The sequence below is a fragment of the Streptomyces johnsoniae genome, from assembly GCF_031845565.1.
Taxonomy (GTDB): Bacteria; Actinomycetota; Actinomycetes; order Streptomycetales; family Streptomycetaceae; genus Streptomyces; species Streptomyces johnsoniae.
Genome location: NZ_JAVREV010000023.1, coordinates 1 through 106,674, shown reverse-complemented (window position 1 = coordinate 106,674; position 106,674 = coordinate 1). Strand labels below are relative to the sequence as shown.

General features: G+C 73.2%; 100 protein-coding genes, 2 pseudogenes and 1 riboswitch. Of the genes and pseudogenes, 41 read left to right on the top strand and 61 right to left on the bottom strand.

Going from position 1 to position 106,674, the window contains the following annotated elements; translation table 11 throughout:
* The first annotated feature begins 621 nt into the window (after positions 1-621).
* The 5 genes from RM779_RS30740 to RM779_RS30720 all read left to right on the top strand — a co-directional run bounded on the left by RM779_RS30740 (position 622) and on the right by RM779_RS30720 (position 6,685).
* Positions 622-1,431 (top strand): ABC transporter permease, encoded by an 810-nt coding sequence (locus RM779_RS30740; protein WP_311621068.1) that lies wholly within the window; start codon positions 622-624, stop codon positions 1,429-1,431.
* A 31-nt stretch (positions 1,432-1,462) separates the two neighbouring features.
* Positions 1,463-2,227 (top strand): ABC transporter permease, encoded by a 765-nt coding sequence (locus tag RM779_RS30735; protein WP_311621075.1) that lies wholly within the window; start codon positions 1,463-1,465, stop codon positions 2,225-2,227.
* A 41-nt stretch (positions 2,228-2,268) separates the two neighbouring features.
* Positions 2,269-3,252, top strand: coding sequence for an ABC transporter ATP-binding protein (locus RM779_RS30730; RefSeq protein WP_311621067.1), 984 nt, complete (start codon positions 2,269-2,271; stop codon positions 3,250-3,252).
* 104 nt (positions 3,253-3,356) lie between these two features.
* Positions 3,357-4,124 (top strand): ABC transporter ATP-binding protein, encoded by a 768-nt coding sequence (locus tag RM779_RS30725; RefSeq protein ID WP_394813426.1) that lies wholly within the window; start codon positions 3,357-3,359, stop codon positions 4,122-4,124.
* Positions 4,121-6,685 (top strand): ABC transporter permease, encoded by a 2,565-nt coding sequence (locus RM779_RS30720; RefSeq protein WP_311621066.1) that lies wholly within the window; start codon positions 4,121-4,123, stop codon positions 6,683-6,685. The genes RM779_RS30725 and RM779_RS30720 overlap by 4 nt, the downstream gene beginning before the upstream one ends.
* Before the next feature lie 143 nt (positions 6,686-6,828).
* Here RM779_RS30720 and proC read toward each other — a convergent pair whose 3' ends face one another.
* The 5 genes from proC to RM779_RS30695 form a co-directional block, all read right to left on the bottom strand.
* Positions 6,829-7,635 (bottom strand): pyrroline-5-carboxylate reductase, encoded by an 807-nt coding sequence (gene proC / locus RM779_RS30715; RefSeq protein WP_311621065.1) that lies wholly within the window; start codon positions 7,633-7,635, stop codon positions 6,829-6,831.
* A 55-nt stretch (positions 7,636-7,690) separates the two neighbouring features.
* Positions 7,691-8,449, bottom strand: a complete 759-nt coding sequence (locus RM779_RS30710; protein ID WP_311621064.1) for a class I SAM-dependent methyltransferase — start codon at positions 8,447-8,449, stop codon at positions 7,691-7,693.
* A 197-nt stretch (positions 8,450-8,646) separates the two neighbouring features.
* Positions 8,647-8,934 (bottom strand): hypothetical protein, encoded by a 288-nt coding sequence (locus RM779_RS30705; RefSeq protein WP_311621063.1) that lies wholly within the window; start codon positions 8,932-8,934, stop codon positions 8,647-8,649.
* Positions 8,931-9,263, bottom strand: a complete 333-nt coding sequence (locus RM779_RS30700) for an ArsR/SmtB family transcription factor (protein ID WP_077059719.1) — start codon at positions 9,261-9,263, stop codon at positions 8,931-8,933. Before RM779_RS30700 ends, RM779_RS30705 begins: the two co-directional genes overlap by 4 nt.
* A gap of 102 nt (positions 9,264-9,365) precedes the next feature.
* A complete protein-coding gene (locus RM779_RS30695; RefSeq protein ID WP_311621062.1) occupies positions 9,366-9,884 on the bottom strand; it encodes a hypothetical protein in 519 nt (172 codons plus the stop codon).
* Positions 9,885-10,114: 230 nt separating this feature from the next.
* Here RM779_RS30695 and RM779_RS30690 point away from each other — a divergent pair, with 230 nt between their 5' ends.
* A complete protein-coding gene (locus RM779_RS30690) occupies positions 10,115-12,274 on the top strand; it encodes a protein kinase domain-containing protein (RefSeq protein ID WP_311621061.1) in 2,160 nt (719 codons plus the stop codon).
* Here RM779_RS30690 and RM779_RS30685 read toward each other — a convergent pair.
* From RM779_RS30685 to RM779_RS30675, 3 genes are all read right to left on the bottom strand, one after another.
* Positions 12,271-14,328, bottom strand: a complete 2,058-nt coding sequence (locus tag RM779_RS30685) for a phosphatase PAP2 family protein (protein WP_311621060.1) — start codon at positions 14,326-14,328, stop codon at positions 12,271-12,273. The genes RM779_RS30690 and RM779_RS30685 overlap by 4 nt on opposite strands.
* Before the next feature lie 115 nt (positions 14,329-14,443).
* Positions 14,444-16,333, bottom strand: a complete 1,890-nt coding sequence (gene ilvD, locus RM779_RS30680; RefSeq protein WP_311621059.1) for a dihydroxy-acid dehydratase — start codon at positions 16,331-16,333, stop codon at positions 14,444-14,446.
* Between the two features lie 141 nt (positions 16,334-16,474).
* Entirely contained in the window at positions 16,475-17,383 is a 909-nt protein-coding gene (locus RM779_RS30675; RefSeq protein ID WP_311621058.1) for a hypothetical protein, read from the bottom strand.
* Positions 17,384-17,419: 36 nt separating this feature from the next.
* On the opposite strand from RM779_RS30675, the gene RM779_RS30670 reads away from it, so the two are divergent.
* The gene (locus tag RM779_RS30670) at positions 17,420-18,352 is read left to right on the top strand and encodes a Ppx/GppA phosphatase family protein (RefSeq protein ID WP_311621057.1); all 933 of its coding nucleotides are present in this window, start codon (positions 17,420-17,422) and stop codon (positions 18,350-18,352) included.
* A 14-nt stretch (positions 18,353-18,366) separates the two neighbouring features.
* On the opposite strand, the gene RM779_RS30665 is transcribed toward RM779_RS30670, so the two are convergent.
* Both RM779_RS30665 and RM779_RS30660 read right to left on the bottom strand, forming a co-directional pair.
* Positions 18,367-19,104 (bottom strand): ABC transporter permease, encoded by a 738-nt coding sequence (locus RM779_RS30665; RefSeq protein WP_311621056.1) that lies wholly within the window; start codon positions 19,102-19,104, stop codon positions 18,367-18,369.
* Positions 19,101-19,982 carry an ABC transporter ATP-binding protein gene (locus RM779_RS30660; protein ID WP_311621055.1) on the bottom strand — a complete coding sequence of 294 codons (882 nt, stop codon included), beginning with the start codon at positions 19,980-19,982 and terminating at the stop codon, positions 19,101-19,103. Before RM779_RS30660 ends, RM779_RS30665 begins: the two co-directional genes overlap by 4 nt.
* 72 nt (positions 19,983-20,054) lie before the next feature.
* Here RM779_RS30660 and RM779_RS30655 point away from each other — a divergent pair, with 72 nt between their 5' ends.
* Positions 20,055-20,897 (top strand): sugar phosphate isomerase/epimerase family protein, encoded by an 843-nt coding sequence (locus RM779_RS30655; protein WP_311621054.1) that lies wholly within the window; start codon positions 20,055-20,057, stop codon positions 20,895-20,897.
* A pseudogene (locus RM779_RS30650) lies at positions 20,894-21,520 on the top strand (TetR/AcrR family transcriptional regulator); the annotation flags it as partial. The gene RM779_RS30655 and the pseudogene RM779_RS30650, both read left to right, overlap by 4 nt.
* 229 nt (positions 21,521-21,749) lie before the next feature.
* On the opposite strand, the gene RM779_RS30645 reads toward RM779_RS30650, so the two are convergent.
* The gene (locus tag RM779_RS30645; protein ID WP_311621053.1) at positions 21,750-23,417 is read right to left on the bottom strand and encodes a BACON domain-containing protein; all 1,668 of its coding nucleotides are present in this window, start codon (positions 23,415-23,417) and stop codon (positions 21,750-21,752) included.
* A 125-nt stretch (positions 23,418-23,542) separates the two neighbouring features.
* Between RM779_RS30645 and radA the strand changes: the two genes are divergently transcribed.
* Together radA and disA are read left to right on the top strand one after the other, a co-directional pair.
* Positions 23,543-24,940, top strand: coding sequence for a DNA repair protein RadA (gene radA / locus RM779_RS30640; RefSeq protein ID WP_311621052.1), 1,398 nt, complete (start codon positions 23,543-23,545; stop codon positions 24,938-24,940).
* 42 nt (positions 24,941-24,982) lie between these two features.
* Entirely contained in the window at positions 24,983-26,107 is a 1,125-nt protein-coding gene (disA, locus tag RM779_RS30635) for a DNA integrity scanning diadenylate cyclase DisA (RefSeq protein ID WP_077059730.1), read from the top strand.
* 38 nt (positions 26,108-26,145) lie between these two features.
* Here disA and RM779_RS30630 read toward each other — a convergent pair whose 3' ends face one another.
* Complete coding sequence (locus RM779_RS30630; RefSeq protein WP_311621051.1) at positions 26,146-26,958, bottom strand: hypothetical protein; 813 nt, start codon at positions 26,956-26,958, stop codon at positions 26,146-26,148.
* Between the two features lie 134 nt (positions 26,959-27,092).
* Here RM779_RS30630 and RM779_RS30625 point away from each other — a divergent pair, with 134 nt between their 5' ends.
* The gene (locus RM779_RS30625; protein WP_311621050.1) at positions 27,093-28,010 is read left to right on the top strand and encodes an HhH-GPD family protein; all 918 of its coding nucleotides are present in this window, start codon (positions 27,093-27,095) and stop codon (positions 28,008-28,010) included.
* Positions 28,011-28,374: 364 nt separating this feature from the next.
* Here RM779_RS30625 and RM779_RS30620 read toward each other — a convergent pair whose 3' ends face one another.
* Positions 28,375-28,794: a GNAT family N-acetyltransferase gene (locus tag RM779_RS30620; protein WP_311621049.1), complete on the bottom strand. Its 420-nt coding sequence runs from the start codon at positions 28,792-28,794 to the stop codon at positions 28,375-28,377.
* 81 nt (positions 28,795-28,875) lie between these two features.
* Complete coding sequence (locus RM779_RS30615; RefSeq protein ID WP_311621048.1) at positions 28,876-29,538, bottom strand: NADPH-dependent FMN reductase; 663 nt, start codon at positions 29,536-29,538, stop codon at positions 28,876-28,878.
* Positions 29,539-29,671: 133 nt separating this feature from the next.
* Between RM779_RS30615 and RM779_RS30610 the strand changes: the two genes are divergently transcribed.
* Positions 29,672-32,350 carry a BTAD domain-containing putative transcriptional regulator gene (locus tag RM779_RS30610; RefSeq protein ID WP_311621047.1) on the top strand — a complete coding sequence of 893 codons (2,679 nt, stop codon included), beginning with the start codon at positions 29,672-29,674 and terminating at the stop codon, positions 32,348-32,350.
* A gap of 79 nt (positions 32,351-32,429) precedes the next feature.
* Here the strand turns inward: RM779_RS30610 and RM779_RS30605 are convergent, their stop codons facing one another.
* The gene (locus tag RM779_RS30605) at positions 32,430-33,263 is read right to left on the bottom strand and encodes an NAD(P)H-binding protein (protein ID WP_311621046.1); all 834 of its coding nucleotides are present in this window, start codon (positions 33,261-33,263) and stop codon (positions 32,430-32,432) included.
* A gap of 81 nt (positions 33,264-33,344) precedes the next feature.
* Between RM779_RS30605 and RM779_RS30600 the strand changes: the two genes are divergently transcribed.
* Positions 33,345-34,235 carry a helix-turn-helix transcriptional regulator gene (locus tag RM779_RS30600; protein WP_311621045.1) on the top strand — a complete coding sequence of 297 codons (891 nt, stop codon included), beginning with the start codon at positions 33,345-33,347 and terminating at the stop codon, positions 34,233-34,235.
* Here RM779_RS30600 and RM779_RS30595 read toward each other — a convergent pair.
* Complete coding sequence (locus tag RM779_RS30595; RefSeq protein ID WP_311621044.1) at positions 34,193-34,618, bottom strand: ATP-binding protein; 426 nt, start codon at positions 34,616-34,618, stop codon at positions 34,193-34,195. The two genes, RM779_RS30600 and RM779_RS30595, sit on opposite strands and share 43 nt — an antisense overlap.
* A gap of 243 nt (positions 34,619-34,861) precedes the next feature.
* Here RM779_RS30595 and RM779_RS30590 point away from each other — a divergent pair, with 243 nt between their 5' ends.
* Complete coding sequence (locus RM779_RS30590) at positions 34,862-35,836, top strand: AraC family transcriptional regulator (RefSeq protein WP_311621043.1); 975 nt, start codon at positions 34,862-34,864, stop codon at positions 35,834-35,836.
* Between the two features lie 359 nt (positions 35,837-36,195).
* On the opposite strand, the gene RM779_RS30585 is transcribed toward RM779_RS30590, so the two are convergent.
* The 5 genes from RM779_RS30585 to RM779_RS30565 all read right to left on the bottom strand — a co-directional run bounded on the left by RM779_RS30585 (position 36,196) and on the right by RM779_RS30565 (position 38,775).
* Positions 36,196-36,600, bottom strand: a complete 405-nt coding sequence (locus RM779_RS30585) for a YunG family protein (protein ID WP_311621042.1) — start codon at positions 36,598-36,600, stop codon at positions 36,196-36,198.
* A 104-nt stretch (positions 36,601-36,704) separates the two neighbouring features.
* A complete protein-coding gene (locus RM779_RS30580) occupies positions 36,705-37,316 on the bottom strand; it encodes a DNA-3-methyladenine glycosylase I (RefSeq protein ID WP_311621041.1) in 612 nt (203 codons plus the stop codon).
* Positions 37,317-37,319: 3 nt separating this feature from the next.
* Complete coding sequence (locus tag RM779_RS30575; protein ID WP_311621040.1) at positions 37,320-37,478, bottom strand: hypothetical protein; 159 nt, start codon at positions 37,476-37,478, stop codon at positions 37,320-37,322.
* 84 nt (positions 37,479-37,562) lie between these two features.
* Positions 37,563-37,769 carry a hypothetical protein gene (locus RM779_RS30570; protein ID WP_311621039.1) on the bottom strand — a complete coding sequence of 69 codons (207 nt, stop codon included), beginning with the start codon at positions 37,767-37,769 and terminating at the stop codon, positions 37,563-37,565.
* Positions 37,770-37,890: 121 nt separating this feature from the next.
* Complete coding sequence (locus RM779_RS30565; protein ID WP_311621038.1) at positions 37,891-38,775, bottom strand: arylamine N-acetyltransferase family protein; 885 nt, start codon at positions 38,773-38,775, stop codon at positions 37,891-37,893.
* A gap of 629 nt (positions 38,776-39,404) precedes the next feature.
* Here RM779_RS30565 and RM779_RS30560 point away from each other — a divergent pair.
* Complete coding sequence (locus tag RM779_RS30560; protein WP_311621037.1) at positions 39,405-42,539, top strand: NACHT domain-containing protein; 3,135 nt, start codon at positions 39,405-39,407, stop codon at positions 42,537-42,539.
* 108 nt (positions 42,540-42,647) lie between these two features.
* Complete coding sequence (locus tag RM779_RS30555) at positions 42,648-45,236, top strand: NACHT domain-containing protein (protein ID WP_311621036.1); 2,589 nt, start codon at positions 42,648-42,650, stop codon at positions 45,234-45,236.
* 88 nt (positions 45,237-45,324) lie between these two features.
* Here the strand turns inward: RM779_RS30555 and RM779_RS30550 are convergent, their stop codons facing one another.
* From RM779_RS30550 to RM779_RS30495, 12 genes are all read right to left on the bottom strand, one after another.
* Positions 45,325-47,847 carry an ATP-dependent Clp protease ATP-binding subunit gene (locus RM779_RS30550; protein WP_311621035.1) on the bottom strand — a complete coding sequence of 841 codons (2,523 nt, stop codon included), beginning with the start codon at positions 47,845-47,847 and terminating at the stop codon, positions 45,325-45,327.
* Between the two features lie 753 nt (positions 47,848-48,600).
* Positions 48,601-48,945: a histone-like nucleoid-structuring protein Lsr2 gene (locus RM779_RS30545; protein WP_077059744.1), complete on the bottom strand. Its 345-nt coding sequence runs from the start codon at positions 48,943-48,945 to the stop codon at positions 48,601-48,603.
* Positions 48,946-49,108: 163 nt separating this feature from the next.
* Positions 49,109-49,681 carry an amino-acid N-acetyltransferase gene (locus RM779_RS30540; protein WP_311621034.1) on the bottom strand — a complete coding sequence of 191 codons (573 nt, stop codon included), beginning with the start codon at positions 49,679-49,681 and terminating at the stop codon, positions 49,109-49,111.
* Positions 49,638-50,057, bottom strand: a complete 420-nt coding sequence (locus RM779_RS30535) for a BlaI/MecI/CopY family transcriptional regulator (RefSeq protein WP_311621033.1) — start codon at positions 50,055-50,057, stop codon at positions 49,638-49,640. The genes RM779_RS30540 and RM779_RS30535 overlap by 44 nt, the downstream gene beginning before the upstream one ends.
* 229 nt (positions 50,058-50,286) lie before the next feature.
* Entirely contained in the window at positions 50,287-50,469 is a 183-nt protein-coding gene (locus RM779_RS30530) for a hypothetical protein (RefSeq protein ID WP_311621032.1), read from the bottom strand.
* Between the two features lie 397 nt (positions 50,470-50,866).
* Entirely contained in the window at positions 50,867-51,664 is a 798-nt protein-coding gene (locus tag RM779_RS30525; protein ID WP_077059748.1) for a type III pantothenate kinase, read from the bottom strand.
* Between the two features lie 2 nt (positions 51,665-51,666).
* Positions 51,667-52,674 (bottom strand): carboxylating nicotinate-nucleotide diphosphorylase, encoded by a 1,008-nt coding sequence (gene nadC / locus RM779_RS30520; RefSeq protein WP_394813427.1) that lies wholly within the window; start codon positions 52,672-52,674, stop codon positions 51,667-51,669.
* Between the two features lie 35 nt (positions 52,675-52,709).
* On the bottom strand, positions 52,710-54,476 hold the full coding sequence (locus RM779_RS30515; RefSeq protein WP_311621030.1) for an L-aspartate oxidase: 1,767 nt from the start codon (positions 54,474-54,476) through the stop codon (positions 52,710-52,712).
* The gene (panC, locus tag RM779_RS30510; RefSeq protein WP_311621029.1) at positions 54,473-55,336 is read right to left on the bottom strand and encodes a pantoate--beta-alanine ligase; all 864 of its coding nucleotides are present in this window, start codon (positions 55,334-55,336) and stop codon (positions 54,473-54,475) included. The genes RM779_RS30515 and panC overlap by 4 nt, the downstream gene beginning before the upstream one ends.
* On the bottom strand, positions 55,333-56,292 hold the full coding sequence (locus RM779_RS30505) for a Rossmann-like and DUF2520 domain-containing protein (protein ID WP_311621028.1): 960 nt from the start codon (positions 56,290-56,292) through the stop codon (positions 55,333-55,335). The genes panC and RM779_RS30505 overlap by 4 nt, the downstream gene beginning before the upstream one ends.
* 106 nt (positions 56,293-56,398) lie before the next feature.
* A complete protein-coding gene (locus RM779_RS30500) occupies positions 56,399-57,076 on the bottom strand; it encodes a response regulator (RefSeq protein WP_077059753.1) in 678 nt (225 codons plus the stop codon).
* A gap of 47 nt (positions 57,077-57,123) precedes the next feature.
* On the bottom strand, positions 57,124-58,338 hold the full coding sequence (locus RM779_RS30495; RefSeq protein WP_311621027.1) for a sensor histidine kinase: 1,215 nt from the start codon (positions 58,336-58,338) through the stop codon (positions 57,124-57,126).
* A 99-nt stretch (positions 58,339-58,437) separates the two neighbouring features.
* Between RM779_RS30495 and RM779_RS30490 the strand changes: the two genes are divergently transcribed.
* The gene (locus RM779_RS30490; RefSeq protein ID WP_311621026.1) at positions 58,438-59,421 is read left to right on the top strand and encodes an SAM-dependent methyltransferase; all 984 of its coding nucleotides are present in this window, start codon (positions 58,438-58,440) and stop codon (positions 59,419-59,421) included.
* Positions 59,422-59,468: 47 nt separating this feature from the next.
* On the opposite strand, the gene RM779_RS30485 is transcribed toward RM779_RS30490, so the two are convergent.
* Positions 59,469-60,611, bottom strand: coding sequence for an NADH-quinone oxidoreductase subunit D (locus tag RM779_RS30485; RefSeq protein ID WP_311621025.1), 1,143 nt, complete (start codon positions 60,609-60,611; stop codon positions 59,469-59,471).
* 143 nt (positions 60,612-60,754) lie between these two features.
* On the opposite strand from RM779_RS30485, the gene RM779_RS30480 reads away from it, so the two are divergent.
* Both RM779_RS30480 and RM779_RS30475 read left to right on the top strand, forming a co-directional pair.
* Positions 60,755-61,177, top strand: a complete 423-nt coding sequence (locus RM779_RS30480; RefSeq protein ID WP_311621073.1) for a PH domain-containing protein — start codon at positions 60,755-60,757, stop codon at positions 61,175-61,177.
* Between the two features lies 1 nt (position 61,178).
* Complete coding sequence (locus RM779_RS30475) at positions 61,179-62,516, top strand: PH domain-containing protein (protein WP_311621024.1); 1,338 nt, start codon at positions 61,179-61,181, stop codon at positions 62,514-62,516.
* A gap of 89 nt (positions 62,517-62,605) precedes the next feature.
* Here the strand turns inward: RM779_RS30475 and RM779_RS30470 are convergent, their stop codons facing one another.
* From RM779_RS30470 to folP, 8 genes are all read right to left on the bottom strand, one after another.
* Positions 62,606-62,953 (bottom strand): hypothetical protein, encoded by a 348-nt coding sequence (locus tag RM779_RS30470; RefSeq protein ID WP_311621023.1) that lies wholly within the window; start codon positions 62,951-62,953, stop codon positions 62,606-62,608.
* Positions 62,950-63,594 carry a hypothetical protein gene (locus RM779_RS30465; protein WP_311621022.1) on the bottom strand — a complete coding sequence of 215 codons (645 nt, stop codon included), beginning with the start codon at positions 63,592-63,594 and terminating at the stop codon, positions 62,950-62,952. Before RM779_RS30465 ends, RM779_RS30470 begins: the two co-directional genes overlap by 4 nt.
* Complete coding sequence (locus RM779_RS30460) at positions 63,591-64,964, bottom strand: hypothetical protein (RefSeq protein ID WP_311621021.1); 1,374 nt, start codon at positions 64,962-64,964, stop codon at positions 63,591-63,593. The genes RM779_RS30465 and RM779_RS30460 overlap by 4 nt, the downstream gene beginning before the upstream one ends.
* A 5-nt stretch (positions 64,965-64,969) precedes the next feature.
* Positions 64,970-66,460, bottom strand: coding sequence for an AAA family ATPase (locus tag RM779_RS30455; protein ID WP_311621020.1), 1,491 nt, complete (start codon positions 66,458-66,460; stop codon positions 64,970-64,972).
* On the bottom strand, positions 66,457-66,750 hold the full coding sequence (locus tag RM779_RS30450) for a type VII secretion target (protein ID WP_077059762.1): 294 nt from the start codon (positions 66,748-66,750) through the stop codon (positions 66,457-66,459). Before RM779_RS30450 ends, RM779_RS30455 begins: the two co-directional genes overlap by 4 nt.
* Positions 66,751-66,798: 48 nt before the next feature.
* Positions 66,799-67,500: a hypothetical protein gene (locus RM779_RS30445; RefSeq protein ID WP_311621019.1), complete on the bottom strand. Its 702-nt coding sequence runs from the start codon at positions 67,498-67,500 to the stop codon at positions 66,799-66,801.
* 92 nt (positions 67,501-67,592) lie between these two features.
* Positions 67,593-68,099 carry a nuclear transport factor 2 family protein gene (locus tag RM779_RS30440; RefSeq protein ID WP_311621018.1) on the bottom strand — a complete coding sequence of 169 codons (507 nt, stop codon included), beginning with the start codon at positions 68,097-68,099 and terminating at the stop codon, positions 67,593-67,595.
* The gene (gene folP, locus RM779_RS30435; RefSeq protein WP_311621017.1) at positions 68,096-68,974 is read right to left on the bottom strand and encodes a dihydropteroate synthase; all 879 of its coding nucleotides are present in this window, start codon (positions 68,972-68,974) and stop codon (positions 68,096-68,098) included. The genes RM779_RS30440 and folP overlap by 4 nt, the downstream gene beginning before the upstream one ends.
* A gap of 183 nt (positions 68,975-69,157) precedes the next feature.
* On the opposite strand from folP, the gene folB reads away from it, so the two are divergent.
* The 3 genes from folB (at position 69,158) to RM779_RS30420 (ending at position 70,704) form a co-directional block, all read left to right on the top strand.
* Positions 69,158-69,517 (top strand): dihydroneopterin aldolase, encoded by a 360-nt coding sequence (gene folB / locus RM779_RS30430; RefSeq protein WP_077063340.1) that lies wholly within the window; start codon positions 69,158-69,160, stop codon positions 69,515-69,517.
* On the top strand, positions 69,514-70,125 hold the full coding sequence (gene folK, locus RM779_RS30425; RefSeq protein ID WP_311621016.1) for a 2-amino-4-hydroxy-6-hydroxymethyldihydropteridine diphosphokinase: 612 nt from the start codon (positions 69,514-69,516) through the stop codon (positions 70,123-70,125). Before folB ends, folK begins: the two co-directional genes overlap by 4 nt.
* A gap of 72 nt (positions 70,126-70,197) precedes the next feature.
* The gene (locus tag RM779_RS30420) at positions 70,198-70,704 is read left to right on the top strand and encodes a DUF3180 domain-containing protein (protein WP_311621015.1); all 507 of its coding nucleotides are present in this window, start codon (positions 70,198-70,200) and stop codon (positions 70,702-70,704) included.
* Positions 70,705-70,726: 22 nt separating this feature from the next.
* On the opposite strand, the gene RM779_RS30415 is transcribed toward RM779_RS30420, so the two are convergent.
* Positions 70,727-71,917 carry an ABC transporter ATP-binding protein gene (locus tag RM779_RS30415; RefSeq protein ID WP_311621014.1) on the bottom strand — a complete coding sequence of 397 codons (1,191 nt, stop codon included), beginning with the start codon at positions 71,915-71,917 and terminating at the stop codon, positions 70,727-70,729.
* 41 nt (positions 71,918-71,958) lie between these two features.
* Here RM779_RS30415 and RM779_RS30410 point away from each other — a divergent pair, with 41 nt between their 5' ends.
* From RM779_RS30410 to RM779_RS30395, 4 genes are all read left to right on the top strand, one after another.
* The gene (locus RM779_RS30410; RefSeq protein WP_311621013.1) at positions 71,959-72,690 is read left to right on the top strand and encodes an ABC transporter permease; all 732 of its coding nucleotides are present in this window, start codon (positions 71,959-71,961) and stop codon (positions 72,688-72,690) included.
* 2 nt (positions 72,691-72,692) lie between these two features.
* Positions 72,693-73,439: an ABC transporter permease gene (locus RM779_RS30405; RefSeq protein WP_311621012.1), complete on the top strand. Its 747-nt coding sequence runs from the start codon at positions 72,693-72,695 to the stop codon at positions 73,437-73,439.
* The gene (locus RM779_RS30400; protein ID WP_311621011.1) at positions 73,436-74,407 is read left to right on the top strand and encodes an ABC transporter substrate-binding protein; all 972 of its coding nucleotides are present in this window, start codon (positions 73,436-73,438) and stop codon (positions 74,405-74,407) included. The genes RM779_RS30405 and RM779_RS30400 overlap by 4 nt, the downstream gene beginning before the upstream one ends.
* A 75-nt stretch (positions 74,408-74,482) precedes the next feature.
* Positions 74,483-75,304, top strand: coding sequence for a hypothetical protein (locus tag RM779_RS30395; protein ID WP_311621010.1), 822 nt, complete (start codon positions 74,483-74,485; stop codon positions 75,302-75,304).
* On the opposite strand, the gene folE is transcribed toward RM779_RS30395, so the two are convergent.
* The 6 genes from folE to dacB form a co-directional block, all read right to left on the bottom strand.
* Positions 75,301-75,921, bottom strand: coding sequence for a GTP cyclohydrolase I FolE (gene folE / locus RM779_RS30390; protein ID WP_311621009.1), 621 nt, complete (start codon positions 75,919-75,921; stop codon positions 75,301-75,303). The genes RM779_RS30395 and folE overlap by 4 nt on opposite strands.
* Before the next feature lie 95 nt (positions 75,922-76,016).
* Positions 76,017-78,020 carry an ATP-dependent zinc metalloprotease FtsH gene (gene ftsH / locus RM779_RS30385; RefSeq protein ID WP_311621072.1) on the bottom strand — a complete coding sequence of 668 codons (2,004 nt, stop codon included), beginning with the start codon at positions 78,018-78,020 and terminating at the stop codon, positions 76,017-76,019.
* Positions 78,021-78,234: 214 nt separating this feature from the next.
* Positions 78,235-78,789 carry a hypoxanthine phosphoribosyltransferase gene (gene hpt / locus RM779_RS30380; protein ID WP_311621007.1) on the bottom strand — a complete coding sequence of 185 codons (555 nt, stop codon included), beginning with the start codon at positions 78,787-78,789 and terminating at the stop codon, positions 78,235-78,237.
* A gap of 23 nt (positions 78,790-78,812) precedes the next feature.
* Positions 78,813-79,838: a tRNA lysidine(34) synthetase TilS gene (tilS, locus tag RM779_RS30375; RefSeq protein WP_311621006.1), complete on the bottom strand. Its 1,026-nt coding sequence runs from the start codon at positions 79,836-79,838 to the stop codon at positions 78,813-78,815.
* Between the two features lie 152 nt (positions 79,839-79,990).
* Positions 79,991-81,145 carry a zinc-dependent metalloprotease gene (locus tag RM779_RS30370; RefSeq protein ID WP_311621005.1) on the bottom strand — a complete coding sequence of 385 codons (1,155 nt, stop codon included), beginning with the start codon at positions 81,143-81,145 and terminating at the stop codon, positions 79,991-79,993.
* 62 nt (positions 81,146-81,207) lie between these two features.
* Positions 81,208-82,578, bottom strand: a complete 1,371-nt coding sequence (dacB, locus tag RM779_RS30365) for a D-alanyl-D-alanine carboxypeptidase/D-alanyl-D-alanine endopeptidase (protein ID WP_311621004.1) — start codon at positions 82,576-82,578, stop codon at positions 81,208-81,210.
* Positions 82,579-82,717: 139 nt separating this feature from the next.
* Here dacB and RM779_RS30360 point away from each other — a divergent pair, with 139 nt between their 5' ends.
* Positions 82,718-83,212 carry an inorganic diphosphatase gene (locus tag RM779_RS30360; RefSeq protein ID WP_077059776.1) on the top strand — a complete coding sequence of 165 codons (495 nt, stop codon included), beginning with the start codon at positions 82,718-82,720 and terminating at the stop codon, positions 83,210-83,212.
* Positions 83,213-83,296: 84 nt separating this feature from the next.
* Positions 83,297-83,360: riboswitch (guanidine-III (ykkC-III) riboswitch) on the top strand.
* A gap of 10 nt (positions 83,361-83,370) precedes the next feature.
* Positions 83,371-83,685 (top strand): DMT family transporter, encoded by a 315-nt coding sequence (locus tag RM779_RS30355; protein WP_077059777.1) that lies wholly within the window; start codon positions 83,371-83,373, stop codon positions 83,683-83,685.
* Between the two features lie 38 nt (positions 83,686-83,723).
* Here RM779_RS30355 and RM779_RS30350 read toward each other — a convergent pair whose 3' ends face one another.
* The 4 genes from RM779_RS30350 to RM779_RS30335 form a co-directional block, all read right to left on the bottom strand.
* Positions 83,724-85,331 carry a threonine/serine exporter family protein gene (locus RM779_RS30350; RefSeq protein ID WP_311621003.1) on the bottom strand — a complete coding sequence of 536 codons (1,608 nt, stop codon included), beginning with the start codon at positions 85,329-85,331 and terminating at the stop codon, positions 83,724-83,726.
* A gap of 141 nt (positions 85,332-85,472) precedes the next feature.
* The gene (locus RM779_RS30345) at positions 85,473-86,231 is read right to left on the bottom strand and encodes a MerR family transcriptional regulator (RefSeq protein WP_311621002.1); all 759 of its coding nucleotides are present in this window, start codon (positions 86,229-86,231) and stop codon (positions 85,473-85,475) included.
* 73 nt (positions 86,232-86,304) lie between these two features.
* Positions 86,305-87,048, bottom strand: coding sequence for an ABC transporter (locus RM779_RS30340; protein WP_311621001.1), 744 nt, complete (start codon positions 87,046-87,048; stop codon positions 86,305-86,307).
* Entirely contained in the window at positions 87,045-87,956 is a 912-nt protein-coding gene (locus RM779_RS30335; protein ID WP_311621000.1) for an ABC transporter ATP-binding protein, read from the bottom strand. Before RM779_RS30335 ends, RM779_RS30340 begins: the two co-directional genes overlap by 4 nt.
* A 108-nt stretch (positions 87,957-88,064) precedes the next feature.
* Between RM779_RS30335 and RM779_RS30330 the strand changes: the two genes are divergently transcribed.
* Complete coding sequence (locus RM779_RS30330) at positions 88,065-89,510, top strand: sensor histidine kinase (protein WP_311620999.1); 1,446 nt, start codon at positions 88,065-88,067, stop codon at positions 89,508-89,510.
* 17 nt (positions 89,511-89,527) lie between these two features.
* Positions 89,528-90,202 carry a response regulator gene (locus RM779_RS30325; RefSeq protein WP_449657316.1) on the top strand — a complete coding sequence of 225 codons (675 nt, stop codon included), beginning with the start codon at positions 89,528-89,530 and terminating at the stop codon, positions 90,200-90,202.
* A gap of 7 nt (positions 90,203-90,209) precedes the next feature.
* On the opposite strand, the gene RM779_RS30320 is transcribed toward RM779_RS30325, so the two are convergent.
* Both RM779_RS30320 and RM779_RS30315 read right to left on the bottom strand, forming a co-directional pair.
* Entirely contained in the window at positions 90,210-91,022 is an 813-nt protein-coding gene (locus RM779_RS30320) for an ABC transporter permease (protein WP_311620998.1), read from the bottom strand.
* Positions 91,019-91,972, bottom strand: coding sequence for an ATP-binding cassette domain-containing protein (locus tag RM779_RS30315; RefSeq protein ID WP_311621070.1), 954 nt, complete (start codon positions 91,970-91,972; stop codon positions 91,019-91,021). The genes RM779_RS30320 and RM779_RS30315 overlap by 4 nt, the downstream gene beginning before the upstream one ends.
* A gap of 248 nt (positions 91,973-92,220) precedes the next feature.
* On the opposite strand from RM779_RS30315, the gene RM779_RS30310 reads away from it, so the two are divergent.
* Positions 92,221-92,832 carry a PadR family transcriptional regulator gene (locus RM779_RS30310; RefSeq protein WP_077059785.1) on the top strand — a complete coding sequence of 204 codons (612 nt, stop codon included), beginning with the start codon at positions 92,221-92,223 and terminating at the stop codon, positions 92,830-92,832.
* Between the two features lie 166 nt (positions 92,833-92,998).
* Here RM779_RS30310 and RM779_RS30305 read toward each other — a convergent pair whose 3' ends face one another.
* Complete coding sequence (locus RM779_RS30305) at positions 92,999-93,838, bottom strand: helix-turn-helix domain-containing protein (protein WP_311621069.1); 840 nt, start codon at positions 93,836-93,838, stop codon at positions 92,999-93,001.
* A 355-nt stretch (positions 93,839-94,193) separates the two neighbouring features.
* Between RM779_RS30305 and RM779_RS30300 the strand changes: the two genes are divergently transcribed.
* Positions 94,194-94,682, top strand: coding sequence for an ATP-binding protein (locus RM779_RS30300; protein WP_311620997.1), 489 nt, complete (start codon positions 94,194-94,196; stop codon positions 94,680-94,682).
* Between the two features lie 44 nt (positions 94,683-94,726).
* Here RM779_RS30300 and RM779_RS30295 read toward each other — a convergent pair whose 3' ends face one another.
* From RM779_RS30295 to RM779_RS30285, 3 genes are all read right to left on the bottom strand, one after another.
* Positions 94,727-94,993 carry a DUF397 domain-containing protein gene (locus tag RM779_RS30295; RefSeq protein ID WP_077059788.1) on the bottom strand — a complete coding sequence of 89 codons (267 nt, stop codon included), beginning with the start codon at positions 94,991-94,993 and terminating at the stop codon, positions 94,727-94,729.
* Positions 94,994-95,158: 165 nt separating this feature from the next.
* Positions 95,159-96,313, bottom strand: a complete 1,155-nt coding sequence (locus tag RM779_RS30290; protein WP_311620996.1) for a CobW family GTP-binding protein — start codon at positions 96,311-96,313, stop codon at positions 95,159-95,161.
* Positions 96,313-96,567, bottom strand: a complete 255-nt coding sequence (locus RM779_RS30285; RefSeq protein WP_077063345.1) for a type B 50S ribosomal protein L31 — start codon at positions 96,565-96,567, stop codon at positions 96,313-96,315. Before RM779_RS30285 ends, RM779_RS30290 begins: the two co-directional genes overlap by 1 nt.
* A gap of 253 nt (positions 96,568-96,820) precedes the next feature.
* Between RM779_RS30285 and RM779_RS30280 the strand changes: the two genes are divergently transcribed.
* The gene (locus RM779_RS30280) at positions 96,821-97,810 is read left to right on the top strand and encodes a DUF3048 domain-containing protein (RefSeq protein ID WP_394813425.1); all 990 of its coding nucleotides are present in this window, start codon (positions 96,821-96,823) and stop codon (positions 97,808-97,810) included.
* Here RM779_RS30280 and RM779_RS30275 read toward each other — a convergent pair.
* Entirely contained in the window at positions 97,740-98,969 is a 1,230-nt protein-coding gene (locus RM779_RS30275) for an MFS transporter (protein WP_311620994.1), read from the bottom strand. The genes RM779_RS30280 and RM779_RS30275 overlap by 71 nt on opposite strands.
* A 444-nt stretch (positions 98,970-99,413) precedes the next feature.
* Between RM779_RS30275 and RM779_RS33810 the strand changes: the two genes are divergently transcribed.
* From RM779_RS33810 to lpdA, 7 genes and pseudogenes are all read left to right on the top strand, one after another.
* Positions 99,414-100,070, top strand: a complete 657-nt coding sequence (locus RM779_RS33810; protein ID WP_394813424.1) for an ArsR/SmtB family transcription factor — start codon at positions 99,414-99,416, stop codon at positions 100,068-100,070.
* 45 nt (positions 100,071-100,115) lie between these two features.
* Entirely contained in the window at positions 100,116-102,053 is a 1,938-nt protein-coding gene (locus RM779_RS30265; RefSeq protein WP_311620993.1) for an ABC transporter ATP-binding protein, read from the top strand.
* A gap of 76 nt (positions 102,054-102,129) precedes the next feature.
* Positions 102,130-103,128: pseudogene (locus RM779_RS30260) on the top strand (rod shape-determining protein); the annotation flags it as partial.
* Between the two features lie 240 nt (positions 103,129-103,368).
* Positions 103,369-103,812, top strand: a complete 444-nt coding sequence (crcB, locus tag RM779_RS30255; RefSeq protein WP_077059794.1) for a fluoride efflux transporter CrcB — start codon at positions 103,369-103,371, stop codon at positions 103,810-103,812.
* Positions 103,809-104,129, top strand: a complete 321-nt coding sequence (locus RM779_RS30250) for a DUF190 domain-containing protein (protein ID WP_311620992.1) — start codon at positions 103,809-103,811, stop codon at positions 104,127-104,129. The genes crcB and RM779_RS30250 overlap by 4 nt, the downstream gene beginning before the upstream one ends.
* Positions 104,126-104,488, top strand: coding sequence for a fluoride efflux transporter FluC (locus RM779_RS30245; protein WP_311620991.1), 363 nt, complete (start codon positions 104,126-104,128; stop codon positions 104,486-104,488). The genes RM779_RS30250 and RM779_RS30245 overlap by 4 nt, the downstream gene beginning before the upstream one ends.
* 106 nt (positions 104,489-104,594) lie before the next feature.
* Positions 104,595-106,004 carry a dihydrolipoyl dehydrogenase gene (lpdA, locus tag RM779_RS30240; RefSeq protein ID WP_311620990.1) on the top strand — a complete coding sequence of 470 codons (1,410 nt, stop codon included), beginning with the start codon at positions 104,595-104,597 and terminating at the stop codon, positions 106,002-106,004.
* A gap of 248 nt (positions 106,005-106,252) precedes the next feature.
* Here lpdA and RM779_RS30235 read toward each other — a convergent pair.
* On the bottom strand, positions 106,253-106,674 hold a 422-nt coding region (locus tag RM779_RS30235), incomplete at its 5' end, for a tetratricopeptide repeat protein (protein ID WP_311620989.1).

Below are 106,674 nucleotides of genomic sequence, written 5' to 3'. Positions count from 1 at the left end.
TTAAGCACGCCGCCAGCGTTCGTCCTGAGCCAGGATCAAACTCTCCGTGAATGCTTCAAAGAAACAATCCACGCGAGCAATAACCTCGCTGAACTGTAAAACAAAAGACCAAGAAACCATCTCGGCCCACAAAACATTGGCGTTGACTTTTGGCACGCTGTTGAGTTCTCAAGGAACGGACGCTTCCATCGAATCCCTCTCAGGACCCTCCGGGCGCTTCCCTTCGGTGTTTCCGACTCTACCATGCTTCCGCGTCGTCCGATTTCCCGAACTTCGGCCTGGCCGGTAGGAGTTGCTCACCAGAGTAGAGGATTCTTCCGGCCGGTCCAAATCGGTCCGGCGGAACGCATCTTCATATCCCTGGCCGAGCTCGAAGGACCCTACGGAACGGCCCGTACGGTGTCAAGTTGAGGCCGCCGGGCCGCCCACCGCCCCCGGATGCGGGCGCCGTTGCGGTGTGTGCGGCCGCCCACCGCCCGCGGCCGTGTGCCTGCCGTGCGGGCCCGTGGCGCGCGGCCCGCCCGGTGGCGGTCAAAACCGGTGGCATGCCGTCGCGTTCGGCCTCTAAGCTCGACCGCTTTGTGGCAATCGCCGTTCGGAATAGAGGCGGGAGGAAATCGAATGCGCCCATCGGGGCTGTACCCGGCCGTCGCGGCCGGCGGTTTCCGGCGCTATGCCACGTACCGGATCGCCACGGCGGCCGGGGTGTTCACGAACACTGTCTTCGGCTTCATCCTCGCCTACACCTACGTCGCGCTGTGGTCGGAGCGGCCGCAGCTCGGCGGGTACGGCCAGGCGGAGGCGCTCACGTTCGTCTGGGCCGGGCAGGCGCTGTACGCGACCGTGGCCGTCATGGGCGGTGGATTCGAGGCGGAACTCCAGGAGCGGATCAGGAACGGGGACGTCGCCATCGACCTCTACCGGCCGGCCGATCTCCAGTTGTGGTGGCTGGCGTCCGATCTGGGGCGCGGGGCCTTCCAGTTGCTCGGCCGGGGGATCGTGCCGCTCGCGGTCGGCGCCTGGGCGTTCGATCTGGCGCTGCCGCGGAGTCCCGCGGTCTGGGTCCTCTTCGTGGTCTCCGTGCTGCTGGCCATCGTGGTGAGTTTCGCCCTCAGATTTCTGGTGGCGCTCTCCTCGTTCTGGCTGATGGATGGGACGGGGGTGAACATGATCAGCATGTTGGCCGCGATTTTCTTCTCCGGGATGACGCTGCCACTGACCGTGTTCCCCGGTCTGCTGGGCGACGTCGCGGAGTGGCTGCCCTGGGCGGGCATGGTGCAGGTGCCGGCGGACGTGCTGCTCGGCCGGTACGACGGGGCCGGGGTGGCGGGGGTGCTGGCCTTCCAGGTGGGGTGGGCCGCGGTGCTGCTGCTGGTGGGGCGCGGGGTGCAGGCGCTGGCGACGCGGAAGGTGGTGGTGCAGGGTGGCTGACGGGCTGCGCGCGTACCTGCTGATCGTGTGGATGTGGATGCGGTCCACGCTGACGTACCGGGTGTCGTTCGTGCTGACAACCGTGGGGAGCGGCATGACGGCGTTCCTCGACTTCGCCGCCATCCTGATCATGTTCACGCATGTGGATGCGCTGGGCGGTTTCTCGGTCGCGGAGGTCGCGCTGTTGTACGGGGCGACGAGCACCTCGCTCGGCCTCGCGGATCTGGCGCTGGGGAACGTGGACCGGATCGGCGCGCGGATCAGGGACGGCACACTCGACGTGCTGCTGGTGCGGCCCGCGCCGGTGTTCGCGCAGGTGGCGGCGGACCGGTTCGCGCTGCGCCGCGTCGGGCGGATCGTGCAGGGGCTGCTGGTGCTGGGCTGGGCGCTGACGGGCCTCGACGTGGAGTGGCACGCGGGCCGGGTGCTGCTGCTCGTCGTGATGATCGTCGCCGGGGCGGCGATCTACGGGGCGGTGTACGCGCTGGGCGGGGCGTTCCAGTTCCTGGCGGGCGACGCGGCGGAGGTGCAGAACTCGTTCACGTACGGCGGGAACACGCTGTTGCAGTACCCGCCGTCGATCTTCGGGAAGGACCTGGTCCGGGGGGTGACGTTCGTCGTGCCGCTGGCGTTCGTGAACTGGGTGCCCGCGCTGCGGCTGCTCGGCCGGGACGATCCGCTGGGGCTGCCGGGCTGGGTGGACTTCCTCTCCCCCGCGGTGGCCGTCGTGATGTGCGGGCTGGCCGGCCTGGTGTGGCGGGCGGGGCTGCGGAGCTATCGGAGCACGGGGAGTTGAACGGGGAGTTGAACGGGGAGTTGAGCGGGGAGTTGAGCGGAATGCAGGATGCACTGATCGAACTGGACGGGCTGGAGAAGGTGTTCCAGGTGCGGCGGCGGGCCGGTGGTCGGCTGCGCAGGACGCGGGAGGAGGTCCGGGCGGTCGACGGGATCTCGTTCGAGGTCGCGCGCGGGGAGATGGTGGGCTACATCGGCCCGAACGGGGCGGGCAAGTCGACGACGATCAAGATGCTGACCGGCATCCTCACGCCGAGCGGCGGGCGGCTGCGGGTGGCCGGTCTCGATCCCGCGCGGGAACGCACCCGGCTGACGCGGCGGATCGGGGTGGTGTTCGGGCAGCGCACCACGCTGTGGTGGGACCTGCCGCTGCGCGACTCGTACCGGCTGGCGCGGCGGATGTACCGGGTGGAGGAGGCGCGGTTCCGCACGAACATGGACCGCCTGGTGGAGCTGCTCGGTCTGGGCCCGCTGCTCGACGTTCCGGTGCGGCAGCTGTCGCTCGGGCAGCGGATGCGCGGGGACATCGCCGCGGCGCTGCTGCACGATCCGGACGTGCTGTACCTCGACGAGCCGACGATCGGCCTGGACGTGACCAGCAAGGCCAGGGTGCGCGGCTTCCTGCGCGACCTCAACCGGGAGCAGGGCACGACGGTGCTGCTGACGACGCACGACCTGACGGACATCGAGCAGCTGTGCCGCCGGGTCATGGTGATCGACCACGGGCGGCTGATGTACGACGGGGCGCTGTCCGGCCTGACGGAGATCGGGGAGAGCGAGCGGACGCTGGTGGTGGACCTGGAACGCGAGTTGCCGCCGATCGAGGTGGCCGGGGCGCGCACGGTGCGGGTGGAGGGGCCGCGGCAGTGGCTGGCGTTCCCCGCCTCGGCGAGTGCGGCGCCGCTGGTGGCGCGGATCGCGGAGAACTGCCCGCTGGTCGACCTGTCGATCCGGGAGCCGGACATCGAGGACGTGATCGCGCGGATGTACGAGCTGGGGCGGACCGGGGGCACGGCGGTGGGGTAAACCCCCGGGCGGATACGGCGATGGGCACCATCGTCCCGGGGCCCCGCGGAACGGCACTGTTGCTCGCGTACCTGACAGGCCGTTTCAGCTGAAGGAGACTGACCGTGGCAACGGCTGTATCCGAAACTCGTACCGCGGTTGCCGCGCGGGCAGACTGTGTCGTCAAGGCGTACGGCGCCGGTGAGACCCGGGTGGTGGCGCTCGACCGCGTGAGCGCCGATATCCAGCAGGGCGCGTTCACGGCGATCATGGGGCCCTCGGGCTCGGGGAAGTCGACGCTGATGCACTGCCTGGCGGGGCTCGACACCGTCTCCTCGGGCCGCATCTGGGTGGGCCCCACCGAGATCACCGGGCTGAAGGACAAGAAGCTCACGCAGCTGCGCCGCGACCACATCGGCTTCATCTTCCAGGCGTTCAACCTGCTGCCCACGCTCAGCGCCCTGGAGAACATCACGCTCCCCATGGACATCGCCGGCCGCAAGCCCGACAAGGAGTGGCTGGAGCGCGTCGTGGCCACCGTCGGCCTCGGCGAGCGTCTCAAGCACCGGCCGAACGAGCTGTCCGGCGGACAGCAGCAGCGCGTCGCCGTCGCCCGCGCCCTCGCCGCCCGCCCCGACATCATCTTCGGTGACGAGCCCACCGGTAACCTCGACTCCCGCGCCGGCTCGGAAGTCCTCGGCTTCCTGCGCCGCTCCGTCGACGAGCTGGGCCAGACCATCGTCATGGTCACCCACGACCCCGTCGCCGCCGCCTACGCCGACCGCGTGCTGTACCTGGCGGACGGCCGGCTGGTGGACGACATGGCGCACCCGACGGCGGATCTGGTGCTGGACCGGATGCGGCGCTTCGACGCGCACGGGCGGGTGTCGTGACCGTGCTGAAGACGTCGATGCGGAGCTTCTTCTCCCACAAGGGGCGGATGGCTCTGTCGGGCATCGCGATCGTGCTGTCCGTCGCGTTCGTGTGCGGCACGCTGGTGTTCACGGACACGCTGAACAGCACGTTCGACAAGTTTTTCGCCGCCACGGCGTCCGATGTGACGGTCGGGCCCGAGGAGGAGGAGAACGGACAGGAGACCGGCCGCGAGGGGACGCTGCCCGAGGGCGTCGTGGACCGGGTGCGGGCCGTCGACGGGGTGGAGTCGGCCGAGGGTGTGGTGATCAACACCAGCATCACGGTCGTGGACGGCGATGGGGAGAGCGTCGGGGGTGCCACCGGGGCCCCGACGATCGGTGCCGACTGGGGACCGGACACGCAGCGTTCGATGGAGCTGACCGAGGGCCGCGAGCCGGGCGGGCCCGGCGAGGCGCTGCTGGACGCGGACACCGCGCGGCGGCAGGGCCTCGCGATCGGCGACGAGCTGGAGATCGTCGCGGTGTCGGGCCGCCACGCGGTGACGGTGACGGGTCTGGTGGAGTTCAGCAGCACCAACCCGGGGGCGCCGTACCTCCTGCTCGAACCGGCGGCGGCGCGCACGGCGCTGCTGGGGGCGGCGGACGTGATCAGTTCGGTGCACGTGACGGCGGCGGGCGGCGTCGCGGACGAGGAGTTGAAGGAACGGATCGGGGCGGCGCTCGGCGGCGGGTTCGACATCGACACGCGGGCGGAGAACGAGGAGGCGATGGCGGACGACGTCGGCGGCTTCCTCGACGTGATGCGCTACGCGATGCTGGGCTTCGCCGGGATCGCGGTACTGGTGGGGGTCTTCCTCATCGTCAACACCTTCTCCATGCTGGTCGCCCAGCGCACCCGCGAGATCGGCCTGCTGCGGGCCATCGGATCGAGCCGCCGCCAGGTCAACCGTTCGGTGCTGGCCGAGGCGCTGCTGCTCGGCGTGCTGGGCTCGATCGTGGGCATCGGGGCCGGGGTGGGCCTGGCCGTGGGCCTGATGAAGGTGATGAACTCGGCCGGGATCAACATGGACACCTCCGAGCTGACGGTGACCTGGTCGACGCCGGTCGCGGGCCTGCTGGTCGGGGTGGTGGCGACGGTGCTCGCCGCGTGGCTGCCGGCGCGGCGCGCGGGCCGGGTGTCGCCGATGGCGGCGCTGCGGGACGCGGGAACGCCGGGGGACGCGGCGGCGGGCCGGGTCCGCGGGGCGCTGGGCCTGGTGCTGACCGGGGCGGGCGTGGCCTGCCTGGTGGCGGCGGCGGGTGCCGAGGAGGCGGGGGAAGGTTCGCTGTTCCTCTCCGGCGGGCTGCTGCTGACGCTGTTCGGGGCGATCGTGCTGGCTCCGCTGCTGGCCTCGGGCGTGGTGCGGGTGCTGGGCGCGGTGGTGCTGCGGATGTTCGGCCCGGTGGGCCGGATGGCCGGGCGGAACGCGCGGCGCAACCCGCGGCGCACGGGCGCGACGGCGGGCGCGCTGATGATCGGGCTCGCGCTGGTCGGTTCGCTGTCCGTGGTCGGGTCCTCCGTGGTGGCGTCCGCGTCGGACCAGCTGGACCGTTCCGTGGGGGCGGACTTCATCATCGACACCTCGGGGCAGCTGATCACGCCGGAGGCGGCCGAGGCGGTGCGTTCGACACCGGGCCTGGCGCACGTCACGGACTACACGGTGGTGTCGGTGGAGCTGACGACACCGGACGGGAGGACGACGGCGCACGACGTGACGGCGGCCGACCCGACGTACGCGCGGGATCTGCGGGCGCCGACGGTGGCGGGGGAGCTGCCGGCGGCGTACGAGCCGGACCACCTGTCGGTGGGCGAGACGTTCGCGGAGGAGCACGGCCTGTCGGTGGGCGACGAGCTGACCGCGCGGTTCGTCGGCGGCGACGAGGGCGTGCGGCTGACGCTGGGGGCGATCACCTCGGACCGGACGCTGATCGACTCGCAGGCGATGTACCTGTCCACGGACACGGCGAGGGCGCATCTGCCGGCGGAGAAGATGCCGCTCAACATGGTGATGTTCGCGAAGGCCGAGGAGGGCCAGAAGGACGCGGTCTACGCGGAGTTGCGGGAGCGCATGGCGCCGTTCCCGCAGTACGAGGTCAGCGACCAGGCGGACTACAAGCAGGCGCTGGAGGACGAGATCGGGATGCTGCTGAACATCGTGTACGCGCTGCTCGCGCTGGCGATCATCGTGGCGGTCCTGGGCGTCGTCAACACGCTGGCGCTCTCGGTCGTCGAACGGACGCGGGAGATCGGCCTGATGCGGGCGATCGGCCTCTCGCGGCGGCAGCTGCGGCGCATGGTGCGGCTCGAATCCGTGGTGATCGCGCTGTTCGGTGCGCTGCTCGGACTCGGACTCGGCCTCGGCTGGGGGGCGACGGCGCAGCGGGTGCTTGAGCAGGAGGGGTTCACGGTGCTGGAGATCCCGTGGCCGACGATCCTCGCGGTCTTCGCGGGCTCCGCGGTGGTGGGCCTCGCGGCGGCGCTGTTCCCCGCGTTCCGCGCGGGACGGATGAACGTGCTGCGGGCCATCGCCACGGACTGAACGCGTCCGTTGCCGACGCGGCCGTCCGGTCCCTTGCGGTGGGGGGACCGGGCGGCCGTTCTCCGTACTCGGCTCGCGTGAGGCGCCGACGTCAGGAGCCCGCGTCAGGCACCGGCCTCAGGAGCCCGCGTCAGGCACCGGCGTCAGGCACCGGCGGCGAGCTGGCGGCTGCGGTCGCGGGCCGCTTCGAGCGCGGCGATGAGCGCGGCGCGGACGCCGTGGTTCTCCAGCTCGCGGATGGCGCTGATGGTCGTGCCCCCCGGGGAGGTGACGGCCCCGCGCAGGGTGACGGGGTGCTCGCCGCTGTCCCGCAGCATGACGGAGGCGCCGATCGCGGCCTGGACGATCAGGTCGTGCGCCTTGTCGCGGGGCAGGCCGAGCAGGATGCCGGCGTCCGTCATCGCCTCGACGAGGAAGTAGAAGTAGGCCGGTCCCGAGCCGGACAGCGCGGTGGCGGCATCCTGCTGGGACTCGGGCAGGCGCAGGGTCTTGCCGACGCCGTTGAAGATGTCCTCGGCGTGCGCCAGGTGCTCCTCGGTGGCGTGGGTGCCGCCGGAGATCACGGACATGGCCTCGTCGACGAGGGCCGGGGTGTTGGGCATGACGCGCACCACGGGCGTCCCCGGGGTGAGGTGCGACTCGACGAAACCGGTGGTGATGCCCGCGGCGGCCGAGATCACCAGCCGGTCCGCGGGCGTGTGCGGGGCCAGCTCGTCCAGCAGCGCGGCCATGTCCTGCGGCTTGACGGCCAGGATCAGGATGTCGGCGTTCTTGGCGGCCTCGGCGTTGCCGACGGTCTCCACGCCGTGCCTGGCCCGCAGGGCCACGGCGCGCTCGGCACGGCGGACGGTGACGAGCAGGTCCGCGGGGGCACGCCCGGCCCTGAGCATGCCGCCGAGCAGGGCCTCACCGATCTTCCCGGTGCCGAGAACGGCGATCTTGTGGGTCATGAGAGGGCTCACTCACTCGCTTCCCTGTGGTTGAAAGGGCGTCCTCATCCTCGCATCAGCGGATGACGACGGTGAGCCGGACGATGTAGTCCTCGGTGACCTGCCCGTCCGGGAACTCGGCGCGCACGGCCGCCTCCTCGGCGGCGAGGATGGGGCGGGACTTCTCGGGGCCGAGGACGGCGAGCCAGGAGTGGGTGGCGAGGTTGGCTATGTGGGCGGCCAGCGGGATGGTGCGGCGCCAGCCGACTTCCCGGTGGGCGGGGGCCAGGCCGAGCCCGAGGCCGCGCAGCAGAGCCGGCGCGGTCGTGGTGATGTCCTCGCGGCGGAACTCGCTCAGGCGCTCCGCCAGCCGCCGTTCCTGCGCGTCGGCCCACCGGACGGAACGGTCGCGCACGTTCCACCACAGGGCGAGCGCACCGCCCGGGCGCAGCACGCGCAGCGCCTCGGGGACGGAGCGGGCCGGGTCGGTCCAGTGCCACGCCTGGGCGTAGGTGACCAGGTCGAACGAGCCGGCGGCGAACGGCAGCGCGTCGCCCGAGCCGCGGACGAGGGGCACGCCGGGCAGGGCGGCGCGGAACTGCGCGGCCATGCCGGGTCCTGGCTCCGCGGCGACGACGCGGGCGCCCCGTTCGTGCAGGGGCGCGGCGCCCTTGCCGGTGCCGGCCCCGACGTCCAGCACGGCGGAGCCGGCCAGGGGCCGCCCGGTCAGCTCCTCGACGGCGTCGTAGAGGGCGGGCGGGTAGGTGGGGCGCAGGGCGGCGTACTCGGCGGCGATGGCGTCGAACGAGGTGGCGAGGTCGGACGTGGTCGTCATGACCGGTCAACTCCCCGGCTGGGACCGCCTTGAACCGGACGGGTCCGCGCCGGGGCGCGGCCTGGGGTGTTCGAGGGGGAAGCCGTCGTTCGCGTAGTCGCCGCGCGGCGCCGGCCGCAGGCGGCGGACGAGTCGGTGCAGGCCGCGCATGTCGGTGCTCCTCAGCTGTGGGTTTCCGAAGGTCGTTGCGCGGTGCGTCAGTCCAGCTCGCGCATCATGCGTTCCATCGAGGCGACGGACTTGCGGGTCTCCCCCAGCTCGTCGGTGTAGCGGCGCAGAATCCCCGTGTTGTCCTCGAGCAGCTCCGCGTACTTGACGCTCAGACGCTTGTACTCGTCCTCGCGCGAGGCGAGCATGCGGGCGCGCCAGGTGGCGGCGATCTGCCAGACGACCACGATGAGCAGCGCGAAGACGCCTGCGGTGCCGAGCCCGGCCGCCCAGACGCCCGCGGGGTCGTCCGCCAGGGTGGTCAGCGAATCGTTCACTGCGCTTCCTCTTTCTGCCGCTGCCGGTCGGCCGTCGCCGTGACCGTCTCGGCAGCCTCCGCGATGGTGCGCGGCGTCAGTTCGTAGATGAAGGGCGCCACCTCGAAGAACTTCATGGCCTTGCCGTCGGCGGACAGCTCCAGCGTGCCGACGACGAGCCCGGCGGCCTCCAGCCGCTGCAGATGCATGTGCAGCAGCGGGCGGCTCATGCCGATCTCGCGGGCGAGCCTGCTGACGTAATTCCGCTCGGCGGCGAGCGCGGCGACGATCCGCATGCGATGCGGATTGCCGAGGGCGGCCAGCACTTTCAGCAGCTCGTCCCCGCTCATCGCGACCCCTCCGCTTTCCGGTGGTGCGTCTTCAGGCTCGCAGTGGCCCACCCACCTGTCAATCGGAACTGACACATGTCCGGGTCGGCTCAGGGGGAACCCTTAGGCGCGCTTGCCCCTTCTCCTGCGGGCCGGGTGCCCGGAACGCTTCGCGGTACGCCTGCGGTGCCGGGCGACAGCCGTCTCGTAGTCGAGCCGCCGCAGCTTCTCGCCGGGCGCCTCCACGGTGCTGCGCAGCGCGTAGGCCAGGAAGACGCCGACGAAGCCGACCACCTTGATGCTGCGGAACGCCGACTCGTCCACCGCGTTCTCCGGGGCGGGGCGCGTGTACCTGATCCAGGTGCGGGTCGCGGCCATCGCGGTGCAGATGGCGAAGGCGATGACGACCATGGCGCGCAGCCAGCCCGCGGTCTCGGAGCTGTCGAGCCCGGAGTAGCCCAGGAACAGCAGCGTGCCGCCCATGGCCGCGAGCAGCAGCGCGGACAGGGTGAGCCCGGCGCGGCGTGCCCCGTATCCGCCGCTGTGATCGACCCAGGAGACGCCGTAGAACCTGATGGGCTCCGGCCGGGGTTCGTCGTCGGCCGCGCCGTCCGGCGGGCTCTGCGGGTGCGAGGTGGACATGCGAACGATTATGACGGGCGCGTTTCCCGCGCCGCTCCCCGGTTCCGTCGGTTGGGCCGGTTCCGTCGGTTCCGCGGGTTCCCCGCCCGTTCCGCTGCCTGTTCCCCGCCCGTTCCCTGCCCGTTCCCCGCCCATTCTCCAGCCGTTCCCCGCCGGGGACCGGTGCGCGGGGCGCCGTCGTACGCTGTCCCCGGCACAAGGGCATCGGGCACAACGGGGGAGATGCTGCCATGACGGACAACCGCGGTCTGGTGCCGCAACGGCTGGGCGAGTATGTGCTGGAGCGGCGGCTCGGCAGCGGCGGGATGGGCGTGGTGCACCTGGCGCGGACGGTGACCGGGCGGCGGGTGGCGATCAAGGTGATCCGGCCCGAGTACGCCGAACACCCGGGATTCCGCGCCCGTTTCCGCCGGGAGGTGGCCGCGGCGCGGCGGGTCAGCGGCGCGTTCACGGCGCCGGTCGTCGACGCCGACCCGGAGGACGACCCGCCGTGGCTGGCCACGCTGTACGTGCCGGGCGGCTCGCTCGCGGACCGGCTGGACGCGGCGGGGCCGCTCCCGGTCGCGGAGGCGGCGCGGGTCGGCGCCCAACTGGCCGAGGCACTGCGGGACATCCACCGCAGCGGCTTGGTGCACCGCGACCTCAAACCGGGGAACGTGCTGCTGGCCGAGGACGGCGTGCGCGTCATCGACTTCGGCATCTCGCGGGCGATGAGCCACAGTCACCGGTTGACGGAGGCAGGGGAGGTGCTGGGCTCGCCGCCGTTCATGGCGCCCGAGCAGCTGACGGGCGCGGACGTCACCGAGGCGGCGGACGTGTTCGCGCTCGGCGCGGTGGTGGCGTACGCGGCGACCGGGCACAGCCCGTTCGAGCCGGGCACGGAGCCGGGCGGCGATCCGCTGGCGGTCGCCTACCGCGTGGTGCACGAGGAGCCGGACCTGGGTGACGTTCCCGAGCCGCTGCGGGGCCTGGTCGCGCGCTGCCTGGCCAAGGACCCGGCGCGGCGGCCAGAGGTGCCGTCGCTGCTGCGGATGGCCTCGTTCGCCGATGCCGCCGTTCACACCGTTCACACCGTTCATGCCGTCCACACCGTTCACGCCGTCCATGCCGTTCACGCCGCGCCGCCCGCCGGCCCGCCCGCGGGCGCGGCGCCGCAGGCGACCGGGCCCGTCCGCGCCGGGCGGCGGCGCGCGCGGCTGGTGGCGGGCGCGGTGGCGCTGGCCGTGGCGGGGGCGGCGGCGACCGGCGTGTGGCTGGCCGCGCCCGCGGACCGGGACCGCCCGGTCGGCGCGGGAACGACGGCCCCCGGCGGCGGGGGCGAGCGGCCGGGGCCGGCCGCGGCCGACCCGTGGGAGATCGACCTGCGGGAGTTCGGCGTCGACGACGCGATCACCGAGGGGTTCCGCTGCCGGCCCGCGGACGGCGGCCTGCTGTGCGCGCAGGGGCCCGCGTTCGCGGTGCTGCTCGGGCCAGGCGGCGAGGAGGTGTTCCGGCACCGCGGCCCGCGCGACGCCGTCGGCGGGCCCGGGGCGCTGCCGGGCGAGGGCGCGGTGCTGGCGCCGTCCGCCGCGGGCGTCAGCGCGCTCGGCCGGGACGGTGCGGAGCAGTGGCGGATCGACGCGCCCGAGCTGACCGGCAGCCTGCTGCGGGTGGGCGGCTCCCTGGCCCTCCAGAACGGCGACAGCACGCTGCGCTTCTACGCCGCGGACGCGCCCGAGGCGCGGGGCGAGTGGACGGCCCCCGGGCGGTACGTCACACAGTCGGCGAGCGGCGCGTCCCGTCTGCTGGTGGAGACCCGCGCCGACGAGACGGGCGCCGACCCGCTGCTGATGCTGCTCGACGACGCCGGCCGCGAGCTGTGGGCCGCGCCGGTCGGGCCGCCCCCCGAGGCGGTGGGCATGACCGAAATGCTGGGCGTGGACGCGGACGCGGCGTACTTCCAGGAGCACGACACGGACCTGCCGGTCGTCTCGGCCGTGCTGCGCCTCGACCTGTCCTCGGGCGCGTGGCGGCGCACGGAACTGCCGCGGTCCGCCGAGCCGTACGCCTCGGCGGCGGACGGCGTGGTCTACCTGCCGGACGCCACGGGCCTGGTCACGGCCGTGGACACGGTGGCGGGCGAGGTGCTGTGGAGCAGACCGACGGGCGCCGACCAGCCCTCGCGGCCCGCCGCGGTGGACGGCGTGCTGTACCTGACGGACGGCCAGGGGCGGCTGCACGAGGTGGCGGCGGACACCGGCGAGGTGCTGCACGTGGGCGCCGCGCATCCGGGCACCCCGGGCGCCGGCTCGGGCGGCTGGGCCCCGGCCCCGGTGATCGCGGACGGGGTGGCCTACGCGGTGACGGTGGGGAACACGCTGTACGCCCAGCCGCTGGAACGCGGTACCTAGGGTCCGCCGCCCTGCTCCGCCGCGGGGCCCCGGGCCGTTCTCTCCGCGGCCGGCCGCGGGTCCTGCGGGGCGCTCCCGGCCGGCACCGCGGCCGGGGCCTCGGCCGGCACCGTGGCCGGAGTCTCGGTCGGCTCCGTGGCCGGAGTCTCGGCCGGGGCCTCGGTCAACTGGGCCGCCACCGGGGGGCGTTCGGGAAGGCCCTGGGCGCCGCCGGGGACGCGCGCCAGGGCGCGGCCGATCGCGGCCGAGGCCGCGAAGCCCGCGCCGACCACCGCGGCGCCCCCGGCCGCGTCGAGCAGGTAGTGGTTCGCCGTGCCCATGATCACGATCGTCGTCAGCAGCGGGTAGGCGAGGCCCGCCACTCGCAGCCAGCGGTAGGGCGCGACGCGCCACAGCACGAGCGCGCACCACAGCGACCAGCCGACGTGCAGGGACGGCATCGCCGCGTACGGGTTGGTGATGCCGGTCAGGGCCCCGTACCGCGGATCGTTCAGGTCCTGCGGGCCGTTCGCGGTGTCGATGTAGCCGAGCCCCGGCATCAGGCGGGGCGGGGCCAGCGGGTACAGCCAGAAGCCGGCGAGGCCGAACAGGGTGGTCAGCGCGAGCCAGCGGCGGGCGGTCCGGTACTCGGCAGGGTGCCGCACGAGCAGCCAGCCGAGGATCGTCAGCGGCACGGCGAAGTGGAACGTCTGGTAGTAGAAGTCCATCGCGTCGGACAGCCACGGTCTGGCGACCACGGCGTGATTGAGCCAGTGCTCGATGTCGATGTGCAGGAAGCGCTGGATGTCCAGGATCTGGTGGCCGTGCGCCTCCGCCGTGTCGCGGTCGCCGCGGGCGTACGAACGCACCCAGGAGTACGCCCAGTAGCCGACGCGGATGAGGAGCAGTTCGAGCAGCAGGTTCGGCCGTGAGGCAAGGCCGGCGCGCACCGGCCGCGACCACAGCTCCGAGCCGCGCGCGAGGAAGCGGACCGTACAGGCGGCCAGCAGGGCGGCGATGAGCGGAATGTTCTCACCCACGACCGCGAGCGACTCCAGCTTCGGCACCAGCGCGGTGCCTTCGAGCACCAGCGCCAGCGCCACGAACACCGGCCACATCGGGCGGTCCGCGGTGCGCCGCCCGGCCCGGCCCGCGGCCGCGCACAGCAGCCACAGCTGCTGCTCCTGACCGGCGGCCGGGGTGGCGGCCAGCGCCGCGCAGCCGACGACGGCGGCGGCGAGCAGCGGCTGCCCGTCGCCCGCGTAGCGCGCGGCGCGGCGCAGCGCGAACCCGCACACCACGGTGGCCAGTACCGCGAAGGCCGCGATCTCCCCCGGGCCCGCCACGCCGAGGCGCAGCAGCGCGCCGTGCAGCGACTGGTTGGCCGCCACGTCCGGCGCCTCGCCGAGACCGGCCCCGGCCAGGTGGCGCAGCCAGAACGTCACGGATTCCGCCGGCCGCAGCGCCCACGCCAGCGCGGTGGCCGCGGCGAACGCGCCGCCCGCCGTTCCCGCGGCGCGGCGGCGGCCGGTCAGCAGCAGCAGACCGGCGAACAGCAGCAGCGGCGGCTGGAGCGCGGCGGCCAGGCCGATCAGCGCGCCGCCCGCGGCCCGCCGGGTCGCGAGCAGCCACCCGGCCAGGGCCAGCAGGATGGCGAACAGCCCGGCCTGCGCGACCGTGGCCGTCTCCCGCAGCGGCAGCGAGACGACCAGCAGGCAGAAGCCGGCGGGCGCGGCCCACCGGCGGTGCGCCGCGGGCAGGGCGCGCGCGGCGACCAGGACGAGGGCGGCGGCCGTCAGCAGCGTGAGGAGCAGCCACAGGATGCCTCGGTGCTCGGCCGCGAGACCGCCGAGCGGTTCGAGCAGCAGCCCGGCCGCGGGCGGCGCGGGCACGCCGTTCCCGGTGTGGAGCGGCGCGCTCCCGGACGGCAGCCCGGTGAGCCGTTCGTCCGGCGCGAGCCGCCACACCTCCACGGCCTGGCGGGCGGCCAGCAGCCCGGCCGCCGCCCACAGCCCCCACACCGCGTACCGGCTGCGCGTCCCGCCCCGGCCACGCCCGGTTTCCGTCTCCGCCACCCCAGCGCCCTTTGCATCACGGCCTTGCCACGACATGGCGGCACGATGAACGCCGCCCAAAGGGAACCTACCCGGCGCACCGGGACAGCAGGTGCGGTGCCCCCCGCGGGGCGGGTCAGCCGGCCGCGCCCTCCACCGTGCCCTCCACCGTTGCCTCCGCCGTGCGCTCCAACTTGGCGACGTCGCGGACGGCACCCTTGTCGGCGCTGGTGGCCATGGCCGCGTAGGCGCGCAGCGCCAGCGAGACCTTGCGGTCGCGGGACACGGGCAGGTACCGGCCGCCGAGGGCGGCGCGGCGCTCGGCCAGCTCCTCCTCGGACACCTTCAGCTCGATGGCGCGGGACGGGATGTCGATGCGGACGAGGTCGCCGTCGCGCACCAGCGCGATGGTGCCGCCGGCCGCCGCCTCGGGCGAGACGTGCCCGATGGAAAGGCCCGAGGTGCCGCCGGAGAACCGGCCGTCGGTGATCAGCGCGCACGTGGCACCGAGGCCGCGGCCCTTGAGGAACGCCGTGGGGTACAGCATCTCCTGCATGCCGGGGCCGCCGCGGGGGCCCTCGTAGCGGACGACGACCACGTCGCCCTCCTTGACGCGCTTGGCGAGGATCGCCTCGACGGCTTCCTCCTGGGACTCCACGACGACGGCGGGGCCCTCGAACGTCCAGATCGACTCGTCGACGCCCGCGGTCTTCACGACACAGCCGTCGGCGGCGAGGTTGCCGTACAGCACGGCGAGGCCGCCGTCCGCGGAGTAGGCGTGCGCGGCGCCGCGGATGCAGCCCCGCTCCGCGTCCGTGTCCAGCGACTCCCAGCGTTCGGACTGGGAGAAGGCGCTGGCGGAACGGACGCAGCCGGGCGCCGCGTGGAACATCTCCACCGCCTCGGGCGCGGGCGAGCCGCCGCGGATGTCCCACTTCTTCAGCCACTCGGCGAGCGAGTCGGCGTGCACGCTGTGCACGTCCTCGTTGAGCAGCCCGGCGCGCTGGAGCTCGCCGAGGATCGCGGGGATGCCGCCGGCGCGGTGCACGTCCTCCATGTGGTACGAGCCGTTCGGCGCGACCTTGCAGACGCAGGGGACGCGCCGGGAGACCGCGTCGATGTCGGCCATGTCGAAGGGCAGTTCGGCCTCCACGGCCGCGGCGAGCAGGTGCAGCACGGTGTTGGTGGAGCCGCCCATGGCGACATCGAGAGCCATGGCGTTCTCGAAGGCGGCGCGCGAGGCGACGGCCCGCGGCAGCACGGTCGCGTCGTCCTGCTCGTAGTGGCGCCGGGTGACCTCGACGACCGTGCGGCCGGCCTCCTCGTACAGCGCGCGGCGGGCGGTGTGCGTGGCGAGGACGGAGCCGTTGCCTGGCAGGGCCAGGCCGAGTGCCTCGACCAGGCAGTTCATGGAGTTGGCGGTGAACATGCCGGAACAGGAGCCGCAGGTCGGGCAGGCGGCCTCCTCGATCCGCAGCAGGTCCTCGTCGGAGGTCGTGTCGGCGACCGCCTCGGACATGGCGTGGACCAGGTCCAGATTGGAACGGACCGTGCCGTCGACGAGGGTGGTCTTCCCGGCCTCCATCGGGCCGCCGGAGACGAAGACCGTCGGGATGTTCAGCCGCAGCGCGGCCATCAGCATGCCCGGGGTGATCTTGTCGCAGTTGGAGATGCAGACGAGGGCGTCGGCGCAGTGCGCCTCCACCATGTACTCCACGGAGTCCGCGATCAGGTCGCGGGAGGGCAGCGAGTACAGCATCCCGCCGTGGCCCATGGCGATGCCGTCGTCGACAGCGATGGTGTTGAACTCGCGCGGGATGCCGCCGGCCGCCGAGATGGCGTCGGAGACGATCCGGCCGACCGGCTGGAGGTGGGTGTGGCCGGGCACGAACTCGGTGAAGCTGTTGGCCACGGCGATGATGGGCTTGCCGAAGTCCTCGCGCGCTACGCCGGCGGCGCGCAGGAGGGCGCGCGCGCCCGCCATGTTGCGGCCGTGGGTGACTGTGCGGGACCTGAGCGTCGCCATGATCCGTGTCCTCTCCTGCGAAGTCCCTGCGGAAGCCGAGTGGCCCGGGCCTCCGAGGCTACGCCTTCCGCCCGCCTGCCGGGACTCGCATACCGGAATCCGAGACGCCGGACGGACGAGGTCACCCGGCGGCGGAAGGCGTCACCCGGCGGCGGCGGGCGGAACGGCGTCGGGGTCGGGGTCGGGGCCGGGGCCGGGGCCGGGGTCGGGGTCGGCCGGGTGCGCGGCCAGCAGCGGAAGCGGCTTCGCGCCGGGCGGCAGCGCGCTGCGCGCGGCGAGGCGCTGCTCGCACAGCCCGGCGAGCTGGTCGTAGCCCGCCTTACCCATCAGCTCGGTCAGCTCCGGCCGGTAGGTGAGGTACAGCGGCTCGCTCGCGCCGTGCGCCGCGGGCGCGCCGGTGCACCACCAGTGCAGGTCGTGGCCGCCCGGGCCCCAGCCGCGCCGGTCGTACTCGCCGATCGACACGTACAGCAACTGCTCGCCGTCCGGCTGCTCGACCCACTCGTACGTGCGGCGCACCGGCAGCTGCCAGCACACATCGGGCTTGGTTTCGAGCGGCTCGCGGCCCTCGCCCAGCGCCAGCGTGTGCAGGGCGCAGCCCTCGCCGCCGGGGAAACCCGGCCGGTTGAGGAAGATGCAGGCGCCGGCCACGCGGCGGGTTTGGCGTTCACCGTCATCGTCCAGCTCGGTCCAGCCGTCCTCCCCGGTGCCCTCGGCGTGGTACTGCCAGGTCTCGGGCGTCAGCCGTGCCGCGTGTCCGGCCACGCGGCGTTCGTCGTCCTCGTCGGAGAAGTGGGCGCCCAGAGTGCAGCAGCCGTCGGACGCGCGTCCGGCGCTGATGCCCTGACAGCCGCGGCCGAAGACGCACTGCCAGCGGGAGGTCAGCCAGGTCAGGTCGCACCGGAAGACCTGCTCAGCGTCGGCGGGATCGGGGAACTCGACCCACGCCCTGGGGTGGTCGAGCGCCACCTCCTCGCCGGCCGCGCGGCGGCGCGCGCCGTCGAACCGCTGGGTAGTTCTGCCCGGCTTCGCCCTCTTCGTCTTCGCCACTACGCCAGGGTAAGGGGCGGGGTAGCGTGGACGTTCATGAGGCTCGGTGTTCTCGACGTGGGTTCCAATACGGTTCACCTGCTGGTGGTCGACGCGCATCCAGGGGCACGGCCGCTGCCGGCCTACTCGCACAAGGCCGAGTTGCGCCTCGCCGAGCTGCTCGACGAGCGCGGCGCGATCGGCGGCGACGGGGTGGACCGGCTGGTGGCCACCGTCCGGGAGGCGCTTGAGGTCGCCGAGGACCACGGGGTCGCGGATCTGCTGCCGTTCGCGACCTCCGCGGTGCGGGAGGCGAGCAACGCGGACGAGGTACTCGGCCGCGTCGCCGACGAGACGGGGGTCGGCCTCCAGGTGCTGTCCGGGCAGGACGAGGCGCGGCTCACGTTCCTCGCGGCGCGGCGGTGGCTCGGCTGGTCGGCGGGGCGGCTGCTGATGTTCGACATCGGCGGCGGCTCGCTGGAGATCGCGTACGGCCTTGACGAGGAGCCGGACGCCGCGGCCTCGTTGCCGCTCGGCGCGGGCCGCCTGACCGCGGCGCGGCTGCCGGGCGACCCGCCCTCGCCCGCGGACGTGCGGTCGCTTCGCCGCGACGTCCGTTCGCAAGTGGCCCGCGTGGTCGGGGACTTCTCCCGCCTGGGGGCGCCGGACCGGGTGGTGGCGACCTCCAAGACGTTCAAGCAGCTGGCCAGGATCGCCGGCGCGGCGCGTTCGACGGATGGCCTGTACGTGCGGCGCGACCTGCACCGGGCCGACCTCCAGAAGTGGGGCCAGCGGCTGGCCGAGCTGCCGGTGCGCGAACGGCAGCAGTTGCCGGGCGTTTCGGAGGGGCGGGCCCGGCAGCTGCTGGCCGGCGCGGTGGTGGCGGAGGCGGCGATGGACCTCTTCGGCGTCGAGACGGTCGAGATCTGCCCGTGGGCGCTGCGGGAGGGCGTGATCCTCCGCCGCCTCGACCGCATGCGGGCGGCCTGAGGACGGCGCGGCGTTCAGGCCGTGCGGCGGCGCAGGGTCACGGCGCCGAGCGCGAGAACGGCGAGCGCGCTGCCGGCGACGATGACCACGTCCCGCCAGAAGTCGGCGGTCAGGTCACTGTTGTTGAGCACTTCCGTCATGCCGTCGACCGCGTACGACATCGGCAGCACGTTGGAGGCGTATTCCAGCGCCGGCTGCATGGCGTCCCGGGGCGCGAAGAGACCGCACAGCAGGAGCTGCGGAATGATCACCGCGGGCATGAACTGGACGGCCTGGAACTCCGAGGCCGCGAAGGCGGACACGAAGAGGCCGAGCGCCGTGCCGAGCAGGGCGTTGAGCAGGGCGACCAGGAGCAGGAACCAGGGCGATCCCTCGATGTCGAGGTTGAGGAACCACAGCGCGACGCCGGTGGCGAGACCGGCCTGGACGACCGCGAACGCGCCGAACGCGAGCGCGTAGCCGGCGATCAGGTCGCCCTTGCCGAGCGGCATCGTCAACAGCCGCTCCAGCGTGCCCGAGGTCCGCTCGCGCAGCGTCGCGACCGAGGTGACCAGGAACATCGTCACCATGGGGAAGATGCCGAGCAGGGCCGAGCCGATGAAGTCGAACGAGTCGCGGTCGGCGTCGAAGACGTAGTACAGCAGGACCAGCAGCAGTACCGGGACGAGCAGGAGCAGCCCGATCGTCCGCGGGTCGTGGCCGAGCTGACGCAGCACGCGGCCTGCGGTGGCCAGGGTCCTGGTCGGGCTCATCGCGACACCTCCGCCGTGCTGCCGTCGCGGCCGGCCGCCTGGTCCGCGGCCCGCCGGCGGGCGCCGTTCCCGCCGTTGCCCTCGCCGTTGCCCTCGTCGTTGTCCCCGTCGTTGCCCTCGTCGTCGGCCGCGTCGCCGACGAGGCGCAGGAACGCGTCCTCGACGGAGTCGGTGCCGGTGCGCGCCCGCAGCTCCCCGGGCGTGCCCTCGGCGAGGATGCCGCCCTCGCGCATCAGCATCAGCCGGTCGCAGCGGTCGGCCTCGTCCATCACGTGCGAGGAGATCAGCAGCGTGGCCCCCCGTTCCGCCGCCAGCCGGTGGAACAGATCCCACAGGCTGCGGCGCAGCACCGGATCGAGACCCACCGTCGGCTCGTCGAGCACCAGCAGCTCCGGCGCGCCCAGCAGCGCCACCGCAAGCGACACCCGGGAGCGCTGGCCACCGGAGAGATTGGCCGCGAGGGCGTCCGCGTGGCTGTGGAGGTCGACATCGGTGAGCGCGGCGTCGACCTGGTCGGCGCGCTCGGCGCGCGGGACGCCGAGGACGGCGGCGTAGTAGTCCAGGTTCTGTCTGGTCGTCAGGTCGAGGTAGACGGACGGGGCCTGGGTGACGTAGCCGAGGCGGTGGCGCAGCGCGGCGCTGCCGGCCCGTTCGCCCAGCACCTCAAGACGCCCGGTCACCCGCGCCTGCGCCCCCACGACCGCCCGCATCAGCGTCGTCTTGCCGCAGCCGGAAGGCCCGAGCAGCCCGGTCACGGTGCCGCGCGGCACCGAGAACTCCAGCTTCTTCAGCACCGGCTTCCCGCCGCGCACGACGCCGAGATCGCGAGCGTGGACGGCCGGTGGCGAGGAGCTTCCCTCCCGATGATTATTAATCATGCGTTTAATTTTCCTCCCAAGTGTGCCCGCGGTCAAACGGGGAAGTGGGGCCCGGCACGTAGGCTTGGCGCCGTGGCACATCAGGCACCTGTTCCGGACGCGAAGGTCGCGCTTTCGACCGCCTCCGTGTACCCGGAAAACACCGCGGCAGCCTTCGCGATAGCCGGTCAACTCGGCTACGACGGCGTCGAGGTGATGGTCTGGACGGACCCGGTGAGCCAGGACGTGGACGCCCTGCGCGACCTCTCCGAGCGCCACGGCATCCCCGTCCTGGCTGTACACGCGCCCTGCCTGCTCGTAACCCAGCGGGTGTGGGGCACCGACCCGTGGCGGAAGCTGCTGCGCGCCCGCGAGGCGGCCGAGCGCCTCGGCGCCTCGACGGTCGTCGTGCACCCGCCGTTCCGCTGGCAGCGCACCTACGCTCGCGACTTCGTGCGGGGCATCCGGCGGCTCGGCGACGAGAGCGGCGTCGCCTTCGCGGTCGAAAACATGTACCCGTGGCGCTACCGCGACCGGGAGCTGCTGGCCTACTCACCCGGCTGGGACCCGACGGAGGAGGAGTACCCCGCCTTCACGCTCGACGTCTCGCACACCGCGACATCGCGCTCCGACACCCTGGCCATGGCCGACCGCATGGGCGAGCGGCTCGGGCACGTCCACATCGCGGACGGCAGCGGCTCGGGCAAGGACGAACACCTGATCCCGGGGCGCGGCAGCCAGCCCTGCGCCGCCCTGCTGGAACGACTCGCCGCCACCGGCTACACCGGCCACGTCGTCGTCGAGGTCAACACCCGCAGGGCGGCCTCCCCCGAGACCAGGCGGGCGGACCTCGCCGAGGCGCTCGCGTTCACCCGGCTGCACCTGGCGACCGCGCCGCCCGCGGTGAACCACGGCACCGGCGGGGGGACCCGATGAGCAGCGAGCCGGCGACCGGACGGCCGGCCCGCAGGCGCGGACGGCCCTCGCGGGCCGACCTGGCCGACGGCACGCCCGCGGCGCGGGACCGCATCCTGGCCTCGGCACGGGCCGTCTTCGCGGAGCGCGGCTACGACAAGGCGTCGATCCGCGCCATCGCGCGCGGCGCCGAGGTCAACCCGGCGCTCGTGCACCACTACTTCGGGAAGAAGGAGCAGGTCTTCGCCGCGGCGGTGGCCGACGCGACGGCACCCGCGGCCCAGGGCCTGTCGCGGGACACGCAGTTCCGGCCGGAGGAGTTCGGCGAACGGTTCACCCGGCTGTTCTTCACCATCTGGGAGAATCCGGTCACCCGCAGCCCTCTGCTCGCCGTCGTCAGATCCGCGGTGAACAACGAGACGGCCGCCGGCATCTTCCGCGGCATCGTCACCTCGCAGATGCTCGCCCGCGTCGCCGGCGGACTCGACTCCCCCGACGCCGAACTGCGCGCGGAGCTGGCCGCCGCCCAGCTCATCGGCGCCGTGCTGCTGCGGTACGTCCTGAAGATCGAGCCGCTGGCCGGCGCCGACGCCGAGGACCTGATCCGCCGCCTGTCCCCCATCGTCCAGCACCACCTCACCGGCACCGCGGGCCGCCCGATCCTGCCGCCCCCGCTGCTCTCCCCGTCCGCGCCGAGCCCGGCCCCCGCGCCGAGCCCGTCTCCCGGGACCACCGAGACCGGCACGGGAACCGGCACCGGAACCGGCACCGGCACCGGAACCGAGACCGGCACGGGAACCGGCACCGGAACCGAGACCGGCACGGGAACCGAGACCGGCACCGGAACCGGCACCGCCCTCTGAACGCGGCGCGTCAGCCCTGACCGATGTCCTCGTCCGGGCCGGTGCCCGGCTCGCCGGGCGGCGGCTCGGGCGTCTCCGGATCGTCCGGCGGCTCGGGCGGGTCGGTGTCCTCCGGGCCGCTGCCCTCGACCGTGACCACCGCGGCGGCCGGACCGACCGTGATGCGGCCCCGCCACTCCCCGGCGGGCTCGCGCGCCCGGTCCACCGTCACCTCGATCACCGCCGACTCGCCCGGCCCGAGCGTGCCGGAGGCGCGGCTCAGCGACAGCCAGGGCACGTCCGTGACGGCCGACCAGTCGACAGGCGCGCCGCCGGTGGCGGTCAGCGTGATCCGCGTGCCCGCGTCCGTCGGCACGGCATCCACCACCAGCTCCCCGGCGGCCGGCGTCTCCCCGCCCCCGTCCGTACCGCCGTCCGTACCGGCGTCCGCCCGGCGCCCCGCACCGTCGTCCGCGGCGTCCGGCACCTCATCGCCCGCACCGTCGCGGCCGTGCCCTTCCGCCCCGGACCCGGGCTCGGCCGCCTCCGCGGCGCCCGCGCCGTCCCCGGCCCGGCCGGTCGTCTCGTACGGCCGCTCGCCGGCGCCCTCGGTGCCGTGCGTCGCCGTGTCCTCGGCCGCCGCGGCGGTGTCCTCGCCCGCCGGCTCGCCCGCGGGCGGCGCCCCGCGGTAGGCGGCCCACAGCGCGAGCACGGGAACGGCGACCACCGTCACGGCCACCGTCGACGTCACGACGCGGCTGCGCAGCCGTTCGCGGCGCCCCTGCTTGTCCTTGTCGAACAGCGGGAACCCGGCCCGGTCGTAGCGGGGCGCGTACTGGGAACGCGCGCGCCGGATCGCAAGCCGCGCGGCCTGCACCGCCGCGCGCGGGGCGGCCAGCACCGTCAACCGGGAAGGACCGGAGGAACCGGTCGCCGGCCAGCCCACCTCGGCCGTCGCGCGCTGCGCGATCAGCCGGCAGGACGGGCACTCGTCCACATGCCGCAGCAGCTCGCGGCGCATGGCGGGGCCGAGCAGCACGCCGCGGTCGTCGCCGGAGAGCGCCGCCGCGGCCGGGCAGCCGGCGGCGTCCACGGCGGCCAGCGCGGCGCGGGTGCGCTCCACCTCGCGCGCCGCGGCGGTCAGCAGCGTGTGGGCGGCCGGCGCGGCCAGCCGCAGCACCCGGGCCAGCTCGCGGGCGGACAGCTGGTGCCGCACCGCCAGCTCCAGCGCCTCGCGCTGCTCCGGCGTCGTGCCGGCGGCCTCGGGCCAGGACAGCGCCGCCAGCTCGCGGTGGCGCCGCGCCGCGTCCTCGCCGAACGCCCGCGGCACCGGCCTGCCTTCGCCCTCCCCCTTGTGCACGGCGAGACGACGCAGGCAGGCCCAGCGCGCCAGCGCGTACAGCCAGGCCCTGGCCAGGGCCGGATCGGCGGGCCGCCGACCGCGCTCGTGCTGCCGCTCGGCGAGCGCGAGCGCCTCGCCCAGCGCGGCGGTGGCCGCGTCGTGCTCGCACATGACGGACAGGCAGTAGGTGAACAGCCCGTCCAGGTACGCGTCGTCGTACGCGGCCTGGCGGCGGTCCTTCCGCGGCCTGGTGGCGGAAGCACCGGCGTCGGCCGGGGAGACGGCGGTCCTGGTGGCTGGGGACGGAGCGGCGGCGGGGCGGTCGCCGCGCGCCGGTCGTTCGCGGCTGCGTGTCATCAGGTGGGACGTTAAGCGCCGCGGCACCGCAACCGCCGCCGGGTCGTCCAGGTTCCTTCTAACGGGTGACGGTGGGGCGTCTGTTCCGGCCGTCGGTGTCGGTGGCCGGGGGTAGCGTTCAGGTCATGGCTCGAAAAGCAGACCGCCCGTCGTACCGGTGCACCGAGTGCGGCTGGGCCACGGGCAAGTGGCTCGGGCGCTGCCCCGAGTGCCACGCCTGGGGCACCGTCGAGGAGTTGGGCGCCGCGCCCGCCGTGCGCACGGTCCCCGCGGCCCGCGTCGCCTCGCCCGCGGTGCCGATCGGGCAGGTGGACGCGGTGCAGGCCGCGGCGCGCGGCACGGGCGTTCCCGAGCTGGACCGGGTGCTCGGCGGGGGTCTGGTCCCCGGCGCGGTGGTGCTGCTTGCCGGGGAGCCGGGCGTGGGCAAGTCCACGCTGCTGCTGGACGTCGCGGCCAAGTCCGCGTCGGAGGCGCGGCGGACGCTGTACGTGACGGGTGAGGAGTCGGCCGCCCAGGTCCGGATGCGGGCGGACCGGATCGGTGCCGTGCACGACCACCTGTATCTGGCCGCGGAGACCGATCTGGGCTCGGTGCTCGGCCAGTTGGACCAGGTCAAGCCCGCGCTGCTGGTGCTGGACTCGGTGCAGACGGTGGCCTCGGCCGAGGTGGACGGCGCGCCGGGCGGGATGGCGCAGGTGCGCGAGGTGGCCGGGGCGCTGATCCGGGCGTCCAAGGAGCGCGGCATGTCGACACTGCTGGTCGGGCACGTCACGAAGGACGGGGCGATCGCGGGGCCGCGTCTGCTGGAGCACCTGGTGGACGTGGTCCTGCACTTCGAGGGCGACCGGCACGCCAGGCTGCGGCTGGTCCGCGGCGTGAAGAATCGCTACGGGGCCACCGACGAGGTCGGCTGCTTCGAGCTGCACGACGAGGGCATCACGTCGCTGGCCGACCCCTCCGGGCTGTTCCTCACCCGCCGGGACGAGCCGGTGCCGGGCACCTGCCTGACGGTCACGCTGGAGGGCCGCAGGCCGCTGGTGGCGGAGGTGCAGTCGCTGACGGTGGCCAGTCAGATCCCCTCGCCGCGGCGCACCACGTCGGGTCTGGAGACGTCGCGGGTATCGATGATGCTGGCCGTGCTGGAGCAGCGCGGCCAGATAGCGGCCCTGGGAAAAAACGACATCTACACCGCGACCGTCGGCGGGGTGCGCCTGTCCGAGCCGGCCGCCGACCTGGCCGTGGCGCTCGCGCTGGCCAGCGCGGCGTCGGACACGCCTCTCCCGAAGAATCTGGTGGCGATCGGCGAGGTCGGCCTCGCCGGGGAGGTGCGCCGTGTCACCGGGGTGCAGCGGCGCCTCGCGGAGGCTTCGCGGCTCGGCTTCACCCAGGCCCTGGTGCCCGCCGACTCGGGCGGGGCGCCGGCCGGGATGCGGGTGCGGGAAGTCGCGGACATCGGGGAGGCCCTGCGTGTGCTGCCCGCGCGCGGCGCGGAGTCAAGCAGGCGGGAGGAGGTGCGCCGGTAGACTCATGTGCACCAAGCGCAGGTTCGTCCTCCGGAGGATTGCATGGCAGCCAGCGACCGCCCGGCGGGTCCCGGGAGGGCCGGGGGTGGCCCCGGGGCGGACGGCCTGCTGCGGGCCGCGCTGAGCGCGGTCGCCCCCGGGACCCAGCTGCGGGACGGCCTGGAGCGCATCCTCCGGGGGAACACGGGGGGCCTCATCGTGCTCGGCGTGGACCGGACGGTGGAGTCGCTGTGCACGGGCGGGTTCGTGCTGGACGTGGAGTTCACCGCGACCCGGCTGCGCGAGCTGTGCAAGCTCGACGGCGCGGTCATCGTGGACCGGGACATCTCGCGGATCGTGCGGGCCGGGGTGCAGCTCGTTCCCGACCCGAGCATCCCGACGGAGGAGACCGGCACGCGCCACCGCACGGCGCAGCGGGTGTCCATCCAGACCGGCTTCCCCGTGGTGTCGGTCAGCCAGTCGATGCGGCTGGTCGCGCTGTACCTGGACGGGCAGCGGCGCGTGCTCGAGGACTCGGGCGCGATCCTGTCCCGCGCCAATCAGGCGCTGGCCACCCTTGAGCGGTACAAGCTGCGGCTCGACGAGGTGACCGGCACGCTGTCCGCCCTGGAGATCGAGGACCTGGTCACCGTGCGGGACGTGGCGGCGGTGGCGCAGCGCCTGGAGATGGTGCGGCGCATCGCGGCGGAGATCGCGGAGTACGTGGTGGAGCTGGGCACCGACGGGCGGCTGCTCTCCCTCCAGCTGGACGAGCTGATCGCCGGTGTCGAGCCGGAACGGCAGCTGGTCGTCCGCGACTACCTGCCGGAGGCGGGCGGCAAGCGCTCGCGGAAGGTGGGCACGGCCCTGGCCGAGCTGGACGGCCTCGGGCACGCCGAGCTGCTTGAGCTGGCGCTGGTCGCCAGGGCCCTGGGCTACAGCGCCGCTCCCGAATCGCTGGACACTTCGGTCTCGCCGCGCGGCTTCCGGCTCCTGGCGAAGGTGCCGCGGCTGCCGGGCCTGGTCATCGACCGGTTGGTGGACCACTTCGGCGGCCTCCAGAAGCTGCTCGCCGCCAGCGTGGACGACCTTCAGGCGGTGGACGGCGTCGGCGAGACGCGGGCCCGCTCGGTGCGGGAGGGCCTGTCGCGGCTGGCGGAGTCCTCGATCCTGGAGCGGTACGTCTGAGCCGCGGCGGCGGAGCCGTGCGGGCTCCTCAGTCCCCCTCAGTCCTCCTCGAAGCGGAAGGTCGTCTGCACCACGGGATAGTCGGCCAGCGCGGCCTCGGCCAGGTAGGAGTCGGCCGCCGCGTCCGGGCCCGTGCCGTCGCAGTCGGCGGTGGAGTGCTGCCGGTCCCAGGTGAAGGTGTGGTTCGCGGAGCCGTCCGCCGGTACGGCGACCGGGTCCGAGCCGAGCCCTGTGGGGCAGTCGGCGGAGGACCACACCTGCTCGTCGGCCGTGTTGGCCACCGTGATGGTCAGCGCCTCGTGCCCGAAATCGACGCGGCAGTCGGGCCCGGTGTTCGCCACGGTCAGCCGGATCTCCGGCTCCTCGCCGGGCGCGTAGGCGTTGGCGTCGCTGCGCAGCGAGATCTCCAGGGCGCCCGCCGTGCACTCCGGCAGCCCGGCGCCGCTTCCGGAGCCCGAGCCGTTCCCGTCGTCGCCGGTGCCGTCGCCCTCCGAGCCGTCGGAGCCCTCGGCCGCGCCGCCGTCCGCGTCGCCGCCGTCCCCGCCGGAGCCGTCGTCGCCCGTGCCGTCCTCGCCGCCGTCCTCGCCGGTCTCGTCGCCGGACGGCGAGTCGTCCCGGCCGCCCGGGCGTTCGTCGATGAGGGACTCGGAGGGCGTGGGCCCCGGGGTGATGGACTCGGCGGGGCCGCCCGCGCCGTCGTCGTGTCCGGCGGGCTCGTCATCGCCGCCCCCCGAGCGCAGCGCCCAGAAGACGAGCAGCACGACGAGCGCGATCAGCAGCAGCACGACGGCCCTGCGTCGCCAGTAGATGGACGAAGGCAGCGGGCCGACAGGAGTGCGCAGAGATCCCACGCGGAAACCTTACGAGACTTCCGTCACCTCCAAGCCCCCTACCCACCACTCGCCGGGACACCGTTGCGTATCAACACGCGCAAAGCGCGGTCCGCTTTGTGCTGTGCCCCCGCCGTGCCAGGATCGCCTTTGCCATGACTGCGACGACTGCGACGACATCGACGAGTACGACGCCGCCCACCGCCCTGCACACCCCGGTCATCGACTGGTTCGACGAGCACGCCCGCGATCTGCCCTGGCGCCGCCCCGAGGCGGGCGCCTGGGGGGTCATGGTCAGCGAGTTCATGCTCCAGCAGACGCCCGTCAGCCGTGTGCTGCCGGTCTACGAGGAGTGGCTGCGCCGCTGGCCGCGCCCCGCCGACCTGGCCGCGGAGCCGCCGGGTGAGGCCGTCCGCGCCTGGGGCCGTCTCGGCTACCCGCGGCGGGCCCTGCGCCTGCACAACGCGGCCGCGGCGATAGCGGAACGGCACGGCGGCGAGGTGCCCACCGACCACCACCAGCTGCTGGCACTGCCCGGCATCGGCGAGTACACGGCGGCGGCCGTCGCCTCGTTCGCGTACGGCCAGCGCCACGCGGTACTGGACACGAACGTGCGAAGGGTCTTCGCCCGCGTCGTCACCGGCACCGAGTACCCGCCGAACGCCACGACCGCCGCCGAACGCAAACTGGCCAGGCTGCTGCTGCCCGAGGACCCGGCGACGGCGGCCCGCTGGGCCGCGGCCACGATGGAGCTGGGCGCGCTGCTGTGCACGGCGCGCGGCCCCGAGTGCACGAGGTGCCCGATCGCCGACCTGTGTGCCTGGCGCGGTGCCGGCTCGCCCGCCCACGAAGGCCCGCCGCGCCGCGGCCAGACCTACGCGGGAACGGACCGCCAGGTGCGCGGCAAGCTGCTCGCCGTGCTCCGCGAGGCGTCCGGACCGGTGGAGCGGGCCGTGCTCGACCGGGTGTGGCACGACCCGGAGCAGCGCAACCGCGCGTTGAACGGCCTGGTCGGCGACGGGCTCGCCGAGCGGCTGCCGGACGGCCGCTACCGGCTGCCGGGCGCTGTCTGACGGTGTGTCGCCCGGCCGGGCGACACACCGCCGCGCCCGGGGCGAGGCGCGCGGACCCAGGTCCTGTGCTGTCGATCTTGTCGGATCAGCCCGCGGCTCCCCCAGACTCCTCCCCCAGACTTCGTCTGGGAGGTGCCCCCAGGGAGGTGCCCCCAGATGCGGTGCTCCCCCAGGCCCTTGGGGGCCTGGGAGGTGCCCCCATCGGCACCGGATCGCAGCTCATACCTGTCCGTATTCGCGCGATTCGGTAACGCAGCGTGGGGGCACCTCCCAGCCGCCAGGCTGGGGGAGTGCCGTAGCTGGGGGCACCTCCCGGACGGAGTCTGGGGGAGTCGCGGGCCCGGCAAGATCGGCAGGACAGGGCCTAGCTGAACTCCCACACCGGAACGGTCACCGGGCCCTCCGTGACGCCGCCCGCGGAGCGGTAGGTGGCGAGCGCCGCCTCGTTGTCCGCGTCGACCGCGACCCACATGCTGTGGCAGTCGCGTTCACGCGCCAGGCCGGCCAGTGCCTCGACCAGGGCCCGGCCGATGCCCTGTCTCCGGTGGCCCTCGTCCACGCTCAACTCGTAGAGGAACATCTCCGTCCCCTTGTCCGGGTGCGTCATCTCCACGCCCGAGACCATGCCCACCGGGATGCCGTCCGCCGTGTATGCGACGAACAGATGATGGCCGGGTGCGGCGAGGAACCGCTCGGCCCACTCCGGACGGGCCGGCCCGTCGTACAGCCCCTCCGCGGCGACGACATCGGCCACCGCGGTCACTCGTCGGATGTCAACAGCCATCCCCGCACGCTACGCGGCACGGCTCGGACGGTGGCGCCCGGCCCCGCCACGGCTCTCGGCGGGCGGCGGCATGCGGGCCGTTCATGATGCGAAGGGATGGTCGGCCCGGTGGTTGCGCAGGGCGTGGCCCAGCCAGGCGAGGCGGTCGAGCATGACCTTGGCCGCATCGTTGGGCCGGTCGGGGGTCAGCAGCTGCCCGTCCGTCCCGAACGCGTCCTGGTAGTTCGGGAAGCAGACAGTGTCCCGGGTGGGGATGGCGTACACCTCGTTGAACACGCCGCGCAGGTGCTCGACGGACCGCAGGCCGCCGCTGACGCCGCCGTAGGAGACGAAGCCCACGGGCTTGGCCTGCCACTCGGTGTAGAACCAGTCGATGGCCGTCTTCAGGGGTGCGGGGAAGCTGTGGTTGTACTCGGGGGTGACGACGACGAAGGCGTCGGCCGCGGCCAGCCGGGGCGCGAGGCGCGCGACGGGCTCGGGGATGGAGCGCTCGTCGTCGACGAGGGTGTCGGGCAGCCGCTCCTCGGCGAGGTCGACGATGTCCACCTCGAAGCCGCCGTGCTCGCGCGCCCTGGCGGCGAACCATGCGGCGGGCACCGGGGCGAAGCGGCCCTTGCGGGTGCTGCCGACGATCACCGCGAGCCGCAGCGGCCCGCGGGAGGAAGAAGCCGTGGAAGGGGCGGTGGAAGGGGCGGCCGTGGCCGTGGTGGCCGTGGTGGTGGTCGCGTCGGGCGTCTCGTTCATGCCGTCCACTCTCCGCAACGCCACTTCTGGTTCGCTGATGGTCCGCTCATGGCCCGCCGTGACCGGTCCGTGCGCGGACCATGCGCGGGCTGTGCGTGGGCTGTGCGTGGGCCGTGCGGGTTACCGTGACGGCATGCGTTTCGGGGTTCTGGGACCACTTCGGGTGACGGCCGACGATGGGCGCGCCGTGCGGGTGCCCGAGGCGAAGGTGCGGGCGGTGCTGGCGAATCTGCTGATGCACGAGGGCCGGCCGGTGCCGGCGGCCCGCCTGATCGACGACGTGTGGGACGGCGAACGGCTGCCCACCCGCCCCGGCGCCGCGCTCCAGGCGAAAGTGTCGCAGCTGCGCAGGGCGCTTGAGGCGGCCGGTCCTGGCGGCCGGGACCTGGTGGTGTCGGGGCCGTCCGGCTACGCGCTGCGGGTATCCGGAGCGGAGGTCGACGCGATCCGGTTCGCGGAGCTGCTGGCGCAGGTCAGGTCGTACGGCGCCGATCCGCGCCGCCGCGCGGCGCTGCTGGACGAGGCGCTGGAGCTGTGGCGGGGGCCCGCGTTCGCCGACTTCGCGGACGCGCCGTTCGCCCGTCCGGCGATCCTGCGCCTTGAGGAGGAGCGGCTGGCCGCCCAGGAGGAACGCGCCCACGCGCGCCTCGCGCTGGGCGAGCACGACGCGCTGCTGCCCGAGCTGACCGGTCTGGTGGCCCGGCATCCGCTGCGCGAACGGCTGCGGGCCCTTCAGTTGAAGGCGCTGTACCGCACGGGGCGGCAGGGCGAGGCGCTGGAGAGCTTCGAGGAGCTGCGGCGGCGTCTGCGGGACGAGCTGGGGGCCGACCCGGGGCCCGAGGTGGTCGCCGTGCACCAGGCCGTGCTGCGGCAGGACCCGTTGCTCGACGCACCGCCCGCGGCGCCGCCCGGACGCCCGGCGCGTGCGGTGCTGCCCGCGCCGCTGAACGGCCTGATCGGGCGGGAGAGCGCGGTCGACGAGGTGGCGGCCCTGCTGTCGGCGCACCGGATGGTGACGCTGACGGGGCCGGGCGGGGTCGGCAAGACGCGGCTCGCGCTCGCGGTGGCCGACCGGCTGACGGACCGGTTCCCGCAGGGCACGGCGCTGGTGGAGCTGGCGGCGGCGCCCGCGCGGCCCGAGGCGGTGGCGGACGCGGTCGCCGCGGCGCTCGGCGCGCGGCACGGCGACCGGCTCGCGGCGGAACTCGGGCCCGGCGAACGGCTGCTGGTGCTGGACGGCTGCGAGCCCGTGATCGAGCAGGCCGCCGAGCTGGCCGAACGTCTGCTGCGGGCCGCGCCGGGGCTGCGGGTCCTGGCGACGAGTCAGCTGCCGGCCGGAATCTCCGGCGAGGCGCTGTGGACCGTTCCGCCGCTGGACGTTCCACCGCCGGATGCGGCGCCGCGGGCGGTCCAGGAGGCGGGCGCCGTCCGGCTGTTCGCGGCGCGGGCGGCGGCGGCCGCGCCCGGGTTCGCCCTGGGGGCGGACAACGCGGCGGCCGTCGCGGCGGTCTGCCGGCGCCTCGACGGGGTACCGCTCGCGCTTGAACTGGCCGCGACCCGCGTGCGGGCGCTGGGCGTGCAGCGGCTGGCCGGCCTGCTGGACGACAGGTTCCGGGTGCTCACGCAGGGCGCGCGGAACGCGCCGGCGCGCCAGCGCACGCTGCGCGCGGTGCTCGACTGGAGCTGGGAGCCGCTGGACGGGCCGGAGCGCGCCGTGCTGCGCCGACTGGCCGTGCACCCGGGCGGCGCTTCGCTGAACGCGGTGGAGACGGTCTGCTCGGACGGCGGCCCCGAGTCGTTCGGGAAGGGGCCTGGCGGGGTGGTCTCCGAGAAGCCGGGCGATGTGCTGGAGCCGCTGGCCCGGCTGGTGGACCGATCCCTGGTGACGATGACCGAGACGGAGCACGGCCCGCGGTACCGGCTGCTCGAATCGGTCGCGGCGTACGGGATCGAGAGGCTGCGCGAGGCCGGCGAGCACGCCGAGGTGGTGCGCCGGCGCGACGAGTACTACACGATGCTGGCCGAGTGCGCCGAGACGTATCAGCGGATCGGCAGCGAGGGCGAGTGGCTCGCCGTGCTCGACACCGAGACGGGCAACCTGCGCGCGGCGCTCGACGGCGCGCTGCTGCGGCGGGACGCCGCGCTCGCGCTGCGGCTGGTCACCGCGCTCGCCTGGTACTGGGTGCGGCGCGGGCGGTGCGGCGAGGCCGACAGGTCGCTGGCGGACGCGCTCGGCGTCGTCGGCGAGAGCACGCCCCACGACGACGACGGGCCTTCGGCCGCGGGTCCTTGCGGGGAGGCGCTGCCCTCCGACACGCGGGAACGTGCCGTTGCGTGGCGGTCCGGGCTCGGGCTGCTCGACAGGACCGCCCCGTACGAGGGACGCCCCTTCGCCGAGCTGGGTCTCGGCCTGGTGGCCCGCAGGACCGGGCGGCTCGAACCGGCGGAGCGGCACCTGAACGCGGCGCTCGACTGGTGCGGCCAGGACGGCTTCCTCACGGTGGAGGCGCTGGTGCTGACGGAGCTCGGCTTCGCCGCCGAGTTGCGCGGTGCCCCCGATGAGGCGCTGGCGCGGCACGGCAAGGCCCTCGCCGCGGCGCGGGCCGCGGGCGACGCGCGGGCGGTCGGCTACGCGCTCGAAGGGCTTGCGGGGGCACACGCGCTGGCGGGCGACGGCGGCACGGCGGCGCGCCTGCTCGAAGAGGCGGCGGCAGCGCGCGCCGGGGCGGGCGCGCCGCCGTCGCCCGCTGAGCGCGGCGACGTGGACCGGGTCACCGCGGCGGTGTCCGCGGCGCTCGACCCGGCGCGGTGACCCCGCCGCCGCGCACGCCCCGGCGTTCACGCCCGCGCGCGGCCCGCGTTCCTGCCCCGGCTCACGTCCACGCTCCGGCTCACGTCCACGCTCCGGCGGCGGCGGCGCGGGCGGCCCAGTCGGCGAACGGGACCGGTTCGCGCCCGAGCGCGCGCCGCACGCCGTCCGCGAGCTGCGCGGTGTGCCCCGCGCGGTGCAGGGCGAACAGGCCGTCCAGCACGTCGATGAAGACCGGCGGCACTCCCCCGGCCGCCAGCTCCGTGCGGTACTGCTCCGGCGTCAGCTCCTCGTAGCGGATCTCCCGGCCCGCGGCACCGGCGATGACCTCGACTGCTCCGCGCCACGACAGGTCGTCCGCTCCCGACAGTTCGTACACCTCACCCACGTGCCGGTCCGTCGTCAGCGCGGACACGGCGATCTCGGCGATGTCCTCGACATCGATGAACGGCTCCGGCACGTCCCCGATGGGCAGCGCGATCCGTCCCCGCCGCAGCGGTTCCCGCCACAGGTCGTCCTCGTCGAAGTTCTGATTGAAGTTGTTCGGCCGCAGCAGCGTCCATTCCGCGCCGGAGGCGGTGACGGCCCGTTCCGCCTCCGCCATTCCGAGGCTGTAACCGGCGGCCCTGGACGCCTCGATGCCGCGCCCGGACAGCACCACGAACCGCCGGACCCCCGCCGCCACGGCCAGGTCCACAAAAGGGGGCGCGAATGCGGGGTCGTCGTGCGCCACGAGGTAGACGGCGCGCACGCCGGTCAGCGCCGGCTTCCACGTGTCGGCCCGCTCCCACTCGAAGCGCACGTCCCCGGAACGGGATGCCGCCCGCGGGTCGAGTCCTTCGGCGCGCAGCCCGCGCACGACGCGTCGCCCGGTCTTGCCGGTCGCGCCCAGCACCAGAATGTCATTGTCGTTCATGCCCTCAAGACTCGCGGTTCACGGCGGCCGAGCCCATGGCCGGCCGTTCGCGGCGCATGCCCGGCCGTACGGTTGGGGCTCATGGACCCCTTCGACGATCTGCTCCGCGGCGTGTGCACCGACGGCGCCGTGGTCGACCTGACGCGGCTCACGCCGCCGGACGCGCCCCGGCTCGGCGCGGGCGACGTGATGACCCTGTGCGTCCCGTTGCGCGGGGCGGGCCGCCTCGCGGGCCGGGATCTGCGGCTCGGCGAGACGGCGATCGTCCGCGGCCCGGAACCGTTCGACGCCAGCGGCGACATGACGCTGCTCGTCGGCAGGTGCCGGCTGCGCGGCGAGATGCAGCACCGTCTGCTGCGCGTGCTGCCGCGGATGCTGGTCGTGCCGGACGATCACGACTGCGCCGGGATGCGCGACTACGTGGCGGCCCATCTGACGCGGAAGGGGCCGGGGCGGCAGAGCGTGGTCGACCGGCTGCTCGACTGGCTGCTGGTGTGCACGCTGCGCGACTGGTTCGACCGGCCCGGGGCCGAACCGCCCGGCTGGTACCGGGCGCTGGGTGACGATGTGGCGGGGCCCGCGCTGATCGCGCTGCACCGGTCCCCGGAGCGTTCCTGGACGCTGGCCGCGCTGGCGGCGGAGGCGGGAGTATCGCGCACGACGCTGGCGAAGCGTTTCACCGAGGCGGTCGGCGAAGCTCCGCTCGCCTATCTGACCGGCCTGCGGATGACCCTGGCCGCGGACTTGCTGGCCGAAAGCCCGGCGTCGACGGTCGCGGCCGTCGCGCGGCGCGTCGGGTACGCCGATCCGTTCGGCTTCAGCGCCGCGTTCAAGCGGGTGCGCGGGCTCAGCCCGAGTGAGCACCGGGCGGCGGTGCTGCGCGGCGGCGCGGCGTCCGGCGCGGACCGGGACGGGGACGCGGACGGCGTCTACAGCTGGAACCAGACCGTCTTGCCCGAGCCGGGCACGTGATGACAGACCTCCCATTTGCGGGCGCAACGGGTCACCAGCAGCAGGCCGCGCCCTCGCTCGTCGTCCGAGGGAGGCGCCTGGTCCGGCAGGTGTGGCTCGCCGGGGGCACGATCGTGGACGTTGACCTGGAGGTCACCGTCGGGCGACCAGCAGGCGTGCACGTCGACCGGCGGCGGCGACGGGCAGTCGAGCGACGCCTTGATGGCGTTGCTCACGACCTCGGACGTCAACAGGACGGCGGTCTCTATCAGTTCCGCATTGGCCGGGACGGCGCTTGACAGTGCGGTGCGCATCGCCTGACGGGCGTTCCGCACCCACACGGGGTGCGCCGGGAAACGCAAGGTGAAGTCGGCGGTCCCGGACCGCGTGGGGACAAGACACATAGGAAGCTCCTCGGTTGCTCAGAAAGCCGCACACCACTACGAGTGCCTCGTCACGCCCGCGCCAACCGCGGAGATGTGGTTCGTCCCCACGCGGTGGCGCGCGCCGTGGCGCGCGCGCCGGGCGCATGCGCGGGGTGCGCGATGCGAAGGGGACCGCATGTGCCGGACGATGAATATTTGCGAGTCCCGAGTACATGTTCAATCCTCCTGTGGTGCCGGACCGTCAGCGATAGGGTCACAGACATGGATGTCCTGGCAGACGTCCTCGCGGCGATGCGCACCGGGGGCTCCGTATCGGCCCGCGCCGAGGTGCGCGCTCCCTGGGGGCTGAGGTTTCCCGCCACCGAAGGGGCCGCGTTCCACGTGGTACTCCGCGGGACCTGCTGGCTGGTGACACCGGATGGGGCGAACGGGGCGAACGGGCCGGAAGAGGCGGCCGGTCCGGCGGCAGCGCCCCTCGCCCTGGCACCGGGCGACGTGCTCCTGCTGCGGGACGGCCGCGCGCACGGGCTCGCCCACGACCCGGCGGGCCCACTGACCGAGGTCGCCCCCGCGCGGCAGGAGCCATCGGCACCGATAGGGCACCTGGAGATCGACGGCCCCGGACCGCGCACGGTGTTGCTGTGCGGCGCGTATCAGCTGTCCCGCTCCCGCGTGCACCCCCTGATGCGCGCGCTGCCCGACATACTGCACCTCCCCGGGCGGCACGGCGCGCTCCACTCCATAACGGAGCTGCTCGGCGCGGAACTCGACGAACGGCGCCCGGGCCGTGACGGCATCGTGCCCGCGCTCGTGGACGCGATGCTGCCCTACGTCCTGCGCGCCTGGGCCGGCGGGCGGCAGGAGCCCGCCGGCTGGGCGGCCGCCCTCACCGATCCCGCGGTGGGCCGCGCCCTGGAGGCCATCCACGCCGAGCCCGCCCGCACCTGGACCGTCGAGGACCTGGGCGCGTGCGGCGGGCTGTCGCGCTCGGTGTTCGCGCAGCGCTTCACGGCGCTCGTCGGCTCCTCGCCCCTGGCCTATCTGACGTGGTGGCGCATGACCATCGCCGGCCGCCTGCTGCGCGACTCCGACGCGCCGCTCGGCACAGTCGCCCAACGCGTCGGCTACCGCTCGGAATTCGCCTTCGCCAAAGCGTTCAAACGTGAGTACGGCACCGCGCCGGGCCGCTACCGGCGGGAGCACGCCGGGCGCGGAACGCCCCGGCCGACCACGTAGCGCGGGCCGCACCAGCCAGTCATCACCGGCGGGCGCTCGGGACCGGACCGGCCGTTCGACCAGCTCGAAGCGGGCACGGCGGCCGCACGCGGTGCGGCGCGTCCGGTGAACGTCCCGGAGAACATCCCCAGGCTGTGGAAACCGGCGAGCCTGCGGCTCCCGGTGACGGACGGCCCGGCGTCCGGCCCGGCGTATGGCCCGGCGTGTGGCCCGGTGTATGCCCGCACGAAGAGATGCGCCGAGCAGCCACGTGCCGGGCGACGGCGCGGGCACCGAGCGGCCGGGACCAGTCAGAGCCCATCGGGCCCCTCGCCCCGCACGCCCCGCATGCCCTGCCCCGCGCCGTCGCCCGGCGGCCCTCATGCGGCCACCGGCAGCGGCCCGATGCAGTCGGCGACCCGCGCACGCAGCAGGCGGTACGCCTCGCGGCGACGACGCGGCGGGCCCGGGGGCCGCGGCACGGCCCGCGGGCGGGAGATGGTCTGACCGTGCCGGAACTGCTCACGGGTCAGGTCGATCTCCACACCGTTGGGCAGGCGATTCCACCAGTGGTGGCCGACCGGGCGGCCGCCGAGGTGCACATCGCCGAGCACGAGATCGCCGCCGAATATGTCGTGGATGACGAGAGCCGTGATGTCGCAGTGTCCCCACGCCGGATTGTCCGGGCTCCAGGGGGAGCGGAGCATGTCGTCGGGCGAGCAGGTGTCCGCGGCCCAGCCGGTGCGGAGGGCGGCGGCGATGTCGGTGAGAGTCCACGGCGCCATGTGCTCAGCCTGCCACCCGGCACTGACAATCCCCGGGCCGTGCCACCGCCCCTCGGCCGGGGCGCCGGCGGACCTGTCCTGACCGGGCCGGGCCGCGGCCCGCCTCAGCCCTCCGCGCCCGTCGCCGCTCCGGCGGCCCGGCGCACGTGGCAGGCGGCGAGGTGGTCGTTGACCAGGCCGCACGCCTGCATCAGGGCATAGGCGGTCGTGGGGCCGACGAAGCGGATGCCGCGCTTCTTCAGCGCCGAGGACAGCGCCACCGACTCAGGCGTGGTCGCGGGTATGTCGGCCGTGCCCCGGGGCGCGGGCAGGTCCGCGGGCTCCGGCGCGTACGACCAGATCAACTCCGTCAGCTCGCCCGGCGCCCACTCGGCGATGGCCCTGGCATTGGCGATCGTGGCCTCGATCTTCAGCCGGTTGCGAATGATGCCGGTGTCGCCCAGCAACCGGGCCACGTCCCCGTCGGTGAACAAGGCCACCTTCGCGATGCCGAACCCGGCGAACGCCGAACGGAAGCCCTCCCGGCGGCGCAGGATCGTCAGCCAGGAGAGACCCGACTGGAACGCTTCCAGGCACAGCCGCTCGAACAGCGCGTCGTCGCCCCGGACCGGGCGCCCCCACTCGCTGTCGTGATACTCCAGGTAGTCCTCCGGGCCCACGCCCCACGGGCAGCGCAGCAGCCCGTCCGGACCGGCCATGGCAGGCGTCGATTTCATGTCTCAGAGTGTGCCGGACGGCTCTGACAACGAGCCGGGCCCCGGCCGCTGCCCGGCGTGCCCGCGCCACGGCTCCCGTTCCGGCTCCCGTTCCGGCTCCCGCTCCCGCTCCCGTTCCGGCTCCCGCTCCCGGTCCGGCTCCCGCTCCTCGTCGACCGCCACCCGGACGACGCGGCCGAGGCCGGCGAAGGCCCGTCCCGTTCACCACGAGCCGCCCCCGCCGGGAGAGCGGCCGGGCGCCGGGGGCTACGGCACTTCGCGCAGGTAGAGGGCGCCGCAGCTGTGGCAGTCGGGCTCGGCCGTGCTGCCCCACTCGCCGTCCGGCAGGGTTCCGGCGTCCTCGCGGAGCGCCCGTCCGCACATCGCGACGTGGCCCTCGCCCCGGACCATGTGCCAGATCTTCACCGTCTCCGGCCGCTCCTCCTCGTACTCGGCGCGCATCAAATGCAGCATGCCTCCGCACCTCCGCTCTGTCTCCCGGCCCTTCCATCCTCGGACGGTCCGCGCCGCTCGGCGACCGCAGCGCCCGAGGCCCGGGGCGCGGGGCCCGGGGCGCGCGCCCCGGGCCCGGGCCTCAGCCCGCGGCCACCGCGTCCCCCCTCGCGCGCCGCGGTGCGTCCTGCGTCGCCCGCCAGGTCTCGTGCCTGCCGCGCACCCGCCGCCAGAGGGCGGCCCGTTCCCCCTCGTCCGTGTCCGCGAGGGTCAGCCCGAAGATGTCGGCCAGCGCGGAGAACCAGTCTGCCGCCGTGGTCAGTTCGCGCTCTCTGCGCCCCGTGGCGTCCCGCCTGCTCAGGACACAGCCGCGCAGCATGTCCACCCCTTCCGCGTCCCGGCGGATCACCGAGGCGGTACGGACGAACGGCGAGTCGGGCGCGGTGGACAGCTCCCTGTGGCGCGCCGCGAAGTCCCCCGGCTGCGCGGGCTCCGCCGAGAAGTCCATGCCCGCGCAGGTGACGCCGTCCGTCACGTCGAGCCGCCACCCGCCCGGCTCGGCCGCCGAGGGCCGCAGCCCGTATGCGAAGGGCTCCTGACGCCAGGTGCCGGTCCGCAGCGGCAGCGGCTCGTAGGGCGCGTCCCCAAGACCGACGTCCACGAGCCACTCCTCGCCCTCGCAGGTGACGGTCAGCGCCAGGTGGCTCGCGTCGGCGCCGGGGGCCGGGGCCGCCGCGTTCGCGTGGACGCCGCCGCGGTGCCACACCACCGGGTAGCCCAGCGCGCGCAGGAGGGCGGCCAGCGCACCGTTCAGGTGGAAGCAGTAGCCGCCACGTCCGCGCAGCACGCGGGCCACGGACTCCGCCGGACTCACCGCCGTGATCCGGCCGAGGTGGATATCGAGCGTTTCGTACGGCACCCGTTCCAAATGTGCCGCCTGCACGGCGCCCAGCGCCGCGAGGGACGGCCGTCCCGGGTCCGGCACCCCCAGCCGGCGGAGGTACCGGCGCACATCGGTCTTCTGCATCTTCTCCACATCAACCGCCTCCCACGACAAGCGTTGCGCACATGCCCTACGCCACCTGTTGACAGTTCCTCCCCGCGCCCCAGCATTCTCCCCCCTTTGGGAGCGCTCCCACTCCTTCCTCCAGGAAACCGGGAAAAGAAATGCGCACATGGAACACCGATACCGAATCGGGCCGGGCACGCGGGCCGGCCGCTCGTCACGTGTGCGGCTCTGCTCACGCTCAGCGGCGGGCCGCTCCCCGCGGCACGGCGCAGGCGGCGCCGGGCGACGGCCCCTGGTCGACACCCGGCGGCCCGATCGCGGACGCAGCCGCCAGGCCCCGTCCGGCGCGGCACGGAAACCGGCACGTCCGCGCCGCACGCGCCGCACGGGCCGCAAGCGCCGCACGGGCCGCACCTGCCGGGCCCCTTCGACCAGGTGAACGGGCTGGGGACAACACCCTACGCCTGCCCGGCGCCCGCGAACTCCCCGGCGGCCGTTCCCCTTTGGACGGCGCCTGCTTCACCCCCGCCACCGTCCGGACGCCAGGCACGCCAGGCACGCCAGGCACGCCAGGCACGCCAGGCACGCCAGGCACGCCGAGCGGCGGCGGCCCGGAACCGGAAGCGGTGCCCGGCTACGCTCGCCCCATGGAAGCGGCAGGTCTCGGACTCCGGTTGGCGGCAAGCGCGTTCACCCCGCTGGTGAAGCGGCTCTTCCGGCAGGAGGGCGCGGGTGCGGGACTCGTCGACCGGCCGGTGCGGATCTCGGCGCTCGTGTCGTTCCGCGGCGAACAGCGGAAGCTGGCGGAACGCGACCTGCGCAAGCTGAGCGCCGAGGTCGCGCGCCAGGCGGTGCGCGCCCTTGGCCCGCACGACGCGCCCTCGCCGGACACGGTGATACGTGCGACGGATCTGCTGACCCGTTCCCTGCTCCAGCTCGGCGAGTTGGACATGGACGACATCCAGGCGGTGCGGCTCGGTCACGAAATCCTCGCCCACGAGCTGATACTGCCCGCCGACGGCCCCGTGGCGGACGACGCGTACCTGCTTTACGAACGCCTGCTCAACTCGGCCTGCCTGCACGTGCTCAACTTCTTCACGCAGCGGTCCACCTTCGTCGCCCGCACGCTCGTCGAACAGTCGAGTCAGCTCGACCGGCTGGTCCGCGTCACCGACCTGCTGGCCGAGCGCCTCCCGCACCAGCCCTCGGAGGACGCCACGTTCGAGCGGCGCTACGGCCGCTACGTCACGCAGGAGTACGGCCGCCTCGCCATCTACGGCCTCGACCTCCAGCAGTCCCGCGAATGGCCGCTCGACGACGCCTACTTGAGCCTGGAAGCCCGGCCGACCGCCGCCGCGGCCGAGGGCCGGGAAGAGGCCGCGCCGCTGCGCGCCGAGCGCGCGCTGAGCGGCGTCAGCCGCGTCCTGCTGCGCGGGCACGCCGGGTCGGGCAAGACGACGCTGGTCCAGTGGCTCGCGGTCACCGCGGCCCGCCAGGACCCCGAGGAGGGCCTGCTCCACCTGCTCGGCCGGGTCCCGTTCGTGCTGACGATGCGCACACTCACCCGGGACCGCCGGGCGCTGCCCGACCCCGGCGGCTTCCTGGCCGCCGTCGACTGCCCGCTGGCCGGCGCGCAGCCCGAACGGTGGGCGGACCGCGTCCTGGCCGCCGGCCGTGGCCTGCTGCTCGTGGACGGCATCGACGAGATACCGGAGGACGAACGGGAGCCGGTGCGCCGCTGGCTGCGCCGCCTGCACGCGACGTACCCGGACAACCTGTGGCTGGTCACCGCGCGCCCCTCGGCCGTCCGGGAGGACTGGCTGTACACCGCCGACTTCCATGAACTGGTCCTCGCCCCGATGCGGCAGGCCGATGTGCGGGCGTTCGTCCAGCGCTGGCACCGCGCGGTCGGCGGGACGGCGGCGGACGCGGCCGCGCTGCTCGACCTGGTGCACGCCCGCCAGGACCTGGCCGCCCTGGCCACCAACCCGCTGATGTGCGCCCTGATCTGCGCGCTGCACCGGGAGCGGAACGGCCACCTGCCGCGCGGCCGGAAGGCGTTGTACGACGCCGCGCTGTCGATGTTGCTCGAACGGCGCGACCGCGAGCGCCCCGACCCGCCGCGCGGTGCGCTGGTGCTGGACGCGGACACGCAGATCTCGCTGCTCCAGAAGCTGGCGTACTGGCTGATCACGAACGGCCGTTCGGAGCTGTCCACATCGCTGGCCGCCTCGCTGCTCGCGAATGCCCTGCCGGTCATCCACCGCGGCGACGAGCTGGGGCCCGCGCCCGAGGTGCTGCGTCATCTGGTCGAGCGTTCCGGGCTCCTGCGGGAGCCGTCGGACGGCGCGCTCGACTTCGTGCACCGCACCTTCCAGGACTACCTGGGCGCCCGCGAGATCGTGGACTGGCAGCACTTCCCCGCCCTGGTCGCCAAGGCGCACGAGGACCAGTGGGAGGACGTCGTCCGCATGGCCGTGGCCCATGCCCAGCCGGTGCAGCGCGGCGAACTGCTCTCCGCTCTCGTCGCGCGGGGCGACAGCGACGACGAGCACCGGGTACGCCTGCACCTGCTCGCCATGGCCTGTCTGGAGCACGCCACCCAGTTGCAGCCGACGGTGCGTGCCGAAGTGATCGAACGGGCGCGGCGGTTCGTTCCACCGCGGGTGCGCGACGAGAGCCGGGTGCTCGCGGATGTCGGGTCGGTGGCGATGGACCTGCTGCCGGGTCCTGAGGGACTGACGGAGGAGGAGGCCGACGCGGTCGTCTTCGCGCTGACCCGGACGCCGACGGACGGCGCGCTGGTCAAACTGCGCGCGTTCCGTGATCATCGGGCGCCCTTCGTGCAACATCTCCTGACCGCGCATTGGCACCGCTTCGACACCGACCGATACTTCGACGAGATCGTCGCCCACCTGCCGCATGCCGACGGCCAGGTGTTCCCGGCGCACACCCTCGCCGAGCTGCACCACCTGCGATCCCTGTCGCGACTGAGCGGGCTCGATCTGCGCGGCGATTTCGCCGAAGCCGACATCGTCGCTTTCCTGACCGGCCGGCCGATCACCACGTTCCGGCTGCGAGACTGCGACACGATCACCGACATCGCATTTCTGAACGGATCGGACCGCATCGCATCGCTGCTGCTCGACAACTGCCCGCGCATCGCGGATCTCTCGCCGCTGGCCGACGGGCCGCTCCGCGAGCTGAGCCTGTACAGCGACACGGTGCGGCCGCTGCCGCGCGGCCTCGGGGAGCTGAACGGCCTTGATGAGCTGACGATCGGCTCCCTCTACGAGCTGGACTCGCTGGACCGGCTGCCCCGCCACGCGCCCCTGACCTCGCTCACACTGCCGTCCGAGCTGCCAGGACTCACCGGCCTCCGGGCCTGGCCGGGGCTGGTCCGTCTCGCCCTGCACTTCGCCGAACGGCCCCTCACCGCGGCCGAGGGGCGGACCCTGGCGGGCCTGACGGAGCTGACGCACCTGACCACGCACGTCGAGGCGGTGCGCGGACTGGCGCGCACCGGCACGGTGCTGCCGCAGGTCACCTTCGTACAGCTGTTCCCTTACGACCGCGTGGAGCCGTTCACCCCGGACATGCTCCACGACGTCGTCCTGGTGTTCCCCGGTCTTGAGACGCTCATTGTCAACAACGACGCCACCGATTTCCTGCCGCTGGAAGGGCTGCCCGGTCTCCGTTCGCTCCACGTGCTCTCACCGAGCACGGCGCACGGCGTTCCCGAGCACGTCGAGATCGCGGCCCCCGAGGCCCGGCGCTACTGAACGGCGCCACCGGTGACATGTCACCGGCGCCGACATGTCACCGGTGCCGATACGTCACCGCTGCCGAACTCGCCCCGATCCGAACGCATTTGACTTACGCTGGGACAGATGGACACAGGAGCCATCGGACTGCGCATCGCCGCGACCGCGTTCACGCCGCTGGTGAAGCGGCTGTTCCGCCAGGACGGCCCCGGCGCCGGGCTCGCCGAGCGGCCGGTGCGGATTTCGGCCCTCGTCTCCTTCACCGGCGAGAAGCGCACGCTGACCGAGCGCGACCTGCGCCGCCTGGCCGACGAGCTGGTGCGGCGCGCCGAGCAGTCCACCGGTCCGCACGATCCCTTCTCCGCCGCGGAACGGACCGCCGTCGCCGAGGCCGTGGCCCGCACCCTGCACGGGCTCGGCACGCTCGACATGGACGACGCCCAGGCCGTGGGCCTGGGCCCGGAGCGGTTCGCGGGGCTGCTGCGGACCAGGGCGCCGGACGCCTGCCGCGGCCTGTCGGCGGACGGGGCGCTGCTGCACGACCGGCTCATCGACAGCGCGAGCGTCCACATCCTGCACTTCTTCACCCAGCGGTCCACGTTCGTGCCCAGGACCCTCGTCGAGCAGAGCCGACGGATCGAGGAGGTCATCCGCCTGCTGACGCGAACGCCGGGGCCCGCCGCCGAGGATCACCCCTTCGAGGCCGAGTACACCGCGAGCCTCGTCCAGCTGCACGACCAACTCACCATCGTCGGCGTCGACTTCACCAACTCGCCCGACAGCTGGTCCCTCAGCGCCACCTACCTGCACCTGGGCGTCGACGTCGCGGGCGCCGGCGCCGGGGAGGACCCGGGGCCCGGCGGCCCGCAGCCGCCGATCCCCGTGGACCAGGCCCTCGCGAGGTCCGAGCGCGTGCTGCTGCGCGGCATGGCCGGCGCGGGGAAGACGACGCTGGTGCAGTGGCTCGCCGTGTCCGCGGCGGCCGGCCGGCTGTCCGGCGAGCTGACGGGCATGCGCGGCCGGATTCCGTTCGTGCTGCCGGTGCGCCGTTTCGCCGGTCGGGACTTCCCCGCCCCCGCCGAGTTCCTGGCGGCGGCCCGCCACCCGCTGGCCGGTGCCGAGCCGAACGGCTGGGCCGTGCGCGTGCTCAAGGCCGGCCGCGGGCTGCTGCTCATCGACGGCATCGACGAGGCGCCGGCCGACCGCCGCGAGGAGATCAGGCGCCAGCTCGACCGGCTGCTGCGGATGTTCCCCGGCAACCTGTGGCTGGTGACGAGCCGCCCGTCCGCCGTGCGCGACAACTGGCTGGCGGCGCAGTCCTTCACCGAGCTGAGCCTGGCCCCGATGAGCCGCGAGCAGGTCGACCGCTTCATCCGCATATGGCACGCCGCGTCCGCCGACGACGGCGGCCGGGACCACGCCCGCCTCCCCGAGTACGAGCGCAAGCTGCTGCACTCGGTCCGCATCATCCGCGAGTTGCGCCGCCTGGCCACCAACCCGCTGCTCTGCGGCCTGATCTGCGCGCTGAACCGCGACCGCAACGGCATCCTGCCGCGCGGGCGCAAGGCCCTGTACAAGGCGGCGCTCGCGATGCTGCTCGAACGGCGCGATCCGGAGCGCGAGGTCGACGCGGACGGCATCGTGCTGGAACGGGAGGCCAAGGAGCGGCTGCTGCAGAAGCTGGCCCACTGGATGCTGCTCAACGACCGGTCCGAGATCGACCGCGCCACCGCCGTCGACATCCTCACGGGCCACCTGCCCGCCATCCCGAGCGCAGGCGGGCAGGGCACCGCGGAGGAGTTGTTCGACCACCTGCTGCACCGCACCGGGCTGCTGCGCATGCCGACGCCCGACTCCGTCGACTTCGTGCACCGCACCTTCCAGGACTACCTCAGCGCCAAGGAGGCGGTGGAGCGGCACGACTTCCCGTTCCTGGTGAACAACGCGCACCGCCCGGACTGGGACGAGGTGATCCGCATGGCCATCTCGCTGGCCCGCCCGGACGAGTGCGCCCGCATGATCGAGAACCTGGTGTCCGCGAAGCCCGGGCTGCGCCCGGCCGAGGCCAAGTACTGCAAGCTGCTGGCCGCCGCCTGCCTTGAGCACGCCACCGAGATGAGCCCGGAGGCGCGCGAGATGGTCCGCCAGCGCACCCGTTTCCTGGTCCAGCCGGAGAGCGTCGCCAGCGCCCGCGGCCTCGGCTGGATCGGGCCGATCGCCCTGGAGCTGCTGCCGGACCCGGAGGGCGTGCCGGACCGCAAGGCGCTCCTGCTGGCCGCGACCGCCACCGGTGTCAGGGACGACGCGGCGATCGACTACCTGGCGCGGCTGCGCTCCCACCCCTCCCTCGCCGTGCGGGCGGAGCTGGCCGGCGCGTGGCGGCGCTTCGACACCGAACGGTACGCCGACGAGATCATCGCGCACCTGAACCCCGCCGGCCTGTACTTCACGGTCACCGACCTCGGCGAGCTGGCGGCCCTGCGACGCCTCGGCGGCCGGGCCCGCGTCAAGGTCGCGGAACGGCTCACCCCGGACGAGCTGATCGACGGCCTCGCAGCGCAGCCGCTGACCCACCTCTACCTGCTGGTCCACGATGCCCGGCGCGGCCTCGACTGGCTGGCCGCGTTCCCCCGGCTGACGACGCTGCGCCTCGGCCACCACGTGGGGCCGGTGCACGGGGTGCCCGCGGGGATCACCGTGGAACAGGACTCCTGACACGGGAATGTCCCCGCGGCCCGTCGGGCCGCGGGGACATTCCGCGCGGGAGCGTGCCGGCTCCGCCGGGGCGCGCGCCCCGCGGTGCCTACTCCTTCGCCAGGTTGGGACCGCCCTTGGCGGCCTGCTCCACCGGCGGGGCGTCCGGCAGCGAGGACTTCTCCTCGCCGCGGAAGGTGAAGGTCTTGTCCTTCTCCTCGCCCTCGGTGTCCACGACCACGATGTGGCCGGGGCGCAGCTCGCCGAAGAGGATCTTCTCGGACAGCACGTCCTCGATGTCCCGCTGAATGGTCCGCCGCAGCGGCCGGGCGCCGAGCACCGGGTCGTACCCGCGCTTGGCCAGCAGCTGCTTGGCGTCCGCGCTCAGCTCGATCGCCATGTCCCGGTCCTTCAGCCGCTCGTCCACCTGCGCGATCATCAGGTCGACGATCTTCATGATGTCGTCCTGCGTCAGCTGGTGGAAGACCACCGTGTCGTCGACACGGTTGAGGAACTCGGGGCGGAAGTGCTGCTTCAGCTCGTCGTTGACCTTGGCCTTCATGCGCTCGTACCCGGTGGCGACGTCGCCGGCCACCGCGAAGCCCATGTTGAAGCCCTTGGAGATGTCCCGAGTGCCGAGGTTCGTCGTCATGATGATGACGGTGTTCTTGAAGTCCACGACCCGGCCCTGGGAGTCGGTCAGCCGACCGTCCTCCAGGATCTGGAGCAGCGAGTTGAAGATGTCCGGGTGGGCCTTCTCCACCTCGTCGAACAGCACGACGGAGAACGGCTTCCTGCGCACCTTCTCGGTGAGCTGACCGCCCTCCTCGTACCCCACGTATCCGGGCGGGGAGCCGAAGAGGCGCGACACCGTGTGCTTCTCGCCGAACTCCGACATGTCGAGGGAGATCAGCGCGTCCTCGTCACCGAAGAGGAACTCCGCGAGCGTCTTGGACAGCTCGGTCTTACCGACGCCGGAAGGACCGGCGAAGATGAACGAACCGCCGGGCCGCTTCGGGTCCTTCAGGCCGGCCCTGGTGCGGCGGATGGCCTGCGAGAGCGCCTTGATGGCGTCCTCCTGGCCGATGACGCGCTTGTGCAGCTCGTCCTCCATGCGCAGCAGGCGGGAGGACTCCTCCTCCGTCAGCTTGAAGACCGGGATGCCGGTGGAAGCGGCGAGGACCTCGGCGATCAGCTCCTCGTCCACCTCGGCGACGACGTCCATGTCGCCCGACTTCCACTCCTTCTCCCGCTGGGCCTTCGCGGCCAGCAGCTGCTTCTCGTTGTCGCGCAGCGAAGCGGCCTTCTCGAAGTCCTGCGAGTCGATCGCGGACTCCTTCTCGCGCCGCACCCCGGCGATCTTCTCGTCGAACTCCCGCAGGTCCGGCGGCGCGGTCATCCGGCGAATGCGCATCCGGGAGCCGGCCTCGTCGATAAGGTCGATCGCCTTGTCCGGCAGGAAGCGGTCGGAGATGTACCGGTCGGCCAGCTGGGCCGCGGCGACCAGCGCGGAGTCGGTGATGGAGACGCGGTGGTGCGCCTCGTACCGGTCGCGCAGACCCTTCAGGATCTCGATGGTGTGCGGCAGCGACGGCTCCGCGACCTGGATGGGCTGGAAACGGCGCTCGAGGGCCGCGTCCTTCTCCAGGTACTTGCGGTACTCGTCCAGCGTGGTGGCGCCGATGGTCTGGAGCTCACCGCGGGCCAGCATCGGCTTCAGGATGCTGGCGGCGTCGATCGCGCCCTCGGCGGCGCCCGCGCCCACCAGCGTGTGCAGCTCGTCGATGAACAGGATGATGTCGCCGCGGGTGCGGATCTCCTTGAGTACCTTCTTCAGGCGCTCCTCGAAGTCACCGCGGTAACGGGAGCCGGCGACCAGGGCGCCCAGGTCCAGGGTGTAGAGGTGCTTGTCCTTGAGGGTCTCGGGCACCTCGCCCTTGACGATGGCCTGGGCCAGGCCCTCGACGACCGCCGTCTTGCCGACGCCGGGCTCGCCGATGAGGACCGGGTTGTTCTTGGTCCTGCGGGAGAGCACCTGCATGACCCGCTCGATCTCCTTCTCGCGCCCGATGACCGGGTCGAGCTTGGATTCGCGGGCGGCCTGGGTGAGATTGCGGCCGAACTGGTCCAGCACCAGGGAGGTCGACGGCGTGCCCTCGGCGGGGGCGCCCGCGGTCGCGGCCTCCTTGCCGCCGGAGTAGCCGGACAGCAGCTGGATGACCTGCTGCCGCACCCGGTTGAGGTCGGCACCCAGCTTCACGAGGACCTGGGCGGCCACGCCCTCGCCCTCGCGGATCAGGCCGAGCAGGATGTGCTCGGTGCCGATGTAGTTGTGGCCGAGCTGGAGGGCCTCGCGGAGCGAGAGCTCCAGCACCTTCTTGGCCCGGGGGGTGAAGGGAATGTGGCCGGACGGGGCCTGCTGGCCCTGACCGATGATCTCCTCCACCTGCTGGCGGACCGCCTCAAGCGAGATCCCGAGGCTCTCCAGGGCCTTAGCGGCGACACCCTCACCCTCGTGGATCAGGCCCAGGAGGATGTGCTCGGTGCCGATGTAGTTGTGGTTGAGCATCCGGGCTTCTTCCTGAGCCAGGACGACAACCCGCCGCGCGCGGTCGGTGAACCTCTCGAACATCGTTAATCGCTCCTCAGAGCGGTCAGGCAGTAAAGGGGTCGGTCCCCTCCCTGTCCTTCCGCAGCTTAGTCCCGCAACGGGGGACCGCTCATTCCAACTGTGTGCTCCTGTCCCCGGCGTCGTGCCCCGAACAGGCGACAACAGTTCCAACCCCAGGGTGCGAGACGATGTTCCCGCAGGCCAAGCCCCGGCGCACGGGGCGACTACGCCGATGGCGAACGCCCCTGACCGACACTCCCGGCCCCACTGTCACCGCCCCCCATCCATGAGTGACCCATCATCTGTTAAGAACTGCCTACCCCTCCAGGCTGACACTCCATGCCGTACCAGCCACGGACATCCGCTACAGGCGAACGGGATCACGGCGCGCAGCGGGACGCGGACCACGCGTAACTCTTCCGTACGGAACCGGGTTGCTCACGGCATGACACTCACGATTCCGCGACCGCGACCGCGGCCGCGACCACGCGCCGCTCCGGGCGCGGGGCGCCTGCGCCCGCGCGCGAGGGGCGAGTGGGAACGAGGGGGCCGCCGGGGCACGGAGGCGGGACGGCGGGCGAGGGCCCGCGGGCCCGGAGCGGCTGCGCGCCGCCGCCGGGCACTCCTCGGGGGGCCGTCCGCCTGCACGACCCCCCGGACAGGGAGATGAACTGCGCGCGGCGCCCGAGCTCGCCGGAGCCGGTACGGCCCGGCGGGCGCCGCCGCGACTGAGCGCCACCGGACACGGCCGGCCCGTGGCACCCGGTCGCTACTTCAGACGCCGGCCTTCTCGTAGGCCTCGCGAATGTTGGCGGGAACACGGCCCCGGTCATTGACCTCGTATCCGTTTTCCTTCGCCCAGGCCCGAATTTTCGCCGTGTCCTGGCTGCTGCTCCCGCCGCCCGTCGCGGCCGCGCGGGCCCGCCCCCTGGCGGCCCTGCCACCACCGGCACGGCGGCCGGCCTTGACATAGGGCTCCAGGGCGTTGCGGAGCTTGTCCGCGTTATCGGAGTTGAGGTCGATCTCGTAAGTCTTCCCGTCGAGCGCGAACGTAACGGTCTCGTCCGCCTCGCCACCGCTGAGGTCATCGAGGAGAAGGACCTGAACCTTCTGTGCCACCGGGCTACTCCTCATTCATCGTCGCTGAATACCAATGACTGTTGTACTGCGGATGTAATCAAACCGCCATTGCCGGAAAAACACAAACCCCGGAGCCCCTTTACTGTGCATGCGATAAGACACGGCGGGACGATTCGGACATAAGCACCACCTATCGCCTCAATCAGAGATGCAGCAGCATCCGACTGTTGCCCAAGGTGTTGGGCTTCACCCGTTCCAGCCCCAGGAACTCGGCCACTCCCTCGTCATAGGAACGCAGCAGCTCACTGTAGACATCGCCATCCACCGGGGCGTCGCCGATCTCCCGGAAGCCGTGGCGGGCGAAGAACTCCACTTCGAAGGTCAGGCAGAAAATGCGCCGCACGCCGAGCCTGCGGGCCGTCAGCAGCAACTTCTCCAGCACCTGATGCCCCACCCCCCTGCCCTTCAGCAGCGGGTCCACCGCGAGCGTGCGCACCTCCGCCAGGTCTTCCCACATCACGTGCAGGGCCCCGCAGCCGACCACCCGTGCGTCGTGGTCCCGCTCGGCCACCCAGAACTCCTGAATGTCCTCGTAAAGCGTCACTGTCGCCTTGTCGAGCAGGATGCCGCCCCGCGAGTAGCCGTCGATCAGCCGGCGCACCGCCGGGACATCTGTAGTCCTGGCACGGCGGACAGTAACTTCGCTCGAGGTATCCGGCACAACCGCGAGGCTATCGCTGCGTGCCTTCACCTTCGTCTTCGGGGGCGGGAGCATGTGATCCGGGTACTCCCGACACATCCACCACCCGCAGCGCGTCGCGCAATGCCTCGGTCTGCCCGGCCGACATCATGCCGAAGAAAGCCACCAGCGCGGCGGCCGGGTTGTCACTCTCGGACCACGCGTCATTCATCAATGCCGCCGAGTACGCAGCGCGAGTGGAGATCGCCTCATAGCGATAGGCCCGGCCCTCCTGCTCGCGCCGGACCCAGCCCTTCTGGTGCAGGTTGTCCAAGACGGTCATCACCGTCGTATAGGCGATCGAACGCTCCCGCCGCAGATCTTCGAGAACTTCCCGCACCGTGACGGGCCGGTTCCACTCCCATACGCGGCTCATCACCGCGTCTTCCAGCTCTCCCAATGGCCGAGGCACAGGATGAAGAATAGCCCGGTGGCGACAAAACGGACAGGTCCGACGTATGGCCACCATCCCCGCAGGGGAGCGGAAGGGAACGCGAGAAGCCCCGGCGCGCGGTACGGCGCGAGGCAGCCCGGTACGGCGCGAGGCGGCGCGGAACGGCGCGTGGCGGCGCGGACGGGGCGCACCGGGGAAGAGGGGAGGGCGCCGCGGGGAGGCGGCGCCGGAACGCGAGGGAACGCCGTCAGGCGCGGCGTTCGGCGGGCTGCTCGCCCTCGCCCGCGGCCCGCGCGGCGAGCGCCGCGTCGACGGCGGCATCCTCCTTGTACTTGTTGACGCCACCCTGGGTCCTGATGATCGTCACGATCAGCCAGGTGAAGCCGACGGCCATCACGGCCGGCGGAAAGAGTGCGGCGACGTAGTCCACAGCGATCGGCCTCCTAGAACGCGCTCGGGCGAGCCGTTCCCCAGCCTACCGACCGCCTTGCGGGGAGTTTTCCCCACTCCTCCCGTCCTGCGCGTCCCCGCCCCCGTCGGCGCCGCCGCCCTCGTCACGCCGCGCGGGCGGCTGCCCCTGCTGTCCGGGCGGCGGGGCCTGGCGCTTGCGGTGCGGGGGGAAGACCTCCGCCGGGGTCGGCACGGGGCGGCCCGTGGCGGGCCGGCGCGGCTGCTGTTCAGCGTTCTCGTTCCCGTCACCGCCCGCGGTGCGGGCACCCCGGGAACCCTGGGAACCGTTCGACGTAACCATAAACCGACATTAAGTGGTAAGCAGACAAACTGCCGCTATTCGTCGGCCAACGGCGTGTTTCCCCGGGCGGGTGACGTCAGGAACGCGACACGTTCCGCTCGTACACCAGCCGGAGGCCGACCAGGGTCAGCCACGGCTCGTGCTCGTCGATCACCGTCGACTCGCGCAGCACCATCGGCGCCAGGCCGCCCGTCGCGATCACCGTCACGTCGTCCGGGTCGTCCGCCAGCTCCCGCGACATGCGCTCCACCATGCCGTCCACCTGCCCGGCGAAGCCGTACAGGATGCCGGACTGCATCGACTCCACCGTGTTCTTCCCGATCACGTGCCGCGGCCTGGCCAGCTCCACCTTCCGCAGCTGCGCGCCGCGCAGGCCCAGGGCCTCCACCGAGATCTCGATGCCCGGCGCGATCGCCCCGCCCGCGTACTCCCCGCGCGCCGAGACCGCGTCGTACGTGGTGGCCGTGCCGAAGTCGACGACGATGCACGGGCCGCCGTACAGCTCGACGGCGGCCACCGCGTTGATGATCCGGTCCGCGCCGACCTCCTTCGGATTGTCCGTGAGGATCGGCACGCCCGTCTTGACGCCCGGCTCGACCAGCACGGCCGGAATGTCCCCGTAGTAGCGCCGCGTCACCTCGCGCAGCTCGTGCAGCACGGAGGGCACGGTGGAACAGATCGCGATGCCGTCGATGCCGTCGCCCAGCTCGTCGCCGAGCAGCGGATGCATCCCCATCAGGCCCTGGAGCAGCACCGCGAGCTCGTCGGCAGTGCGCCGGGCATCGGTGGAGATGCGCCAGTGCTCCACGATCTCCTCGCCGTCGAACAGGCCGAGGACGGTGTGCGTGTTGCCGACGTCGATAGTGAGCAGCATGGTCAGTCGCGCCTCTCGGGGCGGAGGTCGAGCCCGATGTCCAGGATCGGGGCGGAGTGGGTGAGCGCACCGACCGCCACGTAGTCGACGCCCGCGTCCGCGTAGGCGCGCGCGGTGTCGAGGCCGAGGCGGCCGGAGGACTCCAGGGCGGCGCGGCCCGCGACGAGCGCCACGGCCTCCGCGGTGGCCTCGGGCGTGAAGTTGTCCAGCAGGATCAGGTCGGCGCCCTCGGCGAGCACGGGCTCGATCTGGTCCAGGCGGTCCACCTCGACCTCGACCGGCACGCCGGGGAACTCCTCGCGGACCTTGCGGAACGCCTCCGCGACTCCACCCGCGGCGATCACGTGGTTGTCCTTGATGAGCGCGGCGTCGGACAGGGACATGCGGTGGTTGACGCCCCCGCCGCAGCGCACGGCGTACTTCTCCAGGGACCGCAGCCCCGGCGTCGTCTTGCGGGTGTCGCGGACCCTGGCCGAGGTGCCGGCCAGGGCGTCCGCCCAGGCCGCGGTGGCGGTGGCGATCCCGGACAGGCGGCACAGCAGGTTCAGCGCGCTGCGCTCGCCGGTGAGCAGGTCCCGGGTGCGGGTGGTCACGGAGAGCAGCACCTGGCCCGGCACGACGCGGTCGCCGTCCGCGACGTGCCGTTCCACCTCGAACTCGTCGGTGCACACGATCGACAGCACCGCCTCGGCGACGTGCAGCCCCGCCACCGTCCCGGCCTGCCTGGCGACGAAGTCCCCGGTGGCCACCGCCTCCTCGGGAACGGTCGCCACGGTCGTGACGTCCACCCCGTTGTCCAGGTCCTCCTCGACCGCCAGATGCGCCACGTCCTCGACGTGCACCGGGTCGAGGCCGCCGGCCGCGAGCAGGTCGGCCAGGTCCGGGTCGAGCCCGCACTCCAGCGGGTCGTGCGCCGCGGCCTCGTCCCCGGCGCCGCAGCCGCAGCCCGCGCCGCAGCCGCCGGCCGCCGGTTCTTCGCCGGGCCGCGCGCCGAGCGGCAGCAGGGTCAGCTCAACGGGCCTGGCGGGAGGGGTGTCGGGGCTGGTCACGGCTCGTGGGTCTCCAATTTCGCTGCTCCGTCCGCGCGGTGCGGTGCGGAGGTCGGTGGGTCCTGCGCGGCCGACGGGGCGCGGGTGGCAGGGAACGCGGTCGTGCCGGTGGGGTGAACGGCGAGGGCCGAGCCCTCGGCGGCCGGGGCCAGCGTGGCGACGAGGTGGCGCCGCCAGTGGGCATCGTCCCGCTCCGGGTGGTCCTCGCGCCAGTGACAGCCGCGGGTCTCGGGGCGCAGCGCGGCCACGGCGACCAGGACCCGGGCCACCAGGTGCAGGTTAGCCGTCTCCCAGGTGTCCGTGCCCGGCTCGGCCGGCTTCCTGTCGGTGTCCGCCGCCAGCCGGTCGAGGTCTGCCGCCGCGGCGGCGAGACCCGCCGCGGAACGCAGCACCCCGGCACCCGCGGTCATCGCGCGCTGGATCGCCGTCCTCGCCCCGGTGGGCAGCAGCCCGGGCCCACCGGGCGGCGGCGCGGGAACGGGCGGGCCCGCGGCCGGCCGGTCCGCCGCGACGGCCGCGGCGATGCGTTCGGCGAAGACCAGGCCCTCCAGCAGGGAGTTGGAGGCCAGGCGGTTCGCGCCGTGCACCCCGGTGCAGGCCGTCTCACCGCAGGCGTAGAGGCCGGGCACCGTGGTGCGGCCCGCCAGGTCGGTGCGGACGCCGCCGGAGGCGTAGTGGGCGGCGGGCGCCACCGGCACCGGCGCGGTCACCGGGTCGATGCCGTGGGCGCGGCAGGCGGCCAGGATCGTGGGGAAGCGGCGCCGCCACATCGCGGCGCCGAAGTGCCGGGCGTCCAGGTACATGTGGTCCGTGCCCTGCTCGCGCATGCGGCGCGTGAGGGCCTTGGCGACGACATCGCGGGGCGCCAGCTCGGCCAGCTCGTGCTGTCCGGCCATGAAACGGACGCCGGCGCCGTCGACCAGGTGCGCCCCCTCGCCGCGGACCGCCTCGGATATCAGCGGCTGCCGGCCCTCGGCCCCCTGGCCGAGGAACAGCACCGTGGGGTGGAACTGCACGAACTCCAGGTCGGAGACCTCCGCGCCCGCGCGCAGCGCGAGCGCCACCCCGTCGCCGGTCGAGACCGCCGGGTTGGTGGTGGCGGAGAACACCTGCCCCATGCCGCCGGTGGCCAGCACCACGGCCGGGGCGTGCACGGCGCCCACGCCGTCCTGCCGCCCCTCCCCCATCACGTGCAGGGTGACCCCGGCCGTCCGGCCCTCGGCGTCCTTCAGCAGGTCGAGGGCCAGGGCGTTCTCGACGGTGTCGATGCCCGCCCGCCGGACCGCGGCCACCAGGGCCCGCGAGATCTCCGCGCCGGTGGCGTCGCCCCCGGCGTGCGCGATGCGACGCCGGTGGTGGCCGCCCTCCCGGGTCAGGGAGATCCGGCCGTCGGCCTCCTCGTCGAACCGCGCGCCCAGGGCGATGAGCCGGCGCACCGCGTCCGGACCCTCGGACACCAGCGCGCCGACCGCGGTCTCGTCGCACAGCCCGGCACCGGCCACGAGCGTGTCCCGCAGGTGCTGGTCCGGGCTGTCGCCCTCGCCGAGGGCGGCGGCGATGCCGCCCTGCGCCCAGCGCGTGGAGCCGTCGTCGAGGCGGGCCTTGGTGACGATCACGGTACGCAGGCCCCCGGCGGCGCAGCGCAGCGCGGCGGTGAGCCCGGCGACGCCCGAACCGACGACGACCACGTCGGCGCCGATCGCCCAGCCGGGCGCGGGGGCGGGCAGCGCGGCGGGCAGGGGTATGCCCGCGCGGACGGTCATGCGTTCCCGCCCAGGGCGAGGCGAACGTTGTCGATGAGCCGGGTGGTGCCCACCCGGGCGGCCACCGCCATGATCGCCTCGCCGCGGTAGCCGTCCGGCACCTCGGTCAGGTCCGCCGGGTCGAGCAGGACCAGGTAGTCGAGGGCCAGCGGCGGGTCGAGCGCCGCGGCGGCGTCGAGAACGCCCCGGGCCGCGGCGCGCGCCGCCGCGGGCGCGCGGTGCCCGCGCGCCGCGAACAGCGCTCCCGACAGCGCGAGCGCCGTGGTGCGCTCCGCCGGGGACAGGTACCGGTTGCGGCTGGAGAGGGCCAGGCCGTCGGGCTCGCGGACGGTGGCGACGGGCACGATCTCCACGGGGAAGTCGAGGTCGCGCACCATGCGGCGGATGAGCGCGAGCTGCTGCGCGTCCTTCTCGCCGAACAGCGCGTAATCCGGCCGGGTGAGGTGCAGCAGCTTGGCGACGACGGTCAGCATGCCGTCGAAGTGGCCGGGGCGGGAGGCGCCCTCCAGGCGCTCGCCCAGGGGCCCCGCCGCGATGCGGATCAGGGGCCGGCCCGCCGGGTACATCACGTCGTCCGCGGGCGCGAAGACGAGGTCGGCGCCCGCGGCCCCGGCGAGCTGCACATCGGCGTCGAGGGTCCGCGGGTAGCGGTCGAAGTCCTCGCCCGCGCCGAACTGGAGCGGGTTCACGTACACGGTGACGACGATCTGCCCGTCCGGCCCGACCCGCTCGCGCGCGGCGTGGATGTTCGCCGCGTGGCCCTCGTGCAGGGCGCCAAGCGTCATCACGACGGCGCGCGGCGCGCCGGGACGGTACTGGGCGTGCAGGTCCTCGGCGCGGCGCGCCACGGCTATGGTCATCGTTCTCCTCCGTCGTCCGTGCCCGCGGCGCTCCCGCCCGCGGCACCGTCCGCCAGCACCCCGAGCAGCGCCTCGGCCAGCTCCGGCTTCAGCAGGCCGCGGTCCAGGGCGCGGTCCGCGGTCGTGCGGGCCATCGCGAGGTAGCCGGCCAGCGCCTGCGGGGCGTGGGCGCGCAGCTCGGCGACGTGGGCGGCGACCGTTCCCGCGTCCCCGCGTGCGACCGGGCCGGTCAGGGCGGCGTCGCCGGAACGCAGCGCGTTGTCGAGCGCCGCTCCGAGCAGCGGCCCGAGCATACGGTCGGGCGCGGAGACGCCCGCGGTGCGCAGCAGCTCAAGGGCCTGCGCGACAAGCGTGACCAGGTGGTTGGCGCCGAGGGCGAGCGCCGCGTGGTACAGCGGGCGGGCCCCCTCCTCGATCCACTCCGGCTCGCCGCCCATCTCGATGACCAGCGCCTCGGCGGCCAGCCGCAGCTCGGCGGGCGCGGTGACGCCGAACGAGCAGCCCGCGAGCCGCTGCACGTCGACCGGGGTGCCGGTGAACGTCATCGCGGGGTGCAGCGCGAGCGGCAGCCCGCCGGCGCGCAGCGCGGGGGCCAGGACGCCCGCACCGTACCGGCCGGAGGAGTGCACGAGCAGCTGGCCGGGGCGCACCGCGCCGGTCTCGGCCAGGCCGGCGACCAGCCCGGGCAGCGCGTCGTCGGGAACGGTCAGCAGCACCAGGTCCGCGCGGGCCAGTACCTCGTCGGGGGCGACCAGCGGCACCCCGGGCAGCAGCGCCTCGGCGCGGCGGCGGGAGGCGTCGGAGACGCCGGAGGCGGCCACCGGGCGGTGCCCGGCCAGGCTCAGCGCGGCCGCGAGCGCGGGCCCGACCCGGCCGGCGCCCACGACGCCGACCCGCAGACGGGCGGGGCGGTCGCGCGCCTCGGTACCCCTGGGGGAGTTGGCGGCGGCGTTCACGGCGGGAGAGCCTCTTTCTTCGCGCGTTCCGGTCCCCGTACTCGGTACCGGACGTCGCTCCAGCTTAAGGCCGCCCGCCACGGCCCGGGGCCCGTCCCGCCCGGCGTCAGCGCCCGCCCGCCCTGACCAGCCCGGTCTCGTAGGCGAGCACCACGGCCTGCACGCGGTCGCGCAGGCCCAACTTCGCGAGGATGCGGCCGACATGCGTCTTCACCGTCGCCTCGGACACGAACAGCGACGTGGCGATCTCCCCGTTCGACAGGCCCTGGGCGATCAGCATGAGTACCTCCCGCTCACGGTCGGTCAGCTGATCGAGCTCGGGGTGCGCGTTCTGGTCGGGAACGGGCAGCAGCGTCACGAACCGGTCGAGCAGGCGGCGGGTGGTGGAGGGGGCGACGACCGAGTCGCCGCTGTGCACCGAGCGGATCGCGCCCAGCAGCTCGTCCGGCGGGACGTCCTTCAGCATGAACCCGGCCGCGCCCGCCTTGAGCCCGGAGAACGCGTACTCGTCGAGGTCGAACGTCGTCAGGATGAGGACCTTGGGCTCGCCTGGGCCGCCCTCGCCGCCCTGGCAGATGCGCCGGGTGGCCTCCACACCGTCCAGGCGCGGCATGCGCACGTCCATCAGCACGATGTCGATCGCGGTGGAGCGCAGCACCTCCAGGGCCTCGGCGCCGTCCCCGGCCTCCGCGGTGACCTCCATGTCCGGCTGCGCGGCCAGCACCATCTTGAAGCCGGTGCGCAGCAGCACCTGGTCGTCGACGAGCATCACGCGGATCGGCATGGTCGTTCCCCCTTCGTGTCCTTCGCGCTTCGTGTCCTTCGCGCCGGTCATTCGACGCCCGTCAGCGGCAGCGTGGCGCTGATCCGGAAGCCGCCGCCCGGCCGCGGCCCCGCCACCAGCACGCCGCCGACCATACCCACCCGCTCCCGCATGCCGATCAGCCCGTGCCCGAGCCCGTCGAGGCCGCGCTCCTCGTACAGCTCGCGCTGCGCGCCGCGCCCGTCGTCCTCCGCGAGGACGGTCAGCGCGTCAGGACCGTACGCCAGCCTGACGGTGGCGCCGACGTCCGGGCCGCCGTGCTTGCGCGAATTGGTCAGCGCCTCCTGCACGATGCGGTACGCGGTCAGCTCGACGCCGCTCGGCAGGGGCCGCGGGGTGCCCTCTATGCGGAAGTCCACCGGCAGCCCGGTGTCCCTGACCTGGTCGACCAGGTCGGCCAGCTGCTCCACGCCGGGCTGGGGCACGTAGTCCTGTGCCGTACCCTCGCCCGTCTCGCTGCGCAGCACCCCGAGCAGGCGCCGCATCTCGGTCAGCGCCTGGCGGCCGGTGCCGGAGATCGTCTGGAGCGCGTTCCGCGTCTGGTCGGGCGCGGTGTCCAGCACGTAGGCGGCGCCGTCGGCCTGCACGACCATCACCGACACGTTGTGCGCGACGACGTCGTGCAGCTCGCGGGCTATGCGCGCCCGCTCGGCGGCCACCGCCATGCGCGCCTGCGTCTCCCGCTCCATCTCCAGGCGGTGCGCCCGCTGCTCCAGCTCGGCCCAGTAGGCGCGGCGGGTGCGCAGGGAATCGCCGAGCACCCAGGCCAGGCAGAACGCGATGGTGAGGAAGACGATACTGACAACCGTCTCGGCCGCGGACTGCCCCTCCGTCTCGTTGGGCCAGCGCAGGGAGGACAGGGTGGGGGCGCCGAGCGACATGCCGAGCGCCAGCCACGAGGGGCCGCGCGACGGGCGGGAGGCGACGGTGAAGATGATGACGAGGAACGCGAAGTTGGCCGGGAGCGGCGGGACGTCCGCCGCCAGCTGGTACAGGCCGGTGCCGATGGCGAGGACGAGCATGTGCTCCGGCTTGCGGCGGCGCAGGGTCACGACCACGGCGAGCAACACGGCCGCGAACATGCCGCGCCACTCCGGCCGCTGGTACCCGCCGTTCTCCTCGCCCAGGGCGATCGCCATGAAGGAGACGAGCAGCAGTACGAACGCCCAGGAGCCGTCGACCCAGGTCGGGTGACGGCGCAGGAAGTCGTAAAGCCGGTTCACGTCACCCAGAGTAGGCATGATGTGCAGCTCGGGAGTCAACCGGACGACCGATACGTGAAGCCGTCAACTACTCCTCAAGGTGGACGATGGGTGGGGAACGTGGTGAGAGTCGATGAGCCTGCCGCGCCGTGGCGGGCCGCCGCCGAGCGGGCGCTGTACGGGCCCGGGGGCTTCTTCGTGAGGGAGGCGCCGGCCGCGCACTTCAGAACGGCGGTGCACGCGTCGCCGCAGTTCGCGTGGGCCGTCGCGCGGCTGCTGATACGCGTGGACCGGGCGCTGGGACAGCCGGCCGTGCTGACGTTCACCGACGTCGGGGCGGGCCGCGGCGAGCTGGTCGCGGGCGTCGTGGCGGCGCTGCCGGAGGCGGTGGCGGACCGGCTGCGCCCCTGCGCGGTCGAACGGGCGCCGCGCCCGCCGGGCCTCGACCCGCGGATCGAGTGGCGCACGCAGCCGCCGGAGGGCACGGAGGGGCTGCTGTTCGCCAACGAGTGGCTGGACAACGTGCCGCTCGACGTCGCCGAGACGGACCCGGACGGCGTGCCGCGCTACGTGCTGGTGACGCGGACCGGGGAGGAACGGCTCGGCGCCCCGGTCCTGGGCGCCGACGCCGCGTGGCTGCGCCGCTGGTGGCCGGCCCCGCCGGAGCCGGGAACGCGGGCGGAGATCGGCCGCCCGCGCGACGCGGCCTGGGCGGCCGCGGCGGGCAGCCTGGCGCGCGGCCTCGCGGTGGCCGTCGACTACGCCCACACCCGCGAACGGCGCCCGCCGCTCGGCACGTTGACCGGCTACCGGGACGGGCGCACGGTGCGGCCGGTGCCCGACGGCGGCTGCGACCTGACGGCGCACGTGGCGCTCGACGCCTGCGCGGGGCCGGGCGCGGTGCTGCTGCCGCAGCGCGCCGCGCTGCGCGCGCTGGGGGTGGACGGGCGGCGCCCGCCGCTCTCGCTGGCCACCGAGGACCCGGCGGCCTACCTGCGGGCGCTCGGCCGCGCGGGCCAGGCGGCCGAGCTGACCGACCCGGCGGGCCTCGGCGGCTTCACCTGGCTGGTGCAGCCCGCCGGCATCGCGAGTCCGCTGCCCTGACGCCCCACGGGCCACTTGTCGATCTACGTGTCGAACTACTTGTCGAACTACTTGTCGATGTCGCCGACGACGAAGAAGAACGACCCGAGGATCGCCACCATGTCGGAGACCAGCGTCCCCGGCAGCAGCTCGCCGAGCGCCTGGATGTTGTTGAACGAGGCGGAGCGCAGCTTCAGCCGGTACGGGGTCTTCTCGCCCTTCGAGACCAGGTAGTACCCGTTGATGCCGAGCGGGTTCTCCGTCCAGGCGTAGGTGGCGCCCTCGGGCGCCTTCAGCACCTTCGGCAGCCGCTGGTTCACCGGTCCTGGCGGCAGCTCGGCCAGCCGGTCCAGGCACGCGTCGGCGAGGTCAAGGGCGTTCCGCGTCTGGCCGAGCAGCACCTCGAACCTGGCGAGGCAGTCGCCCGCCTCCCTGGTCTCGACGCGCAGCACGTCGCCCAGCTCGCCGTAGGCCAGGTACGGCTCGTCGCGGCGCAGGTCGAAGTCGACGCCGCTGGCCCGCGCGATCGGCCCGGACACCCCGTAGGCGTGCACGGCCTCGCGGCCCAGCACGCCGACGCCGCGGGTGCGGGCCCGGAACACCTCGTTGCCCAGCAGCAGGTCGTCGAACCGGCCCAGCCGCCCGCGGACGGCCGCGACGGCCTCCCTGGCGCGGCCGGACCAGCCGGCGGGCAGCTCGTCCTTCAGGCCGCCCACCCGGTTGAACATGTAGTGCATCCGACCGCCCGAGACCTCCTCCATGACCTGCTGGAGGCTCTCCCGTTCGGTGAAGGCGTAGAAGATCGGCGTCAGGCCGCCCAGTTCGAGCGGGTAGGAGCCGAGGAACATCAGGTGGTTGAGCGCCCGGTTCAGCTCGGCGAGCAGCGTCCGCAGCCACACGGCGCGCTCGGGGACCTCCATGCCGAGCATCCGCTCGACGGCGAGCACCACGCCCAGCTCGTTGGCGAAGGCGGACAGCCAGTCGTGCCGGTTGGCCAGCACGATGATCTGCCGGTAGTCCCGCGCCTCGAACAGCTTCTCCGCGCCCCGGTGCATGTAGCCGATCACCGGCTCGGCGTGGGAGATGCGCTCCCCGTCGAGCACCAGACGCAACCGCAGTACTCCGTGCGTCGCGGGGTGCTGCGGCCCGATGTTCAGCACCATGTCGGTGCTCTCCGCGGCCCCGCCGACTCCGACCGTCGTCTCCGCCATGCGCGTCAGTCTTCCACCTCTCCGCGCCGCCCGTACCCGCTCTAAGCTTGCGGACTATGGACACGGTGGCACAAGGACCACACGACGGGGGGTCCGATGCGGCCGACGAGGACTGGCAGCCGGTCCGGCCCGCGCTGCTGCGCATGCGGCGGCTGCTCCTCGTGATCTGGCTGATGCCGCTCGCGGTGGCCGGCGGCCTGCTGCCGCCGCTGCTCGGCGCCGGGATCTGGGCGCTGCTCGCGGTGCCGCCGCTGGCCGCGGCCGGGTGGGGCTGGGGCGCCCTCGGCCGCAACTGGCAGTCCTGGCGGTACCTGGAGCGCGACGACGACCTGCTGATCAGCCGCGGCGTGCTGTGGCGCAAGCTGACCGTGGTGCCCTACGGCCGGATGCAGCTGGTCGAGGTGACCTCGGGGCCGCTGGAGCGGAAATTCGGCCTGGCGCGGCTCCAGTTGCACACCGCGGCGGCGGCCACCGACGCGACCGTGCCCGGCCTCGACCCGGCCGAGGCGGAGCGGCTGCGCGACCGGCTCACGGAGCTGGGCGAGGCCCGTTCGGCGGGGCTGTGACGTGAGCGACGGCTCGGAGGAGTTCCCCGCGGGCCAGGGCAAGCGGCTGCATCCGCTCACGCCGTGGCGGCGGGCCTGGGCGCCGCTGGCCGGCCTGTTCGCCGTGGCGCTCCAGAACGCCGACCAGATCGGCTCCTGGTCGGGCTCGCTCGGCCTGGTCTGGCCGGCGCTGATGGTGCTGGCGGTGCTGCTGTGCGCGGCCTGTTACGGCTGGCTTTCCTGGCGCGTCACCCGCTATCTGGTCACCGACACGGAGCTGCGCATCCGCACGGGACTGCTGTTCCGCCGGGCCGCGCACCTGCGCCTCGACCGCATCCAGTCGATCGACATCACCCGGCCGCTGCTGGCCAGGGCGCTGGGCGTGGCGAAGCTGAAGATGGACGTGGTCGGCTCCGGCTCGGCGGACGAGCTGGCGTTCCTCGACGAGAACGAGGCCCGGGAGCTGCGCGCGGAGTTGCTGGCCCGCGCCGCGGGGATCGCGCCGGAGGCGGCGCCGACCGCGGGCGAGGCACCGGCCAGGGAGCTGTTCCAGGTCGATTCGCGCACCCTGGCGTGGGCGCTGGCGCTGCTCGGCTCCACCTGGGGTTTCCTGCTGCTCGCCGTGGTCGTCACGCCGCTGATCTGGACGGCGACCTCCAGCGTCTTCGCCGCGCTGGTCGTCGTGCTGCCCATGCTGGCCGCGATCTGGCGCGCCGGGCTCGGCAGCTTCCTGAGCCAGTACGGCTGGACGGTCGGCGAGTCGCCCGACGGGCTGCGGCTCGACCACGGCCTGCTCCAGCGCGACCACGCGACCGTGCCGCCCGGCCGGGTGCAGTCGGTGCGGCTGGTGGAGCCGCTGCTGTGGCGGTCGCGCGGCTGGGTCAGGGTCGAGCTGGAAGTCGCCGGCGCGGGGAACGAGAGCGGTCTGCTGCTGCCGGTCGCCAGCCGGGAGGTGGCCGCCGCGCTGATCGGCCGCATCCTGCCCGCGGTCGACATCGGCGAGGCGCTGGCCTCGGTCGGCCGGGCGCCGCGCCGCGCCCGCTGGGCGCTGCCGGTGTGGCGCGTCGGCTACGGGCACGGCGTCACGGACACGGTGTTCGTGGCGCGGCGGGGGCGCCTGCGGCGCACGCACACGCTGGTGCCGCACGCGAAGGTGCAGAGCGTCCGGATGACGCAGGGCCCGTGGATGCAGCGGCTGCGGCTCGCGGACATCCATGTGGACCACGGCGCGAACGGCACGGCGACCGCGCGCCTGGCGGACGCCGCGTACGCGGCGCGCGAGGTGGCGGCGCAGGCGAGACGTTCACGCCTCGGGCGCAGGGCCGCGGCTCCCGAACGCTGGCTCACCGGCCGGGACTGACCGGCCGACCGCCACTGACCGGCCGCCACCGACCGGCTCCGGCCGGTCAGTGGCGGGTCAGTTGGCGGGTCAGTTGGCGGGCGTGCGGCTCAGGACGTCCGGCCGCCGCCGGCCGCGACGAGCTTCAGCAGGGCCTCGGCGGCCGTCTTGACGTGCTCGCTGTCGCCGGGCAGCACGAAGATGCCGCGCGCTCCCCAGCCGGGCGAGACGTTGTACTTGGTGCCGTTCACCGTGAGGGCCACGGTCTTGCCGCGGGTGAACCGCACGAGGTTGCCCGCCACCTGGGGCAGCGGGGAACTGTCGATGGGCTGCTGGTCGCTGCCGAGCAGCGTCAGCGTGCCCTTGTCGACGATCACGTAGCCGTGCTGGGCAACGGGCTTGAGGCCCTTGCCTATCTGCACCTGATCGAAGACGTACTCCGGCTCGGCGCTGGTCATGACTCGCCCCCTGGCGATTCGTTGGGTTGGATGGTCAGCGTGCCCGCGATGTCGTCGGCCGTCTCCTCCATCGACGCACCGAGCGTCGGGCTCGACCAGGTGACCGTCAGTTCGACGAAGCCCTGGTCGTAGCCGGGCGGCACCACGTAATACGAAACGTACTCGTTCATCACCCGGCGGCCGTCCTCGCTCCGCTCGTTCAGCACCAGTTCGTGCACGCGGCAGGCCGGTCCTGCGGGCAGTTCGACGATGCTGACGAGGGGGTCGCGGTAACGGTAGGGCTGCGGCTGGGCCGCGAGCGCGGCCATCGCCTCGACCGTGCTCTGGTCCGCGGGCGCGGGCACCGGCGCGACGAACGCGGTGACCGGTACCAGCGGTCGCGAACTGAGCGGCTCCGGCGGCACGTAAACGGCGATGGGCGACGCCTCGCGCTCCAGCGCGCCGTCGCGGATCACCTGCAACTCCGGGTACACCGCCTCCGCGTAGTCCTGGCTCAGCTCGCCACCGCGGTCGGCTACCGTCTGGGCGGCCTGCTCGGCCGTGTCGGTGGCCTTCATGTCCAGCTGAATCCAGAACTCCTCCGGATGCTGGAACGCGGCCACCCACGGGTGGGCGGGCTCCTTGGTCAGCGCATCGGTCACGGCGTCGCAGCTCCTTTTCCGCCGGAGGCCGCTCCCCCGGGCTCCATGTTCGGTGCCGGTCCGGCCTGGACCAGCCGGTTCAGCGACCACTTCCGGACGGCGCCCCTGACCGCGTACGGTACGGCACCGATGGCGAACGCCAGTCCGAAGATGACGAGGAACAGCGGTCCCTCCACATCGCCGCCCGCCCCGACGAAGAAGGCCGGGACCACACCCACCGCCACCACCGACGCCATCAGCGCCGAGTAGGCGAACGTGTCGTTCAGCGCGTAGTCGCCCGTGCGCCACGGGCGCGCGGTGCGGTCCGCCTCCTGCCGGCCGGGAAAGGCACGCAGCGCCTGCCGGCGCAGGCCGATCCCCGCCCGGTGGCAGAAGTCCGCGAGCCGCGTCAGCTGCGGGTCACCGCCGAACCAGGTGTCCCCGTGCAGGAACGCCAGCACCGCCTGCCGCCTGTCGACGAAAGCGACGCCCCACGGCCGCCCGCCGTCCTGGAGCACCACGGCCTCCCGCACCCCGAGCACCGGGTCGCCGGGCGGCGGCAGGCGCCGCTTCACGTTCTGCGCGGTGCGCAGTTCGAGCGCGTCCGCGACCAGCCGGAGCGACGACCTGCGCAGGAACCCCTGGGTCACCGGCACGCCGGGGCTCGGCCGCAGCTCGGCCACGGCCGGCTCCTCCCCGCGCGGCGCGGCGAGGCCGAGCAGGAACGCGGCCCCGGCCGTGCACAGCGCGAAGACCAGGAACGGCAGGGAGACCAGGAGCTGCCAGACGCCCTCCCCCGAGCCGAAGCCGCCGACCGCGAAGGCGGCGAGCGTCAGCACGAGAAGCTGTGCGAGCGCGAAGAACAGCAGCAGCACCGCCGGCCCGTCCCTGGGGCCTGGCCGCAGCGTGCCCGCGAACTCCGGGGCGCGCGGCGGCTCCTGCCCGGGGGACTCGTGCACGGCAAGGCCCTGGTGCCGCAGGAAGTCGGCCATCCCGGACAGTTCGAGGAAGTCCTCGCGCCTGGAGTCGTTCCTGACCGAGGGGAACGTGTCGGGCGCGTCGAGCGTCACCGGCACGGCCCCGTTCGGCAGCCAGTCGCTCGGCACGAGGCAGGCGAGCGCCCGCCCTGTGCTATCGCAAAGGTGTACGCAGCCGCCGGACTTGTTGATCGTGCCCTTGCCGAGGTCCCGCAGCCTGGCGCGGGCCGCCGAGGAGCAGGGCCGCCCCTTGAGGTGCACGGCCGAGGCGACGCCCCGCGGGCCCAGCGGCCAGGCGTGGGTGCGCGCACGCCCGCGCACCACAAACCGGCCCTCCTCGGCCGCGACCCGCGCCCGCCGCAGCACGCCCCAGCGCACCAGAGGGCGCTGGGCCGCGAACAGGGCGGGCTGCACCGCGTTCACCGTGCGCCGGCCCCCGCCGTCTCGTTCACCAGCGGGTGGTCGCCGTCGGAGAGGCCGGGCCAGTCCGCAAGCGAGCCCACGCCCTCCACGCCGAACAGGCCGATGTTGCTGGCCGCGGCGCCTGCGGCGGCGGACCCGGCGACGGCGCCGCTCGACGCGCCAAGTCCGCCGACGTCCGCACCGGCGTTGGCCGCGCGTCCCAGGGCCAGCGCGTCATCCGCGGCACCGGCCTGGCCGAAGAACTGGTGCGCGCCCGCCTGGAGCGAACGCCCGAGACCGGCTTCGCCGATGGTGCCCGGGATGTTCCGCAGCCCGGCGAGGCCCTGGGAGAAGCCGGTGCCCCAGTTGCTGCCTTGGCGCAGGACGCTCATGCCCTGCGCCACATCGCCGCCGAGGCCGCCGAATCCCGCGCGCCCCCAACCCAGCAGGCCCGACGGACGGGCGAACGTGCCGCCGGCCCGGCCGGCCAGCGCGGCGCCGTCGCCGACGACGTCCGCCGCGATGGCGTTCCGCGCGGCCCGGTTGCCGGTGGAGATGCGCATGACGTTGCGGAACGCGCCGAAGCGGGCGACACCGCCCGCGCGGCCGAGCGTCGAGGTCAGAGCCCGGCCGGCGCCGAAGGTGAGGATGCCGATGAGGTCGAGGCCGACGTTCAGCCACTTGCCCTGGAGGGCGTTGCCGATCAGGGAGAAGACGCCCGCCACCAGCCCGATGACGCCCAGGATTCCGGCCAGGGCCTGCCCGATGACCGGAATCCAACTGACAAGCAAGGCAAGCACCCCGCAGATGGCGGCGATCCTCCCGGCCCATTCCCCGATGACGATGAGGACGTTCTTGATGACGTCGAGGACTTCCCCGACCCTGTCCCAGAAGCCGTCCTTCAGGCCGTCGCCGCCGATGAAGTCGCCGATGGCGTCCGCGGCGCGCTGTGCGGCGGCGTCCTTGTCCTCGATGACCTCCCGCAGCCTGGTCCGCAGCCGGTTCAGCTCGGCCTGGGCGCCGTCCAGTTGTCCCTGGAGGCTGTTGACCTGCTGGTCGGCCTGGTCGGCCAGGTCCTCGGCATTGTCGGCGTCCGAGTCGGCCGCCTCCTGCGCGTCCCGCTCGGCACCCTCAAGACGGCTGCCCAGGCTGTTGATCTGCTCCTGGGCCTCCTGGGCCTGGGTGCGCAGCGTGAGGCTCTCGTTCTGCGCCTCCTGCAGCTCGGGCCAGTAGCCGGCCAGCGCGGTGGCGGCGGCGTCGTAGCGGCCCCAGGCCTTCCAGACGTCATCGGACAGCTCGGTGGCCTTCTCCCGGAAGGCCGTGCCGGCATCGGACTGCCAGCCGCTCTCGCTGTCGGTCACCTCGCCAAGCAGCGTGCGGGCGCGGTCGATCGCGTCCGCCGTGCGCCGGTAGCGCGCGGCGGCCTCCTGCACCATCTCCCAGTCCCCGGGGATCGGGTCGCGCCCGTCCTCCCTCAGCGGGAACCAGTCCGCCGGCCTGCCGCTCACCCGTTGCCCCCTTCGAGCGCGCGGACCAGCTCCTCCTCGATGCCGTCATACCCGTCGGCGGCCTGCTGGGCCTTCTCGACGAAGCTCTCCAGGCTCTCCATCAGCTTGTTGCGGTGTATTCGCCAGTTCTCCGAGAACTGCTCCAACTCGTGGGCCAGGTCGTCGTGACTCACTTGGTCGGCGTAGTCGGACGCGATGTCCTCCGAGTTCTCGAACTCGGTGGCGACCATGCGCAGCTTGTTGGCCAGCTCGCGGACTTCGTCCACGGTGACATCGAGGTCGGCGGACATTCCCCCTCTTTCCTCACATTCGCGGGTCCGGCCAGCCGCCCGCTACTTCTACTTCGACCACCGGAACGAACCGGCGATGGCATCGAACATCTGCACCTGCGCATCGGCCAGCTCCCGCAGCGGGGCGCTGAACGTCAGCACCAGCCACGCGGTCGAGCGCGGCACGGGCAGATAGAACTCCAGCAACGTATTGGGACGCTCTTCACTCTGTCCCAGTTCCTTGGAATCGTCGCTGAGTTCGAGTCGGCGGCTGCGCACGGCCTCGCCGGACGGCAGCTGCACGACCGAAACGTCGGCGTCACCGCGGTACTTGTCCCGGATGCCGTCGGCCAGCATGGCCGTCGGCAACTGCTGGGGCATCGAGGGGTCCTCCGGCTCGGCCGTCACCATGAGGCTGGCGGGAATCGGCACGCCGAGCGCCGCATGGGTGGAGAGGTAGATCTCGATGGCGTCCCGTTCGGCCGCGGAATCCGTGACATTGGTCATGAGCTCGCGCAATTCGCGCCGCTTCGTGGCCATTTCGTCCCGGTTCGGGTACGCGAGGTCCACCAGCACGGCGACGGCCCTGGCCCGCTTCTCCTCGGAGCGCAGGGGGATGCGGAACCAGTCCGTCGGCGTGATCATGTGGTAACGGGTGGGCGGAGCGACGCTTTCCGCTTCTTTGCCGCCCTCGGCTTTGCCGCCCTCGGCGCCCGCCTCGGTCCCGCCGTCCCCGGCCTCGTCCCTCACGTGTTCATCCGCCAGTGCCACGCGGAACTCCCCCGGTCGATCGCACACATACACATCAGTGTGGTGACCGTACCCAATCGGCCGATGCGCCAGCAACGGAGGGGGCGGACCGGTCAGCCGATTCCGGTGAGCCCTCCGCCGTCCTCCCCCTCACCGCCGTCCCCGCCGCGCTCGTCCTCGTCCTCGTCCTCGTCCTCCCGGTCGATGAGCACGGGGGAGCCGTGGTGCGACCACACCTTCCACCCGCCGTCCCCGGCGCGGCGGAAGACGTTCGTCGCCACCACCAGGCCGCCGACCAGCGGCCCCGCCGAGCCGTCGGCCTCCGCCGGGCCGCCACTGAGGATGTTCTCCGTGCAGGTCACCAGCGCGGTGTCGCCGAGGACCGACACCTCGACGTCGGTCAGGAAGAACTGGATGTACTCGGTGTTCGCCATGATCAGCGCATAGGAACGGATCACCTCGCCACGCCCGTTGATCACCGGCCAGCCCGGGTGCACCACGCTCACGTCCTCCGCCAGCCAGTGCTCGGCCATGGCGTCCAGGTCGCCGCGCTCCAGCGCGTCGTACAGCGCGGTGTTCGCCGCGGCAACCGCCTCGACGTCCGTCCGCGCCCCGCTCACCGGGCGCCGCCCGCCGCGCCCGCCGCGCCCGCCACGGCCCGGACGACCCGCACCGCGTCCGCGCTGGCCCGCACCTCGTGCACGCGCACCGCCCACGCGCCCGCGTGCGCCGCGAGCGCGGACACCGCGGCCGTCGCCGCGTCGCGCTCGCGCGCCGGCGGCGGCGCGGCACCCGGCCGGGCCAGCGCCCGGCCCAGGAACCGCTTGCGCGAGGCCGCGATCAGCACCGGCAGCCCCAGCTCCGCGCGCAGCCGGCCGGTCGCGGCGACCAGGGCCAGATCGTGCTCGGCCTGCTTGGCGAAGCCGAGGCCCGGGTCCGCGATCAGCCGCTTGGGGTCGATGCCGCCCGCGACCGCCCGTTCCACGCTGGTCCGCAGCTCCGCCACCACCTCGCCGACCACGTCCGCGTAGACGGCCCTGTCGTTCATGTCGATGCTCTGGCCGCGCCAGTGCATCACCACGAACGGCACCCCCGCCGCCGCCACCGCGGGCACCATCGCGGGGTCGGCCCGGCCGCCGCTCACGTCGTTGACCAGGTGCGCGCCCGCCGCCACCGAGGCGCGCGCCACCGAGGCGCGCATCGTGTCGACGCTGACGACGACGCCAAGGCCCGCCAGCTCCCGCACCACGGGAACGACCCGCCGCAGCTCCTCCGCCTCGTCCACCCGCGTCGCGCCCGGCCGCGTCGACTCGCCCCCGACGTCGATCAGATCCGCGCCCTCGGCCACCAGGTCCATGCCGCGCTTGACCGCGGACTCGGCGTCGAACCACCGCCCACCGTCCGAGAACGAGTCCGGTGTGATGTTGACCACCCCCATGACCGCGCAGCGGTCCCAGCGGGGCAGGCCGGACACGTGACCGTGCGAGTAGCTCATGCCCCCAGAGTAGGGGCTGCGCACGCCCCGCCGGACGGCGTTCGCCGCCGGAACGGGGCGGGAACAGCCCGGCGGCGGGTGGTGCTGACCGAGTGGGCCGGGCGTCGCAGGTAGATTCGAATTCCCTTCAGTTTCCCTTCAGTGGCTCAGCCGGCGGGCCACCGACCGATCGGAGTGATCGCCGTGGATCGCATCACCCTGCGCGGCCTGCGCGCCAAAGGCTTTCACGGAGTGCTGCCGCGGGAGCGTGCCGAAGGGCAGCTGTTCGTCGTCGACGTGGTGCTGGGTCTCGACACTCGGCCGGCGGCGGCCTCGGACGACCTCGCGCGGACGGTCGACTACGGCGCGGTCGCCGAGGAGGTCACCGCAGTCGTCTCCGGCCGGCCGTGTGACCTGCTGGAGACGCTGGCCCAGCGCATCGCCGACCAGTGCCTGTCGCACGGCGCGGTGCGGGAGGCAGAGGTGACGGTGCACAAGCCGCAGGCGCCGATCACCGTTCCTTTCGACGACGTGACCATCACCATCAAGCGGAGCCGAGCATGACCCCCAGCAACGCCGCTTCATCCCCCGACCCGACCGTGCAGCCGGTACCGGCCTCGGTGGTCCAGCAGGTGGACGCCGCCGACTCGACGCTGCACAACCCGAAACGCGCCGTCCTCTCCCTCGGCAGCAACCTGGGCAACCGGCTGGAGACCCTCCAGGGCGCGGTCGACGCGCTCGCCGACACCCCGGGGCTGCGCATCAAGGCGGTGTCCCCCGTCTACGAAACCGACCCGTGGGGCGTCGATCCCGGCAGCCAGCCCACCTACTTCAACGCCGTCGTGATCCTCAAGACGACCCTGCCGCCGTCCTCCCTGTGGGAGCGCGCGCAAGCCATCGAGGAGGCGTTCGAACGCGTGCGGGACAGCCGCTGGGGTCCGCGTACCCTCGATGTGGACATCGTGACCTACCAGGGCGCCGTCTCCGACGATCCGGCGCTCACCCTCCCGCATCCGCGGGCCCACGAGCGGGCGTTCGTCCTGGTGCCGTGGCACGATGTCGACCCGGACGCCGAGGTCCCCGGCCACGGCGCGGTGGCCGGCCTGCTTCCCGCACTGGCCGGACAGGGCGTCAGGTTTCGCGCGGACGCCACGCTGGCGCTCCCGGACTAGCGGCCCACCGGCCCGGGGGACGCCGGCACCACTGCCACAGGCACGACTTCACGACGAGGGGCGCGAACAGCGGTGAACCAACTGCGGATCGGGACACTGGCCGGGCTGTTCGCGGCCGCCGTCGGGCTGAGCTGGGCCGGCGCGGGGCTGTGGGAGTCCCTGGGCAACACACCGCCCGCCGTACCGCTGCTCTCCCCCGTCATCCTCGCCCTGATCGCCGCCGCCCTGCTGGCGACGGCCCTGTCGCTGCGCTCGCGGCTGCGCGCGCAGCACGAACGCCGCCCGGGGGCCAGACCGGTGGACCGGATGATGGCGGCCCGCGCGGTCGTGTTCGGCCAGGCGAGCGCGCTGGTCTCGGCCCTCGTCGCCGGCGCCTACGGCGGCTTCGGCCTCTTCCTCGTCATGGAGCGCCTCGACGTGGCCAACCGCCGCGACCAGGCCATCTACGCGGGCCTCGCCGTGCTGGCCGGCGCCGCCGTGGTCGCCGCCGCCCTCTTCCTCGAACGTGTCTGCCGCCTGCCGGACGGCGACGAGAACGGCGAAGGCAACGGCAACGGCCCGATGGGCTCCCCCGTCTGACCGGCGCCGGCGCGCCGTCGGGTCAACGCGTGCGCGCCGGGGCGCCGAGGGCGCTGTCCAGCTCCACCTCGGCCCGCGAGATGTCCTGTGCGTCCGCGTCGATCGACCGGCGCAGCGCCTCGTGCAGGCTGCTCGGCGTCAGCACGCCGAGGAACCGGTCCTCCTCGTCGAGCACGGCGATCCAGCCCGCGTCGTACTGGAGCATCATGCTGAACGCCTTCTTCAGCGAGGCCCCCAGCGGCAGCCACGCCTCCATCCGCCGCGCGTGCCCCGCGACCGGCCCCGACGCGTCCGCGGCGCCCCGTTCCTCGTCCTCGGGGATGGGCACCCAGCCGTGCAGACCGTCGCTCTCGTCCAGCACCACCGCCCAGCGCGCGCCCTCCGCGCGCATCCGCGCGACGGCCCGGGCCATCGGGTCCGCCAGATGCACCACCGGCGGCTGCTCCAGGTCGCCCTTCTCCACCGGGGTGACCGACAGCCGCTTCAGCCCGCGGTCGCTGCCGACGAACGAGGCGACGTAGTCGTTCGCCGGGGCGCCGAGCACGGCGGCGGGCGAGTCGAACTGCTCGATCCGCCCCTGCCCGTACACCGCGATGCGGTCGCCGAGCCGTACCGCCTCCTCGATGTCGTGCGTGACGAACAGCACGGTCTTGCGCACCTCGGCCTGGAGCCGCAGGAACTCGCTCTGGAGCCGCTCGCGGACCACCGGGTCCACCGCGCCGAAGGGCTCGTCCATCAGCAGCACCGGCGGGTCCGCGGCGAGCGCCCGCGCCACGCCGACCCGCTGCCGCTGCCCGCCGGAGAGCTGATTCGGGTACCGGTCGCCGTGGACCGCCGGGTCGAGGCCCACCAGGTCGAGCAGCTCGGCGGCGCGCTGCCTGGCCTTGGCCTTCCGCCAGCCGAGCAGGTGCGGAACGGTGGCGGTGTTGTCCAGCACGGTGCGGTGCGGGAAGAGGCCCACCTGCTGGATGACGTAGCCGATCCGGCGGCGCAGCTGCACCGGGTCGTGCTCGGCGACGTCCTTGCCGTCGAACAGGACGCGGCCCTCGGTGGGCTCCTCCAGCCGGTTGACCATCCGCATGGTGGTCGTCTTGCCGCAGCCGGACGGCCCGACCAGGGTGACCAGCTCCCCCTCGGCCACCTCCAGGTTCAGATCGTCGACGGCGACCGTCCCGTCCGGGTAGCGCTTGGTCACATGCTCGAACCGCAACATGTTCATCATTCTGTCAGGTTCACCGTCTAGGGTGTTGGAACATGAGTACGGTTAGGGCCGAGAGCTGCCTGACGAGGAACGAGTGGGTCTGCGGCGAGTACGTCAGCAGCCGCTCGGACGAGCTGGGCGACGCGCTCGTGGAGCACGTACTGATCACCGTCGGGGCCGTATCCCTCGCCGTGCTCGTCGCCTTCCCGCTGGCCCTGCTCGCCCGCAGATGGCGGCTGGCGGCCGGGCCGATCCTGAGCCTGACCACCATCCTCTACACCGTTCCCTCGCTCGCCATGTACGCGCTGCTGCTGCCGGTCTTCGGCATCTCCGTCTCGGTGGTCGTCTGCGGCCTGGTGCTCTACTCGCTGACCGTCCTCGTGCGCAATATGCTCACCGGCCTCCAATCCGTGCCCACCGAGGCCAGAGAGGCGGCGCTCGGCCTCGGCTACGGCCGCCTGCGGCTGCTGCTCGCCGTCGAGCTGCCGCTGTCCCTGCCCGCGCTGATGGCGGGCGTGCGCATCGCGACCGTCTCCGCCGTCTCCCTGACCACCGTCGGCGCGATCGTCGGCCACGGCGGCCTGGGCAACCTGATCTACTCCGGCATGGACAGCTACTTCAAGGCCCAGGTACTGACCGCCTCCGTCCTGTGCGTCCTGCTCGCCATCGCCTCCGACCTCCTGCTGCTCGGCGCGCAGCGGCTGCTCACCCCCTGGACGCGCAACCGCGCGCCCCGTCGCGAGCTCCAGCGCGATGCCGTGCTCGACGTTCCCGGGAGGGCCTGACCATGGGCACGATCCCCGACGCGTGGGAGTGGCTGACCACCGGCGCGAACTGGTCCGGCGAGGCCGGCGTCCGCCACCGGCTGGCCGAGCACCTCTACCTGTCCGGCATCTGCCTCGCCCTGGCCTGCGCCGTGGCCCTGCCGCTGGCGCTGTGGCTCGGGCACGGCGGCGGCCGCCGGTTCGGCGGCGCCCTCGCCATCAACATCTCGAACGCCGGCCGCGCCATCCCCACGTTCGCCGTGCTGGTGCTGCTGACCCTCGGCCCGCTCGGCCGCCACGGCGACCTGCCGACCATCGTGGCCCTGGTGCTGTTCGCGGTGCCGCCGCTGCTGACCAACGCCTACATCGGCATCGCCGAGGCCGACCGCGACGTCGTCCAGGCCGCCCGCGGCATGGGCATGTCCCGGTGGCAGCTGCTCACCCGCGTCGAGGTGCCGCTGGCGTTCCCGCTGCTGATGACCGGCGTGCGCACCGCCGCCGTACAGGTCGTCGCCACCGCCACCCTGGCCGCCCTCGCCGCGGGCGGCGGCCTCGGCCGGATCATCACCGCCGGCTTCGCCACCTACGACACCGCGCAGGTCGTCGCGGGCGCCACGCTGGTGGCGGCCCTCGCCCTGGCCGTCGAGGGCCTGCTCGCCCTGGCCCAGCGGCTGCTCGCCCCGGGCCGCGCCACCCGCCGGGGGCCCCGCGACGCCCCCGCACCGCCCGCACGACCGCAACCCGACCCCGTTGAACGGAGCACCACGTGACCGCCATCCCCGTCCGCCGCCGGCCCGCGCTGCTCGCCGCCGGCACCGCCACCGCCCTCGCGCTGACCCTGGCCGCCTGCGGCGGCGACAGCCTGGAAGAGGAGGAGGGCGGCAGCGGCACCGAGGAGAGCGCGGGTTCGCTCACGATCGGCGGCGCCAACTTCACCGAGGCCACGATCATGACCGAGCTGTACGCCCAGGTCCTCGAAGAAGCCGGCTACGACACCACCATCACCACCACCGAGGGCCGCGAACTGTACGCGCCCGAGCTGGAGAGCGGCGCGATCGACGTCGTTCCCGAGTACGCCGCCACCATGGCCGAGTACTACAACGCCCAGGAGAACGGCCCCGACGCCGAGCCCGTCGCCTCCCCGGACGTCGAGGCCACCGTCACCGTGCTGCGGGAGCTGGCGGAGCCGCGCGGCCTCACCGTGCTGGACGCGGGCGAGGCCGTCGACCAGAACGCGTTCGCCGTCAGCGAGGAGTACGCCGAGGAGCACGGCCTCACGACCCTGTCCGACCTCGGCGAGGCCGGTCTGCCCGTGCGCATCGCGGCCGGCGAGGACTGCCCCACGCGGCCTTTCTGCCAGCCCGGCCTTGAGGAGACGTACGGCATCGACATCACCGCCGTCGACCCGCTGGGCGTCGGCACCGTCCAGGCCAAGCAGGCCGTGCAGGACGGTGACGACCAGCTCGTGCTCGTCACCACGACCGACGCCACGCTCGATGACTTCGGCCTGGTCCTGCTCGAGGACGATCAGAACCTCCAGCTCGCGGACAATCTGCTGCCCGTCCTCAACACCGAGACCGCGAGCGACGAGAATGTCGCCGCCGCCCTCGACGAGGTCACCGCCACGCTCACCACGGACCACCTCATCGAGCTGAACCGGCAGGTCGACTCCGAACGCCGCAAGGCCGACGAGGTCGCGCACGACTACCTGGTGGAACAGGGCCTCATCGAAGGCTGACTCGCACATAACGGCCACGGCACAACCACCAGGGCACTCTCCCGCGGGCACGCGGCGTCACGGTAAGTTTCGCTCATGGCACGTGGACGTCACCGCTCCTCAGCACTGCACAAGGTGCTGATTCCGGCCGGACTCGGCACCCTGGCGCTCGCCTGCGCCGGCGGCGCCTGGCTGCTCGGGGACGGGGACGACGCGATAGCGCTGCGCGCCCTCGTCGCCGTCGCCGCGGCGACCACGGTCGCCTGCGCCGTTCTGCTGCGGCGCTGGGATCTGGCGGCCGGGCGGCAGGTCGCCCGCGAGCGGGCGGCCAAGGCCGGCCTCGCCTGGCAGATCGAGGAGCGGCAGGCCGAGCTGGAAGAGGCGCAGGAGCAGGTCACGGCGCTGGAGGAGAAGATCCAGGGCAAGCGCCTCGACCTCGGCCGGCTGCGTTCCGAGCACGCCGACCTGCTGCGGCGCTACGCCACCGCGGAGAGCGAGCGCGCCAAGGCCCTGGAGGGCCGCAGGCAGTTGGCGCTCGAAGCGGCGCAGCCCGCGAAGGCGCTGCCCGCCCAGGCCACCGACCACCGCACCGCGGGCGGCGCCCCCACCCCGCTGACCTACCGGCAGGCGCACGAGGCGCTCGCCGCGCTGACGCGCAGCGCGGCACGGCAGCGCGCGGCCAGGGAGGCCGGGGAAGAAGCCGGGAAGACACCGGAGAGCCGGGACGCCCACCAGGCGCCTCAGGCGGTGGCGCCGCCCCCGCCGCGGTCGGGGTCGGGCTTCGACTTCTTCGGCTCCGGCACCCCCCACGGACGCCGGGACGCCCCGCGGCCCGAGCAGGCGGGACAGACCGGACAGGCCGGACAGACCGGAGAAGCCGGCAGGGAGACCAGCGGCAGGGGCCGGCCGGGGCGCTAGCGGGCGAGGATGAGGCTCATCGCCTCGGCCCGGGTCGCCGCGTCCCGCAGCTGGCCCCGCACCGCCGAGGTGGTGGTCTTCGCGCCGGGCTTGCGCACCCCGCGCATGGTCATGCACATGTGCTCGCACTCCACCACGACGATCACCCCACGCGGCTCCAGAATCCGCATCAGCGAGTCGGCGATCTGCGTGGTGAGCCGCTCCTGCACCTGGGGGCGCCTGGCGAACACGTCCACCAGCCTGGCCAGCTTCGACAGGCCGGTGATCTTGCCGCTGCTCGACGGGATGTATCCGACGTGGGCCTGACCGACGAACGGCACCAGGTGGTGCTCGCAGGACGACAGCACCTCGATGTCCTTCACCAGCACCATCTCGTCGTGGCCCAGGTCGAAGGTCGTGGTCAGCACGTCCTCCGGCCGCTGCCACAGGCCGGCGAAGATCTCCCGGTAGGCACGCGCCACCCGGGCCGGCGTGTCCCGCAGACCGTCGCGGTCCGGGTCCTCGCCCACCGCGATGAGCAGCTCGCGTATCGCGTCCTCGGCTCGCTTCTCGTCGAACTCACCGATCGGGCCCTGCCCGAGCCCCTCCTCGCCCGCCGGCGTCACCGCGTCGGTCATGTGCTCCTCGTTCTCTCGTGCGAACCGGCACGCCCCGGCAGAGACACGGCCGCGCCCCTCACCTTAGAACGTGAGGGGCGCGGGAGGCATTCCGGTCACTCGTCGCCGCGGGACTCCTCCACGGACTCCAGTGGCGCGGCGCCCTTCTCCAGGCTGCCGTTCGCCAGGTTGATCCCCTTGGTGGGGAACGTCACCGGCGGCCGGGTGGAGGGCGTGCGGCGTGCCGAGCCCGTCCAGGCCGGGCGCGGCGGACGCTTGATCACCGGCTGGAAAACCTCGGCCAGCTCCTCCTTGTTCAGCGTCTCCTTCTCCAGGAGGGAGAGCACCAGGTTGTCGAGGACGTCGCGGTTCTCCACCAGGATTTCCCAGGCTTCGTTGTGCGCGGCCTCGATGAGCTTCTTGACCTCCTCGTCCACCAGGCCGGCGACCTCCTCGGAGTAGTCGCGCTGGTGGCCCATCTCCTTGCCGAGGAACGGCTCGGAGTTGTCGGTGCCGAACTTGATGGCGCCAAGACGCTCGGTCATGCCGTACTGCGTGACCATGGCCCGCGCGGTCGTCGTCGCCTTGTCGATATCGTCGCCCGCGCCCGTGGTCGGATCGTGGAAGACCAGCTCCTCGGCCGCGCGCCCGCCCATCATGTACGCCAAGCGGTCGAGCATCTCGTTGCGCGTGGTGGAGTACTTGTCCTCCTCCGGCAGCACCATGGTGTAGCCCAGGGCCCGGCCCCGGGAGAGGATCGTCACCTTGTGCACCGGATCGCTGTTCGGCGAGGCCGCCGCCACCAGGGCGTGTCCGCCCTCGTGGTACGCGGTGATCATCTTCTCCTTCTGACTCATGATCCGCGTCCGCTTCTGCGGACCCGCGACGACCCGGTCGATCGCCTCGTCGAGGAACTTGTTGTCGATGAGCTTCGCGTTGCCACGGGCCGCCAGGAGCGCCGCCTCGTTCAGCACGTTGTTCAGATCGGCACCGGTGAAGCCGGGGGTGCGCCGGGCGACCGCCGACAGGTCCACATCGGGCGCGACGGGCTTGCCGCGCTGGTGCACCTTCAGGATTTCGAGACGGCCCTGCATGTCCGGCCGGTCGACCGCGATCTGCCGGTCGAAGCGGCCCGGGCGCAGCAGCGCGGGGTCGAGGATGTCCGGCCGGTTGGTCGCGGCGATCAGGATGACGCCGCCCTTGACGTCGAAGCCGTCCATCTCGACGAGCAGCTGGTTGAGCGTCTGCTCCCGCTCGTCGTGCCCGCCGCCCATGCCGGCACCGCGGTGACGGCCGACCGCGTCGATCTCGTCGACGAAGACGATCGCCGGGGCGTTCGCCTTGGCCTGCTCGAAGAGGTCGCGGACGCGGGAGGCACCCACGCCGACGAACATCTCGACGAAGTCGGAGCCGGAGATCGAATAGAAGGGAACGCCTGCCTCGCCCGCGACCGCGCGGGCCAGGAGCGTCTTGCCGGTACCGGGCGGGCCGTAGAGCAGCACGCCCTTGGGAATCTTGGCGCCGACGGCCTGGAACTTCGCGGGCTCCTGCAGGAACTCCTTGATCTCCTGAAGCTCCTCCACGGCCTCGTCCGAGCCGGCCACGTCGGTGAAGGTGGTCTTGGGCGTGTCCTTGGTGATCAGCTTCGCCTTCGACTTGCCGAAGTTCATCACCCGCGACCCGCCGCCCTGCATCTGGTTCATCAGGAACAGGAAGACGATGATGATGAGCAGGAACGGCAGGATCGACAGCAGCATGCCGACGAACGGGTTCTGCGACTTGGGAGAGACGGTGTACCCGTCGGTGATCTGGTCGTCCTGGAACTTCGACTGGAGCATCTGGGCGATGTCCCAGCCCTGCTCGTCGATGTAGTTGGCCTGGACCTTATTGCTGTCCTCGATCTCCTGCCCGTTCTTGAGCTCGACCCTGATGGTCTGCTCATCGCCGGTGGTGAGCTCGGCGGACCTGACCTGGTTCTGGCTGATCGCCTGGACGACCTCGCCGGTGTCCACCTTCTTGTAGCCCTCGGACGAGCTGAACACCTGCATCAGCAGAATCACGGCAAGGACGGCCAGCACGATCCACATAACTGGCCCACGGAAATAGCGCTTCACGTCTATCCATACGGGGCGGCGCGGCCCCGTCCCTCCTGCCACGTAGAGGCACAGCCCCCGGATGGGATCTGCTGTGCGCGCGGTGTCGGCCGTAGTGCGCCCGGCCTTGTTTCAGCTGACCTACCGCGACGGTACCCCAGCACTGCCGCCCAGCGCTGCTGGGCGTGGGCAGCCATCGCTCTGCCCAACTCAACGGTAGGGCATCGCATGGTGTTCCCGGCTATCCGTTGTAGACGTGCGGGGCGAGGGTGCCGACAAAAGGAAGATTGCGGTACTTCTCGGCATAGTCGAGGCCGTACCCCACCACGAACTCACTCGGAATGTCGAAGCCGACCCACTCGACGTCGATATCGACCTTCGCCGCGTCCGGTTTGCGGAGCAGCGTGCAGACCCGCAGCGACGCGGGCTCGCGGGAGCCCAGGTTCGAGAGGAGCCACGAGAGCGTGAGCCCCGAGTCGATGATGTCCTCGACGATCAGCACGTGCCTGCCCTGGATATCCGTGTCCAGGTCCTTCAGGATGCGCACCACACCGGAGGACTGCGTGCCCGCCCCGTAGGAGGACACCGCCATCCAGTCCATCGTCACCCGGGACGACAGGGTGCGCGCGAGGTCGGCCATGACCATCACCGCGCCTTTCAGGACCCCCACCAGCAGGAGCTCCTTGCCCGCGTACTCCGCGTCGATCTTCGCGGCCAGCTCCACGAGCTTGGCGTCGATCTCTTCCTTGGTGATGAGCACCGACTCCAGGTCGGCCCCCAGGTCCGTCTCGTGCACCCGATGCCACTGCTCTCTACTGGCTACTGGTTCGCCTGCTGGAGGACCAGTCTGCCACCCTGCCGTTTGGCCTCGACGCGGCCCGGCAGATTCAGCGGGCTCTGCCCGCGCCAGGCGGTGATGAGGCGGTCGGTCTCCTCGATGTGGCGGGCGAACAGCGAGCCGGCCGGGGCGCCGGCCGCGATGGCGGCCCGGCGCAGCACGCGGCGCCTGACGGCCGGGGGCAGATCGTGCAGGGCGGCGATCTCCAGCGTCCCGTCGGGGCGCGTCGCGGCCCGCTGGGCCTCCAGGGCCCAGGCGTCGAGCGCGTCCGCGTCGTCGCGCGAGAGCTGCGCGGTGCGGGCCAGCGCCTCCACGACCCCGCGCCCGAGCGCCTTCTCCAGCACGGGCAGCGCCTCGTGGCGCACGCGGGAACGGGTGAAGGCGGGATCGGCGTTGTGCGGGTCGTCCCAGACCGGAAGGGCCTGGACGAGGCACGCCTTGCGGGTGGTCTGGCGGTCGACCGCGAGGAACGGGCGGCGGTAGCGGGTGGCCGCGCCGCATGAGCCCGACAGGCCGCCGGAGACGGCCGCCATGCCGGAGAGTGAACGCGTGCCCGAGCCGCGGGCGAGTCCGAGCAGGACGGTTTCCGCCTGGTCGTCGCGGGTATGGCCGAGGAGCACGGCACCTGCGCGGTGCCGCTCGGCGGCGGCGTCGAGGGCCGCGTACCTGGCGGAGCGGGCGGCGGCCTCGGGGCCGCCGGCGCGGCCGACCGAGACGGCGACGGTTTCGACGGGGGCGAGGCCGAGTGCGGTCAGCCGTTCGGCGACCTCGCGGGCGCGGGCGTCGGAGCCGGCCTGGAGGCCGTGGTCGACGGTGATGCCGCCGGCCCTGACACCGAGCCGGGGCGCCTCGAAGGCGAGGGCGGAGGCGAGCGCCATGGAGTCCGCGCCGCCGGAGCAGGCCACGAGGACGAGCGGGGCTTCTCCGGCACGGGCATCGTCGAGGACTTCGTGCAGGACGCGGCGGACCGCCAGGCGTATCGCAGCGACCGCGGGGTGGGGACCCATATCCGAATCACTTCTTTCTGGACGCTCAGGCTCGGAAGCGCTGTCACGCTGGGTACGTAAATGGTGACAGAGGAGGTCTGTTACCCGAGCATCGCACGCCAGGCATGGCGCGACGGTCCCTCATACGAGTGATTCTGAACGAATCCTGCAACCTATGCCGCGGTCGGCTTCACCCGGGCGACCCACTGCTCGGGGCGGGAGATCTCCTCCTTGCTCGGCAGCGTGTTCGGCGAGGTCCACACCTTGTTGAAACCCGTCATCCCGGCCTGCTCCACGACCTGGCGAACGAAGCGCTCGCCGTCGCGGTACTGCCGCAGCTTGGCGTCCATGCCCAGCAGCCTGCGCAGCGCCCGGTCCAAGCGGCCCGCGCCGGTCTGCCGACGCCGCGTGAACTTCTCCCTGATCTCCGCGACCGAGGGGACCACCGCGGGCCCCACTCCGTCCATCACGAAGTCCGCGTGCCCCTCCAGCAGCGACATCACCGCCGTCAGCCGGTCGAGGATCTCCCGCTGCCGCGGCGTCTGCACCAGATCGACGATGCCGAGCCCGCCGTCGCCCTCCCCCGCCGGCCCGGCCGCCTCCTCCTGGCCTTCCTGACCGCGGCCCGTCATGGACTGCGCCGCCTGCCGGAAGCGCTCCAGCAGCGTGGCCGGGTCCACGTCCGCCTCGCCGAGGAACGCCTGGATCTCGCTCTCCAGGTGGTCGCGCAGCCACGGCACGGCCGTGAACTGCGTCCGGTGCGTCTCCTCGTGCAGGGCCACCCACAGCCGGAAGTCGTGCGGATGCACGTCCAACTCGCGCTCCACGTGCACGATATTGGGCGCGACGAGCAGCAGCCGCCCGGCGCCCGCGGCACCGGGCCCGCCACCGGCCGGCAGCGACGGGCTGGCCGGGGCGAACGTCTCGTACTGGCCGAGGACCCGCGAGGACAGGAACGACAGCAGCATCCCCACCTCGACGCCCGTCACCTTGCTGCCGACCATCGTCAGCGCGGCCCCGCCCGGCAGGCCCGACCGGCGCTCGCGCATGCGCGCCATCAGCGGCTGGAGGACGGCGCGGAAGCCCGCCACGTTCGCCCGCACCCAGCCGAGCCGGTCCACGACCAGCACCGGGGTGTCCACGGCGCCGGAGCCGAGACCGGTGAACTCGCGGACGTGCGCCTCCGAGGCACTCGCGTGGTCCCGCAGCTCCGCGACGATCGCGCGCGCCTCGTCGCGGCTCACCTCCGGGCCGGGACGGGTGATCCGTGTCGCGGTGGACACCGCGAGATTCCAGTCGACCAGGTCCGTTCCACCGAGACTCGTCATGCTGTCAACGGTACGGTGCCCGCCGCGAAAGCGGATAGGGCACCGGAGCAGGCGCCGCCGCGCTACCGGCAGGCGCAGGTCGCGAGCGCCGCCGCGGCGGCGTCCAGGGCATCCTGCGCCCCGTCGGCACTGGTGGTCTCGGAGGCCAGGAACGCGAACGCCAGCACCCGGCCGTCCGGGGTCGCCGCCGTGCCGGCCAGGGTGTTCACGCCGGTGAGCGTGCCCGTCTTGGCACGGACCAGACCGGCACCCGCGCCGCCGGAGCCGTCGTAGCGGGCGGTCAGGGTCCCGGTGAAACCCGCGACCGGCAGGCCGGTCAGCGCGGAACGCAGCTCGGGCCGCTCCGGGTCGGCGGCCAGGGCCAGCACGCGGGTCAGCAGCGCGGCGGTGAGGCGGCCGTCGCGGTCGAGGCCGCTCGCGTCGGCGATCCGCACGTCGCCGAGCGGCAGGCCCAGTTTCTCCAGCCGCGCGGTGAGCGCCCGGTCGACGCCGCGGAAGTCGGCCGCCTCCCCGCCCGCGATGGCCGTGGCACGCGCGATGGCTTCGGCCAGGTCGTTGTCGCTGTACGTCAGCATCCGCTCGACCAGCGAGGACAGCGGCGCGGAACGGTGCACCGCCAGCGGCTCGGCGTCCTCGGGCGCGGTGTGCCTGCCGGGCGAACGGCCCTGGACGTCGACGCCGGCCTCGGCCAGCAGACCGGCGAAGGTCCTGGCCGCCTCGGCCGCCGGGTCGGCCGTCCGCGGGGCGGGGCCGTGGGTGCTGCCGTCGGTGCGGCCCGCGTTCAACTGGAGGGGGGTGATGGTCGCGATGTTCGTGTTGCCTGCCCCGATCGGGTGATGCTGCTCGCGCGGGTAGCGGGAGATGTCGTACGCCACGCGGGCGGTCCGGACGTCCTGCGCCGCCAGGGCTTCGGCGGTGCGGGCGGCCAGCCCTTCGAGGTTGCTCGCGGTCAGCGTGGTGTCCCCGCCGCCGACCAGTACGACGCGTTCGTTCTCCGCGTCCCACACCACCTCGGTGGTCAGCCGGTGCTCGGGCCCCAGGGCGTCGAGGGCGGTGATCGCGGTCACCGACTTGGTCGTGGAGGCGGGCGCCCGCCCGGACCTGGCGTCCACCGTGTACAGGGCCTCGCCCGTGGCGACGTCGACGACCGCGCCCGTCGCCTGCCCGCCGAGCGCCGGGTCCGCCAGGAGCGGCGCGAGGGTACGTTCGACCGCCGCGGCGGACAGCGGGCGGCCCGCGCCGCCGTCCAGCGGCGGCAGCACGGGCGCCGCAGCGGGTACAGTGCCTGCAACACGCTCCGCATCCGCACGCTTACGTTCCAAGTCGGCGGCCTGGTCGCGTTCCGCTGTGCGCTGTCCGGCGTCCCACGGCCCGGCCAGGGCGACCGCCCCGGCGGAGATCGCGAGGCCCGCCGCGGCCGAGCCGATGGCCAATCGCCAGGCGGCACGGTGCTTTTGAAGCGCTTCCGCTGCCCTGCGCACTGTACGGACCAGCCCCTTTCGCGTGCGGACACCTGCGTGAGGGACACTTAACCACCTGTCGCATGCACAGATCGGCTAAGGAGTGTCCCCAGTGGAGTTCGACGTCACCATCGAGATCCCGAAGGGTTCGCGGAACAAGTACGAGGTGGATCACAAGACGGGGCGGATCAGGCTGGACCGCCACCTCTTCACCTCGACTGTGTACCCGGCGGACTACGGGTTCGTGGAGGGCACGCTGGGCGAGGACGGAGATCCGCTGGACGCACTGGTGCTTCTGGACGAGCCCACGTTCCCCGGCTGCCTGATCCAGTGCCGCGCGATCGGCATGTTCCGCATGCGGGACGAGGCGGGCGGCGACGACAAGCTGCTGTGCGTCCCCGCGTCGGACCCCCGGATGGAGCACCTGCGGGACATCCACCACGTCAGCGAGTTCGACCGGCTGGAGATCCAGCACTTCTTCGAGGTCTACAAGGACCTGGAGCCGGGCAAGTCGGTCGAGGGCGCCAACTGGGTCGGCCGCGCGGAGGCGGAGGCCGAGATCGAGGCGTCCTTCAAGCGGCTCGCGGACGCGGGCGAGAGCCACTGAGACGAGCCGGTCGCCGCGCGAGCGGCACCGGCGGGCGCGGGTGCGGTGTGCCGGGGCGCGCGAGGTGCGGGTGTGAGAGCCTGACCGGAGAGCTCGACCTGCTCCTGGACGAGGTGCGCCGTACCCAGCCATGACAAGACGGCGCGGGGAGTCTTGTGATGGCTTGGATCGTTCTGGTGATCTCCGGCGTGCTGGAAGCCGTGTGGGCCACGGCCCTCGGCAAGTCCAACGGGTTCTCGCGGCCGCTGCCGACGGCCGTGTTCGGTGCCGGGCTGGTGCTGAGCATGGCCGGTCTCGCCTACGCGCTGCGGACCCTGCCGGTGGGCACCGGGTACGCCGTGTGGGTGGGCATCGGTGCCGTGCTCACGGCGGCCTGGGGCATGGCGTTCGAGGGCGAGGCCGTGAGCGTGGTGAAGGTCCTGCTGCTCGCGGGGATCGTCGGCTGCGTGATCGGGCTGAAGCTCGCCCACTGAGCCGCCCGCCGCCCAGGGCCGCGCGGCCCTGGGCGGCGTCAGAATCCGCGGGTGCGCTTCGCGCCGCGGCGCCCGATCGGGGTCGTCAGGCCCGGCGACTTGATGAACAGCCGGGCGATCTCGTTCCCCAGGTTCACCCCGACGGCGATGGCGAGCGCGAGGGTGACCGCGGTCAGCAGGTTTTCCAGACCGGCGTTCACATTGCCCTGCGCGAAGCCCAGCAGACCGAGGTATACGGCGCTGCCGGGAAGCAGCGGGCCGATGGCGGCGGTGACGTAGGGCAGCGACGAGGTGAACCGGTACCGGGACTGGAGCTGCCCGAAGAGCCCCACCATCCCCGCCCCGACGGCTGTCGCCGCGAACGGCGACAGCCCGGCCGTATCGTGCATCGCCCCGTAGATCAGCCAGGCCACACCGCCATTGAGCGTGGCCGGGATGACGGTGTTGGGTGCCTGCTGGAGCAGCACGCAGAACGTCAGGGACAGCAGCAGCGCGGCACCGAGCTGAACGGCCGGCCGGGTGGCCCGGGCCACGACGTCCGGGTCCAGCCGCACGCCGGAGGTCTCCCCGATGTACAGCACGGCCAGCACCCCGCAGACGATGCCGACGCTGAGGTAGACGACTTCCAGTAGGCGGGCCGACGCGGTGAGGTAATAGCCCGTCAGCCCGTCCTGGACACCCGCGACCAGGGCCCGGCCGGGGATCAGCGCGAACAGCCCGCCGGTGATCATGGCAGCGGCCTGCACCTCCTCCCGCCCGGTGGTGTGGCCCGCCGCCCACGCCACCCCTACCGCCGCGGGCGCCATCGCGGCCGCGACGAACTGGTAGAACTCCGGCAGCCCGCGGCTCGAAGCCAGCCAGGCCAGCCGGTCGCCGACCATGGCCCCGAGGGCGGCGAGCAGGAAGACCTGCCAGCCGCCGCCGACCAGGGTGCTGGCCGCACCCGCGAGCAGCCCGGAGGCGATGGTCAGCTGCCACTTGGTGAACGGGTGGCGGTTGCGGCGTATGGTGGCGAGCCGTCCGTACGCCTCCTCAAGCGTCACCTCGCCCGAGGAGATGTCGTCGACCAGCTGGAAGACCGCCGCGAGCCGCGTGTAGTCCGTACCCCGGCGGCGCACCGTCCGGCTGAGCGAGACCGGGGCGTCCACCAGGGAGGGCTGGTGGGTGACGGAGATCAGCGTGAAGGTGACGGTGGCTTCGCAGCGGTCGAGCCCGTAGGCGTGCGTGACGCCGAACATGGCCGCCTCGACATCCTCCGCGCCCTCGCCCCCGGCCAGGAGCAGCTCGCCGATGCGCAACGTCAGGTCCAGCACCCTGGGCACGGACAGTGCCGATTCGTCCTCCCCCCGCGGCACGTACTCGGGGGACGGCCGCTCGGCCAGCGGAAGCCGCACCATGGTGCGCATGCGGTCCTGCCAGGGGCCCGTGCGAGTCCACGCCAGGACGGGTATGCCCTGGGCCGGGGTGTACTCGCTGTGCGGCTCCGTGCGCGAGGGCACCGTCAGTCCTTCGGGAACGGCGAACTCGGACGTCGGGTGGTCGTTCTCCGAGGACGGCAGCTCAAGCCCCTCGGGAACGGCGAAGCCGGAGGTCGTTTCCTGGTCCGTCGGCTCCTGACCGCCCGGCCGTGCGCTGTCCCCGGCCACGTCTGATCCGCTCCTCACTCCCGGATATCGGGACCGCCCGGACGGGTGCCCCTAACTCGCGAGCATAGATTCATCCGCGGATCGCTGCCCGAAGGACGTCCCCTCCTGGGCGGCGGCCGGGCCGGCAGGCGGAGCCGGCCGTCAGGAGCTGCGTATGGCGTTGGCGAGAATGGCCTCCTTCAGGTAGGCGGCGAAGCCGGGGTGCAGGCCGTCGAGGTTTCGCGTGAAGCGCTCGTCGCCGGTGAACATGTCGGCGAGGCAGGCATGGATCTCGTAGGTGCAGTCGTAGTAGTGCTCGCGGATCTGCTGCCGGTGCTCCTCCGCGAGATCCATGGCCTCCGGGGAGTCCGGCTCGGCACCGGAATCCATCAGGGCGAAGAAGCGCGCGTTGAGGTCGTCCCCTGCGCTCTTGATGCGCTGCCAGTCGTCCTTGGTGTAGGTGGCGGTGCGGCGCTGCGACTCGCGGTACGGGTCGTTCCCGCCCCAGCGTTGCTCGGCCTCCTCCTGATACTCGTCGGGGTCGAAGTCCCCGAATACCTCGAATTTTTCCTCGGGGGTGAGATTGACACCCATCTTCCGTGCCTCCATGGCGCGTTCGACGGCGGCGGCCATCTCGCGCAGCTTGTCGATGCGGTCCGTCAGCAGGTCGTGCTGGCGGCGCAAGTGCTCCCGCGTATCCGTGTGCGGGTCGTCGAGGAGCACGGCGATCGCCTCCAAAGGGAAGTCCAGTCCCCGGTAGAAGAGGATCTGCTGCAATCGGTCCAGGTCGTGATCGGAGTACTTGCGGTGCCCGGCGTGCGTGCGCTCGCTGGGGACGAGCAGTCCGATCGCGTCGTAGTGGTGCAGAGTGCGCACCGTGACCCCGGCGAACCGGGCGACCTGGCCGACCGAGTAGCTCACGTCCGTCTCCTTGCTTTCCGTCGGGACCACGATGTGCCCTCACGTCACGTGAGGTGCAAGAACATGCTCGCGGTCAGGCGTCGCGACGCCGCAGCGTCATGTATCCGCCGTTCAGGGCGGCCAGGCCCCAGGCGGCCAGGACCAGCGCCGCGGGGCCGACGCCATAGGGGTCGGTGTCCTGTGTCATCAGCACCACTCCTGCGGCGGAGGGCAGGAAGTCGCCGGCGGTCTCCAGCCAGTCGATACCGGCTATCTGCGTGAGCTGGGGAACGGCCATCAGCAGCATGATCATTGCGGTGATCGTGCCCGCAGTGCTGCGGAACACGGTGCCGAGGCCGGTCGCCAGCAGGGCCAGCCCGGCGAGGTAGGCCCCGGTGCCGAGTGCCGAGCCCACGGCATCGGCCGTGGTGAAGGAGCCCGTCTCCCCCATGAGCGGGGCCGCGGATGCCGTGCCGATCGCGCTGAGGCACAGACCTGCGGCGCCGAGGACGCCGGTGACGACGGCCGCCTTGCCTATCAGCATCCGCCCGCGCACGGGCACACTGTGCAGTGTCGTCCTGATGGAGCCACTGGCGTACTCACCGGTGACCGCAAGCGTGGCCGTCACGACCACGGCGAGCTGGCCCAGGGTCAGGGCGTCGGCCACGGTGTGGGGCGCGGGCCGCGCGGTGTCGAAGCCGTTCTCGGCGCTCGCCTGTGCGGACACGCCGACGACGGCGGCAACCCCGGCGGTGAGCAGAGCCGCGGCGAACAGGGACCAGGGCGTGGAGCGGACGGTCCACAGCTTGGTCCACTCGAAGGCGAGCGCGCCTTTCATATCCCTTCCCGCTTCCCGTACTCGACGCTGTCGGCGGTCAGCTCCATGTATGCCTCCTCCAAGGTGGCGCGCCGTGGGCTCAGCTCGTGCAGGGGTATGCCGTGCCGGAATGCGAGATCCCCTATCTCCGCCGGAGAGCCGCCGGTCACGATGATTTCCTCCACTTCTTTGGATTCGACGGCCATTCCCGAGTCGAGGAGATGCCGGTGCAGCAGCTCCGCGTGCGGGCTGCGGACCCGGATGGCATTCAGCGAGCTGCGGCCGATCACCTCACCGAGTGGGGCATCCGCTATCAGGCGGCCCCGGCCGAGGACCACGAGATGGTCGGCGGTTTCCTGCATCTCGCTCATGAGATGGCTGGAGAGAAGAACCGTCCTGCCCTCTGCGGCGAGGGTCCGCACGAGATCGCGTATCCAGCGGACCCCGTCGGGGTCGAGGCCGTTGACCGGCTCGTCGAACAGCAGGACCGCCGGATCACCGATGAGGGCGGCGGCGATGCCCAGCCGCTGGCTCATGCCCAGGGAGAAGGACCCGACGCGGTTGCCCGCGACGGCCGTGAGACCGGCCAGCTCCAGGACCTCGGCGACGCGGTCCGCGGCGATCCCGTTGCTGCGGGCGAGGCCGAGCAGGTGGGCGCGGGCCGTCCGGCCGGGATGAGCCGCACGGGCGTCCAGCAGGGCGCCGACCTCCCGCAGTGGGTGGCGGATCGCCGCGTAGGGACGGCCGCCTATGGTGGCCGAGCCCGCGGAGGGCGCGTCGAGGCCGGTGATCATGCGCATGGTGGTCGACTTACCCGCGCCGTTGGGGCCGAGAAAGCCGGTGACTTTACCCGGCGCGATTTCCAGGGAGAGACCGGCCACCGCTGTTTTCTCCCCGTACCTTTTGGTGAGGTCTTGCAGAACAATCACGGTTCGAAGCTACGGCTTCGCGGCGCCGGGAACATCTGGTCGATCGGCAATAAATGACCTTACTTTCGTCAGTAACGGTGGTTCTCCTGCCTTGCTAGCGTGACCGGCATGAGGCATTGGTCCCTTCCGCCGCAGCCACCGGACGGCAGCCCGCTGTTGGCCCTGGCCGCGGCGCTCAGTCTGCTGCCGCTGGTGGACGTGCTCGACCTGGAGACGGCGTCGGTCCCCGCGGTGGTGCTCAGCGTGCTCGCCGGGCGCCGGATGGCGACGCTGCGCCCCGCGCGGTACATCTTCGCCGCGCTGGCCGCGACCGGGCTGCTGGTGTCCCTCGTACAGGGCTCCCTGACGAGCTGGATCGTCGTGCTCCTGGCGCAGTTCTTCACGGTGCTGCTGCCCTGGTGGGCGGGAAGCTGGTGGCGGCAGCGGGCCGAGCTGGTGCGGGCGGGCTGGGAGCGTGCGGAGCGGCTCCAGCGGGAGAAGGCGCTGGCGACCGAGCAGGCGCGGCTGAGGGAGCGTGCCCGGATCGCCCAGGACATGCACGACTCACTGGGACATGAGCTGAGCCTGATGGCGCTCGTGGCCGGCGGTCTGGAGCTGGCGCCTGACCTGGACGAGACCCACCGCGCCGCGGTCGCACAGTTGCGGGCCGGCGCGGTGACCGCGACCGAGCGGCTGCACGAGATCATCGGGCTGCTCGCCGAGGAGCCGGCGCCCGAGGGGGCGGAGGAGGACATCGTGGGGCTGGTGCGGCGCGCCCGGCTCTCGGGGGTCTCCGTGGTGCTGGAGGAGCACGCGGACGGGGCGTCGGACGCGCAGGAGTGGCCCGCGGCCACGCGGCACGCGGCCCGGCGCGTCGTACAGGAGGCGCTGACCAATGCGGTGAGACACGCACCGGGGGCCCTGATATCCGTGCGGGTGCGGAGATCGGCCGACGAGTTGGTAGTGCGCGTGGCGAACGAGGCTCCTGCCACCGCCGCCCGTACGGTACCGTCCCCGCGCGCGGGGACGGGCCTGATCAGCCTGGACGAGCGGGTCCGACTGGCCGGCGGATCGCTGAGTGCGGGACCGTGCGGCGAGGGCTTCGCGGTGGTGGCTCACCTGCCTCGTGTGCCGCCGGTGCCGCCCGCGGAGGACGTGGCGCCCGGCACTCCGCCGCGGGAGGAGGACTCGGACGATCAGCCGACCGACCTCCGGTTGGCGCGGGGGCGGGCCAGGCGGTATCTGCTGCGGGCATCGACGGTGCCGCTCACGGTGGCCGGGGTGTTGGGCGCGACGCTGCTCGGTCTCTACGTGTACACGGTCCAGACCACGTCGCTGGAGCCGACGGACTTCGAGCGGCTGCGATTGGGGCAGCCGCGGGCGGAGTTCGCCGGTGTGCTTCCGCAATCGGTCAGCAATCCCTCGCCGTTGCTGGTGGAGCCGCCGGCACCCGCCGGATCGGACTGCGAGTACTACCGGGCCGACGACAATGTGCTGGATCTGTCGGAAAGCATGTACCGGCTGTGCTTCGACGAAGGCGTTCTGATCGCCAAGGACGCGCTGCGCCGACGATGAGGGGACAGGAGGAGGTTATGGCCGAGGTGCTGCGGGTGCTGATCGCCGATGACGAGGCGATGATCCGGGGCGGAGTGCGGGCGATCCTCGCCTCCGATCCGGGGATCGATGTCGTGGCCGAGGCGGGGGACGGCCGGGAGGCGGTGGAGCTGACCCGGCTGCACCGCCCCGATGTGGCGCTGCTCGACATCCGGATGCCGGGCGCGGACGGGCTGACGGCGCTGGCCACGATCCGGTCGGCGCTGCCCGGCACCGCGGTGATCATCCTGACCACCTTCGGCCAGGACGAGTACATCGCCCGGGCGCTGGACGAGGGGGCCGCCGGGTTCCTGCTGAAGGCGTCGGACCCGCGGGAGTTGATCGCGGGGGTGCACGCAGTGGCGAGCGGCGCCGCCTGCCTGTCCCCGCGGGTCGCCCGCCGGGTCATCGGCGAGCTGAGGGAGGGCGCCGTGTCACGCGGCCGACGCGCGCGGGAGTTGGTGTCCGTGCTCAGCGACCGCGAGCGCGAAGTACTCGGGCTGCTCGGCGCCGGTCTGTCCAACGGGGAGATCGCCGGCCGCCTGCACCTGGTGGAGGGCACCGTCAAGGCGTATGTCAGCGCGGTCCTGAGCCGACTCGCGGTGCGGAACCGGGTGCAGGCGGCGATCATCGCCTACGAGGCCGGGCTGGTGGAGGAGGGAGGCCGGGGATGATGCAGGGCTAGACGCTCAGCCGGTGGTAGCGGCCGAGGGCGAGCGGGAAGAAGACGGCGAGGAGCACGAGGGGCCAGAGGACCGACAAGGCGACGGGGTGGTCGGCGGCCCAGGAGTCGTTGGGCCAGCCGGGGTTGGCGAACAGCTCGCGGACGGCACCGGCCGTGGCGGACATCGGGTTCCAGTCCGCCAGGGCGGCGAGCCAGCCGGGCATGGTCGACGGGGAGGTGATCGCACTGGAGAGGAACGCCACTGGCCAGATGAGGATTTGGACCGCCTGAACCATCTCGGGCCGCCCGGCCACCAGACCGAGGTAGATGCCGACCCACAGCATGGCGAAGCGCAGCAGCAGCAGGAGGCCGATGGCCGCGGCCGCCTCGGCGAGGCTGCCGTGCCAACGCCAGCCGATGAGCCAGCCGGCGCCGAGCATGACCAGCAGGCCGGCGGCCGAGTTGATCATGTCGAGCAGGCTGCGCCCGACCAGTACCGCGGAGGGGGCGATGGGCATGGCACGGAAGCGGTCGAGAATGCCTCGGTTGATGTCCTCCGTGAGGGCGACCATCGTGGATTCCAGGCCGAAGGCCATGGCGAGGACGAGCATGCCGGGAACCAGGAACTCGGAGTAGTCGCCGCCGCCCTCCACCGCCATGCCGCCGCCGATGAAGTAGGTGAACATCACCAGCATCATCACGGGAAACACCAGGCCGACGACGAGCTGGCCGGGCTGGCGGCGCCAGTGGAGGAAGCCGCGGCGCGTCATGGAGGCGGAGTCGGTCAGGAACCGGCGGGTGCGTGAGACCGGGACGATCATCGTGCTCATGCGGCAGTCTCCTGGGGGTGGCCGGTGAGGTGCAGGAAGACCTCGTCGAGGGTGGGGCGGCGCAGGGCGATGTCCTCCGCGTCGATACCGGCGGCCGACAGGGCCCGGACGGTCTCGGCGAGGGCGGCCATGCGGTCGGCGACCGGGGCGCTGATCAGCCGGCGGTCGGCGTCGGTGGCGGGCCGGTCGGCCCCCGTGACCGCGCCGACCACGGCGGCGGCCGCGGCGAGGCGCTCGCCGTCGCGGACGATCACGTCGATGCGGTCGGCGCCGACGAGGGCCTTGAGTTCGTCGGCCGAGCCCTCGGCGATACGCCGTCCGCCGTCGATCACCGAGATGCGGTCGGCGAGTTGGTCGGCCTCCTCCAGGTACTGGGTGGTGAGCAGGACCGTGGTGCCGCCGCCGACCAGCGAACGGACCGCCTGCCACACGTCCGTGCGGCCGCGGGGGTCGAGGCCGGTCGTCGGCTCGTCGAGGAAGAGGATCTCCGGCTGCATGATGAGGCTGGCGGCCAGGTCGAGGCGGCGGCGCATGCCGCCGCTGTACTGGCGGACCGCCTTGCCGCCGGTGTCGGCAAGGCCGAAGCGTTCGAGGAGCTCGCCCGCGCGGCGGGCGGCGCCGCGTCCGCCGAGGTGGTAGAGGCGGCCGAAGAGTTCGAGATTCTGCCGGCCGCTCAACTCCTCGTCCAGTGCCGCGTGCTGACCGAGCAGGCCGATGCGGTACCGGACCTGGTCCGGCCGGGTGGTCACGTCGAAGCCCGCCACCTCGGCACGGCCGCTGTCGGGGCGCAGCAGGGTGGTCAGGACGCGGACCGCGGTCGTCTTACCGGCCCCGTTGGGGCCGAGGACGCCGTGCACCGTTCCGCGCGGGACGGTGAGGTCGAGGCCGTCGAGGGCCTTCTTCCGCCCCTCTCCCCTGCCGAAGGTCTTCCGCAGGTCCCTGACGAGGATCGCGTGTTCCCCGGGCTGAGCGCCGCGGTGCTCGCCCGGGTGGTCGTTGGGCTCTTCGTGGGTGGGCAACCGGTTCCCCTTCCGTTCCGTTCCTTGCGCGTGTGACCGCCGGACTCAGTATTCAAATTTGATTACTGACCCGGGACGGGGAGGATAGCCAGGCGGAGTCCACTAGTCAAACTTGATTACCATAGGCGGTGAGAGACTGCTCAGATCACGGATCTCGGTCAAGGGAAAGGCGAGGGTTCATGTCGGTGACGCGGCTGCTCGTTCTGGGAGCGGTGCGCCAGCACGGGCGGGCGCACGGCTATCAGGTGCGCAACGACCTGGAGTTCTGGGGAGCGCATCAGTGGTCGACCGCCAAGCCCGGCTCGATCTACCACGCGCTCAAGCAGATGGCGAAGCAGAGTCTGCTGATCGCCCACGAAGTCGCGCCCAGTGCGGCCGGGGGCCCGCCGCGCACCGAGTACGAGCTGACGGAGGCCGGCGAGGAGACCTACCTGGAGCTGCTGCGCGGGGCCCTGCGCGCCCACGACGAGCGGATCGACGTGCTGACCAGCGGTGTCGGGTTCATCGTCGATCTGCCGCGGGCGGAGGCGGTGTCCCTGCTCAAGGAGCGCGTCGAGGCGCTCGACGCCTGGCGGGCCGAGGTGCTCGACCACTGGACGCCCCAGTCGACGCCGGCCGAGTGGGGACACATCGGCGAGATCATGCGTCTGTGGGTGCACAACGCGGAGAGCAGCGCGGAGTGGACCAGGGGCCTGATCGAGCGCCTGGAGTCCGGCGCCTACGTGATGGCGGGCGAGGGCGAGCGCAGCGTCGAGGTGCTGCCGGAGGGCATGGCCAACCCGTTCGGCTGAGCCGCAGGCCGGGCGGGCGGGCAGCCGGTCGGGCAGGCGGCACGGCGTCCTGCGCGCGCTCGTTCCGGGCGCCGGGCGCGGCAGCTCGAACGCGGCCCCGCTCGTGCGCTCCGCGCGGACAGCCCCTGCACCGGCGGCCCGCTCCGGACGTCACACGAGCCGGACGTCACACGAGTTGACGGAGGCGGTGGATCAGGTCCCGGGTCCCGGACTCGTCGAGGGCTTCCGCCGCCAGCCGGTCCAGCACCACCTGGTAGGCCGCCACCTCCTCCCGCTTGTCCAGGTACAGCGCGCCGGTCAGCTGCTCCAGGTAGACCAGGTCCGGCAGCTCGCGTTCCGCGAAGCGCAGCAGCGTGAACGCGCCGGACTCCGCGACGTGCCCGCCGCGGACGAACGGCACTACCTGAAGCGTGATGTTGGGGTGCTCGGAGAATTCGAGCAGCGTGCTGAGCTGCCCCTCCATCACGTCGCGCCCGCCGTACGGTCTGCGCAGCGCGGCCTCGTCCAGCACGCAGTGCAGGTGCGGCCCGCTCTCGGAGACCAGCAGCTTCTGCCGCGCCAGCCGCAGCGCGATGCGCCGGTCGACCTCCGTCCGGGACGGCGTGCCCTTGTGGCCGCTCACCACGACCGCGTGCGCGTACTCCTCGGTCTGGAGGAGCCCGTGCACGAACTGCAGTTCATAGGTGCCGATCCGCTCGGCGGCCGCTTCGAGGCCGATGTACGTCTGGAACCAGCTGGGCAGCACGTCGCTGTAGCTGTGCCACCACCCCGCCTGCCCGGAGGAACGGGCGAGGCCGAGCAGCGGCTCGCGCTCGGCCTCGTCGGTCACCCCGTACAGGGTGAGGAGGTCGGCCACATCCCGCGGTTTGAAGCTGACGCGGCCCAGCTCCATTCTGCTGATCTTCGACTCCGAGGCCCGGATCGAATACCCGGCCTCCTCGCGGGTGACCCCGCGCGCCTCGCGCAGCCGTCGCAGCTGCGAGCCGAGCAGGATACGGCGCACCATGGAGCCGCCGGCCTTCTGACCGCCGGTGGCGTTGGTACCCGATCCCCTCGCCATCCGCTGAGTACTCATGCGCTCCCTCGCCCTCCAACTTCTGCCGGTGCGAAGTCTGCCACTTCAGGGCTTCGTTGGGTGTGCGCCCGGTTACAGCCGATCAATTTTTTTCGTGCACGTGCATCTGCCCTTGCATTTGCCGTGAGCCTTGGGAAGCATGAGTTCTACGCGCCGTGCAGCGGCGCGGCAGTACGTCCTCGCCTCGCCCTCCCGGACGGCGGCGGGGGGAACGGGGGTTGTAACTCATGACGTCAGCCCGCCCAGGAGAGCAGTGCCGCCGTCGCATCGCCAGGAGAGCCGCGCCATGGGGACCGAAGGACCGCCCATGCTCGACCTTTTAGGGCATCAGTTCCTCCCGGTCGACATGCGGACACTGTCCGGCACGGCGACGCTCGGGCTGGTGTCGCGGCCCGAGTCGGTCCGGAAGGCACGCGACTTCACGCGCAGCACGCTGCAAGGCTGGCGGCTGCCCGAGCAGTTCGACGCGGTCGCCCTCGTCGTCTCCGAGCTGGTGACGAACGCGCTGCGGCACGGGGTGAGAGCCAGGTCCGCCGACTACGAGCCGACCGCGCCGCCCGCGGTCGAGCTGGAGCTCATGCGATGTTCGCGGCGGCTGATCTGCGCGGTGCGGGACCCCAGCGCGGCGGCCCCCCGGGTCGGTGAGATGGAGGGCGCCGCCGAGTCGGGCCGCGGACTGCACCTCGTCGAGTGCTTCAGCGACAACTGGGGGTGGCGACCGCTGACCGGCACGCGCCACGGCAAGGTGGTCTGGGCGGTCTTCCGCACCGGCTGACCCACGGACAGCACGGATCGGAACGAACGGGGCGCGGCGCGGAATCAGCCGAGCAGGTGGTCGAACTCGCCGTCCTTGACGCCGCGCAGCAGCGCCTCGACCTCGGCTGTCGTGTATACGAGCGCCGGCCCCTCCGGGAACCGGGAATTGCGGACGGCCACGTCCCCGCTGGGCAGTTTGGCGAACTCCGCGCACGTCCCCTGCGAGTTGCTGTGGCTGCTCTTGAACCACACCGCGCCCCGGAGCTTATGTGCGGCGATGCCGTTGTACGCGTCGGGCACTGGTCTCTCCCGGTCGTGCGAGTGGTGCATAGGGAGCCCCACGCACAACCATGAGACTCAACTGTCCCAGATCATAACGTCGTTCAATTGCATATGCACGGGATAATGCACGTGCACGACGCGGCGTCGCCGCACCGTCACGCGTGGTCGAGACCACCAGTGAGACGGTTTGCGCCCCCGCACAGTTCCCGTTCGTCACAGAGCCGGGTCGAGCAGCTCGTCGAACGCGGAGGCGAGCTGCCGCCAAGCGGCGCGCCCCGCCGCGTACTCCGCCTCGCTGAGCAGGCACGATGCGAGCATCGCCCGAATCCCGTGCCGGTCGAGCCCGGGTCCGGTGAACACCAGATGCTGCACGCGGTCGCCGAACTCGGGGTCCCAGTCGATCGCCGCCGCCGCCCGCCGGACCGCGGGCGCCATGCTCCACGCCACGTCCGGCAGCGTGGCCAGCCAGGGGCCGGCGTTCTCGACGCACAGCGCCCCGCCCGCCGCGTCCCAGGACAGGAGCGTGTCCGGCCGGTCGGCCAGCCAGAACCTGCCGCGGCTGCGCGCCGCCGCGCACGTGAGGTCCTCCAGGGCGGCATAGAGCCGTCCGGGGTGGAACGGCCGCCGGTGCCGCCACACCAGCGTTCCGACGCCGCCCTCCTCGGCGTCCTGCGGCAGCAGCGCGCTGGCCGGGTGCTGCCGCTCCGCCGCCGCGGCGACGTCGAACCCGGCCGCGGCGAGCAGCGGGAACGCCGGGTCGGCCACCGAGACCCGTTCGGCGGTGGGGTGGAGCTGTGTCAGCAGCTCCAGGTCACCGGTCGCGAGCGGCTCGTCCCCCTGCACGACGGCCACGACGGTCGCGTATTCGAGCTGCCGCGCCCAGGTGTCCGCGACGGTCCGCTGGTCGGTCGCCGCGGCGGCGAGTCCGCCGTCCGCCAGGTCGTCACCGCAGGACAGGTAGGGCAGGACGAGCGCGGGATCGACGGCCGTCACCACGCCGGCCAGCCGCAGCACGCCCGCCGCGTGCTCGACGACGACCTCGGCCATGGAACGCGGCTCGACGGAGTCCCACAGCTCGACGACGGCGAGTGCGCAGGTCCGCCCGCCGGCCAGCCGCCGCAGCTCGGGCACGAGGTCCTCGCGCAGCGCGCAGCACGCGCAACCGTTCACCAGCGCGGCTTCGGCCGCCTCCCGCACGCCCGAGGCGTCCCGGACGGTGCGGGTCACGGTGCCGCGCACCGCGCCGGTCAGGTCGTGGTGGAGGGCGACGCTGCCCGGCACGGCCCGCAGCAGCCGCTCGACGGCGTCGCGGCGCGCCTCGGCGTGCAGTCCGGCGACCAGAACGACGGGCAGCGCCGACGCGCGCATCAACGCTCCCCCCGCTTGCCGTACCGGCGCTCGAACCGTTCCACGCGCCCCGCGGTGTCCAGCACGCGCGCCGTTCCGGTGTAGAAGGCGTGGCTGGCCGAGGAGATCTCCACGTCGATGACGGGGTACGTCTCGCCGTCCTCCCACTCGATCGTGCGGTCACTGGTCGCGGTCGAACGTGTCAGGAAGGCGAAACCTGCGGCGCGGTCCCGGAAGACGACCGGCCGGTACTCGGGGTGGATGCCGGGCTTCATGGCGGCTCCTTTCCGCAGCGGGGAGGGCGCTCCGGTCGGTCCCGGGCGCCGTCGGCGAGGTACGTGTACCCGGTGGCCGCCAGGGCTGACAGCCGGACGGGGACCGTTCCGCGCCGCTTCGCCACTATACAGAAACGGAAACCATTTTCATTAAGAGGAGGATCACACCGACTCGCGGCCCGGGCAGCCGGGGCGTGCCGCACCGGCGCGGGACGCGGGGTTTCGTGCTCCACTGGGAGCGGAACGAGGGGTGATGCCGATGTCACGGACGGTTCCCAGGGAAGCACGAGGACGGCGGAGGACGCGGGCCCTGGCCGCGTGCGCGCTGCTGGCCGCGCTCGCGGCGGCGGGCGCCGCCGGGTGCCAGGTCGAGGACGAGGGCGAGGGTGAGGACGGCGGCGAGCGCAGCTCCCCGTTCACCGGGCGGCCCGCGGAGCGCGGTGCGCCCGTGCTCGCCGTCAAGATCGACAACGCCCCGCAGGCCAGGCCGCACACCGGGCTCGGCGAGGCGGACCTCGTCTACGTCGAGCAGGTGGAGGCCGGGCTCAGCCGTCTTGTGGCCGTCTACGCGAGCCGGCTGCCCGACCGCGTCGGCCCGGTGCGCAGCGCGCGGGAGTCGGATCTGGAGCTGCTGCGGCAGTTCGGGGAGCCGGCGCTCGCTTACTCGGGGGTGCAGAGCAGGCTGCGGGAGACGGTCGACGACGCGCCGCTGTTCCCCGTGTCGCCGGACGCGGCACCGGACGCGTACCGGCGCGACGAGGCGCGGGCCGCGCCGCACAACCTGTACGTGCGCCCCGCCGCCGTGCTCGACGCGGCGCCCGGCGCGAGCACCGCGGACGACATCGGGTTCACGTTCGGCGCGCCGCCGGAGGAGGGCGGCGAGGAGGCGGCGAGCCACCGCGTGGCCTATCCGAACGCCGCCTTCGACTTCACGTGGTCCGCGGACCGGGAGACGTGGGAGGTCGCGATGGACGGCACCCCGGCGCCCGGCGTGGCCCCGGCGACCGTCGTCGTGCAGGAGGTCACCGTCCGGGAGTCCGAGTATCACGACTACCTGGGCAACTTCACGCCCTACACGGAGACGGTCGGCTCGGGCGAGGCGGTGGTGCTGCGCGACGGGCGCGCGTTCGCCGCGGAGTGGGAGCGGCCGAGCGAGCGTTCCGGCACGGAGTTCACGACGCCGGACGGGAGTCCGCTGAACTTCGCGCCCGGCCAGGTGTGGGTGGTGTACGCGCAAGCCTGACGAGAGCGGGCGTCAGCGCGAGGCTGACCAGCAGCGAGGCCGCCGCCATCACGCCCATCGCCGCGCCGGGCGGCAGCCACTGCGCCACGGCCCCGGCCAGCGTGGCCCCGACGGCCTGCATGGTCATCGTGCCCGCGGACTGGAGGCCGAGCGCCTGCCCGCGCACGTGTCCGGGCGTGCGCGCGATCAGCTGTTCCTGGAGCAGCAGGGAGGCGCTGTAGCCGGTGCAGGCGATCAGCGCGGCCGCGGCGGCGAGCGGGAGCGGCAGCCGCAGCGCCGCCGGGAGGGCGAAGAGGAGGAACGGAACGGCCAGCAGCAGCCGCAGCGGCGTGATCAGCCGCGGGCGCCAGGCCGCGGGCACGAACCGGCCCATCGCCGCGTCCCCGATCAGCATGCCGAGCGCGGCGGCGACGAACAGGACGCCCGCCGCGTCCGGCGCGTACGGCACGAACAGCGCCTCGCAGCCGACAATCAGCCCGTTGGGCACCCACAGCGCGACGTAGAGGGACCGGCGCGCGGGGCAGGACATGAGGTGGCGGTTGACGCGCCAGGTCTCACGGACCGAGGCCCTGCCGGTGCCGGCCGGCGGCCGGTCGGCGAGGCCGAGGCGCGTGACGAGGGCCGAGAACGCGAAGAGGGCCGCGGAGATCAGCAGCGCCCCGCGGGCGGAGGCGAACGCGATGAGCAGGCCGCCCACCGCGAATCCGCCGATCTGGGTCAGGCCGCTCGCCATGGCGAAGACGGAACGGCCCAGCACGTAGCCGCCCTCCGGCAGCATCCGCAGCAGCAGGCCCCAGCGCAGGCCGCCGGTGACGGAGGTAACCAGGCCGGTGCCGAGGATGACAAGCAGCGTCGCCCAGACCGGCAGCCCGGGGACGGCGAGCAGCAGCGCCCCGCCCCCGAACAGCAGCGGGGCGGCGGTCAGCACGGCGCGCGGCCGGAGCCGGTCGGCGGCGGACATCAGCAGGGTGGCGCCCGCGACCTGCGAGAACGAGGCGCCGAACATGCTGACCGCGGAGAGCAGCGGTGAGCCGGTCGACTCGTATACGAGGGTGCCGAGCGCGAGCCCCTCGACGGTGCCGGCGGCGATCTGGACGCCGGTCGCGGTGAAGAGGGGCGTGAATCCCGGCACCCGGAACAGTTCGCGGTAGGTCTGCATGCCGGGCAGTCTCGGAGCGCGGCGGCGGGAGGCGGTACGTTTTCGCCGGGAGGCGAAACTTCACGATGGGCGTGTGGCTGGTGGGGGCGGATGTGCTGGCGCGGAGCCGGTTCGCGGTCTCCGCGCTCTCCGAGACCCTCGCGACGCTGCTGACGCTGGCGGGCGCGGGCGCCCAGCCGGGCCATGAACGGCGGCTCGCCGCGCACCGCGCGGCGTTCGGGGCGCTGCTGGCGCGGGAGCCGTTCGCCGCGCAGTTCGTGGCGCAGGCGCTGCGCCCGCGCTGGCTGCCGGACTTCCTCGTCGTCCCGCCGCTGCCGGGGGACGTGACGTTCCACGACGAGCTGCGGCGGCTGCGGGCGACGCCGCCGGCGGTCGTGCACGCCGATCTGGCCGAGGGGCGGCGCAGGAACGGGGGACGGCGGGCCGCCGCCGTCCGCCTGGGACGTGCCGGACCCGGCGGGGCGCGCCGCGGACCTGCTGGAGTGGGTGTGGGAGCGCGCGGTGCGCGCGGACTGGCCGCGGCACCGGCGGCTGTTCGAGGCGGACATCGTCTCCAGGACGCAGGCGCTGAGCGCGGGCGGCTGGGCGGCGGCGCTTGGCGGCCTGCGCCCGGGGATGCGCTGGCTGGGCGACGGGCGGTTGCGGATCAACGCGTACGCGTACCCGCCGCGCGATCTGGCGGCGGCGCAGCTCCTCTTCATCCCGACGACGAGCCCGCGGGGCTGGGTCGGCTGGGAGGAGCCGCACCGGTACGCGATCGTCTACCCGTGCGCTGGGCTGCTCGCGGAGCGCGCGCCCGCCGCCGCGCCGCCCGATGCGCTGGGGAGGCTGATCGGCCCGGCGCGCGCGACGCTTCTCGCGGCGCTCGCCGCGCCGCGCAGTACGACGCACCTCGTCGCGCTCACCGGTTTCGCGCTGGGCTCGGTGGGGGGCCATCTGCGGGTGCTGCGGGACGCGGGCCTGGTCAGCCGCCGCAGGTCCGGCCGTTCCGTGCTGTATTACCGCACCGCGCTGGGCGACGGGCTGGCCGGAGCCGAGGCCGGGACCGAGGCCGGGGCCGGGGCCGGGGCCGGGACCGAGGCCGGGCCGTCGCCGCCCTGAGTGTCGGTTGACTTAAAGTATTGTTGAAGTTCTAGGCTTCCGGTCATGAGCATGGAGATGACCGCATGGAACGCCCTCTACAACGCCAGACACGCCAAGGACGATCAACGGCCGTTCTCCCGGGAGACCTTCCGGCGCATCGCCGGGTTCGCGCGCCCTCACCGGGGGGCGCTCGTGTGGTTCCTCGTGCTGAGCGTCGGCTCGGCGCTGCTCGCCGTGGCCACCCCGGTGCTCGCCGGCCGCGTCGTCAACGCCATCACCGACGGCGCGGCGGAGCGCACGGTCGTCTCGCTCGCCCTGCTGATCGCCGGCATCGCCATCGCCGAGGCGGGCGTCGGTCTGCTCGCCCGCTGGCTCTCGGCCCGCATCGGCGAGGGGCTGATCCTCGACCTGCGCACCGCGGTCTACGACCACGTGCAGAAGATGCCGATCGCGTTCTTCACCAGGACCAGGACCGGCGCCCTGGTCAGCCGCCTCAACTCGGACGTGATCGGGGCGCAGCGCGCGTTCAGCGGCACGCTCTCCGGCGTGCTCGGCAATGTGGTGATGCTGGTGCTCACGTTCGGCGTGATGCTCAGCATCAGCTGGCAGATCACGCTGCTCGCGCTGCTGCTGCTGCCGGTGTTCGTGCTGCCCGCCCGCCGCATGGGCGCGCGGCTGGCCCGGCTGTCGCGCGAGGCGGCCAACCACAACGCGGTGATGTCCACGCAGATGACGGAACGCTTCTCGGCGCCGGGCGCCACGCTGGTGAAGCTGTACGGGCGGCCGGCGGAGGAGTCCGCGGAGTTCGCCGCCCGCGCCGGGCGGGTGCGGGACATCGGCATCAGGACCGCGATGCTCCAGATGGTGTTCGTCACCGCGCTGACCCTGGTCTCCGCGCTCGCCCTCGCCCTGGTGTACGGCCTGGGCGGCTGGTACGCGCTGCGCGGCGGCCTCGACTCGGGCGCGGTGGTGGCGCTGGCCATGCTGCTCACCCGGCTGTACGCGCCGCTGACCGCGCTGGCCAGCGCGCGGGTCGAGGTGATGAGCGCCCTGGTCAGCTTCCAGCGGGTCTTCGAGGTGCTGGACCTGAAGCCGCTGATCGAGGAGCGGGCCGACGCCAGGCCGGTGCCGCCGGGGCCGGTGTCCGTCGAGTTCGACGCGGTGGACTTCGCCTACCCGGCGGCCGACCGGGTCTCGCTGGCGTCCCTGGAAGAGGTCGCCACGCTGGACACGCGCGGCGGCGAGCAGGTGCTGCACGGGGTGTCGTTCCGCGCGGAGCCGGGGCAGCTGATCGCCCTGGTCGGCTCCTCGGGCGCGGGCAAGTCCACCATCGCTCAGCTGACGCCGCGGCTGTACGACGCCGACCGCGGCGCGGTCCGCATCGGCGGCGTGGACGTGCGCGACCTCACCGCGGAGTCGCTGCGCGGCACACTGGGCATGGTCACCCAGGACGGCCACCTCTTCCACGACACGATCCGCGCGAACCTGCTCCTCGTCCGCCCCGACGCGGCCGAGCGGGAGCTGTGGGACGCGCTGCGCAGGGCGCGGCTCGACACGCTGATCGCCGCGCTGCCCGACGGCCTGGACACGGTGGTGGGCGAGCGCGGCTACCGGCTCTCGGGCGGTGAACGGCAGCGGCTGACGATCGCCCGGCTGCTGCTGGCCCGGCCGCGGGTGGTGATCCTGGACGAGGCGACCGCGCACCTGGACGCCACCTCGGAGGCGGCGGTGCAGGAGGCGCTGGCCGAGGCGCTCGCGGGGCGCACCTCGGTGGTCATCGCGCACCGGCTCTCCACGGTGCGGGCGGCGGACCTGATCCTGGTGGTCGAGGGCGGGCGCATCGTCGAACGCGGCACGCACGACGAGCTGTTGGCGGCCGACGGCCGGTACGGGGAGCTGTACCGCACGCAGTTCGAGACGCATGTCGAGGAACGGGTGACGGCGGGGGTTCCGGCGAGGGTAACGGCTGGGGCCCCGGCGGGCGGGGAGCCCGTCGGCTGACGGTTCGTCGGGCGGGTCTCCCCCGGTCGGCGCACTTCAGCGGGCGGCGCCTCCGCAGCGCACACAACATGATCATATGACCCTCAGCCTTGATCATCTTCGCCGCTGCGCCGTGGCCGCGGACCTCGGCGCCGCCCGCACCCGCGTCTACGCCAAACAGCACGGACTGATCGTCGACGAACCCTCCGTCGTCGCCATGAACACCAAGACCGGAGCACTCATCGCCGTCGGCGCCCCCGCCGAGCGGATGGCCGGGCGCACCCCGGCCAACATCCGCGTCATCCGGCCCGTCAACGGGGGCACCGTCGTCGATATCGAGATGGCGCAGCGCATGCTGCGCGCCATGGTCGGCGCCAAGCTGCGCCGCACCTGGCGCCTGCGCCCGCTGCTGCGCGCCGCCGTGTGCATCCCGCACGACGCCGACCCGCTCGCCAGGCGGGCGGCGCTGGAGACCCTCGTCGGGCTCGGCGCCCGCCGCGTGGAACTGGTGGACAGCCTGATCACCGCGGGCATCGGCTGCGGCCTGCCCGTCGAGGAGCCGGAGGCCACGCTGATCGTGCAGGTCGGTGCCGCCACCACGGAGATCGCGGTGCTGTCGCTCGGCTCCATCGTCGCCGCCGACAAGGTCCCCATGGGCGGCGAGACGATCGACCGCGCGCTGGTCCAGCACCTGCGCAACCAGCACGAACTGCTGCTGCCCAGCCAGGCCGTCCGCCCGCTGCACGCGGCGCTGGCCGGCCCGTTCCCGCGGGTCACCGAGGTCTCCGGGCGCGATGTCGCCACCGGCCTCGCCCGCACCGTCAAGGTCGACCCTGAGGAGCTGCGGGCCGCGGTGCAGCCGCCGCTGACCGGGCTGCTCGACACGATCCGCGCGGTGCTGCACCGCTGCCCGCCCGACCTGGTCGCCGACCTCGCGGAACGCGGCGTGACGCTGACCGGCGGCGCCGCGCGCCTCCCCGGCCTTGACACCGCGATCCGCGGCAACACCGGCATGCCCGTCAACGTGGCCGAGGAGCCGGGGCTGTGCGCCGTGCAGGGCCTGGGCGCCCTCATCGAGGGCAAGGTCAGGCCGCTCGGGCGGCCGGGCCCGCGCGGCGGCCGCGGCGCCGGCTTCCGGCAGCGGCGGCGCGCGCAGGCGCAGGGCGCCGCGGAACGGACGGCGGAACTTCCGGCGCCGGCGGCCGAAGCGGCGCGCGCGGCCGGCCCCGGGGCCGAACGCACGGACGGACCCGAAGCCGAACGCACGGAAGGGCGCGCGGACGAACGCGAGGCCGCCAGGTCCTGACCGCGCGCCCCGCGCGTACGATGCGCGGCCATGAACGCAGCCGCTGAAGGCCCGGGACCGCGCCGCGGTCCCGGCCGCCCGCCGTGGCCGGTGCTGGCGGCCGTCGCGCTCGGCGGCGGCCTCGGCGCCGCCGGGCGCTACGGCGCCGGCCGCCTGTGGCCGGTGCCGCCGCACGGGTTCCCCTGGACCACGTTCGGGGTGAACGCGCTGGGGTGCGCGCTGATCGGCGTGCTGATGGTCGTGGTCACCGAGGCGCGCACGGCGCACCCGCTGGTGCGCCCGTTCCTCGGCACGGGCGTACTCGGCGGGTTCACCACCTTCTCCACCTACGCCCTGGACGTCGAACGCCTGATGAGCGACGGGCACCCGCGCCCGGCGCTCGCCTACCTGATCCTGACCCCGGCGGCGGCGCTGACGGCGGTGTGGCTCGCCGCGGCGGCGACCCGCCGCCTGACCGTGCGGAGGGCCCGATGAAGACGGAACCGGCGCTGCGGCTGACCGTGGTCGTCACCGAGACCGACGTGTGGCGGCACCGGCCGGTGTACAGCGAGATCGTGCGCCGGGCGCACGACGCGGGCCTGGCCGGGGCCAGCGTGTTCCGCGGGATCGAGGGCTTCGGCGCCTCCTCGACGATCCACACCGAACGCATGCTCTCGCTCAGCGAGGAACTGCCGGTCGCCGTCGTGATGGTCGACGCCCCCGAGCGGGTCCGCGCGTTCCTGCCGCGGCTCACCGGACTGGTGGACGCGGGGCTCGTCACCCTGGAGGACACCGAGGTGATCCACGCGTGAACTGGCTGCTGGTCGTCGTGGGCGGCGCCGTCGGCGCGCCGCTGCGCTACCTGACCGACCGCGCGGTGCAGGCGCGGCACGACACGGTCTTCCCGTGGGGGACGTTCGCCGTCAACGTGGCGGGCTGCGCGCTGATCGGCCTGCTCACCGGGGCGGCCACCGCGCTGGGGCTGCTGCTCGGCACCGGCCTGTGCGGCGCGCTGACGACGTACTCGACGTTCTCGTGGGAGACGCTGCGGCTGGTCGGGACGGGTGCGCGGCTGCCCGCCGCGGCGAACGTCGCCGGCAGCGTGCTGGCCGGCCTCGCCGCGGTGTTCGCGGGCGCGGCCGTCGCCGAGGCGTGGTGGGCGGCGCCCTGACCCGGCCCGGCGCGGCGGGAAGACCGGGCGGGCGCGGCAGGCGGGGGGCGGCAGGGGACAATGGGCAGCGACCACCGTGAGAGCGCGAAAGAAGGCGTGAGGGTTCATGACCACGCACTACGACGTCGTCGTCCTGGGCGCGGGCCCGGGGGGCTACACCGCGGCGGTCCGCGCCAGCCAGCTGGGGCTGCGGACCGCGGTCGTCGAGGAGAAGTACTGGGGCGGTGTGTGCCTGAACGTCGGGTGCATCCCGTCCAAGGCACTGCTGCGCAACGCCGAGTTGGCGCACCTGTTCACGCACGAGGCGAAGACCTTCGGCATCCGCGCCGAGGGCGCCGTCACCTTCGACTACGGCGCGGCGTTCCAGCGCAGCCGCAAGGTGGCGGAGGGCCGCGTCAGCGGCGTGCACTACCTGATGAAGAAGAACGGCATCACGGAGTACGACGGGCGCGGCACGTTCACCGACGCCCGCACCCTCCAGGTGGCGCTCAGCTCGGGCGGCACCGAGACCGTGACGTTCGACCACTGCGTCATCGCCGCGGGCGCGACGACCAAGCTGCTGCCCGGTACGTCCCTCAGCGAACGCGTCGTCACCTACGAGGAGCAGATCCTCACCGAGGAGCTGCCCGGCAGCGTCGTCATCGCCGGCGCGGGTGCGATCGGCGTCGAGTTCGCCTACGTCCTGCACAACTACGGCGTCAAGGTGACGATCGTCGAGTTCCTCGACCGGCTGGTGCCGCTGGAGGACGCCGAGGTCTCCAAGGAGCTGGCCCGCCAGTACCGCAAGCTCGGCATCCAGGTCCTCACCTCCACCCGCGTCGACGCCATCGACGACTCCGACCCGAGCTCCCCGGTGCGCGTCACCGTGACGAACGGCAAGGGCGAACAGCAGGTGCTGGAGACCGACAAGGTGCTCCAGGCGATCGGCTTCGCGCCGCGCGTGGAGGGCTACGGCCTGGAGAACACGGGCGTGGCCCTGACCGAGCGGAAGGCGATCGACATCGACGGCCGCTGCCGCACCAGCGTTCCGCACATCTTCGCCATCGGCGACGTGACGGCGAAGCTCATGCTGGCGCACGCGGCCGAGTCCATGGGCATCGTCGCGGCCGAGACGATCGGCGGCGCGGAGACGATGGAGCTGGACTACCCGATGATCCCGCGGGCCACCTACTGCCAGCCGCAGATCGCCAGCTTCGGCTTCACGGAGGAGCAGGCCAAGGAGCGCGGCTTCGACGTGAAGACGGTGAAGTTCCCGTTCACGGCGAACGGCAAGGCGCACGGCCTCGGTCAGCCCTCCGGCTTCGTCAAGATCATCAGCGACAACACGCACGGCGAGCTGATCGGCGCGCACCTGATCGGCCCCGAGGTGACGGAGCTGCTGCCGGAGCTGACCCTGGCCCAGCAGTGGGACCTCACGGTGCACGAGGTCGCCCGGAACGTCCACGCCCACCCGACGCTGGGCGAAGCCGTGAAGGAGGCGATCCACGGCCTGGCCGGGCACATGATCAACATGTGACACCGGCCCGGCGTCGCCTCGAACGGCCCGCCCCCGACCAGCGCGCGGGCGGGCCGTCACGGTCGTTGTCGGTCGTTGCGGTCGTTGTCGGTCGCCCTGGTCCGTCGTCGCACGGCCCAGGGACGGCACTCGGCCCGGCGGTCATGGACGTGATGGCCGGGCCGAGCGCCGCGTGCACCGCGTTCCGTGTCCGGCCGAGGGTGCGCGCGAGCATGTGCGTGCGGGTGCGCACGGCGCGGCGCGGTGGCCTACCGGAGGAGCCACGCGTGCTCGTGCCGGGAGGACAGGGTCGCCGGGTCATCAGGCCCCAGGACACGCGCCCGGTCGGCCGCGACCTCGCCCATCAAACGCGCCCCCTCCGCACGCTCCCCCGCCTCCCCGACCAGCCACGCGTGGTCGTGACGGGACAGCAGCGTCTGGCTGTGATCGGACCCGAGCACCCGCTCGTAGTCGGCCGCCAACTCCGCCATCAACCGCGCGGCCTCCGCACGCCGCCCCAGCTTGTAAGCGTTCCAGGACTCGATGTGGCGGTAACGAAGGGTCTTCCAGTCGTCCGCCCCGAAGACACGCGCCCGGTCGGCGATCAACTCCGCCATCAGACCCGCCGCCTCCTCCCGCCGCCCCGCCTCCGCGACATCCCACACATACTCATCACGAGACGACAAGGTCT

Bases quoted from the DNA above. Each gene is read 5' to 3' on its own strand.
- RM779_RS30740 (WP_311621068.1), top strand. From the start codon at position 622: ATGCGCCCATCGGGGCTGTACCCGGCCGTCGCGGCCGGCGGTTTCCGG.
- RM779_RS30735 (WP_311621075.1), top strand. From the start codon at position 1,463: ATGTGGATGCGGTCCACGCTGACGTACCGGGTGTCGTTCGTGCTGACA.
- RM779_RS30730 (WP_311621067.1), top strand. From the start codon at position 2,269: ATGCAGGATGCACTGATCGAACTGGACGGGCTGGAGAAGGTGTTCCAG.
- proC (WP_311621065.1), bottom strand. From the start codon at position 7,635: ATGACCCACAAGATCGCCGTTCTCGGCACCGGGAAGATCGGTGAGGCC.
- RM779_RS30710 (WP_311621064.1), bottom strand. From the start codon at position 8,449: ATGACGACCACGTCCGACCTCGCCACCTCGTTCGACGCCATCGCCGCC.
- RM779_RS30700 (WP_077059719.1), bottom strand. From the start codon at position 9,263: ATGAGCGGGGACGAGCTGCTGAAAGTGCTGGCCGCCCTCGGCAATCCG.
- RM779_RS30695 (WP_311621062.1), bottom strand. From the start codon at position 9,884: ATGTCCACCTCGCACCCGCAGAGCCCGCCGGACGGCGCGGCCGACGAC.
- RM779_RS30690 (WP_311621061.1), top strand. From the start codon at position 10,115: ATGACGGACAACCGCGGTCTGGTGCCGCAACGGCTGGGCGAGTATGTG.
- ilvD (WP_311621059.1), bottom strand. From the start codon at position 16,333: ATGGCGACGCTCAGGTCCCGCACAGTCACCCACGGCCGCAACATGGCG.
- RM779_RS30670 (WP_311621057.1), top strand. From the start codon at position 17,420: ATGAGGCTCGGTGTTCTCGACGTGGGTTCCAATACGGTTCACCTGCTG.
- RM779_RS30665 (WP_311621056.1), bottom strand. From the start codon at position 19,104: ATGAGCCCGACCAGGACCCTGGCCACCGCAGGCCGCGTGCTGCGTCAG.
- RM779_RS30660 (WP_311621055.1), bottom strand. From the start codon at position 19,982: ATGATTAATAATCATCGGGAGGGAAGCTCCTCGCCACCGGCCGTCCAC.
- RM779_RS30645 (WP_311621053.1), bottom strand. From the start codon at position 23,417: ATGACACGCAGCCGCGAACGACCGGCGCGCGGCGACCGCCCCGCCGCC.
- radA (WP_311621052.1), top strand. From the start codon at position 23,543: ATGGCTCGAAAAGCAGACCGCCCGTCGTACCGGTGCACCGAGTGCGGC.
- disA (WP_077059730.1), top strand. From the start codon at position 24,983: ATGGCAGCCAGCGACCGCCCGGCGGGTCCCGGGAGGGCCGGGGGTGGC.
- RM779_RS30625 (WP_311621050.1), top strand. From the start codon at position 27,093: ATGACTGCGACGACTGCGACGACATCGACGAGTACGACGCCGCCCACC.
- RM779_RS30620 (WP_311621049.1), bottom strand. From the start codon at position 28,794: ATGGCTGTTGACATCCGACGAGTGACCGCGGTGGCCGATGTCGTCGCC.
- RM779_RS30615 (WP_311621048.1), bottom strand. From the start codon at position 29,538: ATGAACGAGACGCCCGACGCGACCACCACCACGGCCACCACGGCCACG.
- RM779_RS30610 (WP_311621047.1), top strand. From the start codon at position 29,672: ATGCGTTTCGGGGTTCTGGGACCACTTCGGGTGACGGCCGACGATGGG.
- RM779_RS30605 (WP_311621046.1), bottom strand. From the start codon at position 33,263: ATGAACGACAATGACATTCTGGTGCTGGGCGCGACCGGCAAGACCGGG.
- RM779_RS30600 (WP_311621045.1), top strand. From the start codon at position 33,345: ATGGACCCCTTCGACGATCTGCTCCGCGGCGTGTGCACCGACGGCGCC.
- RM779_RS30595 (WP_311621044.1), bottom strand. From the start codon at position 34,618: ATGTGTCTTGTCCCCACGCGGTCCGGGACCGCCGACTTCACCTTGCGT.
- RM779_RS30590 (WP_311621043.1), top strand. From the start codon at position 34,862: ATGGATGTCCTGGCAGACGTCCTCGCGGCGATGCGCACCGGGGGCTCC.
- RM779_RS30585 (WP_311621042.1), bottom strand. From the start codon at position 36,600: ATGGCGCCGTGGACTCTCACCGACATCGCCGCCGCCCTCCGCACCGGC.
- RM779_RS30580 (WP_311621041.1), bottom strand. From the start codon at position 37,316: ATGAAATCGACGCCTGCCATGGCCGGTCCGGACGGGCTGCTGCGCTGC.
- RM779_RS30570 (WP_311621039.1), bottom strand. From the start codon at position 37,769: ATGCTGCATTTGATGCGCGCCGAGTACGAGGAGGAGCGGCCGGAGACG.
- RM779_RS30565 (WP_311621038.1), bottom strand. From the start codon at position 38,775: ATGCAGAAGACCGATGTGCGCCGGTACCTCCGCCGGCTGGGGGTGCCG.
- RM779_RS30560 (WP_311621037.1), top strand. From the start codon at position 39,405: ATGGAAGCGGCAGGTCTCGGACTCCGGTTGGCGGCAAGCGCGTTCACC.
- RM779_RS30555 (WP_311621036.1), top strand. From the start codon at position 42,648: ATGGACACAGGAGCCATCGGACTGCGCATCGCCGCGACCGCGTTCACG.
- RM779_RS30550 (WP_311621035.1), bottom strand. From the start codon at position 47,847: ATGTTCGAGAGGTTCACCGACCGCGCGCGGCGGGTTGTCGTCCTGGCT.
- RM779_RS30540 (WP_311621034.1), bottom strand. From the start codon at position 49,681: ATGCTCCCGCCCCCGAAGACGAAGGTGAAGGCACGCAGCGATAGCCTC.
- RM779_RS30525 (WP_077059748.1), bottom strand. From the start codon at position 51,664: ATGCTGCTCACTATCGACGTCGGCAACACGCACACCGTCCTCGGCCTG.
- RM779_RS30515 (WP_311621030.1), bottom strand. From the start codon at position 54,476: ATGACCGTCCGCGCGGGCATACCCCTGCCCGCCGCGCTGCCCGCCCCC.
- panC (WP_311621029.1), bottom strand. From the start codon at position 55,336: ATGACCATAGCCGTGGCGCGCCGCGCCGAGGACCTGCACGCCCAGTAC.
- RM779_RS30500 (WP_077059753.1), bottom strand. From the start codon at position 57,076: ATGCCGATCCGCGTGATGCTCGTCGACGACCAGGTGCTGCTGCGCACC.
- RM779_RS30485 (WP_311621025.1), bottom strand. From the start codon at position 60,611: ATGGCGGAGACGACGGTCGGAGTCGGCGGGGCCGCGGAGAGCACCGAC.
- RM779_RS30480 (WP_311621073.1), top strand. From the start codon at position 60,755: ATGCGGCGGCTGCTCCTCGTGATCTGGCTGATGCCGCTCGCGGTGGCC.
- RM779_RS30470 (WP_311621023.1), bottom strand. From the start codon at position 62,953: ATGACCAGCGCCGAGCCGGAGTACGTCTTCGATCAGGTGCAGATAGGC.
- RM779_RS30450 (WP_077059762.1), bottom strand. From the start codon at position 66,750: ATGTCCGCCGACCTCGATGTCACCGTGGACGAAGTCCGCGAGCTGGCC.
- folP (WP_311621017.1), bottom strand. From the start codon at position 68,974: ATGAGCTACTCGCACGGTCACGTGTCCGGCCTGCCCCGCTGGGACCGC.
- folK (WP_311621016.1), top strand. From the start codon at position 69,514: ATGACCCCCAGCAACGCCGCTTCATCCCCCGACCCGACCGTGCAGCCG.
- RM779_RS30415 (WP_311621014.1), bottom strand. From the start codon at position 71,917: ATGTTGCGGTTCGAGCATGTGACCAAGCGCTACCCGGACGGGACGGTC.
- RM779_RS30410 (WP_311621013.1), top strand. From the start codon at position 71,959: ATGAGTACGGTTAGGGCCGAGAGCTGCCTGACGAGGAACGAGTGGGTC.
- RM779_RS30405 (WP_311621012.1), top strand. From the start codon at position 72,693: ATGGGCACGATCCCCGACGCGTGGGAGTGGCTGACCACCGGCGCGAAC.
- RM779_RS30395 (WP_311621010.1), top strand. From the start codon at position 74,483: ATGGCACGTGGACGTCACCGCTCCTCAGCACTGCACAAGGTGCTGATT.
- folE (WP_311621009.1), bottom strand. From the start codon at position 75,921: ATGACCGACGCGGTGACGCCGGCGGGCGAGGAGGGGCTCGGGCAGGGC.
- tilS (WP_311621006.1), bottom strand. From the start codon at position 79,838: ATGGGTCCCCACCCCGCGGTCGCTGCGATACGCCTGGCGGTCCGCCGC.
- RM779_RS30370 (WP_311621005.1), bottom strand. From the start codon at position 81,145: ATGACGAGTCTCGGTGGAACGGACCTGGTCGACTGGAATCTCGCGGTG.
- RM779_RS30355 (WP_077059777.1), top strand. From the start codon at position 83,371: ATGGCTTGGATCGTTCTGGTGATCTCCGGCGTGCTGGAAGCCGTGTGG.
- RM779_RS30340 (WP_311621001.1), bottom strand. From the start codon at position 87,048: ATGAAAGGCGCGCTCGCCTTCGAGTGGACCAAGCTGTGGACCGTCCGC.
- RM779_RS30330 (WP_311620999.1), top strand. From the start codon at position 88,065: ATGAGGCATTGGTCCCTTCCGCCGCAGCCACCGGACGGCAGCCCGCTG.
- RM779_RS30325 (WP_449657316.1), top strand. From the start codon at position 89,528: ATGGCCGAGGTGCTGCGGGTGCTGATCGCCGATGACGAGGCGATGATC.
- RM779_RS30320 (WP_311620998.1), bottom strand. From the start codon at position 91,022: ATGAGCACGATGATCGTCCCGGTCTCACGCACCCGCCGGTTCCTGACC.
- RM779_RS30310 (WP_077059785.1), top strand. From the start codon at position 92,221: ATGTCGGTGACGCGGCTGCTCGTTCTGGGAGCGGTGCGCCAGCACGGG.
- RM779_RS30305 (WP_311621069.1), bottom strand. From the start codon at position 93,838: ATGGTGCGCCGTATCCTGCTCGGCTCGCAGCTGCGACGGCTGCGCGAG.
- RM779_RS30300 (WP_311620997.1), top strand. From the start codon at position 94,194: ATGGGGACCGAAGGACCGCCCATGCTCGACCTTTTAGGGCATCAGTTC.
- RM779_RS30295 (WP_077059788.1), bottom strand. From the start codon at position 94,993: ATGCACCACTCGCACGACCGGGAGAGACCAGTGCCCGACGCGTACAAC.
- RM779_RS30290 (WP_311620996.1), bottom strand. From the start codon at position 96,313: ATGCGCGCGTCGGCGCTGCCCGTCGTTCTGGTCGCCGGACTGCACGCC.
- RM779_RS30285 (WP_077063345.1), bottom strand. From the start codon at position 96,567: ATGAAGCCCGGCATCCACCCCGAGTACCGGCCGGTCGTCTTCCGGGAC.
- RM779_RS30280 (WP_394813425.1), top strand. From the start codon at position 96,821: ATGCCGATGTCACGGACGGTTCCCAGGGAAGCACGAGGACGGCGGAGG.
- RM779_RS30275 (WP_311620994.1), bottom strand. From the start codon at position 98,969: ATGCAGACCTACCGCGAACTGTTCCGGGTGCCGGGATTCACGCCCCTC.
- RM779_RS30265 (WP_311620993.1), top strand. From the start codon at position 100,116: ATGAGCATGGAGATGACCGCATGGAACGCCCTCTACAACGCCAGACAC.
- crcB (WP_077059794.1), top strand. From the start codon at position 103,369: ATGAACGCAGCCGCTGAAGGCCCGGGACCGCGCCGCGGTCCCGGCCGC.
- RM779_RS30250 (WP_311620992.1), top strand. From the start codon at position 103,809: ATGAAGACGGAACCGGCGCTGCGGCTGACCGTGGTCGTCACCGAGACC.
- lpdA (WP_311620990.1), top strand. From the start codon at position 104,595: ATGACCACGCACTACGACGTCGTCGTCCTGGGCGCGGGCCCGGGGGGC.